The sequence below is a fragment of the Gluconacetobacter azotocaptans genome (assembly GCF_014174355.1).
GTDB classification, from domain to species: Bacteria; Pseudomonadota; Alphaproteobacteria; order Acetobacterales; family Acetobacteraceae; genus Gluconacetobacter; species Gluconacetobacter azotocaptans.
The window spans coordinates 1-92,896 of the sequence record NZ_JABEQF010000013.1; the positions used below are offsets into that span (position 1 = coordinate 1).

The 92,896-nt window shown below is 67.0% G+C and carries 82 protein-coding genes, 4 tRNA genes and 1 pseudogene; 15 read left to right on the forward strand and 72 right to left on the reverse strand.

Annotated elements, in window-relative coordinates; genetic code table 11:
* The first annotated feature begins 286 nt into the window (after window positions 1-286).
* The 3 genes from HLH34_RS14435 (at window position 287) to HLH34_RS14445 (ending at window position 3,754) form a co-directional block, all read left to right on the forward strand.
* Window positions 287-1,747 (forward strand): amino acid permease, encoded by a 1,461-nt coding sequence (locus HLH34_RS14435; RefSeq protein ID WP_183120288.1) that lies wholly within the window; start codon window positions 287-289, stop codon window positions 1,745-1,747.
* 78 nt (window positions 1,748-1,825) lie between these two features.
* Window positions 1,826-2,821, forward strand: coding sequence for a porphobilinogen synthase (gene hemB, locus HLH34_RS14440; RefSeq protein WP_183120289.1), 996 nt, complete (start codon window positions 1,826-1,828; stop codon window positions 2,819-2,821).
* 153 nt (window positions 2,822-2,974) lie between these two features.
* Entirely contained in the window at window positions 2,975-3,754 is a 780-nt protein-coding gene (locus HLH34_RS14445) for an arginyltransferase (protein ID WP_183120290.1), read from the forward strand.
* A 22-nt stretch (window positions 3,755-3,776) separates the two neighbouring features.
* Here HLH34_RS14445 and parC read toward each other — a convergent pair whose 3' ends face one another.
* The 32 genes from parC to HLH34_RS14605 all read right to left on the reverse strand — a co-directional run bounded on the left by parC (window position 3,777) and on the right by HLH34_RS14605 (window position 40,795).
* Entirely contained in the window at window positions 3,777-5,996 is a 2,220-nt protein-coding gene (gene parC, locus HLH34_RS14450; protein ID WP_183120291.1) for a DNA topoisomerase IV subunit A, read from the reverse strand.
* A 91-nt stretch (window positions 5,997-6,087) separates the two neighbouring features.
* Window positions 6,088-6,852, reverse strand: a complete 765-nt coding sequence (recO, locus tag HLH34_RS14455; protein WP_183120292.1) for a DNA repair protein RecO — start codon at window positions 6,850-6,852, stop codon at window positions 6,088-6,090.
* A 37-nt stretch (window positions 6,853-6,889) separates the two neighbouring features.
* On the reverse strand, window positions 6,890-7,795 hold the full coding sequence (gene tsf, locus HLH34_RS14460) for a translation elongation factor Ts (protein ID WP_183120293.1): 906 nt from the start codon (window positions 7,793-7,795) through the stop codon (window positions 6,890-6,892).
* 123 nt (window positions 7,796-7,918) lie between these two features.
* The gene (rpsB, locus tag HLH34_RS14465) at window positions 7,919-8,701 is read right to left on the reverse strand and encodes a 30S ribosomal protein S2 (RefSeq protein ID WP_183120294.1); all 783 of its coding nucleotides are present in this window, start codon (window positions 8,699-8,701) and stop codon (window positions 7,919-7,921) included.
* 182 nt (window positions 8,702-8,883) lie between these two features.
* On the reverse strand, window positions 8,884-12,312 hold the full coding sequence (dnaE, locus tag HLH34_RS14470; protein ID WP_183120295.1) for a DNA polymerase III subunit alpha: 3,429 nt from the start codon (window positions 12,310-12,312) through the stop codon (window positions 8,884-8,886).
* Window positions 12,313-12,426: 114 nt separating this feature from the next.
* Window positions 12,427-13,122, reverse strand: a complete 696-nt coding sequence (locus HLH34_RS14475) for an ABC transporter ATP-binding protein (protein ID WP_183120296.1) — start codon at window positions 13,120-13,122, stop codon at window positions 12,427-12,429.
* A complete protein-coding gene (locus HLH34_RS14480) occupies window positions 13,115-14,362 on the reverse strand; it encodes a lipoprotein-releasing ABC transporter permease subunit (protein WP_183120297.1) in 1,248 nt (415 codons plus the stop codon). The genes HLH34_RS14475 and HLH34_RS14480 overlap by 8 nt, the downstream gene beginning before the upstream one ends.
* A 2-nt stretch (window positions 14,363-14,364) precedes the next feature.
* Window positions 14,365-15,681: a proline--tRNA ligase gene (gene proS / locus HLH34_RS14485; protein WP_183120298.1), complete on the reverse strand. Its 1,317-nt coding sequence runs from the start codon at window positions 15,679-15,681 to the stop codon at window positions 14,365-14,367.
* A gap of 311 nt (window positions 15,682-15,992) precedes the next feature.
* Window positions 15,993-17,639, reverse strand: coding sequence for a ribonuclease J (locus tag HLH34_RS14490; protein ID WP_183120299.1), 1,647 nt, complete (start codon window positions 17,637-17,639; stop codon window positions 15,993-15,995).
* Between the two features lie 264 nt (window positions 17,640-17,903).
* The gene (locus HLH34_RS14495; RefSeq protein ID WP_183120300.1) at window positions 17,904-18,680 is read right to left on the reverse strand and encodes a biotin--[acetyl-CoA-carboxylase] ligase; all 777 of its coding nucleotides are present in this window, start codon (window positions 18,678-18,680) and stop codon (window positions 17,904-17,906) included.
* Window positions 18,677-20,098, reverse strand: a complete 1,422-nt coding sequence (gene nuoN, locus HLH34_RS14500) for an NADH-quinone oxidoreductase subunit NuoN (RefSeq protein WP_183120301.1) — start codon at window positions 20,096-20,098, stop codon at window positions 18,677-18,679. Before nuoN ends, HLH34_RS14495 begins: the two co-directional genes overlap by 4 nt.
* 24 nt (window positions 20,099-20,122) lie before the next feature.
* The gene (gene nuoL, locus HLH34_RS14505) at window positions 20,123-22,063 is read right to left on the reverse strand and encodes an NADH-quinone oxidoreductase subunit L (RefSeq protein WP_183120302.1); all 1,941 of its coding nucleotides are present in this window, start codon (window positions 22,061-22,063) and stop codon (window positions 20,123-20,125) included.
* Window positions 22,064-22,070: 7 nt separating this feature from the next.
* Window positions 22,071-22,394 (reverse strand): NADH-quinone oxidoreductase subunit NuoK, encoded by a 324-nt coding sequence (gene nuoK, locus HLH34_RS14510; protein WP_012227311.1) that lies wholly within the window; start codon window positions 22,392-22,394, stop codon window positions 22,071-22,073.
* The gene (locus tag HLH34_RS14515) at window positions 22,391-23,128 is read right to left on the reverse strand and encodes an NADH-quinone oxidoreductase subunit J (protein WP_183120303.1); all 738 of its coding nucleotides are present in this window, start codon (window positions 23,126-23,128) and stop codon (window positions 22,391-22,393) included. The genes nuoK and HLH34_RS14515 overlap by 4 nt, the downstream gene beginning before the upstream one ends.
* 57 nt (window positions 23,129-23,185) lie before the next feature.
* A complete protein-coding gene (nuoI, locus tag HLH34_RS14520; RefSeq protein ID WP_183120304.1) occupies window positions 23,186-23,674 on the reverse strand; it encodes an NADH-quinone oxidoreductase subunit NuoI in 489 nt (162 codons plus the stop codon).
* Complete coding sequence (nuoH, locus tag HLH34_RS14525; protein WP_183120305.1) at window positions 23,674-24,699, reverse strand: NADH-quinone oxidoreductase subunit NuoH; 1,026 nt, start codon at window positions 24,697-24,699, stop codon at window positions 23,674-23,676. The genes nuoI and nuoH overlap by 1 nt, the downstream gene beginning before the upstream one ends.
* Before the next feature lie 6 nt (window positions 24,700-24,705).
* Window positions 24,706-26,775, reverse strand: coding sequence for an NADH-quinone oxidoreductase subunit NuoG (nuoG, locus tag HLH34_RS14530; protein ID WP_183120306.1), 2,070 nt, complete (start codon window positions 26,773-26,775; stop codon window positions 24,706-24,708).
* Window positions 26,776-26,780: 5 nt separating this feature from the next.
* Window positions 26,781-28,106 (reverse strand): NADH-quinone oxidoreductase subunit NuoF, encoded by a 1,326-nt coding sequence (nuoF, locus tag HLH34_RS14535; RefSeq protein WP_183120307.1) that lies wholly within the window; start codon window positions 28,104-28,106, stop codon window positions 26,781-26,783.
* Window positions 28,107-28,121: 15 nt separating this feature from the next.
* Window positions 28,122-28,760: a complex I 24 kDa subunit family protein gene (locus tag HLH34_RS14540; RefSeq protein WP_183120308.1), complete on the reverse strand. Its 639-nt coding sequence runs from the start codon at window positions 28,758-28,760 to the stop codon at window positions 28,122-28,124.
* 5 nt (window positions 28,761-28,765) lie between these two features.
* Window positions 28,766-30,016, reverse strand: coding sequence for an NADH-quinone oxidoreductase subunit D (locus tag HLH34_RS14545; RefSeq protein WP_183120309.1), 1,251 nt, complete (start codon window positions 30,014-30,016; stop codon window positions 28,766-28,768).
* A gap of 31 nt (window positions 30,017-30,047) precedes the next feature.
* Window positions 30,048-30,659 carry an NADH-quinone oxidoreductase subunit C gene (locus HLH34_RS14550; protein WP_240162125.1) on the reverse strand — a complete coding sequence of 204 codons (612 nt, stop codon included), beginning with the start codon at window positions 30,657-30,659 and terminating at the stop codon, window positions 30,048-30,050.
* 46 nt (window positions 30,660-30,705) lie between these two features.
* Complete coding sequence (locus tag HLH34_RS14555) at window positions 30,706-31,281, reverse strand: NuoB/complex I 20 kDa subunit family protein (RefSeq protein ID WP_183120310.1); 576 nt, start codon at window positions 31,279-31,281, stop codon at window positions 30,706-30,708.
* 25 nt (window positions 31,282-31,306) lie between these two features.
* Window positions 31,307-31,672, reverse strand: coding sequence for an NADH-quinone oxidoreductase subunit A (locus tag HLH34_RS14560; RefSeq protein ID WP_182943161.1), 366 nt, complete (start codon window positions 31,670-31,672; stop codon window positions 31,307-31,309).
* Window positions 31,673-31,926: 254 nt separating this feature from the next.
* Window positions 31,927-32,003, reverse strand: a tRNA-Asp gene (locus tag HLH34_RS14565).
* 101 nt (window positions 32,004-32,104) lie between these two features.
* A tRNA-Val gene (locus HLH34_RS14570) sits at window positions 32,105-32,179 on the reverse strand.
* 93 nt (window positions 32,180-32,272) lie between these two features.
* The gene (locus HLH34_RS14575) at window positions 32,273-32,557 is read right to left on the reverse strand and encodes an HU family DNA-binding protein (protein WP_012227333.1); all 285 of its coding nucleotides are present in this window, start codon (window positions 32,555-32,557) and stop codon (window positions 32,273-32,275) included.
* A gap of 160 nt (window positions 32,558-32,717) precedes the next feature.
* Window positions 32,718-35,216: an endopeptidase La gene (gene lon, locus HLH34_RS14580; RefSeq protein WP_183120311.1), complete on the reverse strand. Its 2,499-nt coding sequence runs from the start codon at window positions 35,214-35,216 to the stop codon at window positions 32,718-32,720.
* 221 nt (window positions 35,217-35,437) lie between these two features.
* Window positions 35,438-36,697 carry an ATP-dependent Clp protease ATP-binding subunit ClpX gene (gene clpX / locus HLH34_RS14585; protein WP_183120312.1) on the reverse strand — a complete coding sequence of 420 codons (1,260 nt, stop codon included), beginning with the start codon at window positions 36,695-36,697 and terminating at the stop codon, window positions 35,438-35,440.
* A gap of 136 nt (window positions 36,698-36,833) precedes the next feature.
* A complete protein-coding gene (locus HLH34_RS14590) occupies window positions 36,834-37,472 on the reverse strand; it encodes an ATP-dependent Clp protease proteolytic subunit (RefSeq protein ID WP_183120313.1) in 639 nt (212 codons plus the stop codon).
* A 275-nt stretch (window positions 37,473-37,747) separates the two neighbouring features.
* Window positions 37,748-39,082, reverse strand: coding sequence for a trigger factor (tig, locus tag HLH34_RS14595; RefSeq protein WP_183120314.1), 1,335 nt, complete (start codon window positions 39,080-39,082; stop codon window positions 37,748-37,750).
* 93 nt (window positions 39,083-39,175) lie between these two features.
* A tRNA-Leu gene (locus tag HLH34_RS14600) sits at window positions 39,176-39,260 on the reverse strand.
* An 89-nt stretch (window positions 39,261-39,349) separates the two neighbouring features.
* Window positions 39,350-40,795 (reverse strand): NAD(P)H-hydrate dehydratase, encoded by a 1,446-nt coding sequence (locus tag HLH34_RS14605; protein WP_183120315.1) that lies wholly within the window; start codon window positions 40,793-40,795, stop codon window positions 39,350-39,352.
* Between the two features lie 165 nt (window positions 40,796-40,960).
* Here HLH34_RS14605 and HLH34_RS14610 point away from each other — a divergent pair, with 165 nt between their 5' ends.
* Window positions 40,961-41,413 carry a CopD family protein gene (locus HLH34_RS14610; RefSeq protein ID WP_183120316.1) on the forward strand — a complete coding sequence of 151 codons (453 nt, stop codon included), beginning with the start codon at window positions 40,961-40,963 and terminating at the stop codon, window positions 41,411-41,413.
* A gap of 138 nt (window positions 41,414-41,551) precedes the next feature.
* On the opposite strand, the gene HLH34_RS14615 is transcribed toward HLH34_RS14610, so the two are convergent.
* The gene (locus HLH34_RS14615) at window positions 41,552-43,366 is read right to left on the reverse strand and encodes a glycoside hydrolase family 15 protein (protein WP_220792190.1); all 1,815 of its coding nucleotides are present in this window, start codon (window positions 43,364-43,366) and stop codon (window positions 41,552-41,554) included.
* A gap of 261 nt (window positions 43,367-43,627) precedes the next feature.
* Here HLH34_RS14615 and HLH34_RS14620 point away from each other — a divergent pair, with 261 nt between their 5' ends.
* On the forward strand, window positions 43,628-45,280 hold the full coding sequence (locus tag HLH34_RS14620; RefSeq protein ID WP_183120318.1) for a DEAD/DEAH box helicase: 1,653 nt from the start codon (window positions 43,628-43,630) through the stop codon (window positions 45,278-45,280).
* Window positions 45,281-45,343: 63 nt separating this feature from the next.
* Complete coding sequence (locus tag HLH34_RS14625; RefSeq protein ID WP_183120319.1) at window positions 45,344-46,624, forward strand: class I SAM-dependent RNA methyltransferase; 1,281 nt, start codon at window positions 45,344-45,346, stop codon at window positions 46,622-46,624.
* A gap of 51 nt (window positions 46,625-46,675) precedes the next feature.
* Here HLH34_RS14625 and HLH34_RS14630 read toward each other — a convergent pair whose 3' ends face one another.
* From HLH34_RS14630 to HLH34_RS14670, 9 genes are all read right to left on the reverse strand, one after another.
* Window positions 46,676-47,056: a HesB/IscA family protein gene (locus tag HLH34_RS14630; protein WP_183120320.1), complete on the reverse strand. Its 381-nt coding sequence runs from the start codon at window positions 47,054-47,056 to the stop codon at window positions 46,676-46,678.
* A 17-nt stretch (window positions 47,057-47,073) separates the two neighbouring features.
* Entirely contained in the window at window positions 47,074-47,526 is a 453-nt protein-coding gene (locus HLH34_RS14635; RefSeq protein ID WP_183120321.1) for an SUF system Fe-S cluster assembly protein, read from the reverse strand.
* Between the two features lie 37 nt (window positions 47,527-47,563).
* Window positions 47,564-47,992, reverse strand: coding sequence for a Fe-S cluster assembly sulfur transfer protein SufU (gene sufU / locus HLH34_RS14640; protein WP_183120322.1), 429 nt, complete (start codon window positions 47,990-47,992; stop codon window positions 47,564-47,566).
* Window positions 47,993-47,999: 7 nt separating this feature from the next.
* A complete protein-coding gene (locus HLH34_RS14645; RefSeq protein ID WP_183120323.1) occupies window positions 48,000-49,250 on the reverse strand; it encodes a cysteine desulfurase in 1,251 nt (416 codons plus the stop codon).
* Window position 49,251: 1 nt separating this feature from the next.
* Entirely contained in the window at window positions 49,252-50,517 is a 1,266-nt protein-coding gene (gene sufD / locus HLH34_RS14650) for a Fe-S cluster assembly protein SufD (protein ID WP_183120324.1), read from the reverse strand.
* Window positions 50,514-51,287: a Fe-S cluster assembly ATPase SufC gene (gene sufC / locus HLH34_RS14655; RefSeq protein WP_456305553.1), complete on the reverse strand. Its 774-nt coding sequence runs from the start codon at window positions 51,285-51,287 to the stop codon at window positions 50,514-50,516. Before sufC ends, sufD begins: the two co-directional genes overlap by 4 nt.
* A 16-nt stretch (window positions 51,288-51,303) precedes the next feature.
* On the reverse strand, window positions 51,304-52,794 hold the full coding sequence (gene sufB, locus HLH34_RS14660; RefSeq protein ID WP_183120326.1) for a Fe-S cluster assembly protein SufB: 1,491 nt from the start codon (window positions 52,792-52,794) through the stop codon (window positions 51,304-51,306).
* A 14-nt stretch (window positions 52,795-52,808) separates the two neighbouring features.
* Complete coding sequence (locus HLH34_RS14665) at window positions 52,809-53,303, reverse strand: SUF system Fe-S cluster assembly regulator (RefSeq protein ID WP_183120327.1); 495 nt, start codon at window positions 53,301-53,303, stop codon at window positions 52,809-52,811.
* Between the two features lie 123 nt (window positions 53,304-53,426).
* Complete coding sequence (locus tag HLH34_RS14670) at window positions 53,427-54,719, reverse strand: DUF445 domain-containing protein (protein WP_183120328.1); 1,293 nt, start codon at window positions 54,717-54,719, stop codon at window positions 53,427-53,429.
* A gap of 187 nt (window positions 54,720-54,906) precedes the next feature.
* Between HLH34_RS14670 and HLH34_RS14675 the strand changes: the two genes are divergently transcribed.
* The 3 genes from HLH34_RS14675 (at window position 54,907) to HLH34_RS14685 (ending at window position 60,266) form a co-directional block, all read left to right on the forward strand.
* Window positions 54,907-57,714, forward strand: coding sequence for a phosphoenolpyruvate carboxylase (locus tag HLH34_RS14675; RefSeq protein ID WP_183120329.1), 2,808 nt, complete (start codon window positions 54,907-54,909; stop codon window positions 57,712-57,714).
* A 92-nt stretch (window positions 57,715-57,806) separates the two neighbouring features.
* The gene (locus HLH34_RS14680; RefSeq protein WP_342354514.1) at window positions 57,807-58,574 is read left to right on the forward strand and encodes an MBL fold metallo-hydrolase; all 768 of its coding nucleotides are present in this window, start codon (window positions 57,807-57,809) and stop codon (window positions 58,572-58,574) included.
* Between the two features lie 42 nt (window positions 58,575-58,616).
* Window positions 58,617-60,266 carry a S10 family peptidase gene (locus HLH34_RS14685; RefSeq protein ID WP_183120330.1) on the forward strand — a complete coding sequence of 550 codons (1,650 nt, stop codon included), beginning with the start codon at window positions 58,617-58,619 and terminating at the stop codon, window positions 60,264-60,266.
* A gap of 30 nt (window positions 60,267-60,296) precedes the next feature.
* Here HLH34_RS14685 and HLH34_RS14690 read toward each other — a convergent pair whose 3' ends face one another.
* From HLH34_RS14690 to HLH34_RS14715, 6 genes are all read right to left on the reverse strand, one after another.
* A complete protein-coding gene (locus HLH34_RS14690; RefSeq protein ID WP_183120331.1) occupies window positions 60,297-61,280 on the reverse strand; it encodes a DMT family transporter in 984 nt (327 codons plus the stop codon).
* Between the two features lie 71 nt (window positions 61,281-61,351).
* Entirely contained in the window at window positions 61,352-62,131 is a 780-nt protein-coding gene (locus HLH34_RS14695) for an acetoin reductase (protein WP_183120332.1), read from the reverse strand.
* A 261-nt stretch (window positions 62,132-62,392) separates the two neighbouring features.
* On the reverse strand, window positions 62,393-64,480 hold the full coding sequence (gene fusA / locus HLH34_RS14700; protein ID WP_183120333.1) for an elongation factor G: 2,088 nt from the start codon (window positions 64,478-64,480) through the stop codon (window positions 62,393-62,395).
* Window positions 64,481-64,687: 207 nt separating this feature from the next.
* Window positions 64,688-64,990, reverse strand: coding sequence for a 50S ribosomal protein L28 (gene rpmB / locus HLH34_RS14705; RefSeq protein WP_183120334.1), 303 nt, complete (start codon window positions 64,988-64,990; stop codon window positions 64,688-64,690).
* Between the two features lie 173 nt (window positions 64,991-65,163).
* Entirely contained in the window at window positions 65,164-65,445 is a 282-nt protein-coding gene (locus HLH34_RS14710; RefSeq protein WP_183120335.1) for a hypothetical protein, read from the reverse strand.
* Between the two features lie 79 nt (window positions 65,446-65,524).
* Window positions 65,525-67,387, reverse strand: coding sequence for an ABCB family ABC transporter ATP-binding protein/permease (locus HLH34_RS14715; RefSeq protein WP_183120336.1), 1,863 nt, complete (start codon window positions 67,385-67,387; stop codon window positions 65,525-65,527).
* Between the two features lie 141 nt (window positions 67,388-67,528).
* Here HLH34_RS14715 and HLH34_RS14720 point away from each other — a divergent pair, with 141 nt between their 5' ends.
* From HLH34_RS14720 to HLH34_RS14735, 4 genes are all read left to right on the forward strand, one after another.
* Window positions 67,529-68,380, forward strand: a complete 852-nt coding sequence (locus HLH34_RS14720) for an NUDIX hydrolase (protein WP_183120337.1) — start codon at window positions 67,529-67,531, stop codon at window positions 68,378-68,380.
* Window positions 68,377-68,814 (forward strand): DUF3574 domain-containing protein, encoded by a 438-nt coding sequence (locus tag HLH34_RS14725; protein ID WP_244959984.1) that lies wholly within the window; start codon window positions 68,377-68,379, stop codon window positions 68,812-68,814. The genes HLH34_RS14720 and HLH34_RS14725 overlap by 4 nt, the downstream gene beginning before the upstream one ends.
* A gap of 107 nt (window positions 68,815-68,921) precedes the next feature.
* Window positions 68,922-71,030 (forward strand): S9 family peptidase, encoded by a 2,109-nt coding sequence (locus HLH34_RS14730; RefSeq protein ID WP_244959985.1) that lies wholly within the window; start codon window positions 68,922-68,924, stop codon window positions 71,028-71,030.
* Between the two features lie 59 nt (window positions 71,031-71,089).
* On the forward strand, window positions 71,090-72,208 hold the full coding sequence (locus HLH34_RS14735) for an AI-2E family transporter (protein ID WP_183120338.1): 1,119 nt from the start codon (window positions 71,090-71,092) through the stop codon (window positions 72,206-72,208).
* Window positions 72,209-72,312: 104 nt separating this feature from the next.
* Here HLH34_RS14735 and HLH34_RS14740 read toward each other — a convergent pair.
* The 7 genes from HLH34_RS14740 to HLH34_RS14770 all read right to left on the reverse strand — a co-directional run bounded on the left by HLH34_RS14740 (window position 72,313) and on the right by HLH34_RS14770 (window position 76,932).
* Window positions 72,313-72,389: transfer RNA gene (locus HLH34_RS14740), tRNA-Pro, on the reverse strand.
* Window positions 72,390-72,472: 83 nt separating this feature from the next.
* Window positions 72,473-73,186 carry a MerR family transcriptional regulator gene (locus HLH34_RS14745; RefSeq protein WP_220792192.1) on the reverse strand — a complete coding sequence of 238 codons (714 nt, stop codon included), beginning with the start codon at window positions 73,184-73,186 and terminating at the stop codon, window positions 72,473-72,475.
* Entirely contained in the window at window positions 73,183-73,500 is a 318-nt protein-coding gene (locus HLH34_RS14750; RefSeq protein WP_183120361.1) for an integration host factor subunit alpha, read from the reverse strand. The genes HLH34_RS14745 and HLH34_RS14750 overlap by 4 nt, the downstream gene beginning before the upstream one ends.
* 202 nt (window positions 73,501-73,702) lie before the next feature.
* The gene (locus HLH34_RS14755) at window positions 73,703-74,671 is read right to left on the reverse strand and encodes a beta-ketoacyl-ACP synthase III (protein WP_183120339.1); all 969 of its coding nucleotides are present in this window, start codon (window positions 74,669-74,671) and stop codon (window positions 73,703-73,705) included.
* Between the two features lie 99 nt (window positions 74,672-74,770).
* Window positions 74,771-75,868: a phosphate acyltransferase PlsX gene (gene plsX, locus HLH34_RS14760; protein WP_183120340.1), complete on the reverse strand. Its 1,098-nt coding sequence runs from the start codon at window positions 75,866-75,868 to the stop codon at window positions 74,771-74,773.
* A 120-nt stretch (window positions 75,869-75,988) separates the two neighbouring features.
* On the reverse strand, window positions 75,989-76,192 hold the full coding sequence (gene rpmF / locus HLH34_RS14765; protein WP_183120341.1) for a 50S ribosomal protein L32: 204 nt from the start codon (window positions 76,190-76,192) through the stop codon (window positions 75,989-75,991).
* A gap of 179 nt (window positions 76,193-76,371) precedes the next feature.
* The gene (locus HLH34_RS14770) at window positions 76,372-76,932 is read right to left on the reverse strand and encodes a YceD family protein (RefSeq protein WP_183120342.1); all 561 of its coding nucleotides are present in this window, start codon (window positions 76,930-76,932) and stop codon (window positions 76,372-76,374) included.
* A 159-nt stretch (window positions 76,933-77,091) separates the two neighbouring features.
* On the opposite strand from HLH34_RS14770, the gene HLH34_RS14775 reads away from it, so the two are divergent.
* Entirely contained in the window at window positions 77,092-77,661 is a 570-nt protein-coding gene (locus HLH34_RS14775; protein ID WP_183120343.1) for an outer membrane protein assembly factor BamE, read from the forward strand.
* 12 nt (window positions 77,662-77,673) lie between these two features.
* Here the strand turns inward: HLH34_RS14775 and HLH34_RS14780 are convergent, their stop codons facing one another.
* The 5 genes from HLH34_RS14780 to def all read right to left on the reverse strand — a co-directional run bounded on the left by HLH34_RS14780 (window position 77,674) and on the right by def (window position 81,547).
* Entirely contained in the window at window positions 77,674-79,023 is a 1,350-nt protein-coding gene (locus HLH34_RS14780) for an ATP-binding protein (protein WP_244959988.1), read from the reverse strand.
* A gap of 79 nt (window positions 79,024-79,102) precedes the next feature.
* Window positions 79,103-79,837 (reverse strand): response regulator, encoded by a 735-nt coding sequence (locus tag HLH34_RS14785; protein ID WP_183120363.1) that lies wholly within the window; start codon window positions 79,835-79,837, stop codon window positions 79,103-79,105.
* Window positions 79,837-80,304, reverse strand: coding sequence for a MarR family winged helix-turn-helix transcriptional regulator (locus tag HLH34_RS14790; protein WP_220792198.1), 468 nt, complete (start codon window positions 80,302-80,304; stop codon window positions 79,837-79,839). The genes HLH34_RS14785 and HLH34_RS14790 overlap by 1 nt, the downstream gene beginning before the upstream one ends.
* Window positions 80,305-80,402: 98 nt before the next feature.
* Window positions 80,403-81,020, reverse strand: coding sequence for a COQ9 family protein (locus HLH34_RS14795; protein WP_183120345.1), 618 nt, complete (start codon window positions 81,018-81,020; stop codon window positions 80,403-80,405).
* Window positions 81,017-81,547, reverse strand: coding sequence for a peptide deformylase (def, locus tag HLH34_RS14800; protein ID WP_183120346.1), 531 nt, complete (start codon window positions 81,545-81,547; stop codon window positions 81,017-81,019). The genes HLH34_RS14795 and def overlap by 4 nt, the downstream gene beginning before the upstream one ends.
* A 272-nt stretch (window positions 81,548-81,819) precedes the next feature.
* Between def and rpsU the strand changes: the two genes are divergently transcribed.
* Complete coding sequence (gene rpsU, locus HLH34_RS14805) at window positions 81,820-82,023, forward strand: 30S ribosomal protein S21 (RefSeq protein ID WP_010506446.1); 204 nt, start codon at window positions 81,820-81,822, stop codon at window positions 82,021-82,023.
* 77 nt (window positions 82,024-82,100) lie between these two features.
* On the opposite strand, the gene HLH34_RS14810 is transcribed toward rpsU, so the two are convergent.
* From HLH34_RS14810 to HLH34_RS19495, 12 genes and pseudogenes are all read right to left on the reverse strand, one after another.
* Entirely contained in the window at window positions 82,101-84,224 is a 2,124-nt protein-coding gene (locus HLH34_RS14810) for a prolyl oligopeptidase family serine peptidase (protein ID WP_244959986.1), read from the reverse strand.
* Window positions 84,225-84,315: 91 nt separating this feature from the next.
* Entirely contained in the window at window positions 84,316-85,428 is a 1,113-nt protein-coding gene (gene leuB / locus HLH34_RS14815; protein ID WP_183120347.1) for a 3-isopropylmalate dehydrogenase, read from the reverse strand.
* Between the two features lie 37 nt (window positions 85,429-85,465).
* Window positions 85,466-86,089 carry a 3-isopropylmalate dehydratase small subunit gene (gene leuD, locus HLH34_RS14820; protein WP_183120348.1) on the reverse strand — a complete coding sequence of 208 codons (624 nt, stop codon included), beginning with the start codon at window positions 86,087-86,089 and terminating at the stop codon, window positions 85,466-85,468.
* A gap of 3 nt (window positions 86,090-86,092) precedes the next feature.
* Complete coding sequence (gene leuC, locus HLH34_RS14825; protein ID WP_183120349.1) at window positions 86,093-87,496, reverse strand: 3-isopropylmalate dehydratase large subunit; 1,404 nt, start codon at window positions 87,494-87,496, stop codon at window positions 86,093-86,095.
* Window positions 87,497-87,644: 148 nt separating this feature from the next.
* A complete protein-coding gene (rplS, locus tag HLH34_RS14830) occupies window positions 87,645-88,031 on the reverse strand; it encodes a 50S ribosomal protein L19 (RefSeq protein WP_183120350.1) in 387 nt (128 codons plus the stop codon).
* A gap of 29 nt (window positions 88,032-88,060) precedes the next feature.
* Window positions 88,061-88,807, reverse strand: coding sequence for a tRNA (guanosine(37)-N1)-methyltransferase TrmD (gene trmD, locus HLH34_RS14835; protein WP_183120351.1), 747 nt, complete (start codon window positions 88,805-88,807; stop codon window positions 88,061-88,063).
* Window positions 88,804-89,355, reverse strand: a complete 552-nt coding sequence (rimM, locus tag HLH34_RS14840) for a ribosome maturation factor RimM (protein WP_183120352.1) — start codon at window positions 89,353-89,355, stop codon at window positions 88,804-88,806. Before rimM ends, trmD begins: the two co-directional genes overlap by 4 nt.
* Window positions 89,356-89,395: 40 nt before the next feature.
* On the reverse strand, window positions 89,396-89,740 hold the full coding sequence (rpsP, locus tag HLH34_RS14845; RefSeq protein WP_182943247.1) for a 30S ribosomal protein S16: 345 nt from the start codon (window positions 89,738-89,740) through the stop codon (window positions 89,396-89,398).
* Between the two features lie 67 nt (window positions 89,741-89,807).
* A complete protein-coding gene (gene ffh, locus HLH34_RS14850) occupies window positions 89,808-91,190 on the reverse strand; it encodes a signal recognition particle protein (RefSeq protein ID WP_183120353.1) in 1,383 nt (460 codons plus the stop codon).
* Window positions 91,191-91,368: 178 nt separating this feature from the next.
* Complete coding sequence (locus HLH34_RS14855; RefSeq protein ID WP_183120354.1) at window positions 91,369-91,890, reverse strand: Spy/CpxP family protein refolding chaperone; 522 nt, start codon at window positions 91,888-91,890, stop codon at window positions 91,369-91,371.
* 148 nt (window positions 91,891-92,038) lie between these two features.
* A complete protein-coding gene (gene phoU, locus HLH34_RS14860) occupies window positions 92,039-92,740 on the reverse strand; it encodes a phosphate signaling complex protein PhoU (protein WP_183120355.1) in 702 nt (233 codons plus the stop codon).
* 17 nt (window positions 92,741-92,757) lie between these two features.
* Window positions 92,758-92,896 (reverse strand): annotated as a pseudogene (locus HLH34_RS19495) (phosphate ABC transporter ATP-binding protein); the annotation flags it as partial.

The following is a 92,896-nucleotide window of genomic DNA, read 5'->3' on the forward strand; positions in this document are numbered from 1 at the left end:
CTGGCGCTCAAGCTCGCCCCCGATCATCGCCGCCACATCGGGATCGCGCTCGGCAAGCGTCGATCGAAAAAAGGCGTGCAGCCCGCTCTGGCTCATCTGGTCCGGCATCGTTATATTCTCCAGTTCGTCCAACGCCGCATCCAGATCACCGGAAGATCTCCAATGGCCCTTGCACATGCGTCATTGTGATTTCGCGCATTCTAGCGTCTCCGGGTCGGCGAGACCACACAGCGATGCCCGGCCCCTCGCCCGGTTCACGGAAATTGCCTTTCAGGAGACGCTATGCATGGCGCAGCAGCCGATGACCACGCCTAACCCCTCCCTGCTTCGCCGTAAACGAATCGACACCTCTACCGACTCGCACGGGCTGCGGCGCGTCCTCGGCCCAGGCAGCCTCATCGCACTGGGAATCGGCGCCACGATCGGGGCCGGCCTGTTCTCGCTGACCGGCATCGCCGCGTCCGAGAACGCCGGCCCCGCCGTCGTCCTGTCGTATGTCGTGGCGGCCATCGCCTGCGGCTTCGCCGGGCTGTGCTACAGCGAACTGGCCAGCATGATCCCCGTCGCCGGCAGCGCCTATACATACGCCTATATCGCGCTGGGCGAGATAGTGGCCTGGACCATCGGCTGGGACCTGGTCCTGGAATACGCGGTGGGCGCCGCGGCGGTTTCGGTCAGCTGGTCGCGCTACGTTACCTCGCTGCTGGGCGGATGGGGCATTTCCCTGCCCCCCCGGCTTCTCGCCTCGCCGTTCGAGACGGTGGCGCTGCCCGACGGCAGCCACGTCACGGGCATCATGAACATGCCGGCGGCCTTCATCATCTGCGCGGTGTCGATCCTGCTGATCCGCGGCATCTCGGAATCGGCGAAGGTCAACAGCGTCATCGTCATGGTCAAGCTGGCGATCATCGTCGCCGTGATCGCCTTTGGCATCCCCTATATCAAGACGGCGAACTACGTTCCCTTCATCCCGCCCAATACCGGCGAATTCGGCCATTTCGGCCTGTCGGGCATCATGCGGGCGGCAGGCACCATCTTCTTCGCCTATGTCGGCTTCGACGCCGTCTCGACCGCGGCGCAGGAAGCGCGCAACCCGTCCCGCGACATGCCCATCGGCATCCTGGGCAGCCTGCTGATCTGCACGCTGGCCTATGTCTCGTTCTCGTTCGTGCTGACGGGCCTGGTGAACTACAAGGACATGCTGGGCGACGCCGCCCCCGTCGCCACCGCCATCGACCAGACCCCGTTCGGCTGGCTGAAGCTGGCGGTGAAGATCGGCATCATCTGCGGCTTCACCTCGGTCCTGCTGGTGCTGCTGATGGGCCAGAGCCGCGTGTTCTACGCCATGTCGCGCGACGGGCTGCTGCCGCGCATGTTCTCGCAGGTGCACCCGACCTGGCGGACGCCGTGGTATTCCAACCTTCTGTTCATGGTCGTCACCGGCTCGCTTGCCGCCTTCCTGCCGATCGACCAGCTGGCGCACATGACGTCGATCGGAACCCTGCTGGCCTTCGTCATCGTCTGCGCCGGCGTGATGTTCCTGCGCCGCAGCGCCCCGGACGCGGAACGCCGCTTCCGCGTGCCCGGCGGCGCGGTGATCCCGGTCCTGGGAATCCTGTCCTGCCTGACGGTCATGGGGTCGCTGGACCGGCTGACCTGGGTGCGGCTGGTGGTCTGGCTGGTCGTCGGCATGGCGATCTATTTCGGATACAGCAAGCGCAACAGCATCCTGGCCCGGGACGCGTAGGCGCTCCCCCCTTCACGATCTGGCGGGACCGGCAAAGGGGGTCCATACTGCCGGGCGTCATTTCCGGAGTTCGCTTTCATGACGCTCGGCCGCTTTCCCGCCACCCGCCTGCGCCGCAACCGCCAGGACCATTTCACCCGTCGCCTGGTCGCGGAAACGACGCTGGGCGTCGACAATCTGATCTGGCCGATCTTCGTCATGGAAGGCACCGACACGGTGACCGAGGTCGCGTCGATGCCCGGCGTGCGCCGGGTGACGCTGGACCGCCTTGCCGCCCATGTCGAACCCGCGGCCGCGCTGGGCATCCCGGCACTTGCGCTGTTTCCGATCACGCCGACCGAGTTGCGCGACGCGGCGGGCACCGAGGCGATGAACCCCGACAATCTGATGTGCCGCGCCGCGCGCCTGCTGAAGCGCGAATTTCCGGACATGGGCCTGATCGGGGACGTGGCGCTGGACCCCTATACCGACCACGGCCATGACGGGCTGATCCGCGACGGCTATGTGGTCAACGACGAATCGGTCGAGGTCCTGTCCCGCCAGGCGGTCAACCAGGCCGCCGCCGGCATCGACATCATCGCGCCGTCCGACATGATGGACGGCCGGATCGGCGCCATCCGCGGCGACCTGGACGAACAGGGACTGACCGGCACGCGGATCATGTCCTATGCCGCAAAATATGCCAGCGCGTTCTACGGCCCCTTCCGCGACGCCCTGGGATCGGGCGGGCTGCTGAAGGGCGACAAGAAGACCTACCAGATGGACCCGGCCAACAGCGACGAAGCCCTGCGCGAGGTCGCCCAGGACCTGGCCGAAGGCGCCGACATGGTCATGGTCAAGCCCGGCATGCCTTATCTGGACATCATCCGCCGCGTCCACGAACACTTCGCCGTCCCTACCTTCGCGTACCAGGTGTCGGGCGAATACGCGATGCTGGCGGCGGCAATGCAGAATGGCTGGCTGGACCGCGACCGCGCGATTCTGGAAAGCCTGCTGGCCTTCCGCCGCGCGGGGGCCAGCGGCGTGCTGACCTATTTCGCCGTCGAAGCCGCGCGTCTGCTGCGCGACGGCTGACGGCCTTACGCGGACGTCACAAATCCTCGCCTGGGCGGCGGATTGTAATGCAAACTTTCCGAGGTACCGTTACCATCAATGCCGATGGGGCCGGGCGCGACCGGCCCGCATCGCCATCGGCCCCAGGGGCGCTGAATCCCGTCGAGGAGGCGTATGACCTATACATCGCCGCGTCGTCCGCAGCTTTTCTACACGACCGCCCCGATGCCGTGCCCCTATGTCGCGGGCCGGATGGAGCGCAAGGTGGTCACCGATATCGGCGGTCCGGACGCCGAACGGCTGCATAACCGCCTGTCGCGGGCAGGTTTTCGCCGCAGCCACACCATTGCCTATGCCCCGGTCTGCCCGTCCTGCAGCGCATGCGTCCCCATCCGCGTGCCGGTGACGCGCTTCGCGCCCGACCGGACGCAGCGTCGCACCCTGCGCCGCAACATGATGATCGAAGGGTTCGAGGTCCCGGCCCACGCCACGACCGAACAGTTCACCCTGTTCCAGCGCTACCAGTTCGCCCGCCACGCGGAAGGCGACATGGCGGCGATGAATTTCTACGATTATCGCGCGATGATCGAGGACACGCCCATCGACACGCTGATGATCGAGTTCCGCACGCCCGAGGACCAACTGGTCTGCGTCAGCCTGATCGACCGGCTGGATGACGGGCTGTCGGCCGTCTACAGCTTCTTCGATCCCACCCTCGAGGCCCGCTCGCTGGGGGCCTACGCCATCATGTACCTCATCGACCACACGCGCCGCATGGGGCTGCCGTACCTGTATCTGGGCTACTGGATCCGCGACAGCGCCAAGATGGCCTACAAGGCGCGGTTCCGCCCGGCCGAAATCCTGTTTCGCGGCGCCTGGGTCCCGCTGGACGGACATGAGGCGCCGCAGGACGGAAGCGGGATGACCCGCTTTCCGATCTCCTTCCCCGAATGACGGCCCCGAATACCGGTTCGGCCTAGCCTTTCGGCCGCGGCTTCCGGGTCGCCCAGGCGGGCGCGGTCCGGCCGGCGTCCGCGCGCTTGCCCAGATAATCCCGGAAATCGGCAAACGGCCGCACCCGCGCCGGATCGGGCCAGGCGACGCCGCCTTCCGACGACAGGACGCAGGCGTCCTGCAGGCTGCCTTCCTTGTATTTCTGCAGGGCCACACCCAGGCCGCGCGTCATTTCCGGCAACTGGTCGATCGGGAAAACCAGCATCCGCCGGTTCTGCCCGATGACCAGGACATGGTCCCCGTCGGCCGGCAGGCACAGCCGTGCGCTCTCGGCGTCCTTGAGGTTGAGGACCTGCTTGCCCGTCCGCTTTTCGGCCACCATGTCCTCGTCCCGGACCAGCAGGCCGCGTCCGGCGCTGGACACCAGCAGGTGGCGCGCGCCCTCCTGCACCGGGAAGACCGCCACGATATCCTCGTCGTTCGACAATTCGACCAGCAGACGGATCGGCTGCCCATCGCCGCGCCCGCGCGGCAGGTCGGCGGCGCGCAAGGTGAATGCCCGCCCGTCGGTCGCGAAGAAGCACAGCCTGTCGGTGGACTGGCATTCCACCGACAGGCGGAACCCGTCGCCTTCCTTGAATTTCTGCGCCGCCGGGTCGATGCCATGCCCACGCACGGTCTTCACCCAGCCCCGCGCCGACAGGATCAGGGTCAGGGGCTCGCGATCCACGGCCTCGACGACCGACACGTCAACCGCACGCGGGGGTTCGGCCAGTTCGCTGCGCCGCTTGCCCAGCGGGCCGGTGCCGAACGCCTTGCGGATCGCCTTGATTTCATCAGCAATCCGGCTCCAGCGCAGCGCGTCGCTGTCCAGCAATGCCGTCAGATCCGCGCGTTCGGCCGCGAGCGCGGCGTGCTCCTTGCGGATTTCCAACTCCTCCAGCCGGCGGAGGCTGCGCAGGCGCATATTCAGGATCGAATCGGCCTGCAATTCGGTCAGGGAAAACGCGGCCATCAGGCTGGCCTTCGCATCGTCCTCCTCGCGGACGATGCGGATGACCTCGTCCAGATTCAGATAGACCGCCAGAAACCCGTCCAAAATCTCCAGCCGGCGATCGACCGATTGCAGGCGATGGCGGCTGCGCCGTTGCAGTACCTCGTGCCGGTGATCCAGCCACGCCTGCAGCACCTCGCGCAGGCTGCGCACGCCGGGCACCCGGTCCGCGCCCAGCACGTTCATGTTCAGGCCGAACCGGCTTTCCAGCGGGGTGGCGCGGAACAGCGTCTCCATCAGCACTTCGGGTTCCACCCCGCGCGATTTCGGTTCCAGCACCAGGCGGATATCGGTGGTGCTCTCGTCGCGGATGTCGCCCAGAAGCGGCAGCTTCTTCTGTTCCATCAGGTCCGCGATCTGTTCGATCAGGCGCGATTTCTGGACCTGGTAGGGAATTTCCGTGATCACGATCTGCCAGGTGCCGAAACGGCCCTGCTCGACCGCCCAGCGGGCCCGGATGCGCAGGCTGCCGCGCCCGGTCTCATACGCCTGCAACAGGGTCGCACGGTCCTCGACGATCAGCCCGCCCGTCGGAAAATCCGGGCCGGGCATCAGGTCCATCAGTTCCGCGACCGACGCCTGCGGCTTGCGGATCAGCAGCATCGCCGCAGCACAGATCTCGCCGACATTGTGGGGCGGAATGCTGGTGGCCATGCCGACGGCAATCCCCGCCGCCCCGTTCGCCAGCAGGTTCGGGAAGGCCGACGGCAGGACGACCGGCTCCTGCTCCTCGCCATCGTAGGTGGGACGGAAATCGACCGAATCGTCGTCGATTCCCTCCAGCAGGGCTTGGGCGACCGCGGTCATCCGGGCTTCGGTATAGCGCATCGCCGCCGCGTTATCGCCGTCAATCGACCCGAAATTGCCCTGGCCCTCGACCAGCGGATAGCGGACGGCGAAATCCTGCGCCAGGCGCACCAGCGCCTCGTAGACCGAGGCATCGCCATGCGGATGGTACTTACCGATGACGTCGCCGACCACGCGGGCGCATTTCTTGAACCCCGACGACGGGTCCAGCCGCAACTGCCGCATGGCGTAGATCATCCGCCGGTGCACGGGCTTCAGCCCGTCGCGCACATCCGGCAGCGACCGCGACATGATGGTGGACATCGCATAGGCCAGATACCGCTCGCTCAAGGCGTCGGCGAGCCTGGTTTCCTCGATATGACCGCTGGTATCCACTGACATGCATGTCCTCCCGTCAGGGGAACAGATAGAGAAAAGACCGGATTTGTCCATCGCTCGGACACGGAAAGAACGCCGTTGTCCAACCGGGGGCTCAGCCGCCGCCGGCGGTATCCTTATCCGGCAGGGCGTCCACCAGGTCGACCAGCCGCAGCCGTGCCGGCGGCAGGCCGCGATGATGCTGGCCGAAGGCGTCGCGCGCCAGAAAATGCCCGGTCAGGCGCAGGCCGTCCCGCCAGTCGCGCACCGTGCCGGGGTCCGATGGGTCGAGAAACAGCGGCGGCAGACGCAGAAGCCGTGCTTTCCACGCCCCGGCCCCGGAGTCGCAGACCGCCCGGCCGGTGCGTGGCGATACCCAGGCCAGCCCGTCCGCCTGCCCGGTGACCGCGCAGGCCGACAAATCCATGCCATACCCCAGGTCGGTCAGCAGGCTGGCCTCCCAGCGCAGCAACGCCGCCATGCCGCCCCACGACGCCAGTTCGGGGTCCAGGCTGATCAGGCTGAGGAATTGGGTCAGCAGATGAAAGATCCGGGGACAGGGCTCGCGTTCCGGCAGGCTGCCGTCGGCCACCGCGCAGGCCGAGGCCAGCATGGCCAGCGCCAGCGGCGCGGACAGCAGCCGCGCCGCTGATCCATGCACCAGTTCCGCCGACAGCGCGCCCAGCTGGTCCGCCAGGCGTCCCCGCCAGACGGCCGAGACCAGGTTTCCCGGCTGCCACAGCGCCCGGTTCGCCCGGGCCGTGCCACCGCGTGCCAGCCCGTGGAACACCCCGTGTTCCTCGGTCAGCAGGTGAATGATCGCACTGCTTTCGCCGTACGGGGCGGCAGAAAGCACAAGGGCGGGCGCTTCCCATTCCATCAGGAAAGCCCCGCCCCGTTCAGACTGGCGCTAGCGATCAGACGCCGGCAGCCTTGGCGACCTCGGCCGCGAAGTCGTTTTCTTCCTTCTCGATGCCTTCGCCGAGCTGGAAGCGGTCGAACGCCGCCAGCTTGGCGCCGGCCTTCTCGACGACCTTGCGGACGCGGCTCTCGCCGTCATGCACCCAGACCTGTTCCAGAAGGACGACTTCCTCGTAGAACTTGCGGACACGGCCTTCGACCATCTTCTCGATGATCGCCTCGGGCTTGCCCGAGGCGCGGGCCTGCTCGATCAAGACGGCACGCTCGCGCTCCAGCAATGCGGGGTCGACGCTGTCGACGTCCAGCGCGGCGGGACGGGTCGCGGCGACATGCATGCCGACCTGACGGCCCAGCGTCAGCAGCGCCTCGTCCTCGGTCGGGGCCTCGATGGCGGCCAGGACGCCGATCTTGCCCAGGCCCGGACGAACCGCCGAATGGATGTAGCTGGCGACGACGCCCGAGGGCACACGCAGCACGCGGGCGCGGCGGATCGACATGTTCTCGCCGATCGTGGCGATCAGGTGCGTGATCTCGTCGGCGACCGTGCGGCCGCTGTCCAGCACCACGGCCTTGATCTGCTCGATGTCCTCGCCGGCCACCAGGGCAGCCTTGGCCACGGCTTCGACGAAATTCTGGAAGCTTTCGTTACGGGCGACGAAATCGGTCTCGGCGTTCACCTCGACCATGGCCGCGGCCTGCGGGCCGGAGGCCACGCCGATCAGGCCCTCGGCCGTCACGCGGCCGGACTTCTTCGCCGCGGCGGCCAGGCCCTTCGTGCGCAGCCAGTCGATCGCGCCTTCGATTTCGCCGGCGGCCTCGTTCAGGGCCTTCTTGCAATCCATCATGCCGGCGCCGGTCTTCTCGCGAAGTTCCTTCACCAGGGCTGCGGTAATCTCCGCCATATCAGTCACTCCTCAAGGCAGGCACGCGCCCTGCCATGCCGGCAGGGCGCGTCCTTGCATCTGTCACCGTCGGCCCCCACACGCCACCCGGACAGGTCCGGGACGGCCAGGGGGCCTTTATCCTCAGGCCGCGGGGGCGGGCTCGGCCGCGGCGGCCTCGGCCACCGTGTCGATCGGCAGTTCCTCGGCGCCGCCGAAATCCTGGCCCGACGCGCCCAGCTCGGCCGAAATGCCGTCCAGCACCGCACCCGACACCAGTTCGCAATACAGGGCGATGGCGCGGATCGCGTCGTCATTGCCCGGGATCGGGAAGGTCACGCCGCGCGGGTCGGAGTTGCTGTCCAGGACCGCCACGACCGGAATGCCCAGCTTGTTGGCTTCCTCGACCGCCAGCTTCTCCTTGTTCGTGTCGATCACGAACAGGATGTCCGGCAGGCCGCCCATCTCCTTGATGCCGCCCAGCGAACGCTCCAGCTTCTCGCGGTTGCGGGTGATGTCCAGGACTTCCTTCTTGGTCAGCCCGTGGGTGTCACCGCCCAGCATGTCGTCGATCTGGCGCAGGCGCTTGATCGAGCCCGTGATGGTCTTCCAGTTGGTCAGCATGCCGCCCAGCCAGCGGTGGTTGACGTAATACTGGCCCGACCGCTTCGCCGCCTCGGCGATCTGGTCGGCGGCGGCGCGCTTGGTGCCGACGAACAGCACGCGCCCGCCACCGGCGACGGTGTCGCGGATCGCCTTCAGCGCGCGGTCCAGCATCGGCACCGTCTGCTGCAGGTCGATGATGTGAACCTGGTTGCGGACCCCGAACAGGAACGGCGCCATGCGCGGGTTCCAGCGGCGGGTGTGGTGTCCGAAATGAACGCCGGCCTCGAGCAGCTGGCGCATCGTGAAATCGGGCATAGCCATGATCGGCCAAATCCTTGTCTTCTGGTTGGTCCTCCGTGAAGCGCCGGTCCCGTACGGGACACCAGAGGCACTGCTTCACGTGCGAATTGCCGGCCCTGCGACCGACGGGCGTGGATATGACGATTTTTCCCGCGCAATGCAAGCGCCGAGGGCCGAAAACCGCCCCGTGCGGGCGGCGGGCGCTATCTCTGCTCCACCCTGCCCACGCCCTCGACGGCGCGGATCATGTGGGCGATGCGCGGCGTCACCCGGTAGGCGCCGCTCAGCGTCACCTCGACATCGCGCGTCTCGGCGACCGACGGCAGCAGGACGATCTTCCCCCGCCCGCCCCGCTCCTCGGCCAGGATGGCCTGGATCGGGGTCAGGGCGTCCTCGCGGTCGAACCAGATGCGCAGCTCGGCGGCGGCGTCGGCCGCCGCCTGTTCCAACCCCACCACGTCGCTGGCGGTGATGCGCAGCGCCTCGCCGTCCAGGCGCAGGTCCGCCGTCACCAGCACGGCATTACCGGCCGTCAGCACCTCGCGCGAGCGGGACAGGACCTCGGAGAAGAACGTGACCTCGCACCCGCCGCTGGCGTCCGACAGGCGGACCCAGGCCATCTTGCTGCCGGTGCGGGTCGGGCGTTCCTTGCGGTCCACCACGCAGCCCGCGATCTTCACCCGCGTCAGGCCCGCCTGGGCCGCGGCCTCCAGCCCGGTCGCGCGCACGGCGCCCAGGCGGCGCATCAGCGGGCCGTAGGAATCCAGTGGATGAGCCGTCAGATGGAAGCCGATGGCCTCGGCCTCCATGCCCAGACGCTCGAATTCCGGCCAATCGGAAACGGCGGGCAGGCGCAGGGGCTCGGCCGCCGGGGTAGCGCCGCCGCCGCCGAACAGGCCGATCTGTCCGCTGGCGGCCTCCTGCGCCTGGGCGTTCGCCCGCCGCAGGACGGTCTCGGCCGCCGCCGCCACCAGCGCGCGATTGGGCACCATGGTGTCGAACGCCCCGGCCTTGGCCAGATTCTCGATCTGCATCTTGTTCAACTGGCGCGGGTCCACGCGCGCCGCCAGGTCGGCCAGGTCGGTGAAAGGCCGCGCGCCCCGCGCCACGACTAGCGCCTCCATCGCCGAGAACCCCACCTTCTTGACCGCCGCCAGCGCGTAGCGGATGCCCAGCGTGCCGTCCGGCCGCCGTTCGACGGTGAAATCCGGCCCCGACGCATTGATGTCCGGCGGCAGGACGGCAATGCCCAGGCGCTCGGCCTCCTGCCGCAGGGCAGCCAGCTTGTCGGTCTTTTCACGGGCCAGCGACATGCACGCCGCCAGGAAGGCCACGGGGTGGTTCGCCTTCATCCACGCCGTCTGATACGACACCAGCGCATAGGCGGCGGCGTGGGATTTGTTGAACCCGTAGTCGGCGAACTTGGCCATCAGGTCGAACACTTCGACCGCCTTGTCGCGGTCGATGCCGCGCCCCACCGCGCCCTCGGTGAAGATCTCGCGCTGGGTGTCCATCTCGGCACGGATCTTCTTGCCCATCGCGCGGCGCAGCAGGTCGGCGCCACCCAGGCTGTAGCCCGCCATCTTCTGGGCGATCTGCATCACCTGTTCCTGATAGACCATGATGCCGTAGGTCTCGGACAGGATGTCGCGGATTTCCTCGTGCGGGGGCTCCCACGCCTCGCCATGCTTGCGGCGGCAATAATCGGGAATATTGGCCATCGGGCCGGGGCGGTAGAGCGCCACCGCGGCGATCAGATCCTCCAGCCGCGTCGGGCGCATCTGCTTCAGGACATCGCGCATCCCCGCGCCTTCGAACTGGAACACGCCGCCGGTGTCGCCGCGCGCCAGCATCTCGTACGTCAGGGCGTCGTCCAGCGGCAGCATCGACAGATCGACCGTCACGTCCAGCCCCTTCAGGAACTGGACCGCCCGTTGCAGGATGGTCAGCGTCGTCAGCCCCAGGAAGTCGAACTTCACCAGGCCCGCCTGCTCGACGAACTTCATGTTGTACTGGGTGACCAGCATGTCGCTCTTGGGATCGCGATAGAGCGGCACCAGGTCGACCAGTTGCCGGTCGCCGATCACCACGCCGGCGGCATGGGTGCTGGCGTGGCGATACAGACCTTCCAACTGCAGGCCGATTTCCATCAGCCGGCGCAGCGCCTCGTCGGTGTCGCGCATTTCCTGCAGGCGCGGTTCGCCGTCGATGGCCTGCTTCAGCGTCACCGGCTTGGCCGGATTGTTCGGGATCAGTTCCGCAACCTTGTTGACCATGCCGAACGGCAGGCCCAGCACGCGGCCGACGTCGCGCACGGCGGCGCGGGCCTGCAATTTTCCGAAGGTGATGATCTGCGCCACCCGATCGGGGCCATATTCGCCCCGGACATAGCGGATCACCTCGTCCCGCCGGTCCTGGCAGAAATCGATGTCGAAATCGGGCATCGACACACGTTCGGGGTTCAGGAACCGCTCGAACAGCAGGTTGAAGGGAATCGGGTCGATATCGGTGATCGTCAGCGCCCACGCCGCCAGCGACCCGGCGCCCGACCCGCGCCCCGGCCCCACCGGAATGTCATGCGCCTTCGCCCACTGGATAAAGTCGGCCACGATCATGAAATAGCCGGGGAACCCCATCTTCGCGATGATATCCAGCTCGAACGTCAGCCGCTCCTGATAGAGCCGCCGGGTGTCGTCATCCGGGTTCAGCCGCCGCAACCGCTGATCGAGTCCCGCGATCGCCATGGCGCGCAGGGTTTCCTCCTCGGTCGCGCCGGGTTCCACCTTGGGGCAGACCGGCAGCAGTGGCTTGCGCGTTTCCACCCGCACCGCACACCGCCGGGCGATGGCCAGCGTATTGTCGCATGCCTCGGGCAGGTCGGCGAACAGCGCGCGCATCGCCTCGGGCGGCTTGAACCAATGTTCGTGCGTCACCCGCCAGCGATCGCGCTCGGCCATCGTGCGGCCCTGCGCGATGCACAGCAGGGCGTCATGCGCCTCGTACATGTCCGGCCGGGGGAAGAAGCATTCGTTGGTGGCGACCAGCGGCAGACCTCGACGGTCGGCCAGCGCGATCATCCCCGGTTCCACCGCGCGTTCGACGGGCAGCCCGTGACGGTGCAGTTCCACCACCAGCCGGTCGCCGAAGGATTCGTGCAGGCGGTCCAGCAGCCGGGCGGCCTCGTTCTCCTGCCCCTCGGCCAGCATGCGAAACAGCGGGCCGCGCGTGCCGCCCGTCAGCAGGATCAGCCCTTCGGCGCGTTCGCACAGCAGGTCCAGCGGCACGGTCGGTTCCGCCGTGTCCCCTTGCAGAAATCCCGACGAGGACAGGAATTGCAGGTTCAGCAGCCCGACATCGTCCTGCGCCAGCAGCACCACCGGCTCGGCCGGCTGGCCCGGCTTGTCGCAGCGGGGCGGCAGGCCGACCTGGCAGCCGATAATCGGCTGCACCCCCTTGCCCGAGCAATATTGCGAGAATTCCAGCGCCCCGAACAGATTGCCGGTATCGGTGATCGCGGCCGCCGGCATCCGCATCTGCTGCGCCAGCGCCGCGATGTCGGCAACCCGGATCGCCCCCTGGCTCAGGGAGTAGGCGGAATGGATGCGAAGATGGACGAAATCGGCATGGGACATGTCGTCATTGTATCACGACCTGGTCCGTCCCGCGCCGATTCTCCGCCCTGTCCGGGCAGGACAGGTCGGGCGTTGCCCGAACCCACCAGGGCCTGAGGCCCTGGACCCCGGTCGTCAGTCGGGCGAAATCTCCACCAGCCGGCCGTCGTGCAGGGTCACCACCCGGTCCATGCGGGCCGCCAGCACGGCATTGTGGGTGGCGATCAGCGCCGCAACGCCCTCGCCCCGCACCATCCGCAGCAGTTCATCGAACACCGCGTCGGACGTGTGGACGTCCAAGTTGCCGGTCGGTTCGTCGGCCAGCAGGATGCCGGGGCGATTGGCCAGCGCGCGCGCGATGGCCACGCGCTGCTTTTCGCCGCCCGACAGCCGGCCGGGCAGATGGTCCAGCCGGTGCGCCAGCCCGAACGAGCCCAGCAGCGCATCGGCCCGCACCCGCGCGTCGGCACGGCGTACGCCCGCGATCATCTGCGGCAGCATCACGTTTTCCCGCGCCGTGAATTCGGGCAGCAGATGATGGAACTGGTAGACGAACCCGATCTGCCGGCGCCGGATGGCCGTCCGCTCGCCGTCGCCCAGGCGCCCGGCTTCCTCGCCGCCCACCACGACCCGACCGCGATCCGGCGCTTCCAGCAGGCCGGCCAGGTGCAGCAGGGTGGATTTGCCGGTGCCCGACGGCGCGACCAGGGCCACGATCTCGCCGGCGCGCAGTTCCAGATCCACGCCCCGCAGCACCTCCAGCGTCTCATCCCCGCTGCGGAATGTGCGTTCCACACCGTCCAGAATCAGGGGGGCCACCGTCTTACTCATGACGCAGGGCCTCCACGGGGTCGGTCCGCGCCGCGCGCCAGGACGGATAGAGCGTGGCCAGAAGCGACAGGACCAGCGCCATCACGATGACCTCGAACACCTGCGACCAGATCAGCTTCGACGGCAGATGCTCGAGGTAATAGATCTCGGGATTGAACAGGTTGGTGCCGGTCAGCGATTGCAGTACCTGGCGGATGCGCTCGATATTCAGGCTGAAGGCGATGCCCAGCGCCGTGCCCGCCGCGGTGCCCGTCACCCCCACCGAAGCCCCGCACATCAGGAAGATACGCATGATCGCCCCCCGGCTGGCGCCAATGGTGCGTAGCACGGCAATGTCGCCGGTCTTGTCCTTCACCATCATGATCAGCGACGAAATGACGTTGAACGCCGCGACCAGGATGATCAGGGTCAGGATCAGGAACAGCACGTTCTGTTCCACCTGCACCGCGCCGAAGAAGGCGTTGTTGGTCTGCGTCCAATCCAGCACCCGCAGCCGGGCATCCCCCAGCGCGCGTTCGATCTCCATGCGGATCGGCTGCACGTTGGTCGCATCGCGGGTGGTAACCTGGATCTGCGTGACCTGGTCCGGCATCTCGAAATAGATCTGCGCGGCCGGCAACGGCAGGAAGACGTAGCCGGCATTGTAATCGTTCATGCCCGCGTCGAAGATCGCCACCACATGATAGGCCCGCACGCGCGGCACGGTGCCGAATGCGGTCGCCGCCCCGTTCGGCGATACCAACGTCAGCTTCGATCCCACCGACAGGCCGGCCCGTTCGGCCAGGGTCACGCCGATGACGATGGCATCATTGCCCTGGTAGCCATCCAGCGAACCCGCCACCAGCGAGTTGCTGATTTCGTGCAGGTCGCGCAATCCCTGCGGGGTCATGCCCCGGACCAGGCCGCCGGTATTGTACGAACCGGAATTCAGCAGCACCTGCCCCTCGATCAGCGGGGTGGCGGTCACCACGCCGGGGACCTGACGCACCGTGGCCGCCAGATCGTCGTAATTCTGGATGGTCCGCGTCACGCCGAAGACGCTCAGATCGCCGTTCAGCCCCAGGATCCGGCCCATCAGGTCGGCCTTGAAGCCGTTCATCACCGACATGACGATGATCAGCGTCGCCACCCCCAGCGCAATGCCGATCAGCGAGAAGATGGCGATCACCGAGACGAACCGTTCCCCCTTGCGCGCGCGCAGGTACCGGCCGGCCACCGCCCGTTCGAACGGACCAAACATCGTCAGGCCGCGGTCACGCGGGCGATCGCCTCGTCCACCGTCAGTTCGAACCGCTCGCCGCCCTGCCGGCGCTTCAGTTCCACCTTGCCTTCCTTGGCGCCGCGCGGGCCGACGATGATCTGCCACGGGTGGCCCATCAGGTCGGCGTCGGCGAATTTCACGCCCGCGCGCTCGGCCCGGTCGTCATACAGGAACGCGCCCGGCGCCGCCGCATACAGCGTCTCGCAGATCGCATCGCAGGCGGTATCGCCGGTCTTCAGGTTCAGGATGGCCGCCCGGAACGGCGCCACGCTGTCCGGCCAGATGATCCCGTTCTCGTCGTGGCTGGCCTCGATGATCGCGGCGACCAGCCGCGACACGCCGATGCCGTACGACCCCATCTCGGGATAGAGCGGCGCGCCGTCGGGGCCGCTGACCGTGATGTCCATCGATTCGGTGTATTTGCGGCCGAAATGGAAGATGTGGCCGACCTCGATGCCCCTGCCCTCGCGCCGGCGTTCCGTCGGGACGTTGGTCCAGCCGGCTTCGTCATGCTTCTCGTCCGTCGCGGCATAGAACGAGGTCATGCGCGTGAAGAACGCATCCAGCGATTCGCGGTCGGCGATATCCACCGGTTCGGACAGCCAGTCCTGGTCCTCGAACGCGCCGTCGAAGAACACGCCGCTTTCACCAGTGGGCGCCAGGATCAGGAATTCATGGCTCAGTTCGCCGCCGATCGGGCCGGTATCGGCCACCATCGGGATCGCCTTGACGCCCAGCCGCTGGAAGGTCCGCAGATAGGCCAGCATCATCCGCCGGTAGGTATCGACCGCCGAGGCATAATCGACATCGAAGCTGTAGGCGTCCTTCATGTAGAATTCGCGGCCGCGCATCACGCCGAAACGGGGGCGGACCTCGTCACGGAACTTCCACTGGATGTGGTACAGCACCTGCGGCAGTTCGCGGTACGATTTGACGACCTGGCCGAACAGATCGGTGATCATCTCCTCGTTGGTCGGTCCGTACAGCAGGTCGCGCTCGTGCCGGTCCTGGATGCGCAGCATCTCGGGCCCATAGGCGTCGTAACGGCCCGACCGCTTCCACAATTCCGCCGGCTGGATCGTGGGCATCAGCAGTTCCTGCGCCCCGATGGCGTCCTGCTCCTCGCGCACGATCCGGGCGATGTTCTGCAGCACCCGCCACCCGGCCGGCAGCCAGGCATAGATCCCCGCCGACGTCTGGCGCACCAGGCCGGCCCGCAGCATCAGACGGTGGGAGATGATCTGCGCCTCGGCAGGATTCTCCTTGAGAGTAGGCAGGAAGCCACGGGACAGACGCATGCCGTTATCAACCTCGAAAAACCGGCCCATCGCCGGACGAATCGTAGAGCAGGAAAAGACGAATACGACAGAACCCGGATGATCGCCACGCCGGCCTGTCCATGACGGTCCCGTTATGCACAACGAACTGTGAAGCCCAAACCCCGGTCCGGCACGTTCAACAAGTCCGTGAAGCAGGTGACAGGCCCGACCCGGACTCCTACAGTCCCACCCGTCCAATCCGGTTGTCAGGATCTGCCGGGTTTAGGGAAAAACGTCCGGGAACGGCAGAAAGGGCAAACGCCTTTTCTGCCGTAATCCTGTCGGGCCCGTCAGACGCGCAGCAGGTGAACGTCGACCAGCGGGCGCTTCTGCAATTTACGCCCCAGCGCGCGGCGCAGGGCAGTCTTCGCGGCCTCGCGGAACGTGGTGTCGTCCCGGCGCAGCTCATCGGGGATCTCGTCCAGCGCGTCGCCGAATTCCTCGGTCATGCGGGCGGTTTCCGGGTCCTCGGGGTCCAGCAGGCCGGGCGCGCTGACCTTGGGGTCGCCGATCAGATAGCCTTCGTCATCCACCGCGAAACTGCCGATGACCATGCCGTTGAACAGCATGCGCCTGCGGGCCGCCAGCACGCCGCCGTTCATCGGCAGCAGGCGCCCGCCATCCAGCACCAGGCGGCCGGTCGGCGCAGTGTCCACCACCTCGACCGCGCCCGGCGACAGGTTCAGGATATCGCCGTCTTCCAGCAGGATCGGCGTCACGCCCTTTTCGCGCGCGATGGCGGCGTTGGCCGTCAGATGGCGCCATTCGCCATGCACCGGCACCGCATAGCGCGGCCGCACCAGGTCGAACAGGCGGCGCACGTCGCCGCCGGTCGCATGGCCCGACACATGGACCAGATGGTCGCGATCGGTCAGCACCCGCACGCCGCGCCGGGTCAGGTTGTCCTGCACCTGCATGACCGCCTGCTCGTTCCCCGGGATCATCCGGCTGCTGTAGATGACGGTGTCGCCCTGGCCCAGCGAGATGTTGGGATGGGTATCGCTGGCGATGCGCGACAGGGCGGAACGGGGTTCGCCCTGGCTGCCGGTGATGATCAGCACCACCGAATCATCCGCCACCGAATTGGCTTCCTGTTCGGACAGGAAGGGCGGCACGTCGGACAGATAGCCGCATTCCCGCGCCGCGAGATCGAGGTTGCGCAGCGAACGGCCGACGATGGCCACCGAACGCCCCGCCGCCTGGGCGGCCTTGGCGATCGTCTCCACCCGCGCCACGTTGCTGGCGAAGCAGGTTACGGCAATCCGCCCCGTCAGCGACCCGATCAGGTCGATCATGCTGCGACGCACATCGGCCTCGGACGCCGACGGGCCTTCGGTCATCACGTTGGTGCTGTCACACACCATGGCCAGTACGCCCTCATCCCCCAGCGCCTCGAACGCGGCGGTGTCTGTCGGCGGGCCGACCATGGGGGTGGGGTCCAGCTTCCAATCGCCGGTATGGACGACGACGCCGTGCGGCGTGCGCAGGATCAGCGCCTGGGCCTCGGGCACCGAATGGGTGACGGGGATGAAGCCGATATCGAACGGCCCGACGTCAAAGCGCCCCCCCGGCGCAATCACATGGATCTTCACCTGCTGCTGCAGGTGCGCCTCGCTCAGCTTGCGCCGCAGGACGGCGGCGGCGAAGGGCGTCGCATAGACCGGGCAGCCCAGGCGCGGCCACAGATGGGCCACCGCCCCCAGATGATCCTCATGCGCGTGGGTGATCACCAGCCCCGCGAGGCTCTTCTTGCGCTCGACGATAAAGACCGGGTCCGGCATCAGGATCTCGGCCTCGGGCGTGTCGTTGCCGCTGAAGCCGATACCGCAATCCACCGCCAGCCAGGTGGACCCCAACCTGTAGAGGTTGAGATTCATGCCGATCTCGCCCGTTCCGCCCAAAGGCAGAAAGGCCAGACCATCACTCACATCGTTCATAACCAATCCTTCTGTACCTTGAATCCTGCCAGTACCATGGCCGTTGCCGGTTCCTGGCGTTGCCTGTCTTCACTCATCGCGGGCATGGGATACGCCCGCCGGAATCCACACCCCTTCGGGGTCAATCACATCGGTATCGGCCTGCTTGGGCGCAATCGAGGCGCATCGGAGCCGGAGGCCATCCGCCCGAACCCGACCGGTTCGGGTACGTCCTGGCCATCCTCTCGACGAGCGCCCCGGCCCGCCGCCGGACCGTACCTGCCGTTATGTCGCCGCCGCTGTCCCACCGCCGGCCGGGGGCGCCATCGCCCCCCGGTCCAGCAGCAGGATTTCGCCGGCTGAAATCCGTCTCGTCCCGTCGGCACACCGCAGCAGGAGCATTCCCTGCGCGTCGAGACCTTCGAACGAACCTTCTACCTGCCCGCTTTCCCCGCGCACCACAAGCCTTGTCCCCAAGGGGTGGGCGCGTTCCAGCCACGCCTGCCGGATCGGGGCGAAGCCCGCGCCCGCGCAAACGGCCATCCAGCGGTCCAGCCCGTCGCAAATCCCCTGCGCCACGATTTCAGGCGCGGGCGGCGGACCATACTCCGCGACACAGGCCAGATCGCGCCCGGGAATGGGGGGGGCGGCGCGTAGATTGGCGCCGAACCCGATGACCACCCAGCGCCGGGCGGAATCGCCTCCGGATTCGATCAGGATACCGGCGGCCTTGCGCCCGTCCAGCAGCACATCGTTGGGCCATTTCAGGCGCAGGCAGGCCGGGTCGGGGATCCAGGGCGCCAGCGCGTCGTAAAAGGCCAGGCTGGCGATAAAGGGCCACAGACCGGCCGGCCAGGTCCCCTCGCCCTCGGGCCGCAGCAGCACGGAAAAGGCCAGGTTGCCCCCGGGGTCCTGCCAATCCCGCCCGCGGCTGCCCCGGCCGCGAACCTGCCGCCGGGCCAGGACGCCCAGGCCGGCGGCCTCGCCGGCATGGGCGCGTTCCAGGCACAAATCCGACGTCGACCCCAGTTCGTCGTAGATTTCCAGCCGCCAGGGCGTCACCTGAACAGGGCCGCCGCCGCCGCCTGCGCCGCCGTCGAGACCGGACCCAGCACCAGCAGGAAGCCGGTCGTCGCGATCCCCATGCCGATGGACACGAACGACAGCGACAACGGCCGCCGGTCGAAGGCCGGCGCGGCCGCGTCGAAAAACATCACCTTAACGATACGCACGTAATAGTACGCCCCGATCACGCTGCTGACGACGCCGATCGCCGCCAAAGCATACAGATGGGCATTCACTGCCGCGTAGAACACCATCAGCTTGCCGAAAAATCCGGCCAGCGGCGGCGCGCCCGCCATGCTGAACATGAAGATCGCCATCGCCATCGCCAGTCCCGAATCGGTCCTGTTCAGGCCCGACAGGTCCGCGATCGCGGTGACGCCGCGCCCCTTGCGCCGCATGGCGATGATCACCGCGAACGCCCCCACGTTCATCAGCAGGTAGGTCGTCAGATAGACCAGCGTGCCGCGCATGCCCTCGGCCGTGCCGGCACTCAGCCCCATCAGCGCGTAGCCCATGTGGCCGATCGACGAATAGGCCATCAGCCGCTTGATGTCGGTCTGCGCGATGGCGGCCAGCGAACCGAACAGCATGGAGACGATGGAAATCCCTTCGACCAGGATCTGCCATTGCGGCGAGACGTGCCCGAACGGACCGGCCATGACCCGCAGCAGCAGGGCGAACGCCGCGATCTTGGGCGCGCCGGCCATGAAGGCCGTCACCGAACTGGGCGCGCCCTGGTAGACGTCGGGCGTCCACATGTGGAACGGCACCGCCGACAGCTTGAAGGCCAGCCCCGCCAGCATGAAGACGATCCCGAACATCAGGCCCATCGGCACGGCCGAGGTCGCACTCATCGCCGTCTGGATGCCGCCGTATTCAAGCGTCCCCGCGAAGCCGTAGACCAGCGCGATGCCGTACAGCAGCAGGCCCGACGCCAGCGACCCCAGGACGAAATACTTCAACCCGGCCTCGGCCCCCGTCACCTCGTCCCGCGCGAAGGCGCACAGGATGTAGATGGCCAGCGACGACAGTTCCAGACCGATGAACAGGGTCATCAGATTCTCGGACGACGCCATCATCATGGTGCCGAGCGTCGAGAACAGCAGCAGAACGGGAAATTCGAACCGTTCGACCTTCATCTCGCGGGCGTAGCCAACCGTCAGCATGGTCGCCAGTCCCCCGCCCGCCAGGCTGAGGATCTTCATGAAGCGCGAGAAATCGTCATTGACGAAGATATGGTTGTACCCGACCCCGTCCGTGGACGTCAGGACCAGGAAACCGGTCAAGAGGAATGCGCCAATCGTCAGCATGGAGCAGGAGAAGAAGGATTGCTCCTTCTGCACCACGCCGTAGACCAGAATGGCAAGGCCGCAGACCGTCAGCACGATTTCCGGCAGGGCAAGTGTCCAGTTCATCGATTCAGACCCGTTTCCCGGAGATCAGTGGAAGATCAGCATCGTGGTGACAAGCACCACCAGGCCGATCAGCATCGTGAAGGCATAGACCGCGATCGACCCGGTCTGGGTCCGCACCGCCTGGCCGGCGGTGCCCACCGTCATGCGGGCCAGTCCCTGCGGGATCCCTTCGATCACGCCCTCGTCCGCGCCCTTCCACAACAGGCGCGCCAGCGCGCGGTAGGGACGGACGAAGATCAGGTCATAGAGTTCGTCGAAATACCATTTGTTCAGCAGGAACAGGTACAGCGGCCGCAGGCTGGCCGCCAGCGTCGCCGGAATGGCGGGGCTGGCGATGTAGCACACGTAGGCGACCAGGATGCCGGCCACACCCGCGAACGTCGGCATCAGCGCGATCAGTTCGGGCGTCTGCTCCAGCGTCTCGATGATCGTGTTGCCCGGGGCGTTGACGATGGCGCCGTTCCAGAAGGCCGCCTGGCCGGACCCGACATAATAGGGCGCCAGAAGGATGCCGCCCAGCACCGCGCCGATGCCCAGCAGCACCAGCGGCAGCGTCATCGAGACCGGGCTTTCATGCGCTCCCTCATACAGATGCGGGTCGCGCGGCGTGCCGTGGAAGACCAGGAACAGCAGGCGCCAGCTATACAGCGCCGTCAGGAAGGCGGTCACGCAGCCCAGCGTCCAGGCGTAGAACCCCAGGCCGCTGTGCGCCATCCAGGCCGCTTCCAAAATAGCATCCTTCGACCAGTAGCCCGCGAAGGGGAAGATGCCGGCCAGCGCTAGGCTGCCCGCCCACATCGCGCCATAGGTCAGCGGGATCTTCCTCCACAGGCCGCCCATGCGAAACATGTCCTGTTCGTCGTGCACGGCGTGGATGACCGAACCCGCGCCCAGGAACAGCAGCGCCTTGAAGAACGCATGCGTCGTCAGGTGGAACATGGAGGCCTGGTAGGCCCCCACTCCGGCCGCGACGAACATGTAGCCAAGCTGCGAGCATGTGGAATAGGCGATCGTCCGCTTGATGTCCGGCTGCACCAGCCCGACCGTTGCGGCGAAGAAGCAGGTCGTCCCCCCGATGAACAGGATGAAGGCCTTGGTCGCGGGCGCGAACTCGATCAGCGGCGACATGCGCGCCATCAGGAACACGCCGGCAGTCACCATGGTCGCCGCATGGATCAGGGCGGACACCGGCGTGGGTCCTTCCATCGCGTCCGGCAGCCAGGTGTGCAGGAACAGCTGCGCCGACTTGCCCATCGCCCCGATGAACAGCAGCGTGCAGATGACCTCGTAGACCCGGTGGGTGCCGAACAGCCTGTAGGTATCGTCCCCATGCGCGGGAACCAGGGCAAAGATGTTGTCGTAGGTGACCGAGCCGAATTCGACGAACAGCAGGGCGATCCCCACCATGAAGAACAGGTCGGCGACGCGGTTGACCACGAAGGCCTTGATCGCCGCGTTGACCGCGCTGGGCCGGTCGTACCAATAGCCGATCAGCAGATAGCTGGCCAGGCCGACCCCTTCCCACCCGAAGAACAGCTGGACCAGGTCGTTGGACGTGACCAGCATCAGCATGGCGAAGGTAAAGAGTGACAGGTACGAGAAGAACCGGTAGGTCGGCGTCGTCTCATGCCCCATGTAGCCGGTGCTGTAGAGGTGCACGAGCGCCGACACGCTGGTCACCATCGCCACCATCGACAGCGACAGCGTGTCCAGGCGCAGTGTCCAGGCGGCGTGGAAGCCGCCCGCGCGGATCCAGTCGGCCAGTTGCACGACCACCGGCGTCGCGCCGGAATGCAGCCCCAGCGCCAGCGCGCCGATCCCGCACAGGGCGGCCACGATCATCAGGCCCGTCGTCAGAAGCTGGGCCAGCCCGTCACCGATCAGCCGGCCGAACAGTCCCGCCACAACCGAGGCGAACAGGGGGCCGAGAACCGCGATCTCGAAAAGGTAGGATGCCGTTTCCATGATCCGCTCAACCCTTCATCATCGTAATGTCTTCGACCTCGATCGACCCGCGATTGCGGAAATAGACCGTCACGATCGCAAGCCCGATCGCGGATTCGGCAGCCGCGATGGTCAGGACGAACAAGGTGAAGACCTGCCCCGACAGATCGCCGAGCGCCGAGGAAAACGCGACGAAATTCAGATTGGCCGACAGCAGGATCAACTCGATCGACATCAGGATGATGATGACGTTCTTGCGGTTGAGGAAAATCCCGAAGACGCCCAGCACCAGCAGGATGGCGCTGACCGTCAGGTACGGGCCGATGCCGATGCTTCCCAGTCCGCCGGTCATTGGCCCAGCCCTCCCTTCCTGTCGTCGCCGGCCGGGGCGGCCTGGGGCACGGCGTCGGCCGTCACCCCGTACGATCCGGGGACCGACGCGACGTAATAGGATTTATCCGGTCGGCGAAAACCGCCGAGTTCCGCGACCCCCTGCCCCAGCGGCAGGGCCATCATCTCGACCGATTCCGCGGCGGTGCGTTCATGCTGGCGGTCGATATTCTGCCGCCGTCCCATCGGGCGTTCGCGCAGGGTCAGCACGATGGCGCCGATCATGGCCACCAGCAGCACGATGCCGCAGGCCTCGAACGGAAAGACGTAATGGGTGTACAGCACGTCACCCAGCGCCGCCGTGTTGGTCCGACCCGGCGCGGGCACCAGATGGGGCACATCGGCGATGTTCTGGGCGATCCGCCAGTGCCCGAACGCCAGCGCCAGTTCCGCGAACAGCACGCCGCCGACCGCCGCCCCGAAGGGGGCGTAGCGCTGCAGTCCCTCTCGCATCCGGGTGAAGCGCACATCCAGCATCATCACGACGAACAGGAACAGCACCGCGACCGCGCCGACATAGACGATGACCAGGATCATCGCCAGGAATTCGGCCCCCGCGATCAGGAACAGTCCCGCCGCGTTGAAGAACGCCAGGATCAGGAACAGAACGGAATGGACCGGGTTGCGGGCGCTGACCACCATTCCGGCCGACAGGACCAGCACCGTCGCGAAGACGTAGAAGACGATTTGGGTCATTGTCGCTGACCTTGCTGCCGCATGGATTTTTCCTCCTCCAGCCGGGGGCCGGATCTCTCAACGATAGGGCGCATCGAGTTCCAGCCGCCGCGCCAGGACGCTCTCCCAGCGGTCGCCGTTGGCGAGCAGCTTGTCCTTATTGTACATGAGTTCCTCGCGCGTTTCGGTCGCGAACTCGTAATTCGGTCCCTCGACGATCGCATCCACCGGGCAGGCTTCCTCGCACAGGCCGCAATAGATGCATTTCGTCATGTCGATGTCGTAGCGCGTGGTGCGCCGCGACCCGTCGTCACGGGGTTCGGATTCGATGGTGATGGCTTCCGCCGGGCACGTCGCCTCGCACAGCTTGCAGGCGATGCAGCGTTCCTCGCCATTGGCGTAGCGGCGCAGTGCGTGCTCGCCCCGGAATCGGGGCGACAGCGGCCCCTTTTCATAAGGATAGTTGATCGTCGCCTTGGGCTTGAAGAAGGCCCGCAGCGTCGCTCCCATTCCGGCCACCAGTTCGGCCAGAAGGAAGGAACGGACCGTCCGGTCGAGATGTCCCATCAGCTTGCTCCTCCCTGGGGCAGCAGCCCGGTGGCCAGCAGGAAGCCTGCCGTCAGTACCATCCAGACCAGCGAGAACGGAAGGAACACCTTCCACCCCAGCCGCATGAGTTGGTCGTAGCGGTAGCGCGGGAACGTCGCGCGCACCCAGATGAAGACGAACAGGCAGAACAGAATTTTCGCGATCAGCCACAGCGGCCCTGGAATCCAGGTGAAGGGCGCGATCCCCACCGGCGGCAGCCAACCGCCCAGGAACAGGATGCTGACCATGCCCGACATCAGGAACATGTTGGCGTATTCGCCAAGGAAGAACAGGCCGAAGGCCAGCGCCGAATATTCGACGAAGAAACCGGCCACCAGTTCGCTCTCGCCTTCGGGCAGATCGAACGGCGCGCGGTTGGTTTCCGCCAGCGCCGAGATGAAGAAGACGATGAACATCGGGAACATCGGCAGGCAGAACCAGACATGGCGCTGCGCCAACACGATGTCGTTCAGGTTCAGGCTGCCGACCGCCAGCAGGACCGAGACGATGACCAGGCCGATCGAGACCTCGTACGACACCATCTGCGCCGCCGAGCGCAGGCCGCCGAGGAAGGCGTATTTCGAATTGGACGCCCATCCCGCGATCAGGATGCCGTAAACCCCCAGAGACGAGATCGCCAGCAGGTACAGAATGCCCACATTGATGTTGGCCACCGCCCAGCCGTTATTGGTGGGAATGACCGCCCACGCGACCATGGCCAGCGAAAAGGTCAGGAACGGTGCAAACAGGAACAAGACCCGGTTCGCCCCGGACGGAATCACCGTTTCCTTGGTGATCATCTTGATCGCGTCGGCAAAGGCCTGGAGCAGCCCGAACGGGCCGTTCACGTTCGGCCCCTTGCGAAGCTGCATCGCAGCCATCACCTTGCGCTCGGCCAGGGTCAGGTACGCCACCCCCAGCAGCAGGGGCACGAGGACCGCCAGGGCCTCGAGGACCGTCAGAATAACCTGGCCGATCAGGGTGTGCAGAAAGAAATGCGCCACGTCGCCTTACTCCGCCGCCACCGTCCGGGGATGAACATAGATCCGCGAACATTCGCCCATCGTCGGGCTGGCCCGGCAGATGGGGTTGGTCTGATAATAATCGTCGATCACCGGCAGGAACGGCGCCGGTGACACCGTGTCCAGATCGCCGGCCGGCCCCGTCAGGTCGGACACGCCGGCCACGTCACGGCCGCCGATGACGCGGAAGACCGGGTTGACCGCCACCAGGCGGTCGCGCAGGGACTCGAGCGTGTCATAGGGCAGCGTCTTGCCGACGACCTCGGAAAACGCCCGCAGGATCCGCCAGTCCTCACGCGCGTCGCCCGGCGGCATGAGCGCGCGGAACGATCGCTGGACCCGTCCCTCGGTATTGACGTAGGTGCCCGATTTCTCGGCGAAGCTGGCGCCGGGCAGGATCACGTCGGCCCGCGCGGCGGCGGCGTCGCCATGATGCCCCTGGTAGATGACGAAGGTCTGCGCGCCGATCTGCGCCGTATGGAATTCGTCGGCGCCCAGCAGCCATAGTACATCCACACCGCCGCTCATCATGCCCGCGGCGCTGCGTCCGCCCGGGCCGGGCAGCAGGCCCAGGTCCAGGCCGGCCACGCGGCTGGCCGCGGTGTGCAGGACGTTGAAGCCGTTCCAGTCCGGCCCGACGGCCCCGACCTCCGCAGCCAGCGCCCAGCATGCCGCCAGGATCGCCTGCGCGTCCTCGCGCACCAATGCGCCATGGCCGACGATGATCATCGGCCGCTTCGCCGCCTTCAGCACGTCGGCGAACGGATGGCTGCCGTTTCGCAGTTCGGCCAGGACGCCGGGCCCGTCGCCCAGAACCTCGGCCCGGTAGGTGGGATCGGCGGTCGGGGCCCCGATCATCCCGATCGGGAAGCCGCCCCGCCCGGCCGAGACGAAGCGCTTGCGGATCCGGGCGTTGAGCACCGGGGCTTCCTGACGGGGGACCGACCCCACGATCAGCAGGGCGTCCGCGTCCTCGATCCCGGCGATCCCGCTGCCGAACGTATAGAATTCCCGGCGGGACACGTCGTACTGCGCGCCGTCCTGGCGGCAATCGACGTTGGACGACCCCAGCGCCGTCATCAGGTCCTTCAGCGCCAGCATGCTTTCGGCATCGCACAGATCGCCGGCGATCGCGCCGATCCGCTCGCCCGGCACGCCGTCCAGCCGGCGGCCGATCGCGACGAACGCATCCTGCCACGATACGGGTTGCAGCTTGCCGTGGACGCGCACCCACGGGCGGTCCAGCCGCCGATGCTTCAGCCCGTCCATCGCGAAGCGGCCCTTGTCGGCCAGCCACTCCTCGTTCACCTCGTCATTGACGCGGGGCACGATGCGCAGCACGGCGCTGCCACGGGCCTGGAGGCTGATATTGGTGCCGACGGCATCGAACACGTCGATCGAATCGGTCCGCTTCAACTCCCACGGGCGGGCGGTGAAGGCATAGGGCTTGGAGGTCAGCGCGCCGACCGGGCAGATGTCGATCAGATTCCCCGACAGTTCGGACGTCAGGGCCCTTTCGACATAGTTGGTGATTTCCATGTTTTCGCCACGCGACACGGCGCCCAGTTCGGGCACGCCCGCGATCTCGGTCGCAAAACGGACGCAGCGCGTGCACTGGATGCAGCGCGTCATCACCGTTTTCACCAGCGGGCCGAGATATTTGTCGGTCACCGCCCGTTTGGCTTCCTGGTAGCGCGAATGGTCCGCGCCATAGCCGAACGCCTGGTCCTGCAGATCGCACTCGCCGCCCTGGTCGCAGATCGGACAGTCCAGCGGGTGATTGATCAGCAGGAATTCCATCACCGCACGCCGCGCCTTGCGCACGATTTCGGTGTCGGTCAGGATTTCCATCCCCTCGGCCACCGGAAAGCCGCAGGACGCCACGGGTTTGGGCGCGCGCACCACCTGCACCAGGCACATGCGGCAGTTGCCCGCGACCGACAGCCGTTCATGGAAACAGAAACGCGGGATTTCCTTGCCCGCGGCCTCGCACGCCTGCAGCGCGCTGGAGCCGTTTGGAACCTCGACCTGGATTCCGTCGACGGTAACCTTCACCATCGCCCTTACTCCGCCGCCACGGGGATGCCCAAGGGCACTTGCGTGATCTGGCCGCCCCCATGGGCCGCCTTGTAGGCCCGGATCCGATCTTCCATCACCGGCCGGAAATGCCGGATCAGGCCCTGGATCGGCCACGCCGCCGCGTCGCCCAGGGCGCAGATCGTATGACCCTCGACCTGGCGCGTGACCTGTTCGAGCATGTCGATTTCCTCGAGTTCGGCGCGGCCCTCGACCATGCGTTGCATGACGCGCATCATCCAGCCCGTCCCCTCGCGGCAGGGCGTGCACTGGCCGCAGCTTTCATGCTTGAAGAATTGCGAGAACCGGGCGATGGCGCGGACGATGTCGGTGGATTTGTCCATCACGATCATGCAGGCCGTGCCCAGCCCCGACCGTTCGGCGCGCAGGCTGTCGAAATCCATCAGCACCGTCTCGCAGATCGCTTTCGGCAGGACGGGGACCGAACAGCCGCCGGGGATGACGGCCAGCAGATTGTCCCACCCGCCGCGCACGCCGCCGCCATGCTTTTCGATGATGTCCTTCAGCGGAACGCCCAGTTCCTCCTCGAACACGCAGGGCGTGTTGACGTGGCCCGAGATGGCCATCAGCTTGGTGCCCGCGTTGTTCGGGCGCCCCAGCGAGGAAAACCATGTCGCCCCGCGCCGCAGGATAGTGGACGCGACCGAGATGCTTTCCACGTTGTTCACCGTGGTCGGGCATCCATACAGCCCCATCGCCGCCGGAAACGGCGGCTTCATCCGGGGCTGGCCCTTCTTGCCTTCCAGGCTTTCCAGCAGCGCCGTTTCCTCACCGCAGATATAGGCACCGGCGCCGCGATGGATGTAGAAATCGAAATCCCAGCCCGACCCGGCGGCATTTTTGCCGATCAGACCGGCCGCGTAGGCCTCGTCGATCGCGATCTGCAGATGCCGGGCCTCGTTGAAGAACTCGCCGCGAATATAGATATAGGCCGCATGCGCACCCATCGCGAACGAGGCGATCAGCGCGCTTTCGATCAGCTTGTGCGGCTCATGCCGCAGGATCTCGCGGTCCTTGCAGGTGCCGGGTTCGGATTCGTCGCCGTTGATCACCAGGTAATGCGGACGGCCATCCGAGTTCTTGGGCATGAACGACCATTTCACACCGGTCGGAAAACCCGCCCCGCCCCGCCCGCGCAGGCCCGACGCCTTCATTTCATTGATGATCGCATCCCGGCCCCGGGCCAGGATCGCCGCCGTGTCGGCCCAGTCGCCCCGCTGGCGCGCGCCGGTCAGGCGCCAGTCGTTCTGACCGTAGATATTGGTGAAGATCCGGTCCTTGTCCTGAAGCATTCCCGTCTCTCCCACTCAGCCCTGATCCGCCGGACTGTCCGTCAGCGTCTTGCGCCCACCCGCCGGGGCCGAACCTAGGCGGTCGATCGTAGGGCCGGGCGTCGGCCGTTCGCCCCGGCGCAGCGCCTCGATCAGTTCGACCGTGCGTGGCCCGTCCAGATCTTCGTAGAAATCATCGTCAACTTGCAGGATCGGCGCATTGGAACACGCGCCGAGGCATTCGACCTCGGTCAGCGTGAACAGCCCGTCCGCGCTGGATTGGCCGAAAGCCGCAATACCGGTAGCCTTCTTGCAGGCCGCCACCACATCGTCCGACCCGCGCAGCCAGCACGACGTGGTCGTGCAGACCTGCAGATGGTACCGGCCGATCGGCCTGGTGTTGAACATCAGGTAGAAGGTCGCGACCTCGTAGACCCGGATCGGCGCGACTTCCAGCCGCCGGGCGATCTCGTCCATCGCCACGCGCGGCACCCAGGCGCTGCCGGTCAGGCGGCCCATCTGCTTCTGCGCGACATACAGCAGCGGCAACGTGCCGCTGGCCTTCCGTTCGGCCGGGTATTTGGCCAGGATGGTCGCAATCTCCGCCTCGCTTTCCTGGTCGAAAGCGAAAGCCGCAGGCTGCTCGATCTGGTCTATGGGGGAATGAGCGGACATCTCTTTCACCTGTCTATCTCGCCGAACACCAGGTCGAGCGACCCGATGATCGCGACCGCATCCGCCAGCATGTGGCGACGTGACATCTCGTCGATCGCCTGCAGATGGGCAAAGCCGGTCGGCCGGATCTTGCATCGGTAGGGGCGGTTGCTGCCGTCGGCCACCAGATAGACGCCGAATTCGCCCTTCGGGCTTTCGACCGCCGTGTAGGTCGCGCCGGGCGGGACGTGATACCCCTCGGTGAACAGCTTGAAATGATGGATCAGCGCTTCCATCGAGCGCTTCATCTCGCGCCGGGGCGGCGGCGTGATCTTGTGATCCTGGATCTTGATCGGGCCGGGCCGCATCTTGGCCAGGCATTGTTCGACGATCCGCACGCTCTCGCGCATTTCCGCGACGCGGATCAGATAGCGGTCGTAGCAATCGCCCTGGCGCGTGACGGGGATATTGAATTCGACCTTGTCGTAATTGTCATACGGCTGAGCACGGCGCAGGTCCCACGGCACGCCCGAGGCCCGCAGGCACGGACCGCTGAAGCCCCACGACAATGCCTGTTCCGTCGTGAACACGCCGATGCCGACCGTGCGCTGTTTCCAGATCCGGTTATTGGTCAGCAGGGTTTCCAGATCGTCGATCCATTTCGGAAACTGCCGCGCCCATTCGCCGATCCGCTCCTCCAGCCCGGCCGGCAGATCGCGCGCGACGCCGCCGGGGCGGAAGTAATTGGCATGGAAACGCGCGCCCGACGCCGCTTCGTAGAATTCGATCAGCTTCTCGCGTTCCTCATACCCCCACAGGGCGGGCGTCAGGGCGCCGCAATCGAGCCCGAACGAGGTCAGGTTGAGGATATGGTTCAGGATTCGCGTCAGTTCCGCGAACATCACCCGAATCCATTTCGCGCGGTCCGGGATGTCGATTCCCAACAGCTTTTCGGTCGCCAGGGCGAAAGCCTGCTCCTCGCACATCGGCGAGACGTAATCGAGGCGATCGAAATAGGGCAGCGCCTTCGGGTACGTCTTGTACTCGATCAGCTTTTCCGTGCCGCGATGAAGCAGGCCGATATGCGGAATGGCGCGGGCGACGACCTCGCCTTCCATTTCCAGCACCAGACGCAGCACGCCGTGGGCGGACGGATGCTGGGGGCCGAAATTCAGGGCGTGGGAATCGATCTCGACCGTGCGGGTCTCGGCCCCGGCGGCCGCATCGGCCGGCAGCAGGGTCTCCGGGATATCCTTGTGAAGGACAATGTCGCTCATCGTCCGGCTCCCTTCGCTTTGGGTGTCCCGATCATCGCGGCAACTTCAGTCCCTGGCGGGTTTCATGCGCCTTCTCGTCGCCCGGAAGGGTCAGGATGCCTTCCCAGGGCGATTCGAAATCGAAATTGCGGAAATCCTGCGTCAGCTTGACCGGCTCGTAGACCACCTGCCGCCGGTCCTCGTCGTACCGCACCTCGACATAGCCGGTCAGCGGGAAATCCTTGCGCAGCGGATGCCCCTCGAACCCGTAATCGGTCAGGATCCGGCGCAGGTCCGGCTGGCCCGAGAACAGGACGCCGAACATGTCGTAGCATTCGCGTTCCCACCACGTGGCCGCGGCCCACAGCAGATGGACCGACGGCACCGGCGATGTCTCATCGGTCGTGACGACCACCCGAATCCGGTGGTTGCGCGACACCGACAGCAAATTGTAGACGATTTCGAATCGCTCGGCCCGGTCGGGGAAATCCACCCCGCACAGGTCCATCATCTGCTCGCACGCATAGCGCGGATCGTCGCGCAGCAGGGTCATCAGCGGGATCAGGCGATCGCGCGTGGTACGCACCACCAGTTCCCCCCCCTCGATCGCCGCGGACCGGATGCCCGGCACGGCGGTGGACAAAGCGAACGCCAGGGACCCCAGGGCCCCGCGTGCCCGGGTCGCCCCGGCCACCAGATCGTTTCCGTTATCAGCCACGGAGAATCGTCCCTGTCCTGCGGATTTTCTTCTGCAATTGCAGGATGCCGTAGATCAGGGCCTCGGCCGTCGGCGGACAGCCCGGGACATAGACATCCACCGGAACGATCCGGTCGCATCCGCGCACCACGGAATAGGAATAATGGTAATAGCCGCCGCCGTTGGCGCAGGACCCCATCGAGATGACCCAGCGTGGCTCGGCCATCTGGTCGTAGACCCGGCGCAGGGCTGGCGCCATCTTGTTGGTCAGCGTGCCGGCGACGATCATGACATCCGACTGGCGCGGCGACCCGCGCGGGATGATGCCCATCCGGTCCAGGTCGTAGCGCGGCATGTAGGCGTGGATCATCTCCACCGCGCAGCAGGCCAGGCCGAAGGACATCGGCCACAGGCTGCCGGTCCGTCCCCAGTTCACCAGCTTGTCGAGATTGGCGACGACGAAACCCTTTTCGGTGATTTCGCCGGTGATGCCCTTGATGACGGCGTCCTGCTCGGGCCCCGGCGGCAGCATTTCCCGGTTCCAGGCGATGGCATCCTGCCCCTCGCCTGTCGCTTTGGCGGCGCTCATGCGCGTCTCTCCTTCCCGCACGTCCTCAATCCCAGTCCAGTGCGCCCTTGCACCATTCGTAGATGAACCCGACCGTCAGGATGCCCAGGAACCCCATCATGGACAGGAAGCCGAACAGGCCGATCCGCGACAGGCTGACCGCCCAGGGAAACAGGAAGGCGACTTCGAGGTCGAAGATGATGAACAGGATCGCCACAAGGTAGAAGCGCACGTCGAAACGACGCCGCGCGTCGTCGAAGGCCTCGAATCCGCATTCGTAGGCGGACACCTTTTCGGCGTAGGGCTTCTGGTGCCCGAACAACAGGGAACTGCCCAGCATCGCGCCGGCGATGACGACGGCGATCACAGCGAAGACAAGGATCGGAAAGTAATCCGCGATGACGGACTGCATGATGCTTCCCCTGACTGGTGGCACGCCATTCGGCGTCATGACGAAACAGGGCTTCGACATGCCGGAAGGTTAGACCCAACCTTCCGATGCGACCATGTGCGATGCACCATGGAGACAGGAACATTACCGTGATGACGGGAAACACCACATGGATGCGGGCGTTAACGGCGAATTACTTTCGCCGATCGCAGATTTTCATGTGATTATTGAAGCGGAAACTGAATTTCCAGCATTACGGCCGCAAGAAACGACCGTGGCGCGAGTGACGGGGCTCGAACCCGCGACCTCCGGCGTGACAGGCCGGCGCTCTAACCAACTGAGCTACACCCGCGAAGGCGTGAGGCGGTCTTAGCCATCCCCCCCGATCCCGTCAACCGACGCACCGGAAGTTTTTGGCGTCGCCCCCGGAATAGGCCCGGCGGGCGGATATCGTGGTGGGCGATGACGGGATCGAACCGCCGACCCTCTCGGTGTAAACGAGACGCTCTACCGCTGAGCTAATCGCCCACAGACGCGGTCTGTACAACACTGTCCGCAAAACAAAAGGGGCCATGACGCGACACCCGGCCGGCCTGGCCCCCTGCCGAAGTCAGCGCGTGATCAGCTCACGGCTTCCTTCAGATTCTTGCCCGGCTTGAAACGGACGGACGTGGACGCGGGAATGTCGATTTCCTCGCCCGTGCGGGGGTTGCGCCCCTTGGCAGCCTTGCGCGTCGCTGTGACGAACGTTCCGAAGCCGACGAGACGGACTTCCTGCTTCTTGGACAGGGCCTTCTCGATCGCGCTGAACACGGCATCGACCACTTCCCCCGCCTTCGCCTTCGGCAGATCGGCGTCGTCGGCCACAGCGGCGACGAGTTCCTGCTTGTTAAGTGGCTTCTCCATTTTACGCCTTTCTTTTGCTTCGCGTGCGCCAGGACCAGATGATCGCTGCGCCGCATTGCGCCGCACTATGCAGCCGTTTCGGGCCGCGTCAACCGACCATCCCCCCCGACCCGGCGGGAAACTCCGACAAACCGGGGGGGTTGGTGCGTTTTTGACACATTCAATGCGGCAAGGATGAGGCAGCCATTCCCGTAGCGGATGCCGCCGCCGCGACGGGCTCGGGCGCCTCGGTCCATTCGATCGGCTCGGGGCGGGTCACCAGCGCCTGCCCGATCACTTCGTCAACATGGGCGACAGGCAGGATCGTCAGGTTTTTCTTCACGGCATCGGGGATGTCCACCAGGTCCTTTTCATTGTCCTTGGGGATGAAGACCGTCTTGATGCCCGCGCGATGCGCGGCCAGCAGCTTCTCCTTCAGGCCACCGATGGCCAGGACCCGGCCGCGCAGCGTAATCTCGCCCGTCATCGCCACGTCGCGCCGGACGGGAATGCCCGTCAGCACGCTGACCAGCGAGGTCGCCATCGCAATTCCCGCCGACGGCCCGTCCTTCGGCGTCGCGCCCTCGGGCACATGGACGTGCAGGTCCCGCTTTTCGAACAGGGTCGGCTTGATTCCGAACGTCACCGAACGGCTGCGGACGTAGGACAGGGCCGCCGCCACGCTTTCCTGCATGACGTCGCCCAGTTTGCCCGTCTGCTTGATCGCGCCCTTGCCCGGTACCATCACGCTTTCGATGGTCAGGATCTCGCCGCCCACCTCGGTCCACGCCAGGCCGGTCACGACGCCCACCATGTCCTCGGCCTCGGTCTCGCCATAGCGGAACCGCTTCACCCCGGCATATTTTTCCAGGTTCTTGCGGGTAATCGCGACCTTCTTGGCCTTTCCGGCCACGATCTCGCGCACCGCCTTGCGGGCCAGGGTCGCGATTTCGCGCTCCAGGCTCCGCACGCCAGCCTCGCGGGTGTAGCTGCGGACCAGTTCGCGCAGCGCGTCGTCGCTGACCGACCATTCGTCGGGGCGCAGGCTGTGGGCCTCGGTCTGCTTGCCCAGCAGATGGCGCTTGGCGATCTCGACCTTCTCGTCCTCGGTGTAGCCCGACAGGCGGATGATCTCCATCCGGTCCAGCAGGGGCTGCGGCATGTTCAGGCTGTTGGCCGTGGTGACGAACATGACGTCGGACAGATCGTAATCGACCTCCAGATAATGATCGGCGAACGTCGCGTTCTGCTCGGGGTCCAGCACCTCCAGCAGCGCCGAAGACGGGTCCCCACGCCAGTCGGCGCCCAGCTTGTCGATCTCGTCCAGCAGGAACAGCGGGTTGGACGTCTTGGCCTTCTTCATCCCCTGGATGATCTTGCCGGGCATCGACCCGATATAGGTGCGCCGATGGCCCCGGATCTCGGCCTCGTCGCGCACGCCGCCCAGGGACATGCGCACGTACTGCCGTCCGGTCGCCTTGGCGATCGAACGCGCCAGGGACGTCTTGCCCACGCCCGGCGGCCCGACGAGGCAGAGAATCGGCCCCTTGATCTTCTGCGCCCGGCTCTGGACCGCCAGATATTCCAGGATTCGCTCCTTGACCTTCTCCAACCCGTAGTGGTCGGTATCCAGAACCTTCTCGGCTTCCGCCAGATCGCGCCGCACCTTCGAGCGCTTCTTCCACGGAATGCTGACGATCCAGTCCAGATAATTGCGCACCACGGTCGATTCGGCCGACATCGGGCTCATGGTCCGCAGCTTCTTCAGCTCGGCCAGGGCCTTGTCGCGCGCTTCCTTGGGCAGGCGGGTCTTGGCGATCCGCTCTTCCATCTCGGCGGTTTCGTCCTTGCCTTCCTCGCCCTCGCCCAGTTCTTTCTGGATCGCCTTCAGCTGCTCGTTCAGATAGTACTCGCGCTGCGTCTTCTCCATCTGCCGCTTGACGCGGTTGCGGATGCGCTTTTCCACCTGCAGGACGCCGATTTCGGCCTCCATATGGGCGAACACGCGCTCCAGCCGCGCATTGACGCCCGGAATTTCCAGGATTTCCTGCTTCTCGGCGATCTTCAGGTTCAGATGGCTGGCGATCGTGTCCGCAAGCTTCGACAGATCCTCGATCTGGTTCAGCGAAACCAGGACCTCGGGCGCGATCTTCTTGTTCAGCTTGATATATTGCTCGAACTGCGAGACCACGGTGCGGCCCAGGGCCTCGCCCTCGCTGCCGGACGCGGGGTCTTCCTCGACGGGTTCGATTTCGGCCTCGAAATGGCCGTCGATATCGTGCAGCGCGGTGATGCGCGCGCGGCGTCCGCCCTCGACCAGCACCTTCACCGTGCCATCGGGCAGCTTCAGCAGTTGCAGGATCGTCGAGACGGTGCCGTAGCGATAGATGTCCTCGGCCGACGGGTCGTCCTGCGAGGCGTTCTTCTGCGCGACCAGCAGGATCTGCTTGTCATGCTTGGTCACGGCTTCCAGCGCGCGGACCGACTTCTCGCGCCCCACGAACAGGGGAACGATCATGTGGGGGAAGACGACGATATCACGCAGCGGCAGCACCGCCATCGTATCGCTGTCGGAGAGCGAGACCTCGTGGGTCTCATCGATGGACTCGGGACGGGGGGCAACGCCTTCCGCATCCTCTGCACCGGCAGGGCCGTGATCGAGCCGTTCGGAATCGGGCATGTAGTTTGACCTCCTGTAAGGACGATCCCGGGCTGGCATCCACAAAAGGCCTGCACCGCCCGGCGTGTCACATTTGCGACCACTCAAGACATCATGTCGTCATGGGGGACCGCCATGGCAAGCCCCCGGGTCGACATGGGAAGACGACAGGACAGCACAGACCAGCCCTTCCCCGGTGAGGTCACGCCTCCACCGGGGGGATCAGGCCGGTCCGGAAAGGCTCAGGCCGACTGCTCGGCCGGCTTTTCCTTGCCGTAGACATAGACCGGGTTGGTCTTGCTTTCGGCGACGTCCTTGTTGATCACGACCTCGTCCACGTTCTCCAGACCCGGCAGGTCGAACATGGTGGACAGCAGGATGCTCTCCATGATCGCGCGCAGGCCCCGCGCGCCGGTCCGACGGGCGATCGCACGCAACGCCACCTGCTTCAGCGCATCCTCGGTGAAGGTCAGCTTCACGCCTTCCATCTGGAAGAGGCGCGCATACTGCTTCACCAGGGCGTTCTTGGGCTTGGTCAGGATCTCGATCAGCGCCGCCTCGTCCAGATCCTCCAGCGTCGCGACCACGGGCAGGCGCCCGATGAATTCCGGGATCAGCCCGAATTTCAGCAGGTCCTCGGGTTCGACATCCCGCAGGATCGCGCCGGTCCGCCGTTCGTCGGGCGACTGGACGTCGGCCCCGAAGCCGATGCCCGAACCCTTGCCGCGCGCGCCGATGATCTTGTCCAGCCCGGCAAACGCGCCACCGCAGATGAACAGCATGTTCGTGGTGTCCACCTGCAGGAATTCCTGCTGCGGATGCTTGCGCCCACCCTGCGGCGGCACGGACGCCACCGTGCCTTCCATGATCTTCAGCAGCGCCTGCTGCACGCCCTCGCCGCTGACGTCGCGGGTGATCGAGGGGTTGTCGGACTTGCGGGAAATCTTGTCGATCTCGTCGATATAGACGATGCCCCGCTGCGCCCGCTCGACGTTATAGTCCGCGGCCTGCAGCAGCTTGAGGATGATGTTCTCCACGTCCTCGCCGACATAGCCGGCTTCGGTCAGCGTCGTCGCATCGGCCATGGTGAAGGGCACGTCGAGGATGCGCGCCAGCGTCTGCGCCAGCAGCGTCTTGCCCGAACCGGTCGGCCCGACCAGCAGGATGTTCGACTTCGCGATCTCGACGTCGTTGTTCTTCTGGCTGTGGGCCAGACGCTTGTAATGATTATGGACCGCGACCGACAGCACCTTCTTGGCGTAGAACTGCCCGATCACGTAATCGTCCAGAACCTTGCAGATCTCCTTGGGGGTCGGGACACCGTCGCGCGACTTCACCAGGTGGGTCTTGTGCTCCTCACGGATGATATCCATGCAGAGTTCAACGCATTCGTCACAGATGAAGACAGTCGGACCAGCGATCAGCTTCCGGACCTCATGCTGCGACTTGCCGCAGAACGAGCAATACAATGTGTTCTTGGAATCGCTGGACTTGTTATTCATAACCGCTCCTACCCCCGGCGTTCCGGGGCGCGTCGCGCCCGGACCGGGATCGAAAATCCTGCATCAGGTCAGGGCCCGCATCAACCCTGCCCAAGCAAGCGGGCCCCGCCAAGATAAAAAGCGCGCCCGCCTTCCTTCAACTCTTTGCCGGGGACGGGGCCGCGTGGTTGCGCACCACCTCGTCCACGATGCCGAAGGTCTGAGCCTCCTCGGCCGACATGTAGCTGTCGCGTTCCAGCCGGCGTTCGATATCCTCGAGCGACTGGCCGGTATGGGTCTCGTAGATCTCGTTCAGGCGCTGGCGGATCGTCAGGATCTCGCGCGCCTGGATCTCGATGTCGCTGGCCTGCCCCTGGGCGCCGCCCGAGGGCTGGTGCACCATCACACGTGCGTTCGGCAGGGCGAAGCGACGCCCCTTCTCGCCACCCGCCAGAAGCAGCGACCCCATCGACGCCGCCTGCCCGATGCACACGGTGCTGACGGGACTGCGGATGTACTGCATGGTGTCGTAGATCGCGAGGCCCGCCGACACCACGCCGCCGGGGCTGTTGATGTAGAACGAGATCTCCTTGGTGGGGTTCACGCTCTCGAGATACAGAAGCTGCGCCGACACCAGGGAGGCGACCTGATCGTACACCGGCCCGGTCAGGAAGATGATCCGTTCCTGCAGCAGGCGGGAATAAATATCGAAGGCCCGTTCCCCGCGGGAGGTCTGCTCGACCACCATGGGCACTAGGGCGTTGCTGAAGATCTCCACGGGATCCCGATCCCTCATAGTCTCAATTCCCGTTCCTGAAACGCGAAGACCCGACGCACCGTCCCTGTAGCGCCCGCAGCGTCGAATCGACGGCGCGGGACAAGGTGCGGTGGCCGGGTCGTTCCCCGGTTACCCTGAACAAGATAGAGATAAACCGCGCGGATACCACCCCACCGCCATCATTTCACGGCGATAATTGCGGGGCCGCGCGGCCCATCCCCGCCCCCGGCGCCGCGCGAATCGCGGGCTGGGGCCGGTCCGGGCCAGGGGTTCCGGGCGAAGGCTTCAGGCGATCAAAGGTCCGCGGGGGGAATCTCGGCCAGTTCCTCGGGCGTCACGTCCTTGTCCTCGACGGTCGCAAGTTCGATCACGTAATCGACGACCTTGTTCTCGAAGATCGGGCCGCGCAGGCTCTCGGCGGCCTGCGGGTTCTTGCGGAAGAACTCGAACACCGCCTGTTCCTGGCCGGGATAGCGCATCGCCTCGGCGCGGATGGCCTGCAGCATCTCGTCCTGCGTCACGCCGATGGCGTTGACACGGCCGATCTCGGCCAGCAGCAGACCCAGCTTCACCCGACGTTCCGCGATCTTGCGGTAGTCGGAACGCAGGGTCTCCTCGTCCTTTTCCTTGTCCTCGTCGTCCATCTGGCCGGCCTTGCGGTCGGCTTCGACACGCTGCCAGATCTGGGCGAACTCGGCCTCGACCATGCCCTGCGGGGCTTCGAAATCGGTCTTCTCGGCCAGCGCGTCCAGCAGCTCGCGCTTGATGCGCAGGCGCGACAGCTGCTCGTATTCCTGCTCGACCTGCTTCGTGATCAGCTCGCGGACCTGCTCCAGCCCCTCGAAGCCGATCTTCTTCGCCAGGTCGTCGTCGATGGCGACGTCGACCGGACGCTGCAGCGCCTTCGCCGTGATGTCGAAGGTGGCTTCCTTGCCGGCCAGGTTCTCGGCCGAATAATCGGCCGGGAAGGTCACGGTGATGACCTTCTCCTCGCCCGGGGTCATGCCTTCGATCTGCTCGGCGAAGCCCGGGATGAAGCCCGCGCCGCCGATCTCGACATTCACGTCCTGCGCGGTGCCGCCATCGAAGGCCACGCCGTCGACCTTGCCGACGAAATCGACCACAAGCACGTCACCCTGGGCGGCCGGACGGACCTCCTCGATGGTCTCGAAGCTGCGCTGGCGGCTGGCGATGTCCTGCAGCGCCTTGTCCACCGTCGCGGCGTCCGGCGTCGCCTTCAGGCGCGTCAGGGTCAGGGTGGACAGATCCGGCTGCGCGATCTCGGGCAGCAACTCCATCTCGACCTTGAATTCCAGATCGCCCGCGGCGGCCTCGGCGTCCGACACCAGGTCGACGCGCGGCTGGGTCGCCGGACGCAGCCCGCGCTCGTCCAGCAGCGCGCGCGTGGCGTCGCTGACCGCCTGCTCCAGCACCTCGCCCTGCACTGCGGCGCCGTAGCGCTGCTTGACAATGCTCATGGGCACCTTGCCGGGACGGAAGCCCGGCAGGTTCATGGACTGGCCCAGTTCCTTCAGGCGGGCCGTCCGCTTGCTCTCCAGTTCGCCGGAGGGCACGGTGACGGTGAACCCGCGCTTCAGGCCATCGGAAAGCGTTTCAGTAACCTGCATCTGCCAGGCCATCCTCTCGGTCAGAACTCTTCTAAAAAACGCGCACGTCCCATCGGGCCGGCGACGTCGGCACGCAAAGGCGATTGCCGGGGCTGGTGCGGGCGGAGGGACTTGAACCCCCACGACTTGCGCCACCAGAACCTAAATCTGGCGTGTCTGCCAATTCCACCACGCCCGCACGATGCCCGGGCCTCAAGCGCGCGGCTTTAGCGCACGCCGCCCGATCCGGCAAGCCGACAATGGCGCGACCACCGCCGCCCCCGGTCCTTACACTTCGCCCCGTGTGCCCCGCCCCAGCAGGGCCGCCCGTTCGCGCGCGGCCCCCAGATGCCGGTCGAACTGCTCGGCCACCGGCCAGGGGCCGGCGCGCATCCCGGCCTCGCCATGCAGCCAGACACCGGCACAGGCGGCCTGCCATGCCTCCATGCCCGCCGCCAGCATCGTGGCGATCACCCCCGTCAGCGTATCCCCCGATCCGGCCGTGGCCAGGGCGGTGGAGGCATGCCGGTTGATCGCGGCCCGCCCGTCGGGGGCGGCGATCACCGTATCCGGGCCTTTCAGCACCACCACGCCGTCGATCCGCGCGGCGGCGGCACGCGCGGCGGCCAGCCGGTCGGCGCCGGGCGCGCCGAAGACCCGGGCGAATTCGCCCGCATGCGGGGTAATGACCGCAGCCCCGCGCAGCAGCTCGGGCCGGCCCGCCGCCATCAGGAACGCCCCGGCATCGACCAGCACCCTCCGCCCCGCCCCCAGCAGCAGCGGCAGCGCATGCCCGACCTCGTCCACGGTCAGGCCGGGGCCGCAGACCCAGACCGCGCGCCGCTGGTCCGAAAGCAGATCCTCCAGCGCCTGGCCATCGACCACCAGGCCGGGGTCGCCCAGCCGGTAAAGATCGGCGACCTCCCCTGCCGCCAGGCGCACCAGCCCGGCCCCGGCCGCCCGGGCGCCGGCCGCCGCCAGCCGGGCAGCCCCCGGCATCGATGCCCCACCGCAGATACTGACGACCCCGCGCGTATATTTATGACTGTCGACCGGATCCTGGGGCACCTGCCACAGGCCCGGCTCGTTCTGCCAGGTGCGTACCGCTACCGCATCCCACACCGAGTCCGGCATGCCGATATCGGCCACCACCAGGCGCCCCAGCATGTCGCGCCCCGGCAACAGCAGATGTCCCGGCTTGGCGCGGACGAACGTCACCGTCATCTCGGCATGGGGGGCATAGCCGCGCACCGCACCGGTCGCGCCGTCGATGCCGCTGGGCATGTCCACCGCGACGATGCGCCGCGCCGCCGCCAGCACCCGCGCCAGATCGTCGTCGATATCGCGGCTCAGCCCCGCGCCGAACACGGCGTCGATGACCAGATCGGCCCGCGCGGCCTCCGCCGCCCCGAAGGGCACGACCGGTCCTCGCCACAGCGACGCTGCGTGGGCGGCGTCCCCATCCGGGCGCGGGGGCGCCAGGGCAGCAACGGCGACGGGCCACCCGGCCTCGGCCAGGCGGCGCGCGGCCACGTAGCCATCCCCTCCGTTATTGCCCGGCCCGCACAGCACCAGCACCCGGCACGGCGCGACATGCCGCCGCACGGCGCGCGCGACGGCGCGGCCGGCGTGCTCCATCAGGTCGCGCACCGGCACCACGCGGCTGGCGGCGGCGTCGATCAGCGCCATCTGTGCCGGATCGGGCAGAAGAAAGGACGTGCTGGCCCGGTTCATGGGTATTCAGCCTCCACTTGCCGTTCATGCTCGTGCGAGCGTGCACTTATGCTTTGTCCGAACTTGGTATCCCTTGCGTGCCAGTCCGGAATTGGCGATCAAGCATACCATCGGCGCGCACGGCACGTCACGCGGGCCGCCTTATCCATTCCCAGCGGAGCAGATATGTCCCACTCCATTCTCTGGAGCCTCGTGCTCGCGATTCATCTGACCGGCATGACCGCCTGGGTGGGCGGCATGGTATATGCCGTCTTCGTCCTGCGCCCCAGCCTGAGCCTGCTGGACGCGACGCAGCGGGCGTCGGTGCATCTGCAGACGCTGGGACGCTTCTTTCGCATCGTCTGGCATACCATGCCGATGGTGCTGGTCACCGGGTGGCTGATGATCCTGCATGAGGGCGGATTCGCCGTGGTGTCGTGGCAGGTGAACACGATGCAGCTTCTGGGCCTGGCGATGGCCGGCCTGTTCGCCCGGATCTATTTCGGCCCGTACCAGAAGGCCCGCCGCGCCATCCGCCCCCAGCCCGCGACGTTCGATTCCATCCGTTCGCTGGTGCTGGCCAATATCGGCCTGGGCGTGCTGACCATCCTGGCCGCCGCCATGGCGCGCGGGCTGTAAGAAAATCGGGCCTTGCCCGAACCAACCAGGGCCTGAGGCCCTGGACCCCGGTCAGGAATGAAACGACTGGGTTTCCAAAGGGCTAGGCCCTTTGGCGGGTTTCTGGGCAGCGCCCTGAGGCGGACGAAAGACTCAATTTTACAGCACCGGAAGCGGCGGCGCCCCGGTCGGCGTGATCCGCCCGGCGGACAGGATCGCGGCGGTATTGACCAGCGACAGGTGCGAAAACGCCTGCGGGAAATTACCGACCTGCCGCCCCGCCTTCGCGTCATATTCCTCGGCCAGCAGGCCCAGGTCGCTGCGCAGGGCCAGCAGCCGCTTGAACAGCGCGTGCGCCTCCTCCATCCGGCCCTGTGCCACATAGGCGTTCACCAGCCAGAACGAGCAGGCGATGAACGCGCCCTCGTCCCCCAGCACACCCTCGACCTCGGGGTCGGGAATATAGCGGCGAACGAAGCCGTTCTCGTCCAGCAATTCACGCTCGATCGCGGCGATGGTGCCGATGACACGCGGGTCCTCGGGCGGCAGGAAGCCGACGATGGGGATCAGCAGCAGGCCGGCATCCAGGCCGGTGGCGCCGAAATACTGGACGAAACAGTTCTTGTCCCGGTTGAAGCCGTCGCGGCAGACCGTGTCGTGAATTTCGGCGCGGATGGCCTTCCATTCGTCCAGCGGCGCCTCCAGCCCATATTTCTCGACATCGCGGATCGCGCGGTCGAACGCGACCCAGCACGAGATCTTGGACACCGTGAACTGACGCCGGCCGCCCCGGACCTCCCACATGCCTTCGTCGGGTTCCTTCCAGATGGTCGCCAGATGCTGCAGCAGCCCGACTTCCAGCCGCCAGCCGTCGGTGATGGCGCACAGCCGCGTCTGGCGCGCCAGATGCAGGGCGGAGATCGCCTCGCCGTAGACGTCGAGCTGCAGCTGGCCCGCCGCCGCGTTGCCGATCCGCACGGGGGTCGATCCCGCATAGCCCGGCAGCCAGCCGGCCTCCCATTCATTCAACAGCCGTTCGCCGCCGATTCCGTACATGATCTGCACCTGGTCGGGACTGCCGGCCACCGCCGCCTGAAGCCAGTTGCGCCATTGTACGGCTTCCTCGAAATACCCGCCGGCCATGATCGCAATCAGCGTCAGCGACGCGTCGCGCAGCCAGCAATAGCGATAATCCCAGTTCCGGCTGCCGCCCAGTTCCTCGGGCAACGAGGTCGTGGGCGCCGCGACGATGCCGCCCGTCGGCTGGTAGATCAGCGCCTTCAGCGTCAGAAGCGACCGCCGCACCGCCGGCGCATGGTCCCCGTGATAGGTGCAGCGCGCGATCCAGTCCGCCCAGAACTGCTCGGTCCGGCGCAGGGCCTGCAGCGCGTCGATCGGATCGGGCACCGGATCATGCGAATCCAGATGCATCATGACGAACGGCACCGTGTCGCCTTCCGACACGATGAAGCGCGACACGGTATGCCGGTCCTCGCCGTGCAGGGCCACGGGGCAGCGCAGGATGCAGCGCGACGGGCCGGCGATGGCGTTGATGCCCATATTATCCGGCAGGCGCGTGACCCAGGGCACCGACAGGCCGTAATCGAAGCGCATGACCAGCCAGTTCAGTACCGGCACCGCACCGCGCCGCCCCTCCACGATGCGGATCAGGGTCGGGGTCTCGGTCCCCATCGCCATGAAATCCATGATGGCAATCACGCCGCTGGCGGTCTCGAACACCGTTTCCAGCACCATCCCGTTCTGCCGATAGGACCGCGAGACCACCAGCGGCGCACCGCCCCGCTCCTCGTCCGGGGCCAGCAGCCAGTGACCGTTTTCCCCATCGCCCAGCAGGGCGGCGAAACAGGCGGGGCTGTCGAAGCGCGGCCAGCACAGCCAGTCGATCGACCCGTTCCGCCCCACCAGTGCACAGCTTCGGCCATCGCCGATCAGCCCATAATCTTCAATCTTCAACGGATCGACAGTGACCACGATACCCCCACACGGTACGACGCCAGCGGCCCAGGCGACCGCACATGGGACGAACACCCTAGATCAACGCTCCACGCTTGATTTTCGTTCCAATTCTCGATAGGGACGAACACGCGGAACCGGGGGATTCGCCTTCATTTTCGCAAGGCCCTGCTTCGTCGCAGGAAAACAGGCAGAAATGCCTGACGGACCGCATCGTGGCGGAACGAACGGGACCACACCACTGACACGTTCGAGAGAATTTTGAGCGCCAAGACGAATGCCGCCGCTTCGGCTGCCGAAGACGCCGAATCCCATCCTGTCGCCACCGTTCCGGTCCCCCTGGACCCGGCCATCGCGGACGTGAATCCGCCGGCCGACGCCCCCCTGGACGCGGCGCCGGAGCCCCTCTTTTCCGACCTGGGCCTGGCGGAGCCGATCCAGCGCGCGATCGATGACATGGGCTACCGCCACCCCACCCCGATCCAGGCGCAGGCCATCCCCTATGTGCTGATGGGCCGCGACGTCCTGGGCGTGGCGCAGACCGGCACCGGCAAGACGGCGTCCTTTACCCTTCCGATGCTGGAAATCCTGTCGGGATCGCGGGCCCGGGCGCGCATGCCGCGTTCGCTGATCCTGGAGCCGACGCGGGAACTGGCCCTGCAGGTCGCCGAGAATTTCGTCAATTACGGCAAGTATCTGAAGCTGAACCATGCGCTGCTGATCGGCGGCGAAAGCATGGCCGAGCAGAAAGAGGTCCTGAACCGGGGCGTCGACGTGCTGATCGCCACCCCCGGCCGCCTGATCGACCTGTTCGAACGCGGCGGCCTGCTGCTGACGCAGACCAGGCTGCTGGTGATCGACGAGGCCGACCGCATGCTCGACATGGGGTTCATCCCCGATATCGAGAAGATCGTCAGCATGCTGTCGCCCCTGCGGCAGACCTTGTTCTTCTCGGCCACCATGGCGCCGGAAATCCGCCGCCTGGCCGACATGTTCCTGCAGAACCCCAAGGAAATCACCGTCAGCCGCCCGTCCTCGGTCGCCACGACCATCGAGGCCGGCCTGGTGATCGTCGAGGAGGCCGAGAAGCGGCGCGCCCTGCGCAAGCTGCTGCGCGCCGATGCGGTGCAGAACGCCATCGTCTTCTGCAACCGCAAGCGCGATGTTGACGTGCTGTATAAATCGCTGGTCAAACACGGATTTTCAGCCGGCGCCCTGCATGGCGACCTGCCGCAGTCGATCCGGTTCTCCACGCTTGAGAAATTCAAGGCCGGCGAACTGAAGATCCTCGTCTGCTCGGACGTGGCGGCGCGCGGGATCGACATCGGCGGCCTGTCGCATGTCTTCAATTTCGACCTGCCTTTCCATGCCGAAGATTACGTCCACCGCATCGGCCGGACCGGGCGCGCCGGGCGTTCGGGCCACGCCTACAGCCTGGCCACCCCGTTCGACCGTAATCTGGCCGAAGCCATCGAAACCCTGACCGGGCACGCCATCCCCCGGCTGGAGGTCGAGGGCATCACCCAGTTGCCCTGGTCCGAGGAAGAGCGCCCGCGCGGCGGACGCGGCAGAAAGGGCAAGGGCAACGATCAACGCGGCCCCGCCCGGTCGTCGGCCCCGCGCGTCAAGGATACGCCCGCCGACGCCGCGTCGGCAGCGCCGGTCGCGCCCGCGGCACCGACGCCGGTCGCCGCCCAACCCGACGTGCCGCCGCCGCCGCCGCCGCCGCCCAAAGCGGAACATCGGCGCCGTCAGGAGCACGACCGCCCCGTCCGCCATCGCGATCGCGGCCCCGAGGACAATGGCGCGCCGGTCACCGGCTTCGGCGACGACGTCCCGGCCTTCATGCTGCTGCCCCGGCGCACGTTCGCCGTGGCGCCCAGCATCGAGGACGAGTCCGGCGAACCGTCCTGATCTCCTGCGCCGGGGTCGCGTCACCCCAGCGCGGCGCGATCTGACGGGCTGGGCGTGTACATCATGAAGTTCGAATCCGATATCGTATCCCTCGGCAGGGACGGGGATGGCGTTGCCCGCACCGACGACGGCGCGCGCCTGTTCGTTCCGGGCGCCCTGCCGGGCGAACGGATCGTGGCCGAGCCGCTGGACAATCGCACCGCGCGGCTGGTGGACATAATCCGCAGCAGCCCGGACCGCGTCGTTCCCCCCTGCCCGCTGTTCGGCATCTGCGGCGGCTGCGCGATCCAGCATCTGTCCCTGCCGGCCGTGCTGGACTGGAAGAGCGGCCTGGTCGTCCACACGCTGGAACGGGCGGGCTTCGAGTCGGTCCCCAAGCCCAGGGCGGTCCAGGGCACGCCCGGCACCCGCCGGCGCATCGACCTTGCCCTGCGCCGCACCCATGATGGTATCCGCGTCGGCCTGCATGCGCGGCGTGGGGATGTGGTCGACCTGACGGACTGCCCGGTCCTGGATCCGGTGCTGTTCGCGCTGATCGCGGCCCTGCGCCCGCTGATGCTGTCATTGGCCGCCTTCCGGCGCGAAGGCGACGCGCTGCTCAACCTGCTGGATTCGGGGCCGGACCTGCTGCTGGCGACGGATGCGCCCCTCGATGCCGCCGACCGCGCCAAGCTGGCGGCCTTCGCGCGGCAGCACGCCATTCCCCGCATCGCCTGGCGCCGCACCGGATCGACCGACACGCCGGAAACCGCAGCGCAGACCGCCACCATCCGGCATGATGTGTCGGGCGTGACGATCGCCCCGCCGCCAGGCGCCTTCCTCCAGCCGTCCCGCGAAGGCGAAGCCGCAATCGTCGCTGCCGTGCTGGACGGCCTACCCGGCCGCCTGAACCGCAAGGATGTGGCGATCGAACTCTATGCGGGATGCGGCACCCTGTCTTTCGCCCTGGCCCGGCACGCCCGGGTTCTGGCGTATGAGGGCCAACCCGACGCGGTCGCCACCCTGAAACGCGCCACCACCGGTACCCGCGTGACGGCGGAACAGCGCGACCTGAACCGCCAGCCGGTCATGGCGCGGCAGATCGCCGACGCCCGCGTTGTCGTTCTGGACCCGCCCTATGCGGGCGCCGGCGCGCAGATGGAACAGATCGTCGCCGGCCGGCCGGAGCGGATTATCTACGTCAGTTGCAATCCCCAGGCGCTGGGCCGCGATGCCGCCGACCTGCACGCGGCGGGCTACCGGCTGGACGCCGTGACCGTCATCGACCAGTTCCTGTGGTCAACCGAGGTCGAGGCCGTCTGCGTCTTCACAGCGCCCTCCGCGCCGCGGCGGCGCTCGCGATAGGCGAAAGCAAGGGCCAAGGCCCTTGCCGGCTTCGCGCAGTGCCCGACCACGTCAGACGTGGAAGCTCTCGCCGCAGCCGCAGCGGCCCTTTTCGTTCGGATTGACGAAGGTGAATCCCGATTCCAGTTGCCGGACCTCGTAATCCATCGTCGTGCCGATCAGGAACAGGGTCGCCTTGCGATCCACCAGCAGCGTGACGCCCTTGTCGGTCACCACCTCGTCCCCCGGGCCGGCCGCCTCGACGAAGCTCATGTCATAGCCGTGGCCCGAGCATCCCTTGGTCGAGACCGCGACGCGCAGCAACTGCCCGGCATGTGCCGTTTCGTACAGCGTACGCAGCCGGTCGGCCGCACGATCGGACAGGGACATCAGCGGCGGAAGGGCACGCATCGGGCGGGAAGACGCCGTGGCACCGGTCGAGGGATGGGTCATGATGGCATTCTCCTGGCTCAAAACATGTTCAGCGTCAGGCGGGCATCGTCGCTCATGCGCGACATGTCCCAGGGCGGGTCCCACACGATCTCGACCTCGGCGCGGGTGACGCCGTCCACCTTCTGCACCGCCTCCTGTACCTGCACGGGCAGTTCCTGCGCACTGGGGCAGTTGGGGGCGGTCAGCGTCATCTCGATATGCACGCCGCCGTCCTGATGCAGGTCGATCGCGTAGATCAGGCCCAGCTCATAGATATTCACCGGGATTTCCGGGTCGTAGACGCTGGCGATCGCCGCGATCACCGCATCCTCGTCCGCCGCATGGCCTGTCCCGGCCGACGCGGCCTCGGCGGGCTCGCCGCCGGGCGTCCAGCTTTCGACTGCTCCGGCGCCAGGGCCCCTTCCCTGGGGCTCGGCCGGGGGATCGAACGAAAAGCCCTCGGCCCCCTGCCTGGTATCGGGTCCGTCCATGTCGGCCGCCTCCTCGGGTTGCGCTTGCATCAACGCCTCACCTGTCCTTCGATCCATCCAGGGCCTCCACCAGCGCCGTCCACGGCAATGTCGCGCATCTGATCCGCGAGCGATGCTGGTGCAAGGGGGCGAACACCCCCAGCTCCCCGACCTGCTCCGCGCCTTCGCCCGTCCGCAGCATCTCGCCGAACTGGCGGGACAGCGCGCCGAGTTCCAAAGCACTCCGCCCCTCGGCCAGCCCGGCCATCATGTCCGCCGACGCGATGCAGATGGCGCATCCCCGCGTCTCGTGCCGAACGGCGGTAACCGTGCCTCCCTTGGTCAGCGACAGGCCGACCCGCACCCGGTCGCCGCACATCGGGTTGGTCCCTTCGCCGGTATGGGTCGCGCCGTCCAGCGACCCGGCATGCGCGGGCGCACGCGCCCTGTCGATGACCTGCCTCTGATACAGCGTATCCTGTTCCATCACCCGCTCACACGAACAAGGAGCGGATCTGCTCCAGTGTGGCGGCCAGGGTGTCGACCTCCTCGCGCGTGGTATACAGGCCGAAACTGGCCCGCGCGGTGGCGCTGACACCCAGGCGCCGCATCAACGGTTCCGCACAATGATGCCCCGCGCGGATGGCGATGCCGTTCCTGTCCAGCAGGGTCGCGATATCATGCGGATGCACGTCGTCCATGGTGAACGAGATCACGCCCCCCCGATCGGCCGGCGCACCGATCACCCGCAGGCCCGGCACCTCGGCCAGACGCCGCAGGGCATGGTCGGTCAGCGCGGCCTCATGCGCGGCGATGGCGTCGAATCCGATCGATTCGATATAGGAGATCGCGGCCCCCAGGCCGATCGTCTCGATGATCGCGGGGGTCCCGGCCTCGAATTTGTGGGGCACGTTGGCCCAGGTCGATCCCTCGAACCGGACGGTGGAGATCATGTCCCCGCCGCCCAGGAACGGCGGCATGGCCTCCAGCAGTTCCCGCCGCCCCCACAGCACGCCGATGCCGGTGGGGCCGTACAGCTTGTGCCCGGTAAAGACGTAGAAATCGGCCCCGATCTCGCGCACGTCCACCCGGCGATGCACCACCATCTGGCTGCCGTCGAACAGCACCCGCGCACCGGCGGCATGGGCCATGTCCGCGATCCGGCGCGCCGGCGTCACGGTGCCCAGCACGTTGGACATGTGCGTGACCGCCACCAGCGCGACCTTGCCGTCGGACAGCAGCCGCTCCAGCGCCTCCAGCTCCAGTTCGCCCGCGTCGGTGATGGGCGCCACACGCAGTTCGATGCCCGCGCGGTCGCGCAGCATCTGCCAGGGCACCAGATTGGCGTGGTGCTCCATTTCGGAAATCACCACCGCCTGCCCCGGCCGGATCAGGCTGCCGAAGGAATGGGCGACCAGATTGATCGCCTCGGTGCTGTTCCGGGTAAAGACGATTTCCTCGCGCGAGGGGGCGCCGATCAGGCCCGCCACCTGGTCGCGCACGGCCTCGCACGCATCGGTCGTCCGCTCGCTCATCCAGTGCAGGCCGCGATGAACGTTGGCGTACTGGGTACGCATGGTCCGCGACATCGCGTCGATCACCTGAATGGGCTTCTGCGCCGACGCCGCGCTGTCCAGGAAGACCAGCGGCTTGCCGTGCACGGCCTCGTTCAGGATCGGGAAATCGGCGCGCAAATGGCGCAGCGCGTCGATCGGGTCGGCCAGGGCGGCGGGCGACAGATCCATCTTATGCGTCCTTCCGGTTCCACCAGGATTCGACGGCGCGATCCAGCGTCGCACGCAGGATCTCGTCGCCGATCAGATCGACGGCATCATGCAGGAACGCCTTGACCAGCATGGCCCGTGCCTCGTGCTCGGCCACGCCGCGGCTGCGCAGGTAGAACAGCTGGTCCGGATCCAGCGCGCCCACCGTGGCGCCATGGCTGCACCGCACGTCGTCGGCATAGATCTCCAGTTCCGGCTTCGCGTCGATCTCGGCCGTCTCGGACAGCAGCAGCGCCTGGTTCATCTGGTAGCCATCGGTCTTCTGCGCCACGCGCTCGACCAGGATCTTGCCCTGGAACACCCCGCGCGCATGACCCGACAGCACGTTCTTCACCGTCTGGCGCGAATTGCAGTCCGGCGCCGCATGGGTGATGACGCTGGTCAGGTCGGCATGCTGCCGATCGTCCAGAAGCTGCGCCCCGTTCACATGGACGACGGCGCCAGGGGCGGCCAGCCGGACATGGACCTCGTGCCGCGCCAGGGCGGCGCCCAGGGTCAGCGTGAAGCTGTCATACTCGCCACCCGCGCCGATTTCGGCGTGGACGACCGCCAGATGCTGCGCCGTCGGAGCCTCGGCCTGCATCTTGGCATGCCCCAGGCGCGCGCCGTCGGCGACCACAATGTCGAAAACCGGATTGTTCAGATATGCACCCCGCCCGACCGACAGGTCGAGGACCGACAGCGCGGCCCCCTGCCCCAGTTCGATCCGGTGGCGCGGATGGAACGAGATCGGCGTCCCGTCTTCGGCCACCCCGATCGACAGCAGCAGCAGCCGCCCGGCATCGGCACCGGGCGCGACGCGCAGCACCAGCCCGTCCTCGGCCAGGATGGCGTTCAGGGCGCTGGCGACGTCGTCATCCGAAGCCTCGTCGGTCGCATGGAAACGGCCCGCCGACACCCCGTCCGGCAGGGACGACAGCGACGGATCGAAACGCCCGTTGACGAACACCGCCCGCCGCAGGTCGGGGCCCAGCCCGACGGCCTGCTCGGCCTCGGTCAGGATCGCACGGACCGTCGCATCGTCAGGCGTCGCCGGCGCCGCGGCGAAGGGAATGTCGCCCAGCGCGCGCAGCGAGGTGTATTTCCATGCCTCGATCCCGGTGCGCGGCAGCCCCGTCCGGCGCAGCGTATCCGCCGCCCGGTCGCGCGCCGGATTCGTTCCGGCCCGCGCGGCATAGCGGTCCAGGAACGCGGCGGCGCTGACGCCGGCGGGGGCGAACGCGTTCACGCGGCCTCCGCCAGGAAGCGGGCATATCCCTGCGCTTCCAGTTGCTTGGCCAGTTCGGGACCGCCGCTATGGATGATCCGCCCGCGCGCCATGACATGGATGCGGTCGGGAACGATATAATCCAGCAGGCGCTGATGATGGGTGATGACCAGCGCCGAGAAATCGGGCGAGCGCAGGGAATTCACGCCCTCGGCCACGATACGCAGGGCGTCGATGTCCAGTCCGCTGTCCGTCTCGTCCAGGATGGCGAAGGACGGGGCCAGCATGCGCATCTGCAGCACCTCGTTGCGCTTCTTCTCGCCCCCCGAGAACCCGACATTGACGTTGCGCTTCAGCATGTCGTCGGACATCGACAGGTGCTTGGTCTCCTGCCGGACGGCCTTGAGGAACGCCACCGCGTCCAGTTCGTCCTGCCCGCGCGCGCGGCGCACTGCGTTGACCGCCGTGCGCAGGAAGTTCGCATTGTTCACGCCCGGCAGTTCGACCGGCGCCTGGAACGCCAGGAACAGGCCCAGCGCCGCACGCTCCTCGGGCTCCAGCGCCAGCAGGTCCTGGCCCTTGAAGGTCGCGCTACCGCCCGTCACCTCGTAATCCTCGCGCCCGGCCAGGACGTAGGACAGGGTGGATTTGCCCGATCCGTTCGGCCCCATGATCGCATGGACCTCGCCGGCCGGGATCTCCAGATCGACGCCGCGCAGGATCTCCTTGTCCGTCCCGCCATCCGAGATTTTGGCGCAGAGGCCGGAGATCTTTACAAACTCGTTGCTCACGTCACTCATTCTCCGTTCAGCCGACACTGCCTTCAAGGCTGATCTGCAGCAGTTTCTGGGCCTCGACCGCGAATTCCATCGGCAGTTCCTTCAGCACGTCCTTGCAGAACCCGTTGACGATCAGCCCCACCGCGTCCTCTTCGGACAGGCCGCGCTGGCGGCAATAGAACAGCTGATCTTCCGAGATCTTGGACGTCGTCGCCTCATGCTCCACCTTCGCGGTCATGTTGCGGCTTTCGATATAGGGCACCGTGTGCGCGCCGCAGCGATCGCCGATCAGCAGGCTGTCGCACTGGGTGAAATTCCGCGCCCCCGACGCCTTGGGCATCATCCGCACCAGCCCACGATAGGTGCTGTCCGACTGGCCAGCACTGATGGTCTTGGCGATGATCGTCGAGCGGGTATTGCGCCCCAGATGGATCATCTTGGTGCCGGTATCGGCCTGCTGGTGGTTGTTGGTCACCGCGACGGAATAGAACTCGCCCACCGCGCCGTCGCCCTGCAGGATGCACGACGGATATTTCCACGTGATCGCCGATCCGGTTTCCACCTGTGTCCATGAAATCTTGGACCGCGCGCCACGACACGCGCCGCGCTTGGTCACGAAATTGTAGATGCCGCCCCGGCCGTTCTCGTCACCCGGATACCAGTTCTGGACGGTCGAATATTTGATCGACGCATCGTCCATCGCCACCAGTTCGACCACCGCCGCGTGCAGCTGATTCTCGTCGCGCATCGGCGCCGTGCAGCCTTCCAGATACGAGACCGAGGCCCCGTCCTCGACCACGATCAGCGTGCGCTCGAACTGGCCGGTGTTGCGGGCGTTGATGCGGAAATAGGTCGACAGTTCCATCGGGCAGCGCACGCCGCGCGGTACGTAGACGAACGATCCGTCGGTGAAGACGGCGGAATTCAGCGCGGCATAGAAATTGTCGGACACCGGCACCACGCTGCCCAGATAGCGGCGCACCAGTTCGGGATGGTCGCGCACCGCCTCGGAAATGGGGCAGAAGATCACCCCCGCCTTGGCCAGCGTCTCGCGGAAGGTGGTGACGACCGACACGCTGTCGAACACCGCATCGACGGCGATGGGCGCGCGCGCCTCCTGGCCCTCGGGCACCTCGACACCGGCCAGAAGCGCCTGTTCGTGCAGGGGGATGCCCAGCTTTTCATAGGTGCGCAGCAGTTCCGGATCGACCTCGTCCAGCGACTTCGGCCCGGCCTTCTTCTTGGGCGCGGCATAGTAATGCGCGTCCTGGAAATCGATCGGCGGATGGCTGACCTTCGCCCACGTCGGCTCGGCCATCGCCTGCCAGGCCTGAAACGCCTTCAGCCGCCAGTCCAGCAGCCATTCGGGCTCTTCCTTCCGGCGGGAAATCAGGCGAATCGTGTCCTCGTTCAACCCCTTGGGGGCGAGGTCCATCTCGATATCGGTCTCGAAACCCCATTTGTAGGTGGATTGGCCGAGGCTTTCGACGGCGTCCCGGGTTTCGGTAATCGCTGGCATGTCTTCCTGCTCCCTCAGACCGCGGCGGCGGAACCGGCGACGGACGTTTCGTGGCCCCCGCTTGTATCCTGCCCCCTGGCACCATGGCATTCCCGCGCCCCGGGCTGCTGCCGATTATGACCTTGCATGTCAGCGAGCGTGATCGAGGACAAGGCCCCCCGGATCGCATCGTTGACCGCATCCCACTGCCCGCACACCCCGCACAGCACGCGCGCATCGCATCCGCCGCCATCGACGCAGGCCGTCAGCGAAATCGGGCCGTCCACGGCGGTAATGACCCGGGCCACCGATATATCGTTCAGCGGACGGGCCAGCCGATACCCTCCCCGCGCGCCGCGCAGCGATACCACCAGATCATGGGCCGCCAGGATCTTCAGCACCTTGGCGACGGTGGGTTCGGGGATGCTGGTGGCCTGCGACAGGGCGGGCGACGTCATCACGTCGTCCTGCTGCCCCAGGCGCACCAGGGCCACGACGGCGTAATCGGTCAGCTTCGACAGTTTCAGCATCCGTCCCCCACCCGCCGACCGGTCTCGCGACCATAGCGGACCAAATCAGTACTGATTTACCACCAGATGAGACGATGCATCGCCATCGTCAAGTGCAATCGGCACAATCCTGCCCGCCGCTTCCTATCCGGCGCCGGGGCCGAACATCAGCCGCAGGGCCAGCGACAGCGCCGCCCCGGCCAGGAACCCGACCAGCGTGCCGTTCAGCCGCACGAACTGCAGATCCTTGCCCACCCGCAATTCCAGCCGCGACGCCAGCAGGTCGGCATCCCACCCCGCGACGACCGAGGCAATGAAGCGCGACAGCCGGTCGCAGACGAAGGGCAGGCCGCGCAGGATCATGCCGCGCGCGCCCGCCGTCACCCGCTGGCGCAGCGCCTGGTCCTCGCGCATCTGTCCGGCCAGATGCCGCAGCGCGTCCCGCACGATAGACGCCGACCAGCCGTCGGGCTGGGCCATGTCGGCCTCGATCATCAGACGCATGCGCCGCCAGACATCGCCGCTCCAGCCCCGGATGCTTTCATGGGTCATCACGCCCATGATCGCGTCCGTGATCTCGCGCCGCCGCTCGGGGTCCGTCTCGATCCGGTCGATCTCGGCGCGGACCCAGGTCGTGAAGCCTTCGCGCAGCTCGGAATTCTGGGGATCGACGCGGTCCAGCTCATGATTCACCGAAATCAGGACCTTGGTCGCGATCGATCCGCCGATGGCCCAGCCCAGGATGCGCCCCCCCTGTTCGCGCACCCGGTCCTCGATGATCGTGCGCAGGGCCGCCTCCTTGGCCTTCAGCCCGTCCTTCAGGCGCGCCAGCAGGAAGGACAGGACCTCCTGGTGGCGGTCGCCTTCCACCAGCGCGCGCAGGGTCCGTGCGACCACGGGCGCCACCTCCTCGCCCCCCAGGATCACCGGCAGGATCCGGCCCATGGCCGAGCCCGCGCGCCCGTCCTGCAGCCGGTCCATGACCGGCGGCGCGGCCTGGGCCAGCGCGCGGCTGACGGTCTCGGCCGTCGACGAGTCAGCCAGCACCCCCGCCAGCATGCCGGGCAGGTCGATCCGGTCCAGGGCCGCGTTGACGTCGGCCTCGGTAAAGACGTGGGTCGCCACGAAGCGGCCCAGGGCCTCGCCCAGCCGCGCCTTCTGCGCCGGCAGGATCGCGGTATGGGGAATCGGCAGGCCCATGGGCCGGCGGAACAGGGCCGTGACGGCGAACCAGTCCGCCAGGCCGCCGACCACCCCGGCCTTGGCGCCCGACCGCAGGACGTCCAGCCACAGACCGTCCGCCACCAGGCCCGCGGCCGGCGCGGCGTAGCCTGCCATCGTCAGGACGCCCATCCCGGCCAGCAGGCCCGTCGCCGCGCGGCGATAGCGTCGCAATACAAGCCACGCGGCCATGTCCGCTTCGGGAATCGTGTTCATCCCCCCGTCGATACCATTCTGCGGACAGGGACCCAAGGATTCATGCCCGCCGCGCCGCGCGTCCAGGCGCGTCGCCATCCGGGCAGAGGTCCAAATTCACTGTGATATCGGGTGGCAGACATTGCGATGTGAACGCGAACATGAAACCCTACGGCGCAGGTACGGATTAGACGATTGGGACCGCGCGATGACCGAAACCACTTCCCATGACGCGGCGGAGATGCTGCTCGACCTCGCACGGCAGGCCGTCGCGGATGGGCATGATTCGTCGTCGGGCAACCCGGTCATTACGCTGGCCCGCCGAATCGGCCGGCAGATCACGTCCGGTGCCCTGTCGACCGAAACCTTGGAAGAGGTCGTCCGGCACCTGCGCGACGATGCCTTCCGCACGCGCGCCGAACGGCTGCGCGCCTATGTCGACGGCACCGACGACGCCATCGTCGCGGAACGCATGCGCGCTGTCGCACGGACGGTCGCGGAAGATCCCGTCCCGGATGGCACGCCCGCCAGCTTCGGCCATTTCCGCAGAACGGTGGAGCGCAGCCGCTTTGCCGCCGTCTTCACCGCACACCCGACCTTCGCGCTGGCCAACCCGGTTTATGAACGGCTGGCCGTCATGGCGTCGGACGACACGGGCCAGAAGGCCGCACTGCCGGTGCTGGCGACGCATCGCCGCACCGCACCCCCGACCCTGGACGAGGAATTTGCCCTGGCCACGGCGGCGATCCTGCGGGGACGTACCGCGCTGGACCGCCTGACCCGCACCCTGCTGGACGAGGCCCAGGCGCGCTGGCCGCGCGAATGGACGGTGCTCAGCCCCCGGCCGGTGATCCTGACCAGTTGGGTCGGCTACGACACCGACGGGCGGACCGATATCGGCTGGTGGGATACCATCCGCCTGCGCCTGCGCATGAAGCACCTGCAACTGACGCGGCTTCAGGACCAGGTCGCACCGCTGCGTCCGATCGCGGACGGGCTGCATGAACGCATCGCCCGCGCGCTGGGCGCCGTCAGCGCGCAGATCGACGCCTGCCCGACGGGGCCCGACCCCGAATCGGTCGCCGCCTTCGCCGCCGTGCTGATCGGCCGGCGGGACGAGGCGATCGCCCGCGCCAGCGACCTGGCGTCGTCGTTCCAGGAAGCCATCGACACCGCCGCCCCCGAACACCGCATGGCCCTGGCCGTCGCCCGCGCGGGCTTCATGGCGCACGGCATGGCAGCGGCGCACACCCATGTCCGCCTCAATTCGACGCAGATCCACAATGTCGCGCGGCAGCGGCTGGGCATCGAGGACAGTCCGGAAATACCGTCGCAGCGCCGCGGCCTGTTGACCCGGATCAACGAGGCGCTGGACCGGGTCGAACCGGTCGAGGTCGATTTCGGTTCGCTGCTGGCCGAGCAGGCCACCGCCGCGCGCCTAATGATGACGGTGCGCCATATCGTCCGACACATCGACCGCGAAAGCCCCGTCCGCTTCCTGATTGCCGAGACCGAGAGCGGCTACACCCTGCTGACTGCCCTGTGGCTGGCCAAGAGCTTCGGAATCGACGAACAGATCGAAATCTCGCCGCTGTTCGAGACGCAGGAGGCCCTGGAAAACGGCGCGCATATCATCGAGGAAGCGCTGCATTCCCCCCATTGGCGTGACTATATGCGCCGCACCGGCAAGCTGAGCCTGCAGTTCGGCTATTCCGATTCGGGCCGTTATGTGGGGCAGCTGGCCGCGACCTACCTGATCGAGCGGCTGCGGCTGAAGATCTGCGACCTGCTGCGCCGCTGGGACCTGACGGATGTCGAGGTCATCCTGTTCGACACCCACGGGGAAAGCATCGGGCGCGGCGCGCATCCCTTCCGCCTGGCCGACCGGTTCGACTATCTGTCGCCGCTGCACGCCCGCGCGGTGTTCGCCGGCACGGGCCTGCGAATCCGCGAGGAAGCGGCCTTCCAGGGCGGCGACGGCTATCTGCTGTTCGGCACCCAGGCGCTGGCGGACGCGACCGTCAGCATCATCGCATCGCATATCTTCGCGCCCACGCCGCTGGACCGCGACCCGGTCTATGACGAACCCGATTTCTCGGCCGATTTCTTCTCGACCATCGGCGCCGGCATGGCGGGGCTGGTCGAGGACCCGGGCTATGCCGCCCTGCTGGGCGCTTTCGGCCCCTCCCTGATCGACAAGACCGGGTCCCGCCCCTCGGCCCGCCAGAGCGACGCGGCCGCGGCCACAACGCGGATCAGCCATCCCAGCCAGCTGCGCGCCATTCCCAACAACGCCATCCTGCAACAGCTGGGCTGGTGCGCGAACACCATCCAGGGCCTGGGCTCGGCCGCGGCACGCCATCCCGAAACGTTCGAGGAATTCCTGACCAGAAGCCCGCGTTTCCGCCGCGCGCTGGATTTCGCATCGCACGCGCTGGCGCATTCCGACGATACGGTCCTGCGCGCGGTGATCTACATGCTCGACCCCGACATGTGGCTGGGCCGTGCGACGGCCGAGACCGACCCCGCGCGGCGCGACGCTTTCCTGGCGCTGATGAACGGGCTGGAGCGCCTGAATTTCTGGGCCAGCACGCAGGCGATGTTCCGCCGTATCCAGTCGGACCACCTGGCGCTGCGCAAGGCGTGGCAACATGCCCCCGGCATGCAGCCCGAGGAGATGCTGCTGCATGCCATCCGGATCGCCACGATCGAGCAGATCTGGCTGCTGTCGACCCGCATCCCCTATTTCGCGCCGCGCAACGCCTTCACCCGCGACGTGCTGACGACCCGCGTGCTGTGCCTGGAAATTCCCGCCGCCCTGCGGGAACTGGAACATATCTTCCCCTACGCCACCGGCAGCGGGCTGGACCTCGATTTCCACGAGGCCCATGGCCCGCGCAACGACGGCGCCTATGCGCGCGAGCACACCGAGATCTTCGATCCGATGCTGCGGCTGTTCAATCTGGTGCGGGAAACCGGCATGGCGGTGATGCACCATGTCGGAGCATTCGGCTGACGGGCGGCCGGCCCCGCCACGACTGGCGGGTCAGCGAACCGCCCCCGCCCGTCGGCCCGCCGCTGGAAGCCGCGACCGGCATCCGGCGGGTCGTGGCGCCCAATCCCGGCCCGATGACCGGCAATGGCACCAACAGCTGGCTGGTCGAGCATTCCGCCGGCACGGCGGTCATCGACCCCGGCCCGGACGACGCCGCCCATCTGCGCGCCATCGTAGCGGCGGCGCGCGGGCCGATCACCCATATCCTGCTGACCCATACCCACCGCGACCACCTGGAGGGCGCGCGCCCGCTGGCCGAAATGACCGGCGCGCCGGTCTGCGCCTATCGGCACAGCGCCTGTGCGACCTTCTCCCCCGATATCGCGCTGGACGACGGCGCCCCGGTCGCGACCCTGACCGCGCTGCATACGCCGGGACACGCCGCCGACCATCTGTGTTTCGCCACGGGGGACGGAATCGTGTTTACCGGCGACCACATCATGGGCTGGTCGACGACGATGGTCCCACCGGCCCCGCACGGGTCGGTCCGACTGTTCCTGGACAGCCTGGACAAGGTGCTGGACCGTGACGCACGCCTGCTGCTGCCCGCGCATGGCCCGCCCATCCCCAGCCCCGTCCTGTGCATCCGGGGGCTGATCGCCCATCGCCTGGCGCGCGAGGACAGCATCCTGGCGGCCCTGCCGGACGAACCGGCCACGCTGGACGACATCCTGCGCCGCGTCTATCGCGCCATCCGTCCCGCGCTGCGCCGGGCGGCGGAGTTGAACCTGCTGGCCCATCTGGAAAAATTGCGCGACGACGGCCGCGCCGTTCACGATCACGACACCTGGCGCGCCGTCCGCGACGGCACGACCGCCTGACCACCCCGGCCCGCCCCACGGGCCGGCCCACCCGGAGAGACCATGTTGAAGAAACGCCTGTCGTTGCTGCTGTCCGCCTCTGTCCTGAGCCTGGGCGTGGGCGCCCCGGCGCTGGCCGACGACCGTGCCGACGCCGCCCACTCCGCCCATTCCGCCACGCGGCCGGCCCAGCAACCCATCGAACGGACCAGCAGCGGCATGGTGACCGTCGCCGGCAAGACCATCGCCTACCAGGCCGTCGCGGGAACATTGCTGGTCCACCCCCGAAGCTGGGACGATTCGGAGGAAACGGTCCATGAGGAGACCCCGGGCAGCGACACCCACGCCATCGACGGCAATGCCGACGCCACCGCGTCGATGTTCTATGTCGCCTATTTCCGCAAGGACGCCCGGCCCGAGAACCGGCCGATCACCTTCGTCTATAACGGCGGCCCCGGATCCTCGACCGTCTGGCTGCATATGGGCGCCTTCGGTCCGCGCCGGGTGGTGACGAACGACGACACCCACACCCCCGCCAGCCCCTACCGCCTGATCGACAATCCCCAGAGCCTGCTCGACGCCACCGACCTGGTGTTCATCGACGCGCCGGGTACCGGATTCGGCCGAATCAACGGCAAGGACAAGGAAAAGCTGTTCTGGGGCGTCGATGCCGACGGACAGGCCTTTGCCCGCTTCATCAGCGGCTTCCTGGCAAAGTACGGCCGCTACAACTCGCCCAAATATCTGTTCGGCGAAAGCTATGGCACCCTGCGGTCGGCCGTCGTCGTCAACGACCTGCAAAATCAGGAAAACGTCGATTTCAACGGTGTCATCCTGCTGTCGCAGATCCTCAGCTACGACAACAGCGTCGACGAACCCGCGCTGAACCCGGGCATGGACGAACCGTTCGTGCTGGCGCTGCCGACCTATGCCGCCACGGCGTGGTACCACCACAAGCTGCCGCAACAGCCCGCCGAGCTGAAACCGTTCCTGGCCGAGGTCGAGCATTTCGCCAGCACCAACTATTTGGTGGCGCTTCAGCAGGGGGCGGCCCTGCCGGCAGCGGACCGCGACCGCATCATCGGCCGCCTGCACGATTATACCGGCCTGCCCATCGATTATATCCGCCGGGCCAACCTGCGGATCGACGGCGGCGAGTTCTCGAAGACGCTGCAGGCGGACAGCGACATCACCACCGGCCGGCTGGACACCCGTTTCTCAGGCCCGTCGCTGGACCCGCTGAGCGAGGAAGCCGGGTACGACCCGCAATCGACCTCGATCAGTTCGGCCTATGTGTCGCTGTTCAACGATTATACGCGCAAGGTCCTGAGTTACGGCGACGGGCTGGCCTACCGGGCCGAGATCGACATTCCGCATTGGGATTTCCACCACGCCCCCGACGGCCCCGATTCCACCCCGTCCGACGGACCGGCGAACGTCATGCCTGACCTGGCCCAGGCGATGAAGACCAACCCGACGCTGAAAATCATGCTGAACGCCGGATATTTCGACCTGGCAACGCCGTACTACGAAGGCATCTACGAGATGCAGCACCTGCCTATCCCCGCGCGCCTGCAAAGGAATATCGAATTTCAGCAATATCAGTCCGGCCATATGGTCTACGCCAACATCCCGTCCCTGACCCAATTGCACGACAATATCGCGGACTTCATCCGCCGCACCGACAACCAGGCCGAGGCGGCCACGCCGTAGGCCCCGAAGGGCACGCCAGGCCGCCCCCGGTCATGGATCGGGGATCCCGGCGGTCCCGGCCGCGAAGACTCGCAGAGCCATTGCAACGCCGGCGACCAGCATCAGGGCGCCGGCCAGTTCCGGCCAGGATGGAAGCTGGCGCACATACATCGCGCTATAGACCAGCGCGAAGATCGTCTCGAAGACAATGAGCTGCCCGGCCATGGAAACCGGCAGGGCACGGGCCGCGATCGACCATGTCCAGGTCCCCGCCCAGGACGACAGCAGGCCGAGCACCAGCCCGGCCGCCACCGGCCGCAGCCACGCCCCATGGGCCAACCCGATCGCGGGGACGGCCGACCAATGCGCCAGCCAGCCGATCACCACCAACGGAAGCAGCGCGATCATCGTGCCGATCCCCGTCAGCGCCGTCCATGTCACAGGGGATACGGCCGGGCGCGCGGCCAGTTCGGCCGCATTGCGCATGCCGTACCACGCCCACAGCACCATCGCGCCCACGGCCAGCAGCAAACCCCATAGCGGCCCGCCAACCCCGCCAGCCGCCCGGGCCTGCAGCAAGGCGACACCGTTCACCAGCGCCAAACCCAGCAGAATGAACGCCAGCGCGGGCATCAGCCGGCCCAAAGGCAGGCCGGTCGTCCGGCAGCCCAGCACGGCCATCAGCACCGGCAGGCACCCGACCACCAACGCCACCGCCGCAGGCCCCACAAGCGGAACGGCAAGCGAGAGCGCCAGATAATATCCGACATTGCCCGTAAAGCCGAGCAGCACCAGAACCTGGTAGTCCGCTCTCGACAGGCGCCGCAACGCCGCGAAGCCCTCCGGCGCGACCAGCATGAGCGAGACCATGCCGAAGGTGACGTATCGGCACACCGTAAGATCGAAGGCCGAATAGGGGCCGCTGACCAGCGGCGCGATGAAGGTCAACGCCCACAACGCCCCGGTCGCCAGACCGGCCAGAAGCCCCACGACCACCGCCTGCCTGCCGATGGCGGCGGTGTAATGACCCTTCATGCCCAGACCCCATCCCGTCAGACGCGCGCCAGGAGTTGACGATCGTTTGGGGAATATGTCCAGGCGCTGCCTTAACGATACATCATGCCGCCATCGATCAGGACGGACTGCCCGGTCATGTAGTCGGAATCCGGCCCCGACAGGTAGGCCACCAGCCCCGCCACGTCGTCGGGGGTCTCCGCCCGTCCCAGGGCGATCCCATCGACATATTTCCGGTAGGTCTCGCCCAGCTTCGCCCCGGTGATCTCGGAAAAGCGCCGGTCGATCTCGACCCACATGTCCGTGCCCACCACCCCGGGGCAATAGGCGTTCACGGTGATCTTCCGGCTGGCGTATTCCTTCGCCGCCGCCTGGGTCAGCGCCCGCACCGCGAATTTGGTGGCGGAATAGACGCCCAGCAGCGCAAACCCCTCATGCCCGGCGATCGAGCATGCATTGATGATCTTGCCGCCCTGCCCGCGTGCGATGAACTTGTCCGCCGCCACCTGAATGCCCCACAGCACGCCCTGAACATTGATGCGGAAGATGCGCTCGACCTCCTCGGGCGTCACCGAGGCGATCGGCTGCACCTGTGCGATCCCGGCATTGTTGACGATGACGTCGAAGCCACCCAGTTCCTGCTCGGCGTAGTCGACCGCCGCCCGAACCTGCGCCCGGTCGCCCGCATCCGCGACAAAGGTCGCGGCCTTGCCGCCCAGCGCCTCGACCTCCTGCGCCACCGCGGTCAGCGCGTCGTTCCTGATATCGACCAGAGCGACGCGCGCGCCCTCCTTCGCCAGCCGCAGGGCGATGCCCCGGCCAATTCCCTGCCCCGCGCCGGTAACCAGCGCGACCTTCCCGTTCATGGACATTTCGTCGGTTCCCCACGCCGATTATCCGCCCGACCGCTTTTCCGGCCGGAACGCTCGGCTGTTCTTCTGCTGTTTCCTGCCGTGACCCATCCGGTCACGGCCACACAGTTCAGCCATGCCGCGCCCTGCCGTTTCAACGGACTTGGGCGCCCCCTCACCACGACGTGACGCAAGCTGTCGGAATTGTCGCAATTCTGCACAAGGGCAAAAAAAAACCGGCCCACATGGGGCCGGTTTTCCGTAATTGCGATCCGGTCGAAATCAGGCCGACTTGGCCATGATCTCTTCGGCGACGTTGCGCGGCACCGGGTCGTAATGATGGAACTGCATGGTGAAGGACGCACGGCCCTTGGTGATCGAGCGCAGGTGCGAGATGTAGCCGAACATTTCCTTCAGCGGCACCAGCGCGCGCACCATGACGGTCGAGCCCGAGCTCTCCTGGTTCTGGATCATACCGCGACGACGGTTCAGATCGCCCACCACGTCGCCGACATGGTCGTTCGGCGTCGTCACCTCGACGTCCATGATCGGCTCCAGGATGACCGGGCCGGCCCGCTTCATGCCTTCGCGGAAGCACGCCTTGGCGGCGATTTCGAACGCCAGCGCCGAGGAGTCGACGTCATGGTACTTGCCGTCCAGCAGCGTGAACTTGAAGTCCACGGTCGGGAAGCCGGCCAGCACGCCCGTCGAGGACTGCATCCGGATGCCCTTTTCGACCGCCGGGATGTATTCCTTCGGCACGGTGCCGCCGACGACCTTGTTCTCGAACTGGATCTCCTGGTTCCGCTCCAGCGGCGCGAACTCGATCTTCACCTCGGCGAACTGGCCCGAACCACCCGACTGCTTCTTGTGGGTGTAGGTTTCCACATGCGGCTGGGAGATCGTCTCGCGATAGGCCACCTGCGGCGCGCCGATGTTCGCATCGACGCCGTATTCGCGGCGCAGACGGTCGATGATGATGTCCAGATGCAGCTCGCCCATGCCCGACAGGATGGTCTGGCCGGTTTCCTGGTCCGTCTTCAGACGCAGCGAGGGGTCTTCGCCGGCCAGCTTCTGCAGCGCCAGGGTCATCTTCTCGACCCCGTCCTTGGTCTTCGGCTCGACCGAGATGTCGATGACCGGGATCGGGAAGGTCATGCGCTCCAGCACCACCGGATCGGCGGGGTCGGCCAGCGTGTCGCCGGTCTGCGTGTCCTTCAGCCCCACGAAGGCGGCGATGTCGCCGGCGTGGACTTCCTTCACTTCCTGGCGCTTGTCGGCATGCATCTGGAAGATGCGGCCGATGCGCTCCTTGTGGCCCTTGGTCGTGTTCAGGACCGAGTCGCCCGAGCGCAGGATGCCGCGATAGACGCGCACGAAAGTCAGCGTGCCATACTTGTCGTTGATGATCTTGAACGCCAGGCCCGCGAACTTTCCGTCCGGATCGACCGGGATGATCGGCAGCTTGTTCTCGTCGACCTCTTCGTCCTCGGGCGGCGCGATGCGGATGCCCTCGACGTCGTCCGGCGCCGGCAGGAAGTCGATGACCGCGTCCAGCAGCGGCTGCACGCCCTTGTTCTTGAAGGCCGTGCCGCACAGGACGGGACGGAACTCGCCCGAGATCGTGCCCTTCTTGATGCAGCGCTTCAGGGTGGCGACATCAACGTCACCCTTCTCGAAATACTCTTCCATCGCCGCGTCATCGACGGACAGGGCGGTGTCCAGCAGCTCCTGACGGGCTTCCTTGGCCTTTTCCAGCAGGTCGGCCGGAATTTCCTCGTCATGGTACTTCGCGCCCAGCTCGCCGCCTTCCCAGACGATGGCCTTCATCTCGATCAGGTCGACGACGCCGATGAAGTTTTCCTCGGCGCCGATCGGCAGCTGCAGCGGGATCGCGACGATGTCCAGCTTCTCCTTCAGCGTGTCGAACGCGCGGTAGAAGTCGGCGCCGGTGCGGTCCAGCTTGTTGATGAAGATGATGCGCGGCACGTTGTAGCGGTCGGCCAGACGCCAGTTGGTCTCGGACTGCGGCTGCACGCCGGCGACGCCTTCGATGATGAAGACCGCGCCGTCGAGCACGCGCAGGCTGCGGTTCACTTCGATGTTGAAATCGATATGGCCCGGGGTGTCGATGATGTTGATGCGGTGGCCGGCCCATTCGCAGGTGACGGCGGCCGAGGTGATCGTGATGCCGCGCTCACGCTCCTGGTCCATGTAGTCGGTCGTGGTGTTGCCCTCGTGGACCTCACCGATCTTGTGGGACACACCGGTGTAATACAGGATACGCTCGGTGGTCGTCGTCTTGCCGGCGTCGATATGCGCCGTAATGCCGATGTTGCGAATCAGCGAAAGACCGGACTTTTCGGACACGGGGGAACCTCCACAAAACAATTCAGGCGCGAACGGAACCCTTCCCCTCGCGCCTGCCGGGGCCGGAAGCTGCCCCCCACCCCAGGGATCGGGGTTCCGGAAGATGCAGGCCGGCAGAATAGACAGTTGGGCCTGACATGCGTCAGACGCCTGGAACATGCAAGCCCGGTCCGCCTGAAAAATCGGACCGGGCTGCATGCCGGAACATTACGCCGTGGCGGCGACCTTCTTTTCCTGGGCGCGCAGAATGCGGCGCTTCAGGGCCTGGGCCTCGGTCGGCAGCTTGCGGTTTGGGGTGGACAGCAGGAACGCGTCCAGGCCGCCATTGTGCTCGACCGTGCGGATACCGTTGGTGCTCAGGCGCAGACGGACGGCGCTGCCCAGGATATCGGACAGGAGAGAGGTCTCCTGCAGGTTCGGCAGGAAGCGGCGGCGGCTCTTGTTGTTGGCGTGGCTGACGTTGTTTCCCGTCAGCACGCCCTTGCCCGTGATCTGGCAACGGCGAGACATGGTATCATCCTCGGATAACTAAGGGCCGAGGCAAGATGCCCGGCAACGATCGTCAAGATTAGGCGCGGCTTATGGCCAAGGTACCGGCCGCCGTCAAGGCGAAAGGAACGATTCGGGCCGTTTTCGCCTGAATCGGCCCCGGCATCCCCGCCACGGGCAGGCCGCGCCCGCGGTTACTCGGGCTGGGACACCCGGTCGCGGTCGGGATGCAGATCGCCCGAGCGGACGCTGTGAATGGCGTTTTCAAGCATCGCCAGCATCGTGCCCTGGTCCATCGTCCGCGACAGCAGGCCCAGCGACCCGCCCAGCAGGGCGGAGGCGATGGCGATCGGCGGCAGCTTCTCGCCCAGCATGTATTCGATCGCCTTGTCCACGACCGCGCCGCAATGGCTCAGTTCCTCGGGGACCGACCCGTCAGCACCCAGGGTGGGGCCCTCGCCTTGCGTGTCCGTCATGTCGTCTTCTCCCTGTTGTCGGCCCGTTCCGCCGGCCGTTCGGGCCATCCGGCCGCGTCGCGGCGCAAAATGCCCCCGTTCACGCGGGAAAACCACCCCCCGGCGCGGCCTCGGCCACCGCGTCGGCCCGCTCCTCGGCCTGCGCCGCCCACATCCCGGCATAGAGTCCGCCGCGGGCCAGCAGGCTGCGATGGGTCCCCCGCTCCTTGATCACGCCATCGCCCATCACGAGGATTTCATCCGCATCGACCACGGTCGACAGGCGGTGGGCAATGATGACGGTGGTCCGTTCGGCCGACACCGTCCGCAGGGCGGCCTGGATTTCCTGTTCGGTATGGGTATCCAGGGCGCTGGTCGCCTCGTCCAGGATCAGGATGCGCGGGTTTTTCAGGATGGTGCGGGCGATGGCCACGCGCTGCTTCTCGCCGCCCGACAGCTTCAGCCCGCGCTCGCCCACCTTGGTGCGATAGCCGTCGGGCAGGCTGACGATGAAATCATGGATCTGCGCCAGCCGCGCCGCATGCTCGATCTCGGGCTGGGTGGCGCCCAGGCGGCCATAGGCGATGTTGTAGCCGATCGTGTCGTTGAACAGCACGGTATCCTGGGGCACCACGCCGATCGCCGCCCGCAGCGCCGCCTGCCCGTAGTCGCGAAGGTCGTGCCCATCCACCACCACGCGGCCCGACGTCACGTCGTAGAACCGGAACAGCAGCCGGCTGATGGTCGATTTGCCCGCCCCCGTCGGCCCCACGATGGCGACGCGGCCGCCGGCTGGCACGCTGAAGCTGACATCGTGCAGGATCTCGCGATCCGGGCGGTAGGAAAAGCGCACATGCTCGAACCGGATCGCCGCCGCCGGGGCCTCGTTCAGCCGGCCGGGCAGGCCGATGGCATCCGGGCGGTCGGTAACGTCGGGCGCTTCCTCGGTCAGGCGGAACATCTGTTCCAGGTCCACCAGCGACGTCCGCAACGAGGAATAGATGCTGCCCAGGAAATTCAGCGGCAGGTACAGCTGCATCAGGTAGGTATTGACCAGCACGAACCGCCCGACCGTCAGCCGGCCGCCGGCCACATCGTCCGCCGCCAGCAGCATGACGGCCGCCAGGGTCACGGCGATAATGGCCGCCTGCCCGAAATTCAGCCCGTTCAGCGACACCTGCGTGCGGATCGCCGCGCGTTCGTACCGGCGCTGGGCCTCCTCGTACCGGCGGCTTTCATGTTCCTCGTTGCCGAAATACTTGACCGTTTCATAGTTCAGCAGGCTGTCCAGGGCCTTCCAGCTCGCCTCGCTGTTGATGTCGTTCATCTCGCGCCGGATGCCGATGCGCCAGGAGGTGAACAGGACGGTGAAGCCGACATAGGCCGCCACCGCCCCCAGCATGATGACGGCGTAGCGCCAGTCGAACAGCCGCCAGATGACGGCGATCACCATCAGGGCCTCGATCACCGTCGGCACGACGTTGAAGACCCCCACCCGCAGGATGGTCTCGATCGCCTCGGTGCCGCGCGCGATGGCGCGGGTCACCCCGCCGGACTGGCGGTCGAGGTGAAACCGCAGCGACAGCGCATGCATGTGCCGGAAACTGCGGATCGCGGCGACGCAGCTGATGCGGAAACGGACCGGCGCGAACAGGGCGTCGCGCCATTCGCCCAGGCCCGCGGACATCAGCCGCAGCAGGCCGTACCCCAGGATCAGCAGCATCGGGACCGTCGCCAGCCCTGCCCCCGCGCCCCCCACATGCAGCGCGTCCACCACGCGGCTGTAGAGGTACGGCACGCAGATCGTCGCGACCTTGGCCGCGATCAGCAGCACGCATGCGCCCACGACACGCCACCGCGTGCCGGGATCGTTTCGGGGCCAGAGGTAAGGAAGCAGGTCGCGCAAGGTCGTCAGGACCGGCTGTTCCGGTCCACGCTGGTCCTGGGATTTGGGAGGTGTCATGGTGTGGATGTGGCATGCGCCGGCGGTTTTGCAAACACCATCGCGCCATCGGGGACACGATCGGCGGCGCCATGGCCGGGCAGGATTGTCACGCGCCGGCCCGCCCGGTATGGCAGGCACACGCATCAGGAGCAGACCTGCATGGCCCCCGACGCCGCCCCCTTCCTCCGGCATCTCGAATCCTGCAACACGGCCAGGCTGCCCGGCGGGCGCACGCCGTTCCGCCTGGGTGACGCGCCGGCCGGATGGGTCGACCCCGACCTTGTCCCCGAACTGGAACGGCGCGGCCTGCCGCGCCGGGACGGCGCCATCACGCTGGCCGATCCCGCCCGGCTGGAACCGCTGGGCGAGGACCTGGCGGCCTCCGGGGTCTACCGGTCGCATCACGAACTGTTCGATGTCGCCGCCACGGCCGACGGCCCGGCGATCGCCCGCGTCGATCGCGGCGCGCTGCCGCTGTTCGGCCTGATCGCGCATGGCGTGCACATGAACGGGCTGGTCCGCCGCCCGGATGGCCTGCACCTGTGGATCGGGCGGCGCGCGACCGACAAGCGCCTCGATCCGGGCAAGCTCGATCATCTGGTCGCCGGCGGTATCCCGGCCGGCCACACGCCCGAGGACGCCCTGCACAAGGAAGCGGCCGAGGAAGCCAGCATTCCCCTGCCCATCGTTCGCCAGGCCGTGCCGGTGGCCCGCATCCGCTATGCCATGGACCGCCCCGAGGGCCTGCGGCGCGATGTCCTGCACTGCTACGACCTGGAGTTACCGGCCGATTTCGTCCCGGCCCCGGCGGATGGCGAGGTCGAATCCTTCGCGCTGATCCCGGTCGGGGAGGCCTTTCGCATCGTCCGCGACACCGACGATTTCAAGTTCAACGTCAATCTGGTCCTGATCGACCTGTTCCTGCGGCTCGGTCTGATCGACCCGGACAGCCCGGCGGGGCGCGCGTTGCGGGCGGGGCTGGCCGGCACCGCCACCACGGCCTTCGCATGATGGGCGCCACCGGCGCACGCGTCCTGCCGGCCGCCCTTCTGGTCCTTGCCGTGGGCGGCGTAGCGGGCTGCGCGCCGGCACGGCCTGACTGCGCCGGATTCGGCGCGCGGCCCGGCCTCGAACTCTCGCTGCTGTTCGGACTGACCCGACCGGACGGCAGCCCCGTCACCGACGCCCAATGGGACGGGTTCATGCGGCAGGAGATCACGCCCCGCTTTCCCGACGGGCTGACCGTCTTTCGCACCCTCGGGCAATGGCGGGACCGGGAAAACGGCCGCGTCGTCGCCGAGCCGTCGCGCATCGTCTGGATCGCCGCCGCCCACGACACACCCGACCTGCACGCGCGCGTAAAGGCGATCCGCGACCGCTACCGGCGCGATTTCCAGCAGCAATCGGTCGGCTTGACAATCCGGTCGGGCTGCCAGGCGTTCTGATCGCCGGGCGTCCACCCCTGTCGCGGCAGGATTCTGTCGGGTATGCTCGCCATTCCCGTATCGGCTGCCCCGGCCCGGGGCGGACAGCGATGGAGTAACACGCCCCGATGACCAGCGCCGCGACACCCAGCGCCCCCCTGCCCACCGCCCCGGTCGCCCGCAAGGAGCCCCGACGGATCGAGCAGCTCGGCCGGGTCCGGATCGACGAGTACGGCTGGATGAAGGACGACAACTGGCAGGCCGTCCTGCGCGATCCGTCGATCCTGCGCGCCGACATCGCGGACCATCTGCGGGCCGAGAATGCCTATACCGCCGCGATCCTTGCCCCGACCGAGTCCCTGCAGGCCACCATCGCGGCCGAGATGAAGGCCCGCATCCGCGAGGACGACACCTACCCCGCCCTGCCGCACGGCCCCTGGCGCTATTACATGCGCTACGCTACCGGCGCGCAGCATCCGATCCATGCCCGCCACCCCGAAGGCCGCCCCCAGGACGAGCAGATCCTGCTGGACGTCAATGCGGCGGCACAGGGGCATGAATATTACGCCGTCGCCACGGCGACCCACAGCCCCGACCACCGCCTGTTCGCCTATGCCGAGGACGCCCAGGGGTCCGAGGTCTATCGGGTCATGGTCCGCGACATCGCCACCGCCGCCCCGGTCGGGACGCCGGTCGAAAGCTGCAGCGGCAATTTCGCCTTTTCCCCCGATGCGCGCTTCCTGTTCTGGACCTGGCGGGACGAGCACGGCCGGCCGACGCGGATCTTCCGCCGCGACATCGCCTCGGGCAGCGACGCGCTGGTCTACGAGGAAGCGGACCCGGGCTTCTTCATCGGGGTCGAGGCCAGCCGGTCGGGTCGGTGGATCGTCATCTCGGCCTGCAACCAGGACACGTCGGAATCCTGGCTGATCCCGGGCGACCGGCCCGAGGCCGCGTCCGTCTGCGTCGAACCCCGCCGCGCCGGGTTGCTTTATACCCTCAGCCACTGGGGCGACCGGTTCGCGATCCTGACCAACGCCGACGGCGCGGTCGATTTCAAGCTGATGGTCGCCCCCGACGCTACGCCGGGCATGGCTTACTGGCGCGACCTGGTTCCGCATCAGCCTGGGCACTACATCACCGACTGCGTGGCGTTTTCCGGGCACCTCGTCCGGCGCGAACGGCGCGACGCCAATACCGCGCTGATCATCCGGCACCACGACGGCCAGGAACATGTCCTGTCGTCGGACGAGGAGGCCTATGTCCTCTCGCTCTCGGGGTCGTACGAATACGACACCCGGGAACTGCGCTACGTCTACCAGTCGCCGACGACGCCCCGCCAATGGTACGCCTACGACATGGATGACCGGTCGCGGCACCTGCTCAAGACCCAGGACGTGCCGTCGGGCCATGACCCGATGCACTATCGCTGCTGGCGCCTGACCGCCATCGCCGCGGACGGCGCCGAAATCCCGGTCACGGTGCTGGGACGGCACGACACGCCGATCGATGGATCGGCGCCGCTGCTGCTGTATGGCTACGGCGCATATGGCCATGCGATCGAACCCAGCTTCTCCACCGGTGTGTTCAGCCTGGTGGACCGGGGATGGTTCTACGCCATCGCCCATGTCCGCGGCGGATCGGAAAAAGGCTGGAACTGGTTCCTGGGCGGCCGGGGGCGGAACAAGACCAACAGCTTCACCGACTTCATCGCCTGCGCCGACCATCTGGCCGCGACCGGATTCGGCGCGCCGGGCCGGATCGTGACGGACGGACGGTCGGCGGGGGGCATGGTCATGGGCGCCATCGCCAACATGCGGCCCGACCTGTTCGCCGGCATCGTGGCCGTGGTGCCGTTCGTCGACGAACTCAACACCATGTCCGACATTTCGCTGCCGCTGACGCCGCCGGAATGGCCCGAATGGGGCAATCCGCTGGAAGACGCCGACGCCTACGACCTGATCGCAAGCTACGCCGCCTACGAACAGGTCGGCCCCCGCCCCTACCCGGCGATTCTGGCCATCGGCGGATTGTCCGACCCGCGCGTCACCTACTGGGAGCCGGCGAAATGGATCGCCCGCATCCGCGAACAGACGACCGTACAGCGCCCGGTCATGCTGCGCACCAATATGGAGGCCGGGCATGGCGGGGCGTCGGGGCGCTTCGACGCGCTGAAGGAAGCCGCCCTGATCCAGGCCTTCGCGATCTGGGCCATCGAGACGGCGGAGCGGCCCTGAACGGGCCGGCCGCCGCACGGCCAGGACATGGATCGGGTCGCTGCTACAAAAGGAACATCATGACGGATCACGCCAGCCCCGCCATCGTGCCGCGCCACTCGTCGCCGCCCCGCCGCATGCGCGAGCCACAGCGCGTCCAGCGAATCGCCCGCGGATTGCTGGCCATCTTCTTCACCGGCCTGGCGCTATATACGATTCGCGGGTTCCTGCCGTCGCTGATCTGGGGCGGCATCTTCGCCATCGCCGCCTGGCCGCTGTATGTCGGCAGCCGCAACCGATGGAAATCCCTGCCCGGGGGGACGGTCCTGCCGCTGATCTTCACCCTTGGCGTCGCCCTGATGTTCCTGATCCCGATGGGTCTGTTCGCCCTGGAAGCCGGGCGCGAGGCACAGAGCATCATGATCTGGATGAACGAGGCCCGGCATTCAGGCATGCCGGTCCCGGGGTGGATCCACGACCTGCCGTTCGGCGCGACGGCCCTGGCGTCATGGTGGGAAAACCATCTGCAGAACCCCGACGACGTATCGGCGCTGCTGCACTCGCTCAATATCGGGCGCAGCGTGCAGGTGACCCAGCAACTGGGGTCACAGATCTTCCATCGCGGCCTGCTGTTCGTCTTTTCGATCCTGACCCTGTTCTTCCTGCTGAAGGACGGGGAAAGCGTGATCCGGCAGTGCCTGGTCGTGTCCCGCAGGGCCTTCGGCAAGCGGGGGGAAGGCATCGCCCAGCAGATCATCGCCTCCATCCACGGGACAGTGGCGGGGCTGGTCCTGGTGGGCATCGGCGAGGGCGCGCTGATGGGGGTCGCCTACCTGATTGCGGGGGCGCCGCACCCGTTCCTGTTCGGGGTCTTCACCGCCGTCGCCGCCATGATCCCGTTCTGCGCGGTGATCGCCGTGGGCGTGGTCTCCCTGCTGCTTCTGGTCAAGGGGGGGACGATCGCCGCCATCGCGATCCTGGGGCTGGGACTCGCGGTCATCTTCCTCGCCGACCATCTGGTCCGGCCCGCGCTGATCGGCGGCTCGACGGAGATGCCGTTCCTGTGGGTCCTGACCGGTATCCTGGGCGGAGTCGAAAGCTGGAACCTGCTGGGTCTGTTCCTGGGGCCGGCCATCATGGCCGTGCTGCACATGCTCTGGCGCAACTGGACGCGCGAACGCTACCAGGACGGTGCCTGAGGCACCGTTCGGCGCGCATGGGGCTGCCTCTTACGGCGAGACGCGGCCCGACATACGGGCTTCTGACTAAACAACAATGCCAAGGGAAATACGGTCGCAGACGGTGGTCGGGCAGGCGGGATTCGAACCCACGACCCCCAGTCCCCCAGACTGATGCGCTACCAGGCTGCGCTACTGCCCGTCCGTCTGCGACGACACGCCGTGTAGCAGCGTGCGCCGTGAACCGCAACCCGTGTTCGGCATCGAATCGGGTTGCGGGATGGATCAGACCGGGATCAGCCGCCGCAGGGCCTTCAGCTCGATCAGAATCCCGCGCAGGCTGTCCTTCAGGATCACGTTTTCCTGGCGAATACGCTCGATTTCCCCAGTCTCGACAGACTCGACGGGTTCTTCCGTCGGCGGAGTCGCAACTGGCCACTCGACCGCCTGCGGCACGGCCGGCGTATCGGGCGTCAACTGCACCACCGTCTCAATCCTGGGTTCCTCGAATGCCGGCTCCGACGCATCGTGGGGGCCGTCGTGCGGCACATCCATGATCTCGGCACAGGCCGCGGGGGCGATGGCCGCATCCTGGAACAGGCCGTCGGACCCGTTCGCCGAGTCGTCGCCCGCCGTTTCCGTCGCGGCCCCGGCGTCCGTTCCCTCGCGCAACATCCGCTGCACGCCCTTGATCGTATAGCCCTGCACATAGAGCAGGTCCGAAATCCGGCGCAGCAGTTCGATATCGTCGGGCCGGTAATAACGCCGCCCCCCGCCCCGCTTCAGCGGGCGAACCTGGGCAAAGCGCGTTTCCCAGAACCGCAGCACGTGCTGTGGCACATGCAGTTCGTCCGCGACCTCGCTGATCGTGCGAAAGGCGTGCGGCGCCTTCTTCAGCCGGCCGGCCGCCCCGTCATCGACCACGGACGCGCCGCCGCCATCCGGATCGGCTATGCCGGCCGCCTGCCAATAGTCATGCCCTTCGCCGGCGCCACTCATTCGGTGTCGTCCTCGATCGTATCGGTGGGCTGTCCGTTAACGCGCGATCGCAGCAGCTGGCTGGGCCGGAACACCAGGACGGACCGCGGCAGGATCGGGACCTCGATCCCGGTCTTGGGGTTGCGCCCTGTGCGCCGCCCCTTCTGCCGCACGGAAAACGTGCCGAATCCGCTGATCTTGACCGTATTCCCGGACTCGAGCTCCTGCGCGACCCGCTCGAGGACATGTTCGAGCAGATCGGCCGATTCGTTCCGGGATAGCCCGACCTGACTATAGATGTGTTCTGCCAGACTGGCGCGGGTCACTGTGCTCATACGCGCAAAGGTATGCATGCAGCGATGGAGCGTCAATTCAATGCGTTGACGTCCGCCATTTTTCCTGCCTCAGAGCCTGACCGGAAATATGGGCCGGCGAGCGAGAGCGGAACGCAGTGAAGCGCCCAGCGTGTGTTTTCGAGCAGCGGAGCACAGAAAATGCGCGTCGGATCGCCGCCAGGCCGCATTTCCGGTCGGGCTCTCAGAGGCGCGCCAGCGCCGACCCCCACGTCAGGCCGCCGCCCAGCGCCTCCATCAGCACCAGGTCGCCCTTGCGGATGCGGCCGTCGCGGACGGCCTCGTTCATCGCCAGCGGTATCGACGCGGCCGAGGTGTTCGCATGGCGGTCCACGGTGACGACCACCCGTTCGGGCGGCAGTTCAAGTTTGCGTGCGACGCCCTCGATGATCCGCAGATTGGCCTGGTGCGGCACCAGCCACGACACGTCGGTATAGGTCAGGCCATGGGCGGCAAGCACCTCGTCGACCGAGTCCGACAGCTTGGCCACGGCATGGCGAAACACGTCGCGTCCGCGCATGCGCAGGAAGCCGCTGTTTTCCCGCCGGCCAACGGCCCCGTCGACATAGAGCAGGTCACCGGTGGTACCGTCGGAATGCAGGTGGGTCGAGAGGATGCCCTCAGGCCCCGCCCCATCCGTCGCCGACAGCAGAACCGCCCCGGCGCCATCGCCGAACAGCACGCAGGTCCCGCGATCGGACCAGTCGATGATACGCGAATAGACCTCGCTGCCGATCACCAGGATTTTCTCGACCTGGCCGCTGCGGACCAGAGCATCGGCCGTGGACAGGGCGTAGACGAAGCCCGAGCATGCCGCCGCGATATCGAACCCGAAACCGCCCCGCAGGCCCAGTTCGGCCTGCACCCTGACGGCCGTGGCGGGAAACGCCTGATCCGGGGTGCTGGTGGCGACGATGACCGCATCGACATCCGCCGCCGACACGCCGGCATATTCCAGCGCGCGGGACGCCGCCGCGGTCGCCATGCTGACCGCGGTGTCGTTCGGCCCGGCAATATGCCGCTGGGTAATCCCCGTGCGGGCGCGAATCCAGTCGTCCGACGTGTCGAGGCGCGCCGCCAGTTCGTCATTGGTCACGATCCGGTCTGGCAGATAGCCACCAAACCCGACCATAAGCGAACGTCTCGCCATCATTTCCATCATTCCAAACCCGGCGCCAGGCAATGACCGGCACTGCCGCGCAATACGCCGGAGACGCCTGCCCGGCCTATGCCTCGTCGGCCCATTCCGACGTCAGCTGACCGCCGCGACCGCCGGCTGATCTTTCCCGGCGCCTGGTCGCAGGGTCGTAAGCGACCCCATCCGCGACAGTCGTTCGCGTATGCTTTCGTTGAACCGGTGCGTTACCATATCCATGGCAACATCGACGGCCGATGCAAAGCCTTCGGCGTCGGTACCGCCATGCGATTTGACCACGACACCATTGAGGCCGACGAATACCGCCCCGTTATAGCGGCGCGGATCCAGCCATTCGCGCATGCGGTCCAGACCCGGCCGGACCAGCAGGTAGCCCAGCTTGGCCAGCAGGCCGGACCGGAAGACCTGGCGCAACAGGACGAAGGACATCTTCAGCGCGCCCTCGCCGGTCTTCAGCGCGACATTGCCCGTGAATCCATCGGTGACGACGACGTCGGTCGTACCGGCCGTAATATCATGGCCCTCGACAAACCCATGGAACTGGGGCGCCAGCGGGCTGTTGCGCAGGATTTCGGCGGCCTGGCGCAATTTTTCGTCGCCCTTCAGCTCCTCGGAGCCGACATTCAGCAGGCCGATCGTCGGCGCCGTCAGGCCCAGCACGGCCTTGGCGAAAGCCTCGCCCATCACGGCGAATTCGACCAGGTTGCGCCAGTCGCACGCCATGTTGGCGCCCAGATCCAGCATCACCACGTCGCCCTTGGTCGTCGGGCTGATGGCGGCCATGGCCGGGCGGGAAATGCCGGGAAGCGTCTTGATGACGATCTTGGCCAGCGCCAGCATCGCACCGCTGTTGCCGGCCGACACCACGCCCCGGGCCTCGCCCTGGGCCACGGCGTCCATGGCCAGCCGCATGGATGAGTCGCGCACGCGCAATGCCGCGGTCGGCTTCATGTCCATCGGAACGGCTGCCGCCGCCGGACGGACCGTGCAGATTGCCGCCGCCTTGGGGTGATGGGCCAACTGCTCGCGCAGCCGGACCTCATCCCCGATCAGCAGAATCCGGGCTGAAGGGTGCCTGTCGGCCGCGATCGCCAGACCAGCCACCACAACTTCCGGGCCACCGTCCCCGCCCATGCCGTCTATGGCCAGCGTGAAGGGCTCGGCCTCGGAAAAAGAGGAACCTGTCTCGCTCATGCGTGCCTTCTGCCGGGAGAGAACCAAATACGCAAGGCCGTCACGGATATCGTGTCAAAGCAGACAGCGCGACCGCGCGTATCCGATCACGCCACCCACCTTCGGCCCTGCGTCGTCCGGTCAGGCCCGGACGGCGGTCTTGAGCGTCTTGCCGGCCGCAACGACCTCACGGCCGTCATAGTGCCCGCAATGGCTGCAGACATGATGCGGACGCTTCAGTTCGCCGCAATTCCCGCATTCGGCGTGGGCCTCGACGCGCAGCGCCTCATGGCTGCGACGCATGCCCCGACGGGACGGCGAGGTTTTTCTCTTAGGTACAGCCATGGGCCTGGGCCCCTCCGTTCTGAGATCTTAACCGGGTTCCGCCACAGGCCGAGCCCCGATCAGTTATCGGTAATTGAGGGGGGGCGTCTAGCAGACGGAAAGACATTCCGCAAGGCATGTCCTGCACTCCGTCGGGCACAGACGCCCCCCAAGGTCAGTCGCGCGGCCGATCGGCCGGTTCAGTCCACCGCCTTCTTCAACGCGGCCAGGGCCGCGAACGGACGGCGCGTCCTGTCCTCGCCCCCGTCCTCGGCACCTCCGTCCTCCGGCGCGGGGGGCGGGGCGTCGACCTGCCCCACCCCTTCGGGCAGGACGCTGCCGGGCCGGCGGGGATAGGGGTCCAGGATCAGCGACAGTTCCTCGGCCGCCAGTTCCCCCAGATCGATCATATCGCGTTCGTATGGGATTTCATCCATCGCCTCGGGATCCAGATCCTCGTCGGCGCGGAATCGTTCGGCCGGCACGAAGCGCGCGGCGAACTCTTCGGTCATCGCATCCTCGAACGGATCGGTCGTGATCACGCACACCTGTTCGACGCGGGCAGTCAGCCAGCCTTCGGCCAGCACCTCGCCCTGGCGGCCCGGCGTCAGCCGGTACCTGCAGGACAAGGCGCGTATGGCCGGCAGGCCCAACCGGACGGCCAGGGCGGCACATTCGTCCCGGTTCGCCTCGATCGTCATGTCCTTGCCTGACAGGGCGATTCGGCCAACCGCGATCCTGCGGGAAAATTCCGCGTCCATTCCTGTTCAACTCCTCGATCGGCGCGCCACATGATTCGGCCCCCGCGCCGCGCGTTCGGGCATGATATTGGCCTATGATGGCGATGAAGAATTGACTTCGCCACCCCAATCGGGCACCCGACGGAGACTTCTTTCATGCAGCAGGATGCCCCACAGGCCATGCGGTCATCTCCGGACGTGACGCCGACCCTCCGCCCGATCCAGCGTCTTCTGCCGTGCGCGGTCGTGGGGCTCGGGCTTTTTCTGTCCGGCTGTGCGGTCTTCCAGTCGCGGCCCGTTCCGCGCGGCTCCCTGGTCGAGGCCGACGATTACACGCAGCTCAAGCCCGGTGTCAGCACGCGTAGCGACACCATGGACCTGCTGGGGTCGCCGACCACCCGCGCAACGTTCGACGACAATACATGGATCTATATTTCCATGACGACGATGCCGACGCCGGTCAGCTTTCCCAGCATCCGCAAGCAGCAGGTGCTGGTACTGAATTTCGACAACGGCGGCGTACTGCGGAACATGCGCACCCTGAGCAAGGCGGATGCCCGCTATGTCGGGATGGTGCAGGACGTGACACCGACACCGGGCACCAAGATCAACGTCCTGCAGCAGATCCTGGGCAATGTCGGCCGCTACAACCCGATGAGCAACATGAACAGCACATTCGGCGGCAGCACGGGCCCGATGGGCAGCAACAGCGGCCCCGGCCATGGGGGCACGGGCAATACGCTGCCCTGATCCGCCTGCCCGTCACAAGGGTAGTACAATCCTGACCTGAAGCCCCCCCAGGCGACTGCCCTGCAGGGTGATGTCGCCGCCATGGGCGCGCACGATATCGCGCGCTATCGTCAGGCCCAGCCCGGTACCGCCGTCGCGTCCGCTCTCGAACGGGCGAAAGACGGCTTCCCGCTTTTCGGACGCGATTCCCGGCCCGTCATCGTCAACGCAGATGACGACTCCGCGCTCGTCGTGCTGCGCGCTCAAGGCCACCCGGCCGCCATGCCGACGGGCATTTTCCAGCAGATTGTCCAGGACGCGCCGGAACGCATCGGCGCGCAGCACCGCATCAACCGGTTTCGGAATGGAAACCGACAGGATCACGCCGCCCGCGCGGCGGAAGGCGGAGGCGACCTCGTCCAGCAACTGGCCGACATCGACCGACACCGGGTTTTCCGCCCCCTCGCCCCGCGCGAAGGACAGGTAGCTTGCGATCATCCGTTCCATTTCCGCGACGTCGCCGATCATGTCGGCCACATCGGCCTGAAGCTCCCCGGCCCTGATCGTCCCCTGCTGGGGGATCATCGCCAGCGACAGCCGCAGGCGCGTCAGCGGCGTGCGCAAATCGTGCGACACCCCGGCCAGGACGGCCGTCCTCTGCGCCACGAAACGAAACACCCGTTCCTGCATGCGGTTGAAGGCGATCGCCGCCTTGCGGACCTCCTGCGCGCCTTCGGGATGAATAGGCCCGATATCGCGCCCAAGCCCGAACAGTTCCGCGGCGCGCGCCAGCCGCCGGATCGCGCGGACCTGATTGCGCATGAAAATGCTCGCGATCAGGAACAGCAGCAGCGTGCTGCCCACGCCCCACGCCACGAACAGCCAGATCGGCGCCACATACAGCCGCTTGCGCGGCGCACCGATATCCAGAACCCCGTCAGGCATCTGGATGCGGATATGGACCGCGCGGGGATCGTCGATCCAGTCGACGTAGGTCGGGCGGCCGATCGACGACCGCAGCGCCTCGGCCAGGTCCTCGTCCATCGGACCCAGGACATGGGTCGAGCCGGTCCGGCGCAGAATCTGGCCGGGATTCCAGTTCATGTCCAACTGCGTGCGTTCGCGCACCCGACGCGTGATCCAGTCCCGGTCGCCCGCGGCATGATAGCGGTCCAGCAGATCCAGCGTCAGGACGACATCCCCCGCCACGCTGCCCGACAGGCGACGGGACACGACCTTCAGGTAATTGCCGTAGAACAGCTCCAGCGAAATCCCCTGCGTCACCAGCAGCGGGATCAGGATGATCAGCAACGTGCGGCCCAACAGGGATCGCGGCAGTACCCGGCGGACGGGGCGATCCATGCGGCGTTGCAGGCGCGACATGCGCGACGCCGCACCGCAAGCCGCGGAAATTGGATCGGAAACAGCCATCGAACGCGCTTTCCTTCCGGCCGCGGGGGCGTCAGACCCCCGGTTTCAGCACATAGCCCTTGCCGCGCACCGTCTGCAGGTAGCGTGGTTCGCGCGGATCGGGCTCGATTCGGCGACGCAGACGCGTCACCTGCACGTCCACCGCACGTTCGCCGATTTCCTCCATGTCCAGGACCCGGGCGATTTCGTCGCGCGACAGGGTTTCGTTCGGCCGGCGCGCCAGCACCGTCAGCAGGGCGACCTCGCCACCCGTCAGATGCACACTGCCCTCGGGCCCGTTCAACAGGCCGCGCGCCGGGTCGAATTCCAGGCCGCCCAGGCGGACGACGCGCAGATTGTCCGAAGGCGCGGGCGGGGTGAAGCGGCGCAGATGCGCCTTCAACCGCAACAGCAATTCCCGGGGTTCGAACGGTTTGCCCAGGTAATCGTCGGCGCCGGCCTCCAGGCCGGTAATACGGTCCTCGGGGTCGCCGCGCGCCGTCAGCAGCAGAATCGGCAGTTCCTGCCCCTCCTGCCGCAGGGCCCGGGTCAGGTCCAGGCCGTTCTCGCCGGGCATGGTGACGTCCAGCACCATGGCGTCGGGCTGCATGAAGCCCAGGACCTGCCGCGCTTCGGCGGCCGAAGAGGCGGCGCTGATGCGAAAGCCCTGTTCCGTCAGATAGCGTTGCAGCAACCGTCGCAGGCGCGGGTCATCGTCCACCACCAGGATGTGCGCCCCTGCGATCGACCCGTCCCGCGCCGCGGCGTCCCGTTCGTCCGTCCCCATCATCCCCTGCCCCGGCGTGACCGTTCGCCCGTTGCGACGACGGCATCCAGCACACGTCGTGTCCTGTCGTCCATAAGGCCCTGCATGACCCGGCGGAACCCCTCGATCGCGGCGGCGCCCACATCGCGATATACGCCCATCAGCTTTTCGCGCTGCACATCGAACAATTGACGCTCGACCCCCGCGCCCGAGGGCGTCAGGTGCAGCAGCCGCTGCCGCCGGTCCCGGCGCCCGACCTCCTGACGCACATAGCCGCGTGCCTGCAGGTCGCCCAGCGCGCGGCCAAGGCTCTGCTTGGTGATGCCCAGCAGGTCCAGCAATTCGCCCACCGCGATTCCGGGGTGGCGTCCGACCATCTGCAGAATGCGATGATGCGCATGACCCAGCCCCAGCGCTTCCAGCAAGGGGGTGGCCACCGAGTCGAAATCGCGCCAGGCCAGGATCATCAGTTCCTGCGCCTGGCGCATTTCCTCCTCGCGCAGGAACAGCAGGCCACTGCCGGCCCCTGCCCCACCGGGCCGTCGCGGCCCGCCCGTCTGATCGCTCACGCTGCCATCCCGCCGGTTCAGGCTGTCCGTCCCGACAGACGCTGCTTCATGCGGCCGAAACGCGCCACCCGCGCCAGCCTCCGGTCCAAGAAGGCCGCAACCGCCGCCATGTCGTCGCCACGGGCCAGCCAGAACAGCAGGACCTGCACATAGATCGCGGCCAGCGTGGCCCGCTTGGTGTACCAGGCCGCTCCCTGGGCATGATCTCCGGCGGCTTCCCAGATCGCATCGACACTCCGGGCCAGCGTACGGGCCAGGATATGGCCCCTTCCCGGTGTCAGCAGCACGGCCAGCGCACGGCGAAAGGCGGCCCGGTCGGGGGCGATCTGCTCCAGACGCAGCAGGATGACGGCCCGGACCCGGCGGCTCAACCGCGGTTCGTCCAGGTCGCGGGCGACCTCGATCATGTCCCGGTCGATCCGGTCGAACCAGGCCTCGACCAGATCCACGGCCCCGCCGGGAAACAGCAGGTCGGCATCCGGCCCCGCGACCGTGCGCAGGGTCGCGATGGTCCACCCCGCCTGCCCCGCCACGGGGGCGATGCAATCCAGCGCCGCGTCGCGCGCGGCGCTGCGTTCCGGCCGGCCCGGGGTCAGGCAGGCGGCAGCGCAGCCGGCCATCCGCGTTCCGATCATGCGCGCACTCCGTATCGCCCGATTTCGTCGTCGAAACCCATCTGCCCCAGATCCGTCATCCGCATCGGATAGAGAATACCATCCAGATGGTCATATTCATGCTGCAAGACGTTCGCCAGGAACCCCGACGCCACCCCCTGCACCGCCTCGCCATCGCGGTTCAGGCCCGAATAGGCAATCCGGGCATGGCGCGGCACCAGGCCCCGCAAGCCGGGAATCGACAGGCAGCCCTCGGGGCACAACACGATCTCGTCATCGACCGGATGCAGGATGGGGTTGATCAGCACGCTGGCCCCCCGCGGCGGATCGTCGGCACCGGCGCTGCGCTCGGCGGGAACGCGATAGATGAACAGACGCAGCGAGACGTGCACCTGCGGCGCCGCCAGCCCGGCACCGCGTGCGTCCTCCATCGTCTCGATCATGTCGTCGATCAGCTGTACAATGCCGGCCGACTGCGGATCGGCGACCTCGTCCGCGCGGCGCAGCAACACCGGGTGCCCCATCCGGGCGATCTTGAGCAGGGTCACGGTATGAGGCCATCCTCTGTCTTCGATTCGGGTGCGGCGTCCGGGGCTTTCGGTGCCGGGGCGACCCCGCGCCGGACGCAGGCGTGCCGTGCCAAAATAGTCTGCCCCGGCCCGGCGGGAAACGGGCGGAATAATTTGTGTTTTCGCCGAAGCCCATGTTATAGGTCCGCCCCACTCGGGAATCGCATACAGGGCCGGGCCCTGCGGTCATCCCGCCATGACGCATTTTTCGTGGCCGATCAGGACAGCCACAAGCAGGAGTTGACGACCAAGTGCAGGTTCTCGTTCGCGACAACAATGTCGACCAGGCTCTCAAGGCGCTCAAGAAGAAGATGCAGCGTGAAGGCATCTTCCGCGAAATGAAGCTGCGTCGCCATTACGAAAAGCCCTCCGAGCGCAAGGCGCGCGAGGCTGCCGAAGCCGTTCGCCGCGCCCGCAAGATGGAGCGCAAGCGTCTGGAGCGCGAAGGGTTCTAATCTGCACCTTCGGGTCAGTTCCCAAAAAGGCCGGCATCCTCCAGGATGCCGGCCTTTTTTATTAGGCGACGTCCGTCCTACCGGATGGCGGGCGGCCCGGCATTCATCAGGCGACGCGACAGATAGACGGCCTCCAGCGCGCGTTCATGCGCGATTTCGGGCGCATTGACGGTCCCTGAATGGCCCCCCTCGGTATCCTCATAATACAGGAACGGCACCCCCAGCGCCTGCAGGCGGGCGGCGAAGCGGCGCGCATGGACCGGCCCCACCCGGTCGTCCCGCGTCGAGGTGAAGATGAACGGCTCGGGATAATCCGCGCCCGCGCGCAGTGCACGCAGCGGCGAGATGCGTTGCAGGAACGCCCGCTGGTCCGGCACGGCCATGCTGCCATATTCGCCGACCCATGACGCGCCGGCGGCCATCCCCTCGTAATGTTCCATGTCCAGCAACGGCACGCCGATGATGACGGCATCCCACAATTCCGGATGCTGGGTGAATTCAACGCCCATCAGCAGGCCGCCGTTGGACCGCCCGCGAATCCCGAGGCGGGCGGGCGAGGTCACGCCGCGTTTTTCCAGGTCGCGGGCGACGGCGGCGAAATCGTCGAAGACGCGCTGGCGATGGACGCCCCGCCCGGCCTCGTGCCACGCCGGGCCGAATTCGCCTCCGCCCCGGATGTTGGCCACGACGTAGACCCCGCCCCGCGCCATCCACAGCCGGCCGAATTCCGGATTATAGTCGGGCACCGAGGACACCTGGAACCCGCCGTAGGCCGTCAGCAAGGCCGGATTCGTTCCATCGAGGCGCATGTCCTTCCGATGGACGACGAAATACGGAATGCGGGTTCCATCCGTCGATACCGCCCACGACTGGTCCACCACCAGACCGGCGGCATCGAATTGCGGCGGCAATTCCATGATCTTCCGCACGCTGACCGCCGTGCTGTCGGCCAGCCAGAGTTGCGGTGGCGTCACGAAACCCGACACCGACAGGAAGGCCCGCCCCGACCGCTGGTCGGCATCGACCACATGCACCGACATCATGTCCGGCAAGGGCAGCCGGGTCCCGGTCCAGCCGTGCGCCGTGTCCACAGGGGGTCGGAATACCCACGCCTGGCCCCGCACGGTGTCCAGCACCGTCATCACCACCCCGTCGCCCGTCACCGCGACCTCGTTGACCGATTGCCGCACCGTCGGGGTGAAGATGATCTGCGGCGGCGCGGCGCCTGACGGATCGACGGAAATCAGGCTACCCGCCGGAACCGGCTTGCCCCCGGCCGGGGTCCAGTCCTGGTTGACCGACAGGATCAGGCGGTTGCGCAGCAGGCCGTGCACCTCCAGGCGGGCCGGCAGGTCGATCTTCTGCACGCCCTGCGGGGTCAGACGGCTGTATTGCTCCTCGAAAAACGTGACCGCGCGGCGGATCAGCACCAGGCGATGCCCTTCGCCGTCCGTCAGCACCATCGGGTCCACCGCGACGTCGGTGCGGCGGCCGCGCATGACCTCCTCGGCGTGGTCAAGCCCCTGGCCGCGATGCAGACGGCGCACGATGAACGGATAGCCCGACTCGGTCATGTCGCTATCCGCGGTCCCGCCCCAGTCGCGCGCGACCAGCAGCGTATCCCGGTCCAGCCAGACCGCGCTCTGCTTGGAGCGGGGCAGCGCAAAGCCGCCCGGCACGAAGTTCCCCGTCGCAAGATCGAATTCCCGCAGGCTCGCCGCATCCTCGCCGGCCTCGGACAGGCGCACGAGGCATGGCCGGTCGTCCGGCGTCAGGCACTCCGCCCCCTGGAACACCCAGTCGCGATGCTCCTGGCGGGCCAGCGCGTCGACATCCAGACGGGTCGTCCAGCGCGGGTCGGCCGCGATAAACGACGACACGTCCGATTCGCGCCAGATCCCGCGCGGATGCTGGTCGTCCTGCCACAGATTGTAGATGCGCCCGGCCAGGAAACTTGGCTTGGGAATGCGGTGCCGGTCCTGCTCCACCGCCAGGACGGCATCGTAGAAGCTGCGATAGCGCGAATCGCCCTGCAGCGTATCGAACGCATGCTGGTTCTGCCGCCGGACCCACGCAAGGGCATCAGGTCCGGTGACATCGGACAGGAAGGCCGGCACCCCGTCGGCGGCAGGTGAATCAGCGAGGGCGGGCGCCGCCCCCAGCATCGCCGCACAGGCGATGATCGTCCGGATCGTTTTCATACCGGAAACTGTTCCAGATGAACCGGAACAGGAAAAGTGAAAAAAGGACGGGCCCCCGTCACATCATGGAACGGGAGCCGGGCCGACCCGTTCAGCCGTTCAGCTTGTCCAGTTCACGCACCACGGCCTCGCCCATCACGGCAGTGCCGACCTGGGCCATGCCGGGGCTCATGATATCGGCGGTGCGCAGGCCGCTGGCCAGCACGTTGGACACTGCGGTTTCGATCAGTTCGGCCTCGGCGTCCATGCCGAACGAATACCGCAGCAGCATGGAGAACGAGAGGATCTGCGCCAGCGGATTCGCCAGCCCCTTGCCCGCAATGTCCGGCGCGCTGCCGTGAATCGGTTCGTACAACGCCGGACGCTTGCCCGTGGCATCGACCGTGCCCAGGGTCGCCGACGGCAGCATCCCCAGGCTGCCCGTCAGCATCGAAGCCAGGTCGGACAGCAGGTCGCCGAACAGATTGCCGGTCACGATCACATCGAACTGGCGCGGGTTGCGCACCAGCTGCATGGCGCAATTATCCGCCAGCATGTGGCTCAGTTCCACGTCCGGATAGTCCCGCGCGTGCAGGTCGGTCACGACCTCCTTCCACAGCAGGCCGCTTTCCATGACGTTGCATTTCTCGACCGAGCACACGCGGTTGCCGCGCTGACGCGCCAGATCGAAGGCGACGCGCGCGACGCGCTCGATCTCCGCCGTAGTGTAGACCTCGGTGTTGATGCCGCGCTTCATGCCGTCGGGCAGGGTCTCGATTCCGCGCGGCTCGCCGAAATAGATGCCGCCCACGGTTTCGCGCACGATCATGATGTCCAGCCCCGCCACCACGTCGGGCTTCAGGGTGCTGGCATCGACAAGCGCGTCGAACACCTTGGCGGGACGCAGATTGGCGAACAGCCCCAGTTCCTGGCGCAGCTTCAGGATCGCGACCTCCGGACGGCGGTCGAAGCCGACCGACGCCCATTTCGGATCGCCGACCGACCCGAACAGAACCGCGTCGGCCGCCCTTGCCGCCTGGATCACCTCCTCACGGATCGGCACCCCATGCACCGCAAGCGATGCCCCGCCGACCAGATCCTCGGAAATATCGAAGGAAATCCCGCGCGCGCGGCTCATCCACGCCACGACGCGCGCGACCTCGTGCATCACTTCGGGGCCGATCCCGTCGCCGGGCAGGACAAGCAGTTTCTTCGTGGCGGTCATCTCGTTCTTTCCATCCTGATAAGGCGCGCGCGGACGATCAGTCGATGACGATCCGCGTCTGCCAGGGCTGGGCCTGCTGCCGGGCGGTTTCGAACGTACCGATCGCGCCCTCGTGCTGCAGCGTCTGGCCGATATCGTCCAGCCCCTCCAGCAGCAGGTGCTTGCGCAGCGGGTCGATCTCGAACCCGATCTCGGCGCCGTCGGGGCGGATCACGACCTGGCGTTCCAGATCGACCGTCAGCCTCCCGTTCGCGCCCAGGCGCGCGTCGTCCATCAGCATGTCGCAGATTTCGCGCGGCAGCTGGATCGGCACGATCCCGTTCTTGAAGCAGTTGTTGAAGAAGATATCGGCGAAGGACGGCGCGATCACGCAGCGGATGCCGAAATCCAGCAGCGCCCACGGCGCATGCTCGCGCGACGAGCCGCAGCCCAGATTATCGTAAGTGATCAGGATCCCGGCCTTGCGGTAAGGCTCCTGATTCAGCACGAAATCCGGCTTCTCCGATCCGTCGGGGTTGTAGCGCATGCCGTCGAACGCATGCACGCCCAGGCCCGACCGCTTGGTCGTCTTGAGGAAGCGGGCCGGGATGATCTTGTCCGTGTCGATATTGGCTTCGGGCAGCGGCGCCGCGATCGCGGTCAGAACGGTGAATTTGTCCATGGTTCAGATCAGCTCCCGCACGTCCGTCAGATGTCCCGTCACCGCCGCCGCCGCCGCCATCGCGGGCGACAGCAGGTGGGTACGTCCACCCGGCCCCTGGCGTCCCTCGAAATTGCGGTTGGAGGTCGAGGCACAGCGCTGCCCCGGCGTCAGCTTGTCCGGGTTCATGCCCAGGCACATGGAACATCCGGCCTCGCGCCACTCGAACCCGGCATCGCGGAAGATGCTGTCCAGCCCTTCCTCCTCGGCCTGCGCCTTCACGACGCCCGACCCGGGCACCACCATCGCCCGCACGCCCTCGGCCACATGCCGTCCCGCGACGACGGAGGCCGCCGAGCGCAGATCCTCGATCCGGCTGTTGGTGCACGACCCGATGAAGACCACATCGACGGGCACGCCGGCGATCTTCTGCCCGGCCTCCAGCCCCATATAGTCGAGCATGCGCTGCATCTGCGTGCGCCGGGCCTCGTCCGCCTGCGCCTGCGGATCGGGAACCGTGCCGGTGATGGGGATGACGGCCTCGGGGCTGGTGCCCCAGGTCAGCGACGGGGCGATGTCCTCGGCGCGCAGTTCGACGACCTTGTCGTACTGTGCGCCCTCATCCGCGGCCAGAGTCTTCCAGTACGCCACCGCCTGGTCGAAGGCTTCGCCCTTCGGGGCGAAGGGACGGCCGCGCACATATTCGAACGTTGTCTCGTCCGGCGCGACCAGGCCCGCACGGGCGCCCGCCTCGATCGACATGTTGCAGATCGTCATCCGGCCGGCCATGTCCAGTCCCCGGATCGTCGATCCGGTGAACTCGATCACATGGCCCGTGCCGCCCGCCGTGCCGATCGTGCCGATGATCGCCAGCATCACGTCCTTGGCGGTCACGCCCGGGCCCAGCGGCCCCTCGACCGTCACCTTCATGTTCCGCGCGGGCTTTTGCAGCAGGGTCTGGGTCGCCATCACATGCTCGACCTCGGACGTGCCGATGCCGAACGCCAACGCCCCCAGCGCGCCGTGGGTCGAGGTATGGCTGTCGCCGCAGACGATGGTCATGCCGGGCAGGGAAATCCCCTGCTCGGGCCCCACCACATGCACGATGCCCTGCCGCGCGGACAGCAGCGGAAAATACGGCACGCCGAATTCGCGGACGTTGCGTTCCAGCGTCTCGATCTGGTTCCGGCTCTCGGGTTCCTCGATCGGCAACGTGCGGTCCGACGTCGGGACGTTATGATCCACCACCGCGATCGTGGCGTCGGGCCGGCGCAGCCGGCGGCCGCTCATCCGCAGTCCCTCGAAGGCCTGCGGGCTGGTGACCTCGTGGACCAGATGCCGGTCGATATAAAGAATCGCAGTCCCGTCCGGAAGGCGCTCCACGACATGGCTGTCCCATATCTTGTCGAACAGCGTGCGTGCGGCCATCGGTAATTCCCTCCTCCGGAACGGGATAACGGCCCCGGTCCCCGCCACGCGCCGGCGGGCGCATGGCGGGGCGAACGGACCCGGAATAATCAGAATGGGGCCGCGCGCCCGCGCCCGAAAGGGGCTGCGGGGCGCGCGGCGCCAGGTGTCAGGCCTGGGCTTCGGTCGTCACCGTCTCGCGCGCGCGCTCGGCGATACGGGCCGACTTGCCGCGACGGCCGCGCAGGTAGTACAGCTTCGCACGACGGACGGCGCCACGGCGCACGACCTTGATCTCGGCGATCGTCGGCGTGTAGAGCGGGAACACGCGCTCCACACCCTCGCCGTTCGAGATCTTGCGGACCGTGAAGTTGCTGTTCAGCCCCTTGTTCGACCGCGCGATCACCACGCCCTCATAGGCCTGGACGCGCTGGCGCTCGCCCTCGACCACGCGGACGGACACGCGGACCGTGTCGCCGGGGCCGAATTCGGGCACCGCGCGGGCGGCGGTGAGGCGCGCAATCTCGTCGGCCTCGTACTGCTGGATAATGTTCATGATCGAGTCCCTCGCTTGATAAACGTCTGTCAGTGCAGCCGCTCCGGATCAGCCGCAAGGCTGACCGGGCCGCCGGTGTCTTGGCCGGTGCGGGCCAGATGGGCGGCCCACAGGTCGGGCCGGCGCATCCGTGTCGCCGTCTCGGATTCAGTCTGCCGCCATCCGGCGATGGCGGCGTGATGACCGGACAGCAGGATGTCGGGCACGTCGCGCCCCTCCCAGCTCGCCGGCTTGGTGTAATGCGGATATTCCAGCAGCCCGTCGGAGAAGCTTTCCTCCGTGCCGCTGGCCTCGGACCCCATGACGCCGGGGATCAGCCGAACGCAGGAATCCAGCAGCACCAGCGCCGCCATTTCCCCGCCCGACAGGATGTAGTCGCCGATCGAAACCTGTTCGACCTGCTCGGCCTCCAGCACCCGTTCGTCGACCCCCTCGTACCGCCCGCACAGCAGCACCAGGCCCGGCCCGCCGGCATAGCGGCGGACATCGTCCTGGCGCAGCGGGCGGCCGCGCGGCGTGGGATAGACCAGCGGCCGCCCCTCGCGCCCGACATCGCGGATCGCGGCGGACACGACATCCGGACGCATGACCATGCCGGCCCCGCCCCCGAACGGCGTGTCGTCCACCACGCGATGGCGGCCGATGCCGTAGGTCCGCAGGTTGCGGGCCTCGACGGACCACAACCCCTGTTCCAGCGCCCGGCCGGCCAGCGACTGGCCGAGCGGACCGGGGAACATGTCCGGAAACAGGGTCAGCGCCGTCGCCCGCCATGTCATGACGACACCACCTCGACGGTCGCGTCGCGCGACAGGTCGCCCTGCACCTCGATCTCGTCGGGCAGGACCACAGCGATCCGGCCCGCCGCGATATCGACGACGGGAACGCAGGCCTGAGTGAACGGCAGGATCAGGGTTCGCCCCTCGCCGCCGATCTCCAGGCTGACCCCCGCACCGTAATCGTGAACGATCAGCACGCGCCCCAGGGGGGCATCCGTCCCCTGCTGCACGACCGACAGGCCGATCAGGTCGGTAAAGTAGAATTCGTCCTGATCGGGTTCCGGCAGGCGGTCGCGCGCAACATAAAGCTGCCGGTTGACCAGTGCCTGCGCGGCGTCGCGCCCGGCCAGCGGCTGGCCGGACGCATCGCGCAGTTCGGCGATGCCCTCGCCGCGCCAGCGCAGGGTCCAGACCTGCCCCCGGTCGTCGGTCAACGCCCCGTAGGCGGCCAGGTCCTCCGCCACAGCGGCGTAGCTGTGCACGCGCACCAGCCCCCGCACGCCATGCGGACGTCCCACCACACCCATCAGGATACGATCGCGATCCACCGGTTCAGCCTGCCTGTCTTCCTATCCGCTGCGTGCCGAATCAGGCCGCTGCGGCCGCGGCGGCCGCAGCCGCACGCTCCTGCGCGCGCTTCTTCGGCGCCGACTTCTTGGGCTGCTCGTTATAGGCGGGCTTCGGCGTCAGGCCGGCGTTGCCCAGGAAGCGGGCGACGCGATCGGTCGGCAGGGCGCCCTGCGACAGCCAGTGGGTGATGCGCTCGGCCACCAGGCGCACGCGGTCGGCATGCTCGGACGGCAGCATCGGATTGTAGGCGCCCACCTTCTCGATGAAGCGGCCATCGCGCGGCGAACGGCTGTCGGCGATCACGATGTGGTAGTACGGACGCTTCTTCGCACCGGCGCGGGCAAGGCGGATCTTGAGGCTCATTGAGACAATTCTCCGAAGTTGATCTCTGGGTATGGACAAAAGCGAAACGGAAGTGCCGGAACGTTCGTCAGAACGGACGGCCACCGGGCGGTTTCGCTCCTTTCGGCATGAAAGCGGACATCCCCTGGCGCATGAGACCCTTCATGCCGAGCTTGTTGATCCGCTTCATCATCGTGGACATGTCGTCGAACTGCTTCAGCAGCCGGTTGATGTCCTGAACACTGGTCCCCGACCCGGCGGCGATGCGCTTCTTGCGCGACGCCTTGATGATGGCGGGCGTCTTGCGCTCCGCCCGGGTCATCGACGAAATAATGGCCTGGTGACGCTTGAGGACCGAGGTATCGAGGTCCTTGTCGCCCAGCGCCTGCTTGACCTTGCCCATGCCGGGCAGCATGTCGAGAATGCCCGACAGCGACCCCATCTTGGCGATCTGGCGGATCTGCGCGGCATAATCGTCGAGGTCGAACTGCCCCTTCATCATCTTGAGGGCGATCTTCTCGCTCTCTTCATGATCCAGGGTATCGGCGGCTTTCTCCACCAGGCCGGCGATGTCGCCCAGGCCCAGGATACGGCCGGCCACGCGCTCGGGGTGGAATTCCTCCAGCGCGTCCAGCTTCTCGCCCGAACCGGTCAGCTTGATCGGCGCGCCGGTGATGGCGCGCATCGACAGCGCCGCGCCGCCACGGGCATCGCCGTCCATGCGGGTCATGACCACGCCGGTCACGCCCACGGCCTCGTTGAAGGCCTTCGCGGTATTCACCGCGTCCTGGCCGGTCATCGCATCGACGACCAGCAGCGTCTCGGCCGGCTGGGTCTCGGTGCGGATGGCCCGCACCTCGTCCATCAGGGCCTCGTCGATCGACAGGCGGCCGGCGGTGTCGAGGATGACGACGTCGAATCCTTCGCGCCGACCGGTATCCATGGCCCGCCGTGCGATCTCGACCGGGGTCTGGCCCGGCACGATCGGCAGCGAGGGCACGCCCGCGCGCTCGGCCAGCTGCGCCAACTGCAACTGTGCCGCCGGGCGCTGGGTGTCCAGGCTGGCCAGCAGGACCTTCCGGCGTTCGCGCGTGGCCAGGCGCAGGGCGATCTTGCCCGAGGTGGTGGTCTTGCCCGAGCCCTGCAGCCCGACCATCAGGATCGGCACCGGCGCCACGGCGTTCAGGTTCAGCGGAACGGCGCCCGCGCCGCCCAGCGCGTCGATCAGCGCGTCATTGACGATCTTGGCAACCGCCTGGCCGGGCGAGATGCTGTCCAGCACCTCGTGCCCCACGGCGCGTTCGCGGACGCGGGTGACGAAATCCTTGACGACCGGCAGCGCCACGTCGGCGTCCAGCATCGCCAGACGCACTTCCCGCATCGCCTCGGTCACATCGGCTTCGGACAGCGCCCCCCGCTTGGCGAGGCCGTCGAACACACCGGAGAGCTTGCCTGAAAGCGCCTCGAACAAAGGACATTCACCCCAAAAGAAGTCGAGCCACTGCGCGAATACTCGCGGAGTGGCGTTCCTGATTTCGGGGTGGCTTTACGCCCCTCCCCCCCGAGTGTCAATCATATTGCCGGTCCGCCCAGTCGGCGGCCGGAAAATCCGGCCCCGGTGGCCCGAGGGCCGCCGGAACCGGCCGCGATCATTTCCCCGAATCGTCCTGGTCGGGCATCATCGCCTGATGCATCTGCTCCTGCAGCGCGCGGATCCTGTCCTGCCGGGCCTTGGCCTGCGCCAGCTGCGCCGGGGTCAGGATGTCGTGGATCTTCACCGCGATGTCCAGGCGCTCGGCCTCGCCTTTCTGGCGCAGGGCGTCGATCTGCTGCGTCAGCGCCGTCAGCTTCGCCCGGTCGACCGGGCCCGGCGCCATCAGGGTATCCTCGATCTGCTGGTGCAGGGCGCGCCTCTGCTGCCCGTCGGCCCTATAGGCCTTGTGGTCCTTGCGCACCCCCTCGAAGATGGCGCGGAGCTGCTTGTGCTGCGCCGGCGTCAGCTTCAGGCCGGCCAGGAACATCATGCCGCCATGCACGCCGCGCCCGTGGAAGCCGCCATGCATCTCGCCGCCGGGCGGCGGGGGCGGCGGCATGTCCTGCGCCATGGCGGTGGCGGTGCCGCCCGCCAGGGTCGCCAGAACCGTCGCGGCAAGAATCGTTTTTCTGAACATCGCTGGATCTCTCTACATTCCCTGTCCGGGACGTCGTCCCGGCGTGACCAGGGAATGTAACCACAGACCCGTGTGAGGAAATCCGGCCAATATGCTACGAAATGTAAGCATACCAGCCAATTGCCCCGTCCATGGCATGCTGCCGCCCCTATCCCTTGGGGGCGGCTCCGCCACGCGGCCGCTCGGCCGGCAGCATCTCGCCGGTGGCGGCGTAATAGACCCGTTCGGCGATGTTGGTCGCGTGGTCGCCGATGCGCTCCAGGTTCTTGGCGATGAACAGCAGGTGCGTGCACGAGCGGATCGTACGCGGGTCCTCCATCATGTAGGTCACCAGTTCGCGGAACATCGCGGTATACAGCTCGTCCACCACCGTGTCCGACTGCCACACCTCGACCGCGCGGGTGACATCCTTGGTGGACAGGGCCTCGATCGTGCGATGCAGGTTTTCCTGTACCAGCCGGCCCATGCTGCGCAGGCCGGCCAGCGGGATTTCGCTGGACGGCGCCTCGACCTTCAGCGAGCGCTTGGCCACGCTGGCCGCGTAGTCGCCGATGCGTTCCAGGTCGCCGGTGATCTTCAGCGCGGCCACGATCTCGCGCAGGTCGCCGGCCAGCGGCGCGCGCAGCGCCAGCAGGCGGATGGCCAGCGCCTCGACATCGCGCTCCAGCACATCGACCTGCGGGTCCAGCACCTTCGCCTCGTGGGCGGCGGCCACATCGCCGTCCACGATCGCCTGGACCGCCAGCGCCGTCTGGCGCTCCACGATGCCGCCCATCGCGGTCATCATCGCGCGTAGCCGAGTCAGTTCCTGTTCGTAGCTGCTGACGGTGTGTGCGTGTTCGCGTGGCACGGGTCCCACTCCCTCTTTCAGCCGAAGCGGCCGGTGATGTAATCCTGGGTGCGGCGTTCGCGCGGGGCGGTGAACATCCGGTCCGCGCTGTCGACCTCGACCAGTTCGCCCAGGTAGAAGAACGCCACCCGGTCGGCGCAGCGCGCCGCCTGCTGC

Excerpts from the sequence above, each read along its gene's own strand:
- nuoL (WP_183120302.1), bottom strand. The coding sequence starts at position 22,063 with ATGGAAACGGCATCCTACCTTTTCGAGATCGCGGTTCTCGGCCCCCTG.
- HLH34_RS14725 (WP_244959984.1), top strand. The coding sequence starts at position 68,377 with ATGATGGGCGCCACCGGCGCACGCGTCCTGCCGGCCGCCCTTCTGGTC.
- hemB (WP_183120289.1), top strand. The coding sequence starts at position 1,826 with ATGACGCTCGGCCGCTTTCCCGCCACCCGCCTGCGCCGCAACCGCCAG.
- HLH34_RS14755 (WP_183120339.1), bottom strand. The coding sequence starts at position 74,671 with ATGATGGCGAGACGTTCGCTTATGGTCGGGTTTGGTGGCTATCTGCCA.
- HLH34_RS14685 (WP_183120330.1), top strand. The coding sequence starts at position 58,617 with ATGTTGAAGAAACGCCTGTCGTTGCTGCTGTCCGCCTCTGTCCTGAGC.
- rpsP (WP_182943247.1), bottom strand. The coding sequence starts at position 89,740 with ATGAGCCTCAAGATCCGCCTTGCCCGCGCCGGTGCGAAGAAGCGTCCG.
- HLH34_RS14710 (WP_183120335.1), bottom strand. The coding sequence starts at position 65,445 with ATGACGGACACGCAAGGCGAGGGCCCCACCCTGGGTGCTGACGGGTCG.
- nuoG (WP_183120306.1), bottom strand. The coding sequence starts at position 26,775 with ATGGTGAAGGTTACCGTCGACGGAATCCAGGTCGAGGTTCCAAACGGC.
- rpmF (WP_183120341.1), bottom strand. The coding sequence starts at position 76,192 with ATGGCTGTACCTAAGAGAAAAACCTCGCCGTCCCGTCGGGGCATGCGT.
- HLH34_RS14480 (WP_183120297.1), bottom strand. The coding sequence starts at position 14,362 with ATGTTTGGTCCGTTCGAACGGGCGGTGGCCGGCCGGTACCTGCGCGCG.
- HLH34_RS14605 (WP_183120315.1), bottom strand. The coding sequence starts at position 40,795 with ATGAACCGGGCCAGCACGTCCTTTCTTCTGCCCGATCCGGCACAGATG.
- tig (WP_183120314.1), bottom strand. The coding sequence starts at position 39,082 with ATGCAGGTTACTGAAACGCTTTCCGATGGCCTGAAGCGCGGGTTCACC.
- HLH34_RS14560 (WP_182943161.1), bottom strand. The coding sequence starts at position 31,672 with ATGCAGTCCGTCATCGCGGATTACTTTCCGATCCTTGTCTTCGCTGTG.
- HLH34_RS14690 (WP_183120331.1), bottom strand. The coding sequence starts at position 61,280 with ATGAAGGGTCATTACACCGCCGCCATCGGCAGGCAGGCGGTGGTCGTG.
- HLH34_RS14745 (WP_220792192.1), bottom strand. The coding sequence starts at position 73,186 with ATGAGTGGCGCCGGCGAAGGGCATGACTATTGGCAGGCGGCCGGCATA.
- proS (WP_183120298.1), bottom strand. The coding sequence starts at position 15,681 with ATGCGTCTGTCCCGTGGCTTCCTGCCTACTCTCAAGGAGAATCCTGCC.
- HLH34_RS14795 (WP_183120345.1), bottom strand. The coding sequence starts at position 81,020 with ATGATCGGAACGCGGATGGCCGGCTGCGCTGCCGCCTGCCTGACCCCG.
- HLH34_RS14675 (WP_183120329.1), top strand. The coding sequence starts at position 54,907 with ATGACCGAAACCACTTCCCATGACGCGGCGGAGATGCTGCTCGACCTC.
- nuoI (WP_183120304.1), bottom strand. The coding sequence starts at position 23,674 with ATGGGACATCTCGACCGGACGGTCCGTTCCTTCCTTCTGGCCGAACTG.
- parC (WP_183120291.1), bottom strand. The coding sequence starts at position 5,996 with ATGTCAGTGGATACCAGCGGTCATATCGAGGAAACCAGGCTCGCCGAC.
- lon (WP_183120311.1), bottom strand. The coding sequence starts at position 35,216 with ATGCCCGATTCCGAACGGCTCGATCACGGCCCTGCCGGTGCAGAGGAT.
- HLH34_RS14540 (WP_183120308.1), bottom strand. The coding sequence starts at position 28,760 with ATGTCCGCTCATTCCCCCATAGACCAGATCGAGCAGCCTGCGGCTTTC.
- rplS (WP_183120350.1), bottom strand. The coding sequence starts at position 88,031 with ATGAACATTATCCAGCAGTACGAGGCCGACGAGATTGCGCGCCTCACC.
- leuB (WP_183120347.1), bottom strand. The coding sequence starts at position 85,428 with ATGACCGCCACGAAGAAACTGCTTGTCCTGCCCGGCGACGGGATCGGC.
- clpX (WP_183120312.1), bottom strand. The coding sequence starts at position 36,697 with ATGAATAACAAGTCCAGCGATTCCAAGAACACATTGTATTGCTCGTTC.
- HLH34_RS14730 (WP_244959985.1), top strand. The coding sequence starts at position 68,922 with ATGACCAGCGCCGCGACACCCAGCGCCCCCCTGCCCACCGCCCCGGTC.
- HLH34_RS14475 (WP_183120296.1), bottom strand. The coding sequence starts at position 13,122 with ATGAGTAAGACGGTGGCCCCCCTGATTCTGGACGGTGTGGAACGCACA.
- nuoN (WP_183120301.1), bottom strand. The coding sequence starts at position 20,098 with ATGAACTGGACACTTGCCCTGCCGGAAATCGTGCTGACGGTCTGCGGC.
- rpsB (WP_183120294.1), bottom strand. The coding sequence starts at position 8,701 with ATGGCTATGCCCGATTTCACGATGCGCCAGCTGCTCGAGGCCGGCGTT.
- recO (WP_183120292.1), bottom strand. The coding sequence starts at position 6,852 with ATGGAATGGGAAGCGCCCGCCCTTGTGCTTTCTGCCGCCCCGTACGGC.
- HLH34_RS14780 (WP_244959988.1), bottom strand. The coding sequence starts at position 79,023 with ATGTCGCGCCTGCAACGCCGCATGGATCGCCCCGTCCGCCGGGTACTG.
- sufB (WP_183120326.1), bottom strand. The coding sequence starts at position 52,794 with ATGCCAGCGATTACCGAAACCCGGGACGCCGTCGAAAGCCTCGGCCAA.
- HLH34_RS14490 (WP_183120299.1), bottom strand. The coding sequence starts at position 17,639 with ATGAACGATGTGAGTGATGGTCTGGCCTTTCTGCCTTTGGGCGGAACG.
- HLH34_RS14590 (WP_183120313.1), bottom strand. The coding sequence starts at position 37,472 with ATGAGGGATCGGGATCCCGTGGAGATCTTCAGCAACGCCCTAGTGCCC.
- tsf (WP_183120293.1), bottom strand. The coding sequence starts at position 7,795 with ATGGCGGAGATTACCGCAGCCCTGGTGAAGGAACTTCGCGAGAAGACC.
- HLH34_RS14810 (WP_244959986.1), bottom strand. The coding sequence starts at position 84,224 with ATGAAAACGATCCGGACGATCATCGCCTGTGCGGCGATGCTGGGGGCG.
- HLH34_RS14790 (WP_220792198.1), bottom strand. The coding sequence starts at position 80,304 with ATGCGCCAGGCGCAGGAACTGATGATCCTGGCCTGGCGCGATTTCGAC.
- HLH34_RS14750 (WP_183120361.1), bottom strand. The coding sequence starts at position 73,500 with ATGAGCACAGTGACCCGCGCCAGTCTGGCAGAACACATCTATAGTCAG.
- HLH34_RS14775 (WP_183120343.1), top strand. The coding sequence starts at position 77,092 with ATGCGGTCATCTCCGGACGTGACGCCGACCCTCCGCCCGATCCAGCGT.
- HLH34_RS14735 (WP_183120338.1), top strand. The coding sequence starts at position 71,090 with ATGACGGATCACGCCAGCCCCGCCATCGTGCCGCGCCACTCGTCGCCG.
- HLH34_RS14630 (WP_183120320.1), bottom strand. The coding sequence starts at position 47,056 with ATGACCCATCCCTCGACCGGTGCCACGGCGTCTTCCCGCCCGATGCGT.
- dnaE (WP_183120295.1), bottom strand. The coding sequence starts at position 12,312 with ATGTCCCATGCCGATTTCGTCCATCTTCGCATCCATTCCGCCTACTCC.
- HLH34_RS14645 (WP_183120323.1), bottom strand. The coding sequence starts at position 49,250 with ATGGATCTGTCGCCCGCCGCCCTGGCCGACCCGATCGACGCGCTGCGC.
- HLH34_RS14545 (WP_183120309.1), bottom strand. The coding sequence starts at position 30,016 with ATGAGCGACATTGTCCTTCACAAGGATATCCCGGAGACCCTGCTGCCG.
- HLH34_RS14715 (WP_183120336.1), bottom strand. The coding sequence starts at position 67,387 with ATGACACCTCCCAAATCCCAGGACCAGCGTGGACCGGAACAGCCGGTC.
- plsX (WP_183120340.1), bottom strand. The coding sequence starts at position 75,868 with ATGAGCGAGACAGGTTCCTCTTTTTCCGAGGCCGAGCCCTTCACGCTG.
- HLH34_RS14445 (WP_183120290.1), top strand. The coding sequence starts at position 2,975 with ATGACCTATACATCGCCGCGTCGTCCGCAGCTTTTCTACACGACCGCC.
- nuoF (WP_183120307.1), bottom strand. The coding sequence starts at position 28,106 with ATGCTTCAGGACAAGGACCGGATCTTCACCAATATCTACGGTCAGAAC.
- HLH34_RS14515 (WP_183120303.1), bottom strand. The coding sequence starts at position 23,128 with ATGACCCAAATCGTCTTCTACGTCTTCGCGACGGTGCTGGTCCTGTCG.
- nuoK (WP_012227311.1), bottom strand. The coding sequence starts at position 22,394 with ATGACCGGCGGACTGGGAAGCATCGGCATCGGCCCGTACCTGACGGTC.
- HLH34_RS14555 (WP_183120310.1), bottom strand. The coding sequence starts at position 31,281 with ATGAGCGCCGCCAAAGCGACAGGCGAGGGGCAGGATGCCATCGCCTGG.
- HLH34_RS14435 (WP_183120288.1), top strand. The coding sequence starts at position 287 with ATGGCGCAGCAGCCGATGACCACGCCTAACCCCTCCCTGCTTCGCCGT.
- leuD (WP_183120348.1), bottom strand. The coding sequence starts at position 86,089 with ATGGACAAATTCACCGTTCTGACCGCGATCGCGGCGCCGCTGCCCGAA.
- leuC (WP_183120349.1), bottom strand. The coding sequence starts at position 87,496 with ATGGCCGCACGCACGCTGTTCGACAAGATATGGGACAGCCATGTCGTG.
- HLH34_RS14785 (WP_183120363.1), bottom strand. The coding sequence starts at position 79,837 with ATGGGGACGGACGAACGGGACGCCGCGGCGCGGGACGGGTCGATCGCA.
- sufU (WP_183120322.1), bottom strand. The coding sequence starts at position 47,992 with ATGGAACAGGATACGCTGTATCAGAGGCAGGTCATCGACAGGGCGCGT.
- HLH34_RS14665 (WP_183120327.1), bottom strand. The coding sequence starts at position 53,303 with ATGCTGAAACTGTCGAAGCTGACCGATTACGCCGTCGTGGCCCTGGTG.
- trmD (WP_183120351.1), bottom strand. The coding sequence starts at position 88,807 with ATGACATGGCGGGCGACGGCGCTGACCCTGTTTCCGGACATGTTCCCC.
- HLH34_RS14670 (WP_183120328.1), bottom strand. The coding sequence starts at position 54,719 with ATGAACACGATTCCCGAAGCGGACATGGCCGCGTGGCTTGTATTGCGA.
- HLH34_RS14635 (WP_183120321.1), bottom strand. The coding sequence starts at position 47,526 with ATGGACGGACCCGATACCAGGCAGGGGGCCGAGGGCTTTTCGTTCGAT.
- HLH34_RS14610 (WP_183120316.1), top strand. The coding sequence starts at position 40,961 with ATGTCCCACTCCATTCTCTGGAGCCTCGTGCTCGCGATTCATCTGACC.
- HLH34_RS14625 (WP_183120319.1), top strand. The coding sequence starts at position 45,344 with ATGAAGTTCGAATCCGATATCGTATCCCTCGGCAGGGACGGGGATGGC.
- rpmB (WP_183120334.1), bottom strand. The coding sequence starts at position 64,990 with ATGTCTCGCCGTTGCCAGATCACGGGCAAGGGCGTGCTGACGGGAAAC.
- HLH34_RS14720 (WP_183120337.1), top strand. The coding sequence starts at position 67,529 with ATGGCCCCCGACGCCGCCCCCTTCCTCCGGCATCTCGAATCCTGCAAC.
- HLH34_RS14695 (WP_183120332.1), bottom strand. The coding sequence starts at position 62,131 with ATGTCCATGAACGGGAAGGTCGCGCTGGTTACCGGCGCGGGGCAGGGA.
- HLH34_RS14855 (WP_183120354.1), bottom strand. The coding sequence starts at position 91,890 with ATGTTCAGAAAAACGATTCTTGCCGCGACGGTTCTGGCGACCCTGGCG.
- HLH34_RS14575 (WP_012227333.1), bottom strand. The coding sequence starts at position 32,557 with ATGGAGAAGCCACTTAACAAGCAGGAACTCGTCGCCGCTGTGGCCGAC.
- HLH34_RS14770 (WP_183120342.1), bottom strand. The coding sequence starts at position 76,932 with ATGGACGCGGAATTTTCCCGCAGGATCGCGGTTGGCCGAATCGCCCTG.